This is a genomic window from Demequina soli (genome assembly GCF_000971195.1).
Classification (GTDB): Bacteria; Actinomycetota; Actinomycetes; order Actinomycetales; family Demequinaceae; genus Demequina; species Demequina soli.
The window spans coordinates 1-110,884 of record NZ_BBLZ01000002.1 but is presented as its reverse complement, the minus strand read 5'-3'; the positions used below and the strand labels follow the sequence as shown (position 1 = coordinate 110,884).

105 protein-coding genes, 4 tRNA genes, 1 other RNA gene and 1 pseudogene are annotated in these 110,884 nt (G+C 73.4%); 60 read left to right on the top strand and 51 right to left on the bottom strand.

The genetic code is table 11. The features are described from left to right. Nucleotides 1-147: 147 nt before the first annotated feature. Nucleotides 148-789: a uracil phosphoribosyltransferase gene (upp, locus tag AOM04_RS03950; RefSeq protein ID WP_062462700.1), complete on the bottom strand. Its 642-nt coding sequence runs from the start codon at nucleotides 787-789 to the stop codon at nucleotides 148-150. Between the two features lie 62 nt (nucleotides 790-851). Here upp and AOM04_RS03945 point away from each other — a divergent pair, with 62 nt between their 5' ends. From AOM04_RS03945 to AOM04_RS03935, 3 genes are all read left to right on the top strand, one after another. After that, on the top strand, nucleotides 852-1,307 hold the full coding sequence (locus tag AOM04_RS03945) for a nucleoside deaminase (protein WP_228373607.1): 456 nt from the start codon (nucleotides 852-854) through the stop codon (nucleotides 1,305-1,307). A 4-nt stretch (nucleotides 1,308-1,311) separates the two neighbouring features. Continuing rightward, on the top strand, nucleotides 1,312-2,409 hold the full coding sequence (locus tag AOM04_RS03940; protein WP_062462697.1) for an FUSC family protein: 1,098 nt from the start codon (nucleotides 1,312-1,314) through the stop codon (nucleotides 2,407-2,409). 34 nt (nucleotides 2,410-2,443) lie between these two features. Further along, nucleotides 2,444-2,531: transfer RNA gene (locus AOM04_RS03935), tRNA-Ser, on the top strand. Between the two features lie 74 nt (nucleotides 2,532-2,605). Here AOM04_RS03935 and AOM04_RS03930 read toward each other — a convergent pair. The 3 genes from AOM04_RS03930 to AOM04_RS03920 form a co-directional block, all read right to left on the bottom strand. Then, the gene (locus tag AOM04_RS03930; protein ID WP_062462694.1) at nucleotides 2,606-3,568 is read right to left on the bottom strand and encodes an alpha/beta hydrolase; all 963 of its coding nucleotides are present in this window, start codon (nucleotides 3,566-3,568) and stop codon (nucleotides 2,606-2,608) included. A gap of 123 nt (nucleotides 3,569-3,691) precedes the next feature. Then, on the bottom strand, nucleotides 3,692-4,573 hold the full coding sequence (locus tag AOM04_RS03925; RefSeq protein ID WP_062462691.1) for an AraC family transcriptional regulator: 882 nt from the start codon (nucleotides 4,571-4,573) through the stop codon (nucleotides 3,692-3,694). Between the two features lie 115 nt (nucleotides 4,574-4,688). Beyond that, nucleotides 4,689-5,408, bottom strand: coding sequence for a hypothetical protein (locus tag AOM04_RS03920; RefSeq protein WP_062462688.1), 720 nt, complete (start codon nucleotides 5,406-5,408; stop codon nucleotides 4,689-4,691). Between the two features lie 254 nt (nucleotides 5,409-5,662). On the opposite strand from AOM04_RS03920, the gene AOM04_RS03915 reads away from it, so the two are divergent. From AOM04_RS03915 to AOM04_RS03905, 3 genes are all read left to right on the top strand, one after another. Then, nucleotides 5,663-7,540, top strand: a complete 1,878-nt coding sequence (locus tag AOM04_RS03915; protein WP_062462684.1) for a sensor histidine kinase — start codon at nucleotides 5,663-5,665, stop codon at nucleotides 7,538-7,540. Next, nucleotides 7,537-8,169: a response regulator gene (locus tag AOM04_RS03910; protein WP_369401313.1), complete on the top strand. Its 633-nt coding sequence runs from the start codon at nucleotides 7,537-7,539 to the stop codon at nucleotides 8,167-8,169. The genes AOM04_RS03915 and AOM04_RS03910 overlap by 4 nt, the downstream gene beginning before the upstream one ends. A 99-nt stretch (nucleotides 8,170-8,268) precedes the next feature. Further along, on the top strand, nucleotides 8,269-9,333 hold the full coding sequence (locus tag AOM04_RS03905) for a DUF998 domain-containing protein (protein ID WP_062462678.1): 1,065 nt from the start codon (nucleotides 8,269-8,271) through the stop codon (nucleotides 9,331-9,333). A 24-nt stretch (nucleotides 9,334-9,357) separates the two neighbouring features. Here AOM04_RS03905 and AOM04_RS03900 read toward each other — a convergent pair whose 3' ends face one another. Then, on the bottom strand, nucleotides 9,358-9,762 hold the full coding sequence (locus AOM04_RS03900) for a hypothetical protein (protein ID WP_062462675.1): 405 nt from the start codon (nucleotides 9,760-9,762) through the stop codon (nucleotides 9,358-9,360). A 180-nt stretch (nucleotides 9,763-9,942) separates the two neighbouring features. On the opposite strand from AOM04_RS03900, the gene AOM04_RS03895 reads away from it, so the two are divergent. The 9 genes from AOM04_RS03895 to AOM04_RS03855 all read left to right on the top strand — a co-directional run bounded on the left by AOM04_RS03895 (nucleotide 9,943) and on the right by AOM04_RS03855 (nucleotide 19,516). Then, nucleotides 9,943-10,587, top strand: a complete 645-nt coding sequence (locus tag AOM04_RS03895) for a response regulator (protein WP_062462672.1) — start codon at nucleotides 9,943-9,945, stop codon at nucleotides 10,585-10,587. Next, on the top strand, nucleotides 10,584-12,125 hold the full coding sequence (locus AOM04_RS03890) for a sensor histidine kinase (RefSeq protein WP_062462669.1): 1,542 nt from the start codon (nucleotides 10,584-10,586) through the stop codon (nucleotides 12,123-12,125). The genes AOM04_RS03895 and AOM04_RS03890 overlap by 4 nt, the downstream gene beginning before the upstream one ends. Nucleotides 12,126-12,134: 9 nt before the next feature. Continuing rightward, on the top strand, nucleotides 12,135-12,494 hold the full coding sequence (locus AOM04_RS03885) for a DUF2200 domain-containing protein (protein ID WP_062462666.1): 360 nt from the start codon (nucleotides 12,135-12,137) through the stop codon (nucleotides 12,492-12,494). 3 nt (nucleotides 12,495-12,497) lie between these two features. Then, nucleotides 12,498-12,938: a VOC family protein gene (locus AOM04_RS03880; RefSeq protein ID WP_062462663.1), complete on the top strand. Its 441-nt coding sequence runs from the start codon at nucleotides 12,498-12,500 to the stop codon at nucleotides 12,936-12,938. Between the two features lie 72 nt (nucleotides 12,939-13,010). After that, nucleotides 13,011-15,725, top strand: coding sequence for a helix-turn-helix transcriptional regulator (locus AOM04_RS03875; protein ID WP_062462661.1), 2,715 nt, complete (start codon nucleotides 13,011-13,013; stop codon nucleotides 15,723-15,725). A 110-nt stretch (nucleotides 15,726-15,835) separates the two neighbouring features. Beyond that, the gene (locus AOM04_RS03870; RefSeq protein WP_062462658.1) at nucleotides 15,836-16,660 is read left to right on the top strand and encodes an alpha/beta fold hydrolase; all 825 of its coding nucleotides are present in this window, start codon (nucleotides 15,836-15,838) and stop codon (nucleotides 16,658-16,660) included. A 12-nt stretch (nucleotides 16,661-16,672) separates the two neighbouring features. Then, nucleotides 16,673-17,494: an alpha/beta hydrolase gene (locus tag AOM04_RS03865; RefSeq protein ID WP_062462654.1), complete on the top strand. Its 822-nt coding sequence runs from the start codon at nucleotides 16,673-16,675 to the stop codon at nucleotides 17,492-17,494. A 20-nt stretch (nucleotides 17,495-17,514) separates the two neighbouring features. After that, nucleotides 17,515-18,336, top strand: a complete 822-nt coding sequence (locus AOM04_RS03860; RefSeq protein WP_062462651.1) for an alpha/beta fold hydrolase — start codon at nucleotides 17,515-17,517, stop codon at nucleotides 18,334-18,336. An 82-nt stretch (nucleotides 18,337-18,418) separates the two neighbouring features. After that, on the top strand, nucleotides 18,419-19,516 hold the full coding sequence (locus tag AOM04_RS03855; RefSeq protein ID WP_062462647.1) for an FUSC family protein: 1,098 nt from the start codon (nucleotides 18,419-18,421) through the stop codon (nucleotides 19,514-19,516). Here the strand turns inward: AOM04_RS03855 and AOM04_RS03850 are convergent. After that, nucleotides 19,513-20,082, bottom strand: a complete 570-nt coding sequence (locus AOM04_RS03850) for an NADPH-dependent FMN reductase (protein ID WP_062462645.1) — start codon at nucleotides 20,080-20,082, stop codon at nucleotides 19,513-19,515. The genes AOM04_RS03855 and AOM04_RS03850 overlap by 4 nt on opposite strands. A 230-nt stretch (nucleotides 20,083-20,312) precedes the next feature. On the opposite strand from AOM04_RS03850, the gene AOM04_RS03845 reads away from it, so the two are divergent. Further along, complete coding sequence (locus AOM04_RS03845) at nucleotides 20,313-21,908, top strand: hypothetical protein (RefSeq protein WP_169816408.1); 1,596 nt, start codon at nucleotides 20,313-20,315, stop codon at nucleotides 21,906-21,908. A gap of 14 nt (nucleotides 21,909-21,922) precedes the next feature. Here AOM04_RS03845 and AOM04_RS03840 read toward each other — a convergent pair whose 3' ends face one another. Together AOM04_RS03840 and AOM04_RS03835 are read right to left on the bottom strand one after the other, a co-directional pair. Further along, nucleotides 21,923-22,588: a LytR C-terminal domain-containing protein gene (locus AOM04_RS03840; RefSeq protein WP_062462638.1), complete on the bottom strand. Its 666-nt coding sequence runs from the start codon at nucleotides 22,586-22,588 to the stop codon at nucleotides 21,923-21,925. A 30-nt stretch (nucleotides 22,589-22,618) separates the two neighbouring features. Further along, nucleotides 22,619-22,706, bottom strand: a tRNA-Ser gene (locus AOM04_RS03835). A gap of 133 nt (nucleotides 22,707-22,839) precedes the next feature. Here AOM04_RS03835 and ffs point away from each other — a divergent pair. The 3 genes from ffs (at nucleotide 22,840) to recR (ending at nucleotide 25,690) form a co-directional block, all read left to right on the top strand. After that, an RNA gene (gene ffs, locus AOM04_RS03830) (signal recognition particle sRNA small type) lies at nucleotides 22,840-22,936 on the top strand. Nucleotides 22,937-23,000: 64 nt separating this feature from the next. Continuing rightward, nucleotides 23,001-24,932, top strand: a complete 1,932-nt coding sequence (locus tag AOM04_RS03825) for a DNA polymerase III subunit gamma and tau (RefSeq protein ID WP_062462635.1) — start codon at nucleotides 23,001-23,003, stop codon at nucleotides 24,930-24,932. Nucleotides 24,933-25,093: 161 nt separating this feature from the next. After that, on the top strand, nucleotides 25,094-25,690 hold the full coding sequence (gene recR, locus AOM04_RS03820; RefSeq protein ID WP_062462632.1) for a recombination mediator RecR: 597 nt from the start codon (nucleotides 25,094-25,096) through the stop codon (nucleotides 25,688-25,690). A 94-nt stretch (nucleotides 25,691-25,784) separates the two neighbouring features. Here recR and AOM04_RS03815 read toward each other — a convergent pair whose 3' ends face one another. From AOM04_RS03815 to AOM04_RS03805, 3 genes are all read right to left on the bottom strand, one after another. Then, a complete protein-coding gene (locus AOM04_RS03815; protein ID WP_062462629.1) occupies nucleotides 25,785-27,014 on the bottom strand; it encodes an ABC transporter permease in 1,230 nt (409 codons plus the stop codon). Further along, nucleotides 27,011-27,946 (bottom strand): ABC transporter ATP-binding protein, encoded by a 936-nt coding sequence (locus tag AOM04_RS03810; protein ID WP_062462626.1) that lies wholly within the window; start codon nucleotides 27,944-27,946, stop codon nucleotides 27,011-27,013. Before AOM04_RS03810 ends, AOM04_RS03815 begins: the two co-directional genes overlap by 4 nt. A gap of 107 nt (nucleotides 27,947-28,053) precedes the next feature. After that, complete coding sequence (locus AOM04_RS03805; RefSeq protein ID WP_062462622.1) at nucleotides 28,054-29,562, bottom strand: carboxylesterase/lipase family protein; 1,509 nt, start codon at nucleotides 29,560-29,562, stop codon at nucleotides 28,054-28,056. Between the two features lie 150 nt (nucleotides 29,563-29,712). Between AOM04_RS03805 and AOM04_RS03800 the strand changes: the two genes are divergently transcribed. Both AOM04_RS03800 and AOM04_RS03795 read left to right on the top strand, forming a co-directional pair. Continuing rightward, the gene (locus AOM04_RS03800; RefSeq protein WP_082104365.1) at nucleotides 29,713-30,984 is read left to right on the top strand and encodes an aspartate kinase; all 1,272 of its coding nucleotides are present in this window, start codon (nucleotides 29,713-29,715) and stop codon (nucleotides 30,982-30,984) included. Further along, on the top strand, nucleotides 30,981-32,024 hold the full coding sequence (locus tag AOM04_RS03795; RefSeq protein ID WP_062462619.1) for an aspartate-semialdehyde dehydrogenase: 1,044 nt from the start codon (nucleotides 30,981-30,983) through the stop codon (nucleotides 32,022-32,024). The genes AOM04_RS03800 and AOM04_RS03795 overlap by 4 nt, the downstream gene beginning before the upstream one ends. Before the next feature lie 124 nt (nucleotides 32,025-32,148). Here AOM04_RS03795 and AOM04_RS03790 read toward each other — a convergent pair whose 3' ends face one another. The 4 genes from AOM04_RS03790 to AOM04_RS03775 form a co-directional block, all read right to left on the bottom strand. Beyond that, nucleotides 32,149-33,714 (bottom strand): L-lactate permease, encoded by a 1,566-nt coding sequence (locus AOM04_RS03790; protein WP_062462616.1) that lies wholly within the window; start codon nucleotides 33,712-33,714, stop codon nucleotides 32,149-32,151. A gap of 82 nt (nucleotides 33,715-33,796) precedes the next feature. After that, nucleotides 33,797-35,074 (bottom strand): sugar ABC transporter permease, encoded by a 1,278-nt coding sequence (locus tag AOM04_RS03785; protein ID WP_082104364.1) that lies wholly within the window; start codon nucleotides 35,072-35,074, stop codon nucleotides 33,797-33,799. After that, nucleotides 35,071-35,823 (bottom strand): ATP-binding cassette domain-containing protein, encoded by a 753-nt coding sequence (locus AOM04_RS03780; RefSeq protein WP_062462613.1) that lies wholly within the window; start codon nucleotides 35,821-35,823, stop codon nucleotides 35,071-35,073. Before AOM04_RS03780 ends, AOM04_RS03785 begins: the two co-directional genes overlap by 4 nt. Before the next feature lie 90 nt (nucleotides 35,824-35,913). Then, nucleotides 35,914-37,020 carry a sugar ABC transporter substrate-binding protein gene (locus tag AOM04_RS03775; RefSeq protein WP_062462609.1) on the bottom strand — a complete coding sequence of 369 codons (1,107 nt, stop codon included), beginning with the start codon at nucleotides 37,018-37,020 and terminating at the stop codon, nucleotides 35,914-35,916. 328 nt (nucleotides 37,021-37,348) lie between these two features. Here AOM04_RS03775 and AOM04_RS03770 point away from each other — a divergent pair, with 328 nt between their 5' ends. Then, nucleotides 37,349-37,816 (top strand): hypothetical protein, encoded by a 468-nt coding sequence (locus AOM04_RS03770; RefSeq protein WP_062462605.1) that lies wholly within the window; start codon nucleotides 37,349-37,351, stop codon nucleotides 37,814-37,816. A 71-nt stretch (nucleotides 37,817-37,887) separates the two neighbouring features. Here the strand turns inward: AOM04_RS03770 and AOM04_RS03765 are convergent. From AOM04_RS03765 to AOM04_RS03755, 3 genes are all read right to left on the bottom strand, one after another. After that, nucleotides 37,888-37,961 (bottom strand) — tRNA-Pro (locus AOM04_RS03765). 56 nt (nucleotides 37,962-38,017) lie between these two features. Then, entirely contained in the window at nucleotides 38,018-38,917 is a 900-nt protein-coding gene (locus tag AOM04_RS03760; RefSeq protein WP_062462602.1) for a metallophosphoesterase, read from the bottom strand. Between the two features lie 2 nt (nucleotides 38,918-38,919). Next, a complete protein-coding gene (locus tag AOM04_RS03755; RefSeq protein WP_062462599.1) occupies nucleotides 38,920-41,490 on the bottom strand; it encodes a penicillin-binding protein in 2,571 nt (856 codons plus the stop codon). 69 nt (nucleotides 41,491-41,559) lie between these two features. Between AOM04_RS03755 and sp36 the strand changes: the two genes are divergently transcribed. Together sp36 and AOM04_RS03750 are read left to right on the top strand one after the other, a co-directional pair. After that, complete coding sequence (sp36, locus tag AOM04_RS14455) at nucleotides 41,560-41,718, top strand: Sp36 family protein (protein ID WP_074789164.1); 159 nt, start codon at nucleotides 41,560-41,562, stop codon at nucleotides 41,716-41,718. A 2-nt stretch (nucleotides 41,719-41,720) separates the two neighbouring features. Continuing rightward, nucleotides 41,721-42,194, top strand: coding sequence for a RidA family protein (locus AOM04_RS03750; protein WP_062462596.1), 474 nt, complete (start codon nucleotides 41,721-41,723; stop codon nucleotides 42,192-42,194). Nucleotides 42,195-42,260: 66 nt separating this feature from the next. On the opposite strand, the gene AOM04_RS03745 is transcribed toward AOM04_RS03750, so the two are convergent. Both AOM04_RS03745 and AOM04_RS03740 read right to left on the bottom strand, forming a co-directional pair. After that, nucleotides 42,261-42,953, bottom strand: a complete 693-nt coding sequence (locus AOM04_RS03745) for a Crp/Fnr family transcriptional regulator (RefSeq protein ID WP_062462592.1) — start codon at nucleotides 42,951-42,953, stop codon at nucleotides 42,261-42,263. Nucleotide 42,954: 1 nt separating this feature from the next. Further along, entirely contained in the window at nucleotides 42,955-43,359 is a 405-nt protein-coding gene (locus AOM04_RS03740) for a hypothetical protein (protein ID WP_156160602.1), read from the bottom strand. A 97-nt stretch (nucleotides 43,360-43,456) separates the two neighbouring features. On the opposite strand from AOM04_RS03740, the gene nth reads away from it, so the two are divergent. Next, nucleotides 43,457-44,161 carry an endonuclease III gene (nth, locus tag AOM04_RS03735; RefSeq protein ID WP_062462587.1) on the top strand — a complete coding sequence of 235 codons (705 nt, stop codon included), beginning with the start codon at nucleotides 43,457-43,459 and terminating at the stop codon, nucleotides 44,159-44,161. Nucleotides 44,162-44,187: 26 nt separating this feature from the next. On the opposite strand, the gene nhaA is transcribed toward nth, so the two are convergent. After that, nucleotides 44,188-45,537, bottom strand: coding sequence for a Na+/H+ antiporter NhaA (nhaA, locus tag AOM04_RS03730; protein ID WP_082104363.1), 1,350 nt, complete (start codon nucleotides 45,535-45,537; stop codon nucleotides 44,188-44,190). A gap of 52 nt (nucleotides 45,538-45,589) precedes the next feature. Continuing rightward, nucleotides 45,590-46,294, bottom strand: a complete 705-nt coding sequence (locus AOM04_RS03725; protein ID WP_062462584.1) for a response regulator transcription factor — start codon at nucleotides 46,292-46,294, stop codon at nucleotides 45,590-45,592. Nucleotides 46,295-46,350: 56 nt separating this feature from the next. On the opposite strand from AOM04_RS03725, the gene AOM04_RS03720 reads away from it, so the two are divergent. The 8 genes from AOM04_RS03720 to dtd all read left to right on the top strand — a co-directional run bounded on the left by AOM04_RS03720 (nucleotide 46,351) and on the right by dtd (nucleotide 51,123). Beyond that, nucleotides 46,351-47,085: a hypothetical protein gene (locus AOM04_RS03720; protein ID WP_062462581.1), complete on the top strand. Its 735-nt coding sequence runs from the start codon at nucleotides 46,351-46,353 to the stop codon at nucleotides 47,083-47,085. Between the two features lie 18 nt (nucleotides 47,086-47,103). After that, nucleotides 47,104-47,538 carry a thioredoxin family protein gene (locus AOM04_RS03715; RefSeq protein ID WP_062462578.1) on the top strand — a complete coding sequence of 145 codons (435 nt, stop codon included), beginning with the start codon at nucleotides 47,104-47,106 and terminating at the stop codon, nucleotides 47,536-47,538. 32 nt (nucleotides 47,539-47,570) lie between these two features. Beyond that, nucleotides 47,571-48,011, top strand: a complete 441-nt coding sequence (locus tag AOM04_RS03710; RefSeq protein ID WP_062462575.1) for a DUF4395 domain-containing protein — start codon at nucleotides 47,571-47,573, stop codon at nucleotides 48,009-48,011. A 1-nt stretch (nucleotide 48,012) separates the two neighbouring features. Next, nucleotides 48,013-48,369: a DsrE family protein gene (locus tag AOM04_RS03705; RefSeq protein WP_228373606.1), complete on the top strand. Its 357-nt coding sequence runs from the start codon at nucleotides 48,013-48,015 to the stop codon at nucleotides 48,367-48,369. Between the two features lie 173 nt (nucleotides 48,370-48,542). Next, entirely contained in the window at nucleotides 48,543-49,115 is a 573-nt protein-coding gene (locus AOM04_RS03700; protein ID WP_062462571.1) for a heme-binding beta-barrel domain-containing protein, read from the top strand. A gap of 25 nt (nucleotides 49,116-49,140) precedes the next feature. Continuing rightward, entirely contained in the window at nucleotides 49,141-50,274 is a 1,134-nt protein-coding gene (gene ygfZ / locus AOM04_RS03695) for a CAF17-like 4Fe-4S cluster assembly/insertion protein YgfZ (RefSeq protein ID WP_062462568.1), read from the top strand. 65 nt (nucleotides 50,275-50,339) lie between these two features. Then, complete coding sequence (locus AOM04_RS03690; protein WP_062462565.1) at nucleotides 50,340-50,690, top strand: DUF2516 family protein; 351 nt, start codon at nucleotides 50,340-50,342, stop codon at nucleotides 50,688-50,690. Between the two features lie 7 nt (nucleotides 50,691-50,697). Then, nucleotides 50,698-51,123: a D-aminoacyl-tRNA deacylase gene (gene dtd / locus AOM04_RS03685; RefSeq protein WP_062462563.1), complete on the top strand. Its 426-nt coding sequence runs from the start codon at nucleotides 50,698-50,700 to the stop codon at nucleotides 51,121-51,123. A 59-nt stretch (nucleotides 51,124-51,182) separates the two neighbouring features. On the opposite strand, the gene AOM04_RS03680 is transcribed toward dtd, so the two are convergent. Together AOM04_RS03680 and AOM04_RS03675 are read right to left on the bottom strand one after the other, a co-directional pair. Beyond that, nucleotides 51,183-52,004, bottom strand: coding sequence for an ABC transporter permease (locus AOM04_RS03680; protein WP_062462561.1), 822 nt, complete (start codon nucleotides 52,002-52,004; stop codon nucleotides 51,183-51,185). Further along, complete coding sequence (locus AOM04_RS03675) at nucleotides 52,001-52,948, bottom strand: ABC transporter ATP-binding protein (RefSeq protein ID WP_062462558.1); 948 nt, start codon at nucleotides 52,946-52,948, stop codon at nucleotides 52,001-52,003. The genes AOM04_RS03680 and AOM04_RS03675 overlap by 4 nt, the downstream gene beginning before the upstream one ends. A gap of 460 nt (nucleotides 52,949-53,408) precedes the next feature. Here AOM04_RS03675 and AOM04_RS03670 point away from each other — a divergent pair, with 460 nt between their 5' ends. Next, nucleotides 53,409-55,922 carry an ATP-dependent Clp protease ATP-binding subunit gene (locus AOM04_RS03670; RefSeq protein WP_062462555.1) on the top strand — a complete coding sequence of 838 codons (2,514 nt, stop codon included), beginning with the start codon at nucleotides 53,409-53,411 and terminating at the stop codon, nucleotides 55,920-55,922. Between the two features lie 88 nt (nucleotides 55,923-56,010). Next, nucleotides 56,011-57,024, top strand: a complete 1,014-nt coding sequence (locus AOM04_RS03665; protein ID WP_062462550.1) for an aldo/keto reductase — start codon at nucleotides 56,011-56,013, stop codon at nucleotides 57,022-57,024. A gap of 17 nt (nucleotides 57,025-57,041) precedes the next feature. On the opposite strand, the gene AOM04_RS03660 is transcribed toward AOM04_RS03665, so the two are convergent. After that, nucleotides 57,042-57,953, bottom strand: coding sequence for an HhH-GPD family protein (locus AOM04_RS03660; protein WP_062462546.1), 912 nt, complete (start codon nucleotides 57,951-57,953; stop codon nucleotides 57,042-57,044). Nucleotides 57,954-58,013: 60 nt separating this feature from the next. Between AOM04_RS03660 and AOM04_RS03655 the strand changes: the two genes are divergently transcribed. Then, nucleotides 58,014-58,715: a hypothetical protein gene (locus AOM04_RS03655; protein WP_062462543.1), complete on the top strand. Its 702-nt coding sequence runs from the start codon at nucleotides 58,014-58,016 to the stop codon at nucleotides 58,713-58,715. 9 nt (nucleotides 58,716-58,724) lie between these two features. Here the strand turns inward: AOM04_RS03655 and radA are convergent, their stop codons facing one another. Beyond that, a complete protein-coding gene (gene radA, locus AOM04_RS03650; protein ID WP_062462541.1) occupies nucleotides 58,725-60,101 on the bottom strand; it encodes a DNA repair protein RadA in 1,377 nt (458 codons plus the stop codon). A gap of 99 nt (nucleotides 60,102-60,200) precedes the next feature. Between radA and AOM04_RS14775 the strand changes: the two genes are divergently transcribed. The 3 genes from AOM04_RS14775 (at nucleotide 60,201) to proC (ending at nucleotide 62,899) form a co-directional block, all read left to right on the top strand. Beyond that, nucleotides 60,201-61,400, top strand: coding sequence for a hypothetical protein (locus tag AOM04_RS14775; protein WP_062462538.1), 1,200 nt, complete (start codon nucleotides 60,201-60,203; stop codon nucleotides 61,398-61,400). Further along, nucleotides 61,397-61,996, top strand: coding sequence for a TetR/AcrR family transcriptional regulator (locus AOM04_RS14770; RefSeq protein WP_062462536.1), 600 nt, complete (start codon nucleotides 61,397-61,399; stop codon nucleotides 61,994-61,996). Before AOM04_RS14775 ends, AOM04_RS14770 begins: the two co-directional genes overlap by 4 nt. 63 nt (nucleotides 61,997-62,059) lie before the next feature. Beyond that, nucleotides 62,060-62,899, top strand: a complete 840-nt coding sequence (gene proC, locus AOM04_RS03635) for a pyrroline-5-carboxylate reductase (protein WP_062462533.1) — start codon at nucleotides 62,060-62,062, stop codon at nucleotides 62,897-62,899. Between the two features lie 29 nt (nucleotides 62,900-62,928). Here proC and AOM04_RS03630 read toward each other — a convergent pair whose 3' ends face one another. Next, nucleotides 62,929-63,963, bottom strand: coding sequence for an aminotransferase class V-fold PLP-dependent enzyme (locus tag AOM04_RS03630; RefSeq protein ID WP_062462530.1), 1,035 nt, complete (start codon nucleotides 63,961-63,963; stop codon nucleotides 62,929-62,931). Nucleotides 63,964-64,041: 78 nt separating this feature from the next. On the opposite strand from AOM04_RS03630, the gene AOM04_RS03625 reads away from it, so the two are divergent. Then, nucleotides 64,042-64,920, top strand: a complete 879-nt coding sequence (locus tag AOM04_RS03625; RefSeq protein WP_062462527.1) for a LysR family transcriptional regulator — start codon at nucleotides 64,042-64,044, stop codon at nucleotides 64,918-64,920. A 490-nt stretch (nucleotides 64,921-65,410) separates the two neighbouring features. Here the strand turns inward: AOM04_RS03625 and AOM04_RS03620 are convergent, their stop codons facing one another. The 3 genes from AOM04_RS03620 to AOM04_RS03610 are packed head-to-tail and all read right to left on the bottom strand — an operon-like array spanning nucleotide 65,411 to nucleotide 68,669. Beyond that, a complete protein-coding gene (locus AOM04_RS03620; RefSeq protein WP_062462524.1) occupies nucleotides 65,411-67,264 on the bottom strand; it encodes a carbohydrate-binding domain-containing protein in 1,854 nt (617 codons plus the stop codon). 14 nt (nucleotides 67,265-67,278) lie between these two features. Continuing rightward, entirely contained in the window at nucleotides 67,279-68,046 is a 768-nt protein-coding gene (locus AOM04_RS03615) for a VTC domain-containing protein (protein WP_062462521.1), read from the bottom strand. Then, the gene (locus tag AOM04_RS03610; RefSeq protein ID WP_062462518.1) at nucleotides 68,043-68,669 is read right to left on the bottom strand and encodes a DUF4956 domain-containing protein; all 627 of its coding nucleotides are present in this window, start codon (nucleotides 68,667-68,669) and stop codon (nucleotides 68,043-68,045) included. The genes AOM04_RS03615 and AOM04_RS03610 overlap by 4 nt, the downstream gene beginning before the upstream one ends. Before the next feature lie 177 nt (nucleotides 68,670-68,846). On the opposite strand from AOM04_RS03610, the gene AOM04_RS03605 reads away from it, so the two are divergent. Further along, nucleotides 68,847-69,530, top strand: a complete 684-nt coding sequence (locus AOM04_RS03605) for a response regulator transcription factor (RefSeq protein WP_062462515.1) — start codon at nucleotides 68,847-68,849, stop codon at nucleotides 69,528-69,530. Continuing rightward, nucleotides 69,527-70,945 carry a sensor histidine kinase gene (locus tag AOM04_RS03600; protein WP_062462512.1) on the top strand — a complete coding sequence of 473 codons (1,419 nt, stop codon included), beginning with the start codon at nucleotides 69,527-69,529 and terminating at the stop codon, nucleotides 70,943-70,945. The genes AOM04_RS03605 and AOM04_RS03600 overlap by 4 nt, the downstream gene beginning before the upstream one ends. A gap of 15 nt (nucleotides 70,946-70,960) precedes the next feature. Here the strand turns inward: AOM04_RS03600 and AOM04_RS03595 are convergent, their stop codons facing one another. After that, on the bottom strand, nucleotides 70,961-71,572 hold the full coding sequence (locus tag AOM04_RS03595) for a TetR/AcrR family transcriptional regulator (protein ID WP_062462510.1): 612 nt from the start codon (nucleotides 71,570-71,572) through the stop codon (nucleotides 70,961-70,963). A gap of 91 nt (nucleotides 71,573-71,663) precedes the next feature. On the opposite strand from AOM04_RS03595, the gene AOM04_RS03590 reads away from it, so the two are divergent. Continuing rightward, nucleotides 71,664-73,097: a DHA2 family efflux MFS transporter permease subunit gene (locus AOM04_RS03590; RefSeq protein ID WP_228373605.1), complete on the top strand. Its 1,434-nt coding sequence runs from the start codon at nucleotides 71,664-71,666 to the stop codon at nucleotides 73,095-73,097. A gap of 168 nt (nucleotides 73,098-73,265) precedes the next feature. Here AOM04_RS03590 and AOM04_RS03585 read toward each other — a convergent pair whose 3' ends face one another. Beyond that, complete coding sequence (locus AOM04_RS03585) at nucleotides 73,266-73,694, bottom strand: cupin domain-containing protein (protein ID WP_062462504.1); 429 nt, start codon at nucleotides 73,692-73,694, stop codon at nucleotides 73,266-73,268. 60 nt (nucleotides 73,695-73,754) lie between these two features. Here AOM04_RS03585 and AOM04_RS03580 point away from each other — a divergent pair, with 60 nt between their 5' ends. From AOM04_RS03580 to AOM04_RS03570, 3 genes are read left to right on the top strand one after another with little or no spacing between them, the layout of a single operon-like run. Beyond that, nucleotides 73,755-74,345, top strand: coding sequence for a TetR/AcrR family transcriptional regulator (locus AOM04_RS03580; RefSeq protein WP_062462500.1), 591 nt, complete (start codon nucleotides 73,755-73,757; stop codon nucleotides 74,343-74,345). Next, nucleotides 74,342-75,094, top strand: a complete 753-nt coding sequence (locus tag AOM04_RS03575; RefSeq protein ID WP_062462497.1) for an ABC transporter ATP-binding protein — start codon at nucleotides 74,342-74,344, stop codon at nucleotides 75,092-75,094. The genes AOM04_RS03580 and AOM04_RS03575 overlap by 4 nt, the downstream gene beginning before the upstream one ends. After that, on the top strand, nucleotides 75,091-75,861 hold the full coding sequence (locus AOM04_RS03570) for an ABC transporter permease (RefSeq protein ID WP_062462494.1): 771 nt from the start codon (nucleotides 75,091-75,093) through the stop codon (nucleotides 75,859-75,861). The genes AOM04_RS03575 and AOM04_RS03570 overlap by 4 nt, the downstream gene beginning before the upstream one ends. 1 nt (nucleotide 75,862) lies before the next feature. Here the strand turns inward: AOM04_RS03570 and AOM04_RS03565 are convergent, their stop codons facing one another. Beyond that, entirely contained in the window at nucleotides 75,863-76,354 is a 492-nt protein-coding gene (locus AOM04_RS03565; RefSeq protein WP_062462491.1) for an SRPBCC family protein, read from the bottom strand. A gap of 52 nt (nucleotides 76,355-76,406) precedes the next feature. Between AOM04_RS03565 and AOM04_RS03560 the strand changes: the two genes are divergently transcribed. Then, complete coding sequence (locus AOM04_RS03560; RefSeq protein ID WP_062462488.1) at nucleotides 76,407-77,201, top strand: putative protein N(5)-glutamine methyltransferase; 795 nt, start codon at nucleotides 76,407-76,409, stop codon at nucleotides 77,199-77,201. On the opposite strand, the gene AOM04_RS03555 is transcribed toward AOM04_RS03560, so the two are convergent. Both AOM04_RS03555 and AOM04_RS03550 read right to left on the bottom strand, forming a co-directional pair. Next, a complete protein-coding gene (locus tag AOM04_RS03555) occupies nucleotides 77,165-78,157 on the bottom strand; it encodes an SRPBCC family protein (protein WP_062462485.1) in 993 nt (330 codons plus the stop codon). The genes AOM04_RS03560 and AOM04_RS03555 overlap by 37 nt on opposite strands. Nucleotides 78,158-78,160: 3 nt before the next feature. Continuing rightward, a complete protein-coding gene (locus tag AOM04_RS03550; protein WP_062462482.1) occupies nucleotides 78,161-78,529 on the bottom strand; it encodes an ArsR/SmtB family transcription factor in 369 nt (122 codons plus the stop codon). 134 nt (nucleotides 78,530-78,663) lie between these two features. Between AOM04_RS03550 and AOM04_RS03545 the strand changes: the two genes are divergently transcribed. From AOM04_RS03545 to AOM04_RS03535, 3 genes are all read left to right on the top strand, one after another. Then, nucleotides 78,664-79,263 (top strand): DUF6518 family protein, encoded by a 600-nt coding sequence (locus tag AOM04_RS03545; RefSeq protein ID WP_062462479.1) that lies wholly within the window; start codon nucleotides 78,664-78,666, stop codon nucleotides 79,261-79,263. A 103-nt stretch (nucleotides 79,264-79,366) separates the two neighbouring features. Beyond that, the gene (locus AOM04_RS03540; protein WP_062462474.1) at nucleotides 79,367-80,632 is read left to right on the top strand and encodes a sensor histidine kinase; all 1,266 of its coding nucleotides are present in this window, start codon (nucleotides 79,367-79,369) and stop codon (nucleotides 80,630-80,632) included. An 8-nt stretch (nucleotides 80,633-80,640) separates the two neighbouring features. Beyond that, nucleotides 80,641-81,288, top strand: a complete 648-nt coding sequence (locus tag AOM04_RS03535; protein WP_062462471.1) for a response regulator transcription factor — start codon at nucleotides 80,641-80,643, stop codon at nucleotides 81,286-81,288. 10 nt (nucleotides 81,289-81,298) lie between these two features. Here the strand turns inward: AOM04_RS03535 and AOM04_RS03530 are convergent, their stop codons facing one another. Then, nucleotides 81,299-81,967: a methyltransferase family protein gene (locus AOM04_RS03530; protein ID WP_062462468.1), complete on the bottom strand. Its 669-nt coding sequence runs from the start codon at nucleotides 81,965-81,967 to the stop codon at nucleotides 81,299-81,301. Nucleotides 81,968-82,149: 182 nt separating this feature from the next. Further along, entirely contained in the window at nucleotides 82,150-82,542 is a 393-nt protein-coding gene (locus tag AOM04_RS03525; protein WP_062462465.1) for an FKBP-type peptidyl-prolyl cis-trans isomerase, read from the bottom strand. Between the two features lie 44 nt (nucleotides 82,543-82,586). On the opposite strand from AOM04_RS03525, the gene AOM04_RS03520 reads away from it, so the two are divergent. Continuing rightward, complete coding sequence (locus AOM04_RS03520) at nucleotides 82,587-83,054, top strand: nucleoside deaminase (protein WP_062462462.1); 468 nt, start codon at nucleotides 82,587-82,589, stop codon at nucleotides 83,052-83,054. A 41-nt stretch (nucleotides 83,055-83,095) separates the two neighbouring features. Further along, complete coding sequence (locus AOM04_RS03515) at nucleotides 83,096-84,934, top strand: cation:proton antiporter (RefSeq protein ID WP_062462458.1); 1,839 nt, start codon at nucleotides 83,096-83,098, stop codon at nucleotides 84,932-84,934. A gap of 7 nt (nucleotides 84,935-84,941) precedes the next feature. Here the strand turns inward: AOM04_RS03515 and AOM04_RS03510 are convergent, their stop codons facing one another. The 3 genes from AOM04_RS03510 to AOM04_RS03500 form a co-directional block, all read right to left on the bottom strand. Beyond that, entirely contained in the window at nucleotides 84,942-85,943 is a 1,002-nt protein-coding gene (locus AOM04_RS03510; RefSeq protein ID WP_062462455.1) for an NAD-dependent epimerase/dehydratase family protein, read from the bottom strand. A gap of 35 nt (nucleotides 85,944-85,978) precedes the next feature. Then, nucleotides 85,979-87,673 carry an RNA-binding domain-containing protein gene (locus AOM04_RS03505; RefSeq protein WP_062462452.1) on the bottom strand — a complete coding sequence of 565 codons (1,695 nt, stop codon included), beginning with the start codon at nucleotides 87,671-87,673 and terminating at the stop codon, nucleotides 85,979-85,981. A 99-nt stretch (nucleotides 87,674-87,772) separates the two neighbouring features. Then, the gene (locus tag AOM04_RS03500) at nucleotides 87,773-88,117 is read right to left on the bottom strand and encodes a YciI family protein (RefSeq protein WP_062462450.1); all 345 of its coding nucleotides are present in this window, start codon (nucleotides 88,115-88,117) and stop codon (nucleotides 87,773-87,775) included. An 86-nt stretch (nucleotides 88,118-88,203) separates the two neighbouring features. On the opposite strand from AOM04_RS03500, the gene AOM04_RS03495 reads away from it, so the two are divergent. Beyond that, nucleotides 88,204-89,271 carry an aldo/keto reductase gene (locus AOM04_RS03495; protein ID WP_062462447.1) on the top strand — a complete coding sequence of 356 codons (1,068 nt, stop codon included), beginning with the start codon at nucleotides 88,204-88,206 and terminating at the stop codon, nucleotides 89,269-89,271. 183 nt (nucleotides 89,272-89,454) lie between these two features. Here the strand turns inward: AOM04_RS03495 and AOM04_RS03490 are convergent, their stop codons facing one another. Further along, a complete protein-coding gene (locus tag AOM04_RS03490) occupies nucleotides 89,455-91,068 on the bottom strand; it encodes an ABC-F family ATP-binding cassette domain-containing protein (protein ID WP_062462444.1) in 1,614 nt (537 codons plus the stop codon). A 388-nt stretch (nucleotides 91,069-91,456) separates the two neighbouring features. On the opposite strand from AOM04_RS03490, the gene AOM04_RS03485 reads away from it, so the two are divergent. Then, complete coding sequence (locus AOM04_RS03485; RefSeq protein ID WP_062462441.1) at nucleotides 91,457-92,797, top strand: MFS transporter; 1,341 nt, start codon at nucleotides 91,457-91,459, stop codon at nucleotides 92,795-92,797. A gap of 19 nt (nucleotides 92,798-92,816) precedes the next feature. On the opposite strand, the gene AOM04_RS03480 is transcribed toward AOM04_RS03485, so the two are convergent. Together AOM04_RS03480 and AOM04_RS03475 are read right to left on the bottom strand one after the other, a co-directional pair. Continuing rightward, on the bottom strand, nucleotides 92,817-93,269 hold the full coding sequence (locus tag AOM04_RS03480; protein ID WP_062462439.1) for a VOC family protein: 453 nt from the start codon (nucleotides 93,267-93,269) through the stop codon (nucleotides 92,817-92,819). A 78-nt stretch (nucleotides 93,270-93,347) separates the two neighbouring features. After that, nucleotides 93,348-93,800, bottom strand: coding sequence for a hypothetical protein (locus AOM04_RS03475; RefSeq protein ID WP_062462437.1), 453 nt, complete (start codon nucleotides 93,798-93,800; stop codon nucleotides 93,348-93,350). A gap of 81 nt (nucleotides 93,801-93,881) precedes the next feature. Between AOM04_RS03475 and AOM04_RS03470 the strand changes: the two genes are divergently transcribed. Further along, nucleotides 93,882-94,796 carry an aldose epimerase family protein gene (locus tag AOM04_RS03470; protein WP_062462435.1) on the top strand — a complete coding sequence of 305 codons (915 nt, stop codon included), beginning with the start codon at nucleotides 93,882-93,884 and terminating at the stop codon, nucleotides 94,794-94,796. Between the two features lie 82 nt (nucleotides 94,797-94,878). Continuing rightward, nucleotides 94,879-94,949, top strand: a tRNA-Gly gene (locus tag AOM04_RS03465). Nucleotides 94,950-95,008: 59 nt separating this feature from the next. Here AOM04_RS03465 and AOM04_RS03460 read toward each other — a convergent pair. From AOM04_RS03460 to AOM04_RS03450, 3 genes are all read right to left on the bottom strand, one after another. Continuing rightward, nucleotides 95,009-95,578, bottom strand: coding sequence for a DUF5317 family protein (locus AOM04_RS03460; protein WP_156160599.1), 570 nt, complete (start codon nucleotides 95,576-95,578; stop codon nucleotides 95,009-95,011). Between the two features lie 2 nt (nucleotides 95,579-95,580). After that, on the bottom strand, nucleotides 95,581-97,572 hold the full coding sequence (locus AOM04_RS03455) for a putative bifunctional diguanylate cyclase/phosphodiesterase (protein ID WP_062462430.1): 1,992 nt from the start codon (nucleotides 97,570-97,572) through the stop codon (nucleotides 95,581-95,583). Nucleotides 97,573-97,983: 411 nt separating this feature from the next. Beyond that, on the bottom strand, nucleotides 97,984-98,526 hold the full coding sequence (locus AOM04_RS03450; protein WP_062462427.1) for a DUF4190 domain-containing protein: 543 nt from the start codon (nucleotides 98,524-98,526) through the stop codon (nucleotides 97,984-97,986). Nucleotides 98,527-99,198: 672 nt separating this feature from the next. Here AOM04_RS03450 and AOM04_RS03445 point away from each other — a divergent pair. Next, a complete protein-coding gene (locus AOM04_RS03445; protein WP_062462424.1) occupies nucleotides 99,199-100,581 on the top strand; it encodes a UTP--glucose-1-phosphate uridylyltransferase in 1,383 nt (460 codons plus the stop codon). A gap of 247 nt (nucleotides 100,582-100,828) precedes the next feature. On the opposite strand, the gene AOM04_RS03440 is transcribed toward AOM04_RS03445, so the two are convergent. Then, complete coding sequence (locus AOM04_RS03440) at nucleotides 100,829-102,682, bottom strand: bifunctional copper resistance protein CopD/cytochrome c oxidase assembly protein (RefSeq protein ID WP_062462421.1); 1,854 nt, start codon at nucleotides 102,680-102,682, stop codon at nucleotides 100,829-100,831. A gap of 159 nt (nucleotides 102,683-102,841) precedes the next feature. Here AOM04_RS03440 and AOM04_RS03435 point away from each other — a divergent pair, with 159 nt between their 5' ends. Further along, on the top strand, nucleotides 102,842-104,590 hold the full coding sequence (locus AOM04_RS03435) for an MDR family MFS transporter (protein WP_062462418.1): 1,749 nt from the start codon (nucleotides 102,842-102,844) through the stop codon (nucleotides 104,588-104,590). Nucleotides 104,591-104,593: 3 nt separating this feature from the next. Here AOM04_RS03435 and AOM04_RS03430 read toward each other — a convergent pair whose 3' ends face one another. After that, a complete protein-coding gene (locus tag AOM04_RS03430) occupies nucleotides 104,594-105,613 on the bottom strand; it encodes a DUF2332 domain-containing protein (RefSeq protein WP_062462416.1) in 1,020 nt (339 codons plus the stop codon). Nucleotides 105,614-105,686: 73 nt separating this feature from the next. Here AOM04_RS03430 and AOM04_RS03425 point away from each other — a divergent pair, with 73 nt between their 5' ends. Continuing rightward, nucleotides 105,687-106,802, top strand: a complete 1,116-nt coding sequence (locus AOM04_RS03425) for a winged helix DNA-binding domain-containing protein (protein ID WP_228373604.1) — start codon at nucleotides 105,687-105,689, stop codon at nucleotides 106,800-106,802. 12 nt (nucleotides 106,803-106,814) lie between these two features. Here AOM04_RS03425 and AOM04_RS03420 read toward each other — a convergent pair whose 3' ends face one another. Genes AOM04_RS03420 through pdhA form a run of 3 tightly spaced genes read right to left on the bottom strand, consistent with a single transcriptional unit; the run spans nucleotide 106,815 to nucleotide 110,378 of the window. Next, nucleotides 106,815-108,227 carry a dihydrolipoamide acetyltransferase family protein gene (locus AOM04_RS03420; RefSeq protein WP_062462410.1) on the bottom strand — a complete coding sequence of 471 codons (1,413 nt, stop codon included), beginning with the start codon at nucleotides 108,225-108,227 and terminating at the stop codon, nucleotides 106,815-106,817. A 10-nt stretch (nucleotides 108,228-108,237) separates the two neighbouring features. Further along, complete coding sequence (locus AOM04_RS03415; RefSeq protein ID WP_082104357.1) at nucleotides 108,238-109,251, bottom strand: alpha-ketoacid dehydrogenase subunit beta; 1,014 nt, start codon at nucleotides 109,249-109,251, stop codon at nucleotides 108,238-108,240. Next, nucleotides 109,248-110,378, bottom strand: coding sequence for a pyruvate dehydrogenase (acetyl-transferring) E1 component subunit alpha (gene pdhA, locus AOM04_RS03410; protein WP_062462407.1), 1,131 nt, complete (start codon nucleotides 110,376-110,378; stop codon nucleotides 109,248-109,250). Before pdhA ends, AOM04_RS03415 begins: the two co-directional genes overlap by 4 nt. 270 nt (nucleotides 110,379-110,648) lie before the next feature. Between pdhA and AOM04_RS03405 the strand changes: the two are divergent. Beyond that, a pseudogene (locus AOM04_RS03405) lies at nucleotides 110,649-110,884 on the top strand (3'(2'),5'-bisphosphate nucleotidase CysQ); the annotation flags it as partial.

The following is a 110,884-nucleotide window of genomic DNA, read 5'->3' as shown; positions in this document are numbered from 1 at the left end:
CGCGCTCGCGCCCGACCCCGCTCCACACGCCCACATCGATGTGAACGTTCGCCCGATGCACTTCCCGGCACGAACCCCGACCAGACCGATGCCAAGTGCCGATCTTGTGTGGATCGCGGTCGGAGGCGGGGCGCGCGCCGCGCGGCCCTACAGGTCGACGATGCCGTACAGGCGGTCGCCCGCGTCGCCGAGGCCGGGCACGATGTAGCCGTTCTCGTTGAGCCGCTCGTCGACCTGCGCGACCACCACGGAGACGTCGGCGCGCTCGCCCACCTTCTCCTGGACGTGCGCGATGCCCTCGGGCGCCGCGAGCAGGCAGACGCACGTGACGTCGGTGGCGCCGCGCTCGAGCACGTAGTCGATGGCCGCGACGAGCGAGCCGCCGGTCGCGAGCATCGGGTCGATGAGGAACACCTGGCGGCCCGTGAGGTCCTCGGGCAGGCGGTTCGCGTAGGTGATCGCCTCGAGGGTCTCCTCGTCACGCTTGAGGCCCAGGAAGCCGACCTCGGCGCTCGGGATCAGCCGCTGCATCCCGTCCAGCATGCCCAGGCCGGCGCGCAGGATCGGCACGATGATGGGCGCCGGGTCCGCGATCTTGGTGCCCGTCGCGGCGACGAGCGGCGTCTCGACCTCGCACTCCACGACGCGCACGTCGCGCGTGGCCTCGTACGCCAGCAGCGTCACCAGCTCGTCGACCAGCAGGCGGAACGTCGGCGACGGCGTCCGCTTGTCCCTCAGGACGGTGACCTTGTGACGGATGAGCGGGTGGTCGGCAACGTGCAGGCGCATGCTCAGAGGGTATCGCGGCGCACGCACGGATTCCCGGGACGATGCGCCGGTAGCCTGGGCGCGTGAGAGGCACCTGGGACGAGGCGATGGGCACCGCGCTCGCCGAGGCCCGCGCGGCCGGCGAGGCGGGCGACGTCCCCGTCGGGGCCGTGGTCCTGTCCCCCGCGGGCGAGGTGATCGGCGTCGGCCGGAACCTCCGCGAGGTCGACGGCGACCCCAGCGGCCACGCCGAGATCGTCGCGATCCGGGCCGCCGCATCGTCCCTGGGAACGTGGCGCCTCGACGGCTGCACCCTCGTGGTGACGCTCGAGCCGTGCCTCATGTGCGCCGGCGCGATCCTCCAGTCGCGGATCCCGCGGCTGGTACTGGGCGCGTGGGACGAGAAGGCCGGCGCAACCGGCTCACAGTGGGACGTGGTGCGCGACGCGCGGATCGGCTCCAAGGTCGAGGTGGTCGCGGGCGTGCGCGCCGACGAGTGCGCCGGCGTGCTCACGGAGTTCTTCGAGGCCAGGCGGTAGCCGGGTGACCGAGGAGCCGAGCCGCAAGGACATCTGGGTCGACGGCATGCGCCGCGCGGTGCTCAGCCTCGGCACGGTGCTGCCGCCGAAGGCGCCCCGCTGGCCCATCGCCCTCCAGGCGACGGTGGTCCTCATGGTGCCGCTGCTCATCGGCGCGGCGACCGACCACATGCAGGAGGGCCTGCTCGCGTGCGTCGGCGCGTTCACCGTGCCCTACTTCGCGGCGCTGCCGCGGCTCGAGCGCCTGCGCCTGCGCCCCATCGCGGGACTGGTCCTCGTCGCATCGTCCCTCGCGGGCGCGCTGCTCGGGCCGTACCCCAGCGCGGCGGCCGTCGGCCTGGTGCTGGTCGCCTCGCTGGTAGGCGTCGCGGTGCACGGCTACCGCCTGGGACCGCCCGGACCGCTGTTCCCCGTGATCGTGTACGGGATGTCGGCGCACGCGACCGGGCAGGGCGCCGCGCCGCTGCCGCTGGTCGGCTGGGTGGCGGTGGGCTGCGCCTGGGCCGTGGTCGCGAGCATCGCGCCGCTGATCCGTCGGGTCCACTGGCAAGTCGCCGCGCGCCCCCTGCGCGTGCTGCTTGCGCCGCCGGAGTGGGATCGTGGCGCGCGCGAGCTGGTCGCGCGGACGGTCATCGTCGCGGCGCTCGCCACCGCGATCAGCACGCTCTACACGGATCCCGAGCGCGCCTACTGGACGGTCGCGGCGGGAGTCGTGGTCGTGGGCGTGATGCCCGGGCGGGGGGTCGCCGTCACCCGCGGGCTGCACCGCACGGTCGGCACGGTGGTCGGAGCGCTCGTCTACATGGGCATCGGGACGCTGCCGCCCAACCCGTGGCTGCTCGCGGCGATCCTCGGCGCGCTCCAGTTCGTGACGGAGCTCGCGATCACCCGTCACTACGCGATCGCGGTCGCGGCGGTCACGCCGCTGGCCCTCATCATCGTCACGAGCGCCACCGGGGACTTCGGGACGCCCGACGTCATCGGCGAGCGGATCCTCGACACGATCGTCGGTGCTGGTATCGCCGTGGCCACGGCGCTGCTCCACGCCCCCGCGCCGGCGGACCTTACCCCCCGCCACGGCCCTCCGGCTAGGGCCGATTAGGTTTTTCCGGGGTCCATCCCGTAATCTCTTCCGCGGTGACGTGTCCGAGCGGCCGAAGGTGCAGCACTCGAAATGCTGTGTACGGTAACCCCGTACCGTGGGTTCAAATCCCACCGTCACCGCCGTTGAGGAAGCCCTCCCCGAGTCTCTCGGGGAGGGCTTCTCTCGTTTCCGGGGGACGATGCGGGGGCCGGCTTCAGGCAGCCAACGCCGCCTTGAGATGGGCCACCGCCTGGGCGACGGCGGCCTTCGCGGCGTGCGTGTCATGGAGGCTGTTGACCATGACGAAGTCGTGGACGATGCCGCCGTAGCGGACCGCCGTGACCTCGACGCCGGCGCGGCGCAGCTTGGCGGCGAACGCCTCGCCCTCGTCGCGCAGCACGTCCGCCTCCGCGGTGATGACGAGCGTGGGCGGGAAGAACGCCACCTGCTCCTCGGTCGCGCGCAGCGGCGATGCGGCGATCTGGGCGCGCGCGGCGTCATCGGTCGTGTACTGGTCCCAGAACCAGAGCATGCCGTCGCGCGACAGGAAGTAGCCCTCCGCGAACTCGAGGTACGAGGGCGTGTCGAACGCCGCATCGGTGACGGGGTAGAACAGCACCACCCCGGCGAATGCCAGGTCGCCGCGCTCGTGACCCATGAGGTTCAGCGCGATCGCCATGTTCCCGCCCACGGAGTCGCCGGCGATCGCGATCCGCGACCCGTCGAGCCCCTTGTCGGCGCCATGCTCCGCCGCCCACCGGGCCACCGCGTAGGACTGCTCGTTCTGCGTGGGGTACTGCTGCTCGGGCGCACGGTCGTACTCGGGGAACACCACGGCGGCGTGCACGCCGACGGCGAGGTCGCGCACCAGGCGGTCGTGGGTGTGGGCGTCGCCGAAGACCCATCCCGCCCCGTGCGTGTAGACGATGACGGGCAGCGCGCCCTCGGCGCCCTGCGGACGGACGATGCGGGCACGGACGCTGCCGGTGGGGCCGCCCTCGACGGTGATCCACTCCTCGTCGATCGCGGGCTTGAAGATCTCGGCGTCCTGGACGCCGTCAACGGCGTTGCGACCCTCGGCCGGGGGCAGCTGGTAGAGGAACGGCGGCTCGGCGGTCGCCTCGACGAAGGCCTGGGCGGCCGGCTCGAGCGCGTAGCCGCGGGGGTTGGCGGGCATGGGGACTCCTTTGGACGGATGTGGGAGGACGGGCCTCCCCGCCCGTCCGCCTCCCAGCCGATCACGGGACAGGACGTCGCGCCACCGGACGGCGCGAGCCGTCACGCCATCTGTCGCGCATCGTCACAGGGCGCGGCGCGCACGCTCCCGCCACTCGGCAGGCGGCATGCCGTGCGCCGCCGCGAACGTCCTGCTGAGCACGGAGGCGGAGCCGAAGCCCGTGCGCTCGGCGACAGCCTCGACGGACAGGCGCTGCTCCCGTTCCAGGAGCGCCCTCGCGTGGGCGAGGCGCGCGTCCACTATCGCGCGCCTCACCGTGGTGCCGTCCGACTCGAACGCGCGCTGGAGCGTCCGCAGGGGCACGCCGACGTGGTCGGCGACCGTCTGGGGAGCGACGGATCGGAACGACGCGTAGCGGTCGATGAAGGACCGCGCGCGCACGACGAGCTCGCGCGAGCGGACCTCGGGCGGGGTGCGACGCCCGGCGACGGCGTCCACGTGGGCCGAGGCGAGGTCCAGGATCGCGCGCGCCGCGGCCGCATCCTCGGCAGCCGTGGCGGGCTCGGTCGACGCGAGGAGCTGCGTCGCGCAGGTCCCGATGAGCCGCGGCAGCAGCGATCGCGAGCGCACGGGCGCCGCCGAGAGGACGTCGACGTCCCGCGCGGCGAGGTGCAGGTCCGCCGCGCGGATCCTGATGGACAGCGCGCGGTAGTCGGGCGTCATGCGGAACCCGTCGATGCGCTGCATGTGGTTGACGAGCAGCTCGCCGCCGTCGCACTCGACCTCGGCCGAGCCGCGAGTGGTGACGATCGCGCCGGCGCCGGTGAAGGCCCACACGAGCGAGTCGCCCGGATCGGCATAGCCCGCACCGGGCGGTTCGGCGCCGCGCGGCGCGTGGACCCGCAGCACCTGGACCGGTCCGAGGTCGCGGCGCGCGACCGTCGTCGCGGCGCCGCTGAGGAACCGGCCGTCACGCCGGCGCGCGGGAGCGAGGAAGTTCGCCATGGCCACATCCGATCGGGGTCTTGGCGACGGGCACGCGCGGCGGCCAGCTCTCGCACGGCGCCGTCGGCATCGTCCCCAGCATCGGGGGCGACACCGACGGCGTCAAAGTCCGGGCTCACCCCCGCGCGACCCATTCCTCGTTCGACAGCAGCATCACGGTCCGCGCGATCACGAAGAGGCCGATCACCTCGAGCGCGCCGCCCGCGACGGCGAACCACTCGTTGCCGAGGATCAGGTTGGTGACGTGCCCCACCGGCCAGCCGAGGATGAGCACGCCGGCGAAGCGAGGCAGCCCGCGTCCCAGCAGCACCGCGAGCCCCATCAGGAGCGTGCCGACGAGGTTTCCGACCACGAAGATGAGGAAGAACACCGCCGCGAAGCCGCCGCCCGGGGTGTTGTCGAGCGCGGCCCCCGCGTCGACACCGGCCTGCGCGAGCGCCGCCTCGGGGAAGTCGGTGAAGACGATCCCCAGGTAGCACGCGTAGCCCGCGATCATCAGGGCGCCCGCCCACAGCGAGAGCCGGGGCTTCGAGGGCCGCGTGACGCGCATCGCGGCGAGGATGCCGGGGATCGCGAGCAGCACCCCGACGATCGCGAGTACGGTCGCAGCGACGAGCGCGTCGATGTGCGCGGCGTAGAACTCGAGCGTCTGCGCGCCGGTCCCGCCGTCCCCGATGCCGCCGTCGACCGCGATCGCGTAGATGACGTTCGCCGCGAGCTGGCACGCGAAAGCGACGGGCAGGACGGCGGCGGAGACGATGCGCCGGAAGCCGACGGTGGGATCGACGCGGGTGGGCGTCGGCGCCGCGGACGCGGCGGTCGTGGTGGTAGCCATGGGAGCACTTCCTTCCCCCGCCTCGGCGGGCTCGCGGCCCGCGGATCGGGCCTGGTCCCACGCTCGCCGGACGAGCGCGCCGACGGATCGGCGCTGGCACGGGTTCCGCCTCCGTGCCGGCACGGAGGCGCAGAGGCCGCAGAGGCGGGCACCGTGGAGGCTCGACGTGAAGGAGGCGCACGATGCGCGCACGAATCCCGCGCGAGTGGCGTGAGGCGTATCCCCCCAGGCAGGAACCCGCCTATGGTGTGCGCATGAGGGGGGCCTCGGCGGCGCTCGCCGCGATCTGGGGTGGGACCGCGCTCGCGACGGGGGTCGCGGTCGCGTACGGCATCGTGGGCGACAAGCCCTGGGTCGAGGTCGCGGCCGCCGCGCTGCTCTGCCTCCTTCCGCTGACGCTGGGCACGCTCGTCGCCCGCCGCACGCCGGGCAACGCGACCGGCCTGCTGCTCGCCCTCGCGGGCCTGGGCCAGCAGCTCGCGTTCGCGCCGAGCGACCGCAGCCCCGGACCGTTCGGCGGCGCGTGGATGCTCCTCTACGTTCCGTTCGCGTGGCTGCTGCTCGCGGTGCCCGAGGGGCACCCCGAGTCGCGCCGGTGGGCCGGTGTGGGCTGGTGGCTCGGCGGCACCGTGGTGGCGGGGAACCTGCTGGTCGCGTTCGCGTGGGCCGTCCCGGGCGCCGCAGCCACGGTCGATGCCGCGCTCTGGGTGGTCCTGCTGCCGTTCATGGGCCTGCTCATCGCGAGCGTCGCCGCCCCCATCCACCGGTACCGCCGCGCGGACGAGCGCGACCGCCTGCGCCTGCGCTGGGTGTTCCTCACCGGCTCGTCGCTGCCGCTCACGCTCATGCTGTGCTGGGCGAGCTACCTCGTGCTCGGCGGCCCCGACCTCGTGGTGCTCGGGCTGCTGGTGATGTACCTCGCGATCCCGGCCGGCGTGACGATCGCGATGCTGCGGCCCAACATCCTCGACATCGATCGGGCCGTCGTCGCGACCATGACCGCGGGCGTGCTGAGCCTCGCGGTGCTCGGGATCCTCTCGGTCGCGTGCGCGGTGGTGGGCGCGGCGCTCATCGCGTGGTCGCCCACCGCCGCGATCGCCACGACCGTCGGGCTCACCCTCGCCGCGGCGCTCGCCTACCGAGGCCTGCGCCGGCTGGTCGACCGCGCCGTCTACCCCGAGCGCGGCCGCACGCTCGCGGCCCTCCAGCAGCTCGCGGCGCGCGTCGAGGCCGGCCAGGACCGCCCCGAGTCCGTCGAGGACGTCCTCCGCGTCGCGCTGCGCGACCCCGGCCTGCGCGTCGCGGTCGCGGGCCACGCCGACGGGACGTTGTTCACGCTCGACGGCACGCGCATCGTCCCCACCGCCCTCACGGCGCCCGTCCGCAGCCGCGGCGAGGTGGTGGGCGCGCTCGTCGCCTCCGACGCACGGGTGAAGCGTCCCGGCCCGGACGTCGCGGCCGCCGCCGCGCCCTTCGTCGAGGCAGCCCGCGCCAACGCCGAGCTCGCGAGCGCGCGCTCCGAGGTCGAGGCCTCCCGCGAGCGCCTCGCGCGGGCCGGCATCGAGGAGCGCAGGCGCCTCGAGCGGGACCTGCACGACGGCGCGCAGCAGCGCCTGGTCGCGCTGGGCATGCGCCTGCGCGTGCTCCAGCGCGGGGCGGGGGCCGATGCGGCGACGGCCGACGCGATCGACGAGGCCGTCGCGGAGCTCGGCACCGCGGTGGCGGAGCTGCGCCGCCTCGCGCACGGCGTGCGGCCGAGCGCACTCGACGACGGGCTCGGCGCGGCGCTCGCGATGCTCGTGCGGCTCGCGCCCGACACCATCGAGCTCGAGATCCACGCCCCCGACGTGCCCGACGCGACGTCCACCACCGCGTACTTCGTGGTGTCCGAGGCCGTCACCAACGCCCTCAAGCACGCGGAGGCCACGCGCGTGCGGGTCGCGGTCCATCGCGCCGAGGAGGACCTCCACGTGGTGGTCGCCGACGACGGCCGCGGCGGCGCCGGCCTGCGCCCCACCGGCGGCCTCACCGGGATCTCCGACCGGGTCGCCGCGCTCGGCGGCACCCTCACCGTCACCTCGCCCGCCGGCGCGGGCACGCGCGTGGAGGCGCGCCTGCCGTGCGGGTCGTGATCGGGGAGGACTCGGCGCTGTTCCGCGAGGGGCTCGCGGCGCTGCTCGCGAGCGCGGGCCACGAGGTGGTGGGGCGCGCCGCGACCGCCGCGGCCGCGGTCGCCCAGGTGCGCGCACATCGTCCCGACGTCGTGGTGCTCGATGTGCGCATGCCGTCCGACGACGAGGGCATCGAGGCGGCGCTCGAGATCCGCGCGTGGGATCCCCCCACCCCCGTGATGCTGCTGTCGCAGCACATCGAGACGCGGCGCACGGTCGAGCTCGCGACGGGCGGGGCCATCGGCTACCTGCTCAAGGACCGCGTGCTCGACGTCGACCAGTTCCTCACCGCGCTCGAGCGGGTCGCGGCGGGCGGCACCGCGCTCGACCCCGACGTGGTGTCGCGCCTGCTCGGGGCAGCACGCGGAGGATCGGTGCTCGGGGCGCTCACCCCGCGCGAGGTCGAGATCCTCGCGCTCATGGCGGAGGGCTGGTCCAACGGCGCCATCGCGCGGCGCCTCTACCTGTCCGAGCGCACGGTCGAGACGCACACCGGCTCGATCTTCATGAAGCTCGACCTCGCCGAGTCGCCCGACGGCAACCGCCGCGTCCGCGCGATCCTCGCCTACCTCGAGGCCACCACCGCCTGAGGGGACGATGCGACGCGCCGGGGCGCACCGCATCGTCCACCCGCGCGCGTGGTCGGGGGCCGCCGGTACGCTCCGAAGCGACGACCGAGGGAGCGCACGATGACCGACGCCACGCCGGACGACCGCACGGGCGGCGCCACGACCGCCCGCCTGTCGCTGGGCGAGCGCGCGAACACGTGGCTCGAGCTCACCGCGACCGGGCTCGGCGCGCTCGCCTTCGGCACCGCCGCGCTGGTCGCCCTGCCCGTGTTCCGCCTGGCGGCGGCGCCGATCGCGGGCCCGGGCTCGGTGGGACAGTACGCCGCCATCGCCTCGGCCGTGGCCGCCGCGCTCGCGTTCGCGGCCGGGCGCTACGTGCGCCACCTCCAGGGCCGACCGCGCCTCCAAGGGCCGCTCGACGTAATCGACGTGGTGGCGCTGTCCCTCGCGCACGGCCTGATCGCGCTGCTCAGCTGGACGCTCGTCGCGGTGGTGCTGTCGGGAGGGTTCATCGGCGCGACCGTGTTCTGGCTCCCCGTGCTCGCGCTCAGCGGCGCGGCGGCCGCCGTGTCCGCGTACGTCGCGTTCCTCTCGGCCGCGCACATGAACCCGGAGATCCTCGCGGTGGTGCTCGCGGTGTTCCTGGTCGAAGGGATCCTCGCGTCGACGCTCACCGCGAGCGATCCGGACTGGTGGATGCAGAACCTCAGCACTCTCGGCATCTCCCACGACATCTCGTCGCTCGCGTTCAACCTCACGCTCATCATCGCGGGGCTGATCGTGACCATCCTCGCGCGGGTCGCGACGCGGCAGGTGCCCTCCGCATCCGCGCATGGGCGCGGCAGGGTGCGGCTGTCGCTCATCATCGTCGGCGTGTTCCTCGGGCTCGTCGGCGTGTTCCACGTGGACACGCACTTCTGGATCCACACGGCCGTCGCGAGCGGCATGGCCGTGGCGTTCGGGGTCCTCACCTTCCGGCTGCGCGCGTGGGTGCCGGGGATCTCGCGCGCGTTCCTGCCGGTCGGCTGGGCGTTCATCGCCGTGATCGTCGCGATGTCGGTGCTGTTCGCGGTCGGGTACTACTCGCTCACCGCGGTGGAGCTGGTCGCGGGCGTGCTGGTGTTCACGTGGATCATCCTGTTCCAGCGCAACGTGGGGGCGCTCACGGCCGACACCGCGCGATAGGCGCGGCGCCGGCCGTCCGGCTTCTCAGGCGGTGTCGCCGCGCCGGCGCATGCCGGTCGCGACGAGCGCGCACGCGGCCAGGCTGAGCGCGATCCCGATCGCCGCGGCGGCCACGTGAGTCGGGCCCGCCTCGTCCGCCGGGAGCAGGAACGCAGGCAGCGCCGGGAGGATCGAGACGACCTGGATCACGATGACGGCGATCGCCGGGCCGCGCCTGCCGTGCCACGCGAGCGGCACCAGGACGAGCGTGGCAAGCGTCATCCCGGCCGCCAGCACGGCGAAGGCGATCACGACGGGATCCCATGCGGACCCGTCGAGCCCGACGTCGAGCGCAGGGATCGCGCCGACGACCAGCAGGACGGCGGCGAGCGCCAGGCCCGCACGCAGCGGCGTGGGGCGGGCGATGGGGCGGATGGCCTCGGTGGACATGGCGGTTCCTCTCCTCGGGGACGATGCGTCGGGGACCCGACGACGTCCACGCTGGCCCTCCCGGGCGGGGCACGGCATGGGCGCCGAGCCCCGTCTCGCACCGCCCGCGCGGGAATCTGCCTGGCATCTCTAGGGGCACGCCCCTAGGTGGGCGCGACGCGCGCGGCGCACAATGGCGCCATGACGGAGTCCCCGATCCGGGTCCTCATCGCCGACGACCACCCGGTGGTCCGCGGCGGGCTCGCCGCGCTGCTCCGCACGCTGCCAGGGATCGAGGTGGTCGCGGAGGCCGCCGACGGCGCCGGAGCCGTGCGCGAGGCGCTGCTCACCCGGCCCGACGTGGTGATCCTCGACCTGCGCATGCCCGTCCTCGACGGCGTGGGCGCGGCGCGACGCATCACCGCCGACGTCCCCTCGGCCGGCGTGCTGGTGCTCACGATGTTCGACGAGGACGCGCTCATCGCCGAGGCGCTTGCGGCGGGCGCGCGGGGCTACCTGCTCAAGGGCGCCGAGCCCGAGGAGATCGAGCGGGCCGTGCGTGCCGTCGCGGCGGGTGCCGCGATCCTCTCGCCCCAGGTCGCCGCGCGCGTGCTCGGACGGGCCTCGACGCCACAGCCCGCGCAGGCCTTCCCGCACCTGACCTCGCGTGAGCACGAGGTGCTCGACCTCATCGCGCGCGGCCTCGCGAACCACGCGATCGCCGACCGCCTCGGCATCGCGGCGAAGACCGTGGGCAACCACGTCTCCGCGATCTTCGCCAAGACCGGCGTCGCCACCCGCGCCGAGGCGATCGTGCTCGCGCGCGACGGCGGGCTCGGCGCATGATCGCGCGGCGCATCGGCCTGTGCATCGCCGCCGGCACGAGCCTCGCGCTGCTGCCTCCCGCGCTCGACATCGGGGCCGATCCTCGCGACGGGTCGATCCGCACCGCGGTCGTGGCCGCGGTGGTGGTCGTCGCCCTCGTGGCGACCACCCTCGCCTTGCTGGTCCCGGCGTGGCGGGGCGGGCGCCGGGCGTCGTTGATCGTGGCCGCGATGCAGGTGGTCGGGATCCTCACGTCGCTCCCGGCGTTCCTCGCGCCTGCGGACGTGGTGCCGGCACACGCGGTGCTGCTCGCCTCGGCGGGCTCGCTGCTCAACGTCGCGGCCGCGGTGCTCATCGTGCTCGACTACTCGACGGCGATGCTCTACGTCGCCGCCGTCGTCGTCTCCGTCGCGCTCTACGCCGCGACGGTCGCGGTCGCCTCCCTCGCGGTGCCCGACCGTGCCGACAGGCTGGTCCAGACCGGCGCCGCCGTCGGCGTCGCGCTGCTCTTCCATCCCCTGCTCACGCTCATGCGGCGCACCGTCGGCCGCGCCGTCTACGGCGCGCGCGTCGACCCGGCCGGGATGGCTCGCAGCCTCGGCCGCAGCCTCGACCGCGACGGAGGCCGCGCGCTCGCCGGGGCGCTCGCCGAGATCACCGGATCGCTGCGCCTGCCCGGCCTCGCGGTGCTCGACGCCGCCGGCCGTGTCGCGGGACACGTGGTCCCCGGAGGGGTCACCGCCGACCTCCCGCTGGACGATGCCGACGGGCTGACCCTCCGCGTCACGCTGCGCCCCGGCGAGCGGCGCCTGGGTTCCCCGGACCGAACGGCGCTCGAGCTCGTGTCCCTCCCGCTCGCACAGCTGGTCAGGGAGGCGGCGCTCGCCGAAGATCTTCGCGCGGCGCGGGCCGCCACCGTCGACGCCCGCGAGCGCGAGCGCGCGTCCCTCCACCGCGACCTTCACGACGGCCTGGGGCCACTGCTCACGGGCGCGACGTATCGGGCGGACGCCGCGCGGAACCTCGTGCTCGCGGACCGCCACGGCGACGACGCGGGCGAGGGGCTGCTCGCCCAGCTCGACGTGGTGCGCGCCGACCTGCGGGTCGCGGTCGGGGAGCTGCGGCGGGTGGTCGACGGGCTGCGCCCCGTCGAGCTCGACGAGGACGGCCTGCGCGGCGCGCTCGCGCGGCGCGCGGATCGGGTGGGCGCGAGCCTCGAGGCACCCGACCCGCTGCCCGCCGTGTCGCCCGCGCTCGAGGCCGCCGTGTACCGCATCGTCGCCGAGGCCCTCACCAACGCGGAGCGCCACGCGCCGGGCTCGCGGCCGCGAGCGCGGCTGACCGCTCCCGAGAACGGCGGCATCGCGATCGAGGTGGTCAATGCTCTCGAGCACGCGGCGCCGGCGCGCGACGACCGGCGCGCGGGCGCCGGCGTCGGGGTCGCGTCGATGCGACTGCGTGCCGACGAGCTGGGCGGGAGCGCCGACATCGGCGCGAGGGACGGAGAGTGGCGCGTCGCGGTGTGGCTCCCCCTGCCCGACTCGGAGGTCACCGCCTAGGCTGACCCCATGGCCGGCCACCGCATCTTCGCCTTCCCCTTCGCGCGCATCTACCCCGAGTACGTGAAGAAGGTCGAGCGCAAGGGCCACTCCGTCGAGGAGCTGCACACCGTGCTGACGTGGCTCACCGGCTACGACGAGGCGGGCCTGGCCCTGACGCTCGAGGACGAGCGCACGCTCGAGGAGTTCTTCGCGCAGGCCCCCGCCATGAACCCGCACACCGACCTCATCACGGGCGTCATCTGCGGCATGCGGGTCGAGGAGATCGAGGACCCGCTCATGCAGCAGATCCGGTGGATGGACAAGCTGGTCGACGAGGTCGCGCGAGGCAAGAAGATGACCTCGATCCTCCGCGAGCCCGCCGCCTGAGCCATGGCGATCATCCGGCTCGATCACACCACCGCCGCGGTGGAGGACCTCGACGCCGCGATCGGCTTCTTCGCGGCGCTCGGCATGAGCCTCGAGGGTCGCGCAGAGATCCACGGCGCGTGGGTCGACCGGGTGACCGGGCTCGACGGCACGCGCACCGAGATCGCGATGATGGTGACCCCGGACGGCCACGGCCGGCTCGAGCTCACGCGGTGGGACTCCCCCGCGCCGCCCGCGCGCGACCCTGCCGCGGTGAACGCGCTCGGATGGGGCAACATCATGCTCACCGTCGACGACATCGACGCGGCGGTGGCCGCCGCCGAGGCGCACGGCGCCACGCTCGTGCGGGACGTCGTGCGCTACGAGGACGCCTATCGCCTCTGCTACCTGCGCGGACCGGAGGGCCTCGTGGTCGCGCTCGCCGAGCCGCTCGGCCCGGAGTAGACCCCGCACCAGGCACTATTCCGATTCGTCCGATTCGGCTAGCGTGAGCGCATCGACGCATCCGAGGGGTTCGTGGGGCGCGAGGACGAGCTCGAGAGCCTCCACGCGCTCCTCGCGGGCACCCGCAACGCGGACGCATCCGCGCTCGTGATCCACGGCGACCCGGGGATCGGCAAGACCACCCTCCTCGAGTCTGCGCTCGCGCGGAGCACCGGGCTGAGGGTGCTGCACGCACCCGGCTTCGCGGTCGAGAGCGCGCTTCCCTACTCGGGGCTTCAGCGCCTGGGCCGCCCGCTCGCCCACCTGATCGACGGGCTCGCGGCGGGGCAGGCCCGCGCCCTCCTGATCGCCGCCGGGCTCGCGGACGGACCCGCGCCGGAGCGCGCCCTCGTCGGTCTCGGCATGCTCTCGCTGCTCGCTCTCGCCGGCGACGAGGAGCCCACCGTGTGCGTGATCGACGACGCTCACCGCCTCGACCGCGAGTCGCTCGAGGTGCTCGGCTTCGTGGCCCGCAGGCTGTCGGCGGAGCGCGTCGGGATGGTGTTCGCGGCGCGGCCGGAGGAGTCCACGATGCGAGCGTTGGCGGGCATCCGCGAGATCCCCCTCGCGGGCCTCGATCCGGACGCTGCCGCCGCCCTGCTGCGCGCCGGCGTCGACGCCGAGATCGACCCCGGGGTGATCGCGGGCATCGTCGCCACGACGGGCGGAAACCCGCTCGCGCTCACCGACCTCGGGACGCGATGGAGCGCGGAGGAGCTGACGGCGGCGGCCCTGGCGCACGCGCCGATGCCCGTCGGCGAGCGGCTCGAGGGCCACTACTCGCGCGCCGCCGGCCTCCTGCCGGAGCCGACGCGCCGGTGGCTCGTGGTCGCCGCGGCCGAGTCGACGGGCGACGCCTCGGCGATCCGCGGGGCGGCGGCGACGCTCGACCTCCCGCCGGACGCGTCCGCCCCTGCCGAGCACGAGCGGCTCGTCGAGGTCCGCGAGTCGGTGCGGTTCCGCCATCCGCTGGTGCGGTCGGCGGTGTACGCGAGCGCGACCGATGCCGACCGTCGGGCCGCGCACGCCGCGCTGCGCGCCGAGGCCGTGGCACGCGGCCGCCCGGAGGTGGCCGCGTGGCATGCGGCGGCCGCGAGCGGAGGCCCTGACGAGGCCGTGGCGGCGGAGCTCGAGCACGTCGCTGACCTCGCCGGCGCGCGCGGCGGCCTCGAGTCCCGCGCCCACCTCCTCGCGCGCGCCGCGGACCTGTCGACCTCGGCGCCCGGCCGCTCCCGCCGCCTCGTCCGCGCGGCGGAGGCGGCGGTCGGCGGAGGTGCCGCCACGCTCGCACGTCAGCTCCTCGCGCAGGTCGACCCGAACGCCCTCGCACCCCGGGATCGCGGCACGATGCGCATGGCGGAGGCCGCCTGCATCGCGTACCTCACGGACGTGCCCCGGATGCACACGGTCGTCGCGACCTTCGTCGCCGCCGCAGACCACTTCCGCCCCGTCGAGCCCGCGCTCGAGCAGGCGGCGCTGCTGCAGGCGCTCAACTCGGCGCTCAGCACCGAGCACGGGGCGGCGGGATGGCCGCTCCGCACTCTCGCGGGACGGCTCAACGAGGCGGCCGTGGCGCTGCCCGGCCCGGTGGCGAGCGCGCTCGAGGCGGCGGCGTCGCTCGCGCTCGACGACTACGAGACCGCCGCGCCCCTGATGCGCGCGATGCTGGCCCGGCTCGACGCGATGGCGGACGACGAGATCGCCGCCTTCGCCTTCTACGCGGTGGTCCCCTCGGTCGGGCTGTGCGACTTCGAGGCTGCCGCGATCCTGCTGCGGCGTATCGCTCGTGCCTGCCGTGCGCGCGGCGACCTGCGCAGCGTCGACGGCCTGTACTGGGTGCTGAGCGCGCTCGAGCTGTCTCGGAACAACCCGCGCCTCGCCGCGGACTACATGGGCCGGTCCGTCGAGCTGAGACGGTCGCTCGGCTACGGCGACGAGCTCACCGTCAACGCCGCGCTCGCGATCTGGCAGGGCCTGCCGGACGACGAGGCGGCCGCGCTCGAGGACGGCATGCGCGCCGCGAGCTTCGGGGGCGTCGCCCGCATGGCCGCGGGGGCGCGCGCGATCAGGGAGATCGCGCGGGGCGACTACGCACGCGCCACCGTGCGGCTCGCCGCGCTCGTCGACGACCCCTACCTGCAGGCCAGCCACCACCACGTGCCCGAGCTCGTCGAGGCGGCGGTCCGCAGCGGCGACCAGGACCGGGCCCGGGCGGCCGCCGCGTGGCTCGCGCGCGTGGCCCGCGCCGCGCCCGGTGACTGGACCCGAGCCATGGCGCTCCGTGCTGAGGCGCTGCTCGCGGACGACGCGCATGCCGAGGCCTCGTACCTCTCCTCGATCGCGCTGCTGAGCGCGGACGGGTACCGGGGCGAGAGGGCGAGGGGCCGGCTGCTGTACGGCGAGTGGCTGCGCCGGGTGCGGCGGCGCGCCGATGCCCGCGCCCAGCTGACCCAGGCGCTGGCCGACCTGGTCGCCGTCGGCGCCACCGCCTTCGCGGAGCGGGCGCGCCGCGAGCTCGCCGCGCTGGGCGCCCCGTCCGGCGGGGACATCCCACCCCCGGACGCGGGCCCCCTCAGCGCGCAGGAGGCCCGCATCGCGCGGATGGCCGCCGGCGGGGCGACGAACGCCGACATCGGCGCCGCGCTGTTCATCAGCGCGAACACGGTCGACTACCACCTCCGCAAGGTGTTCCGGAAGCTCGGCGTCACGTCGCGCCGCCAGCTCGGCGAGCACCTGCCCCGCGCGTGAGCGCGTAGCCGCCCGCGCATCGTCCCCCGACGGACTACGCGCGACGCGTGGTGCGCATCCTCCTCGTCCCGGCGCAGCCTGACGGCACCGGACGATGCGAGGGAGGGGCCATGCCGTACGTCACCACCGAGGACGGGGCGCAGATCTTCTACAAGGACTGGGGCGCCGGCGGCAGCTCGGTCCTGCTCAGCCATGGCTGGCCGCTGAGCTCCGACGCGTGGGAGGCGACCGCGCTGTTCCTCGCGACCCACGGCCACCGCGCGATCGCGCACGACCGGCGCGGCCACGGCCGGTCGACGCAGACGTGGGACGGCAACGAGATGGACACGTACGCCGACGACCTCAAGTGCCTCATCGAGCACCTCGACCTCACCGACCTCACGCTGGTCGGGCACTCCACCGGTGGGGGCGAGATCGCGCACTACGTGGGGCGGCACGGCTCGGCGCGCGTGGCCAAGGTGGTGCTCGTGTCGGCCGTGCCGCCGCTCATGCTGCGCACCGACGACAACCCGGGCGGCCTCCCGATCGACGTGTTCGACGGGCTCCGCGCCGGCGAGGCCGCCAACAGGTCCCAGCTCTACCGCGACCTCGCGGACGGGCCCTTCTACGGGCACAACCGCTCCGGCGAGGTGCCCCAGGGCACGCGCGACGCGTTCTGGCTCCAAGGTCTCGCGTCGGGCACCCGCAACGCGTACGAGTGCATCGCGGCGTTCTCGGCGACCGACTTCCGACCCGACCTCGCCGCGATCGACGTGCCGACCCTCGTGATCCACGGCGACGACGACCAGATCGTGCCGATCGACATCTCGGGCCGCCTGTCCGCCGCGCTCGTCCCTGACGCGACGCTGCTCGTGTACGAGGGCGGCGCGCACGGCCTCCCCGACACCGACCGCGAGCGCCTCCACGCCGACCTGCTCGCATTCATCGACTCCTGAAAGGACGCCGCCATGACCGACGCACCCGACACCGTCGTCCTCATCCATGGGCTGTGGATGACCCCTCGCAGCTGGGAGCACTGGCGCACGCGCCTCGAGGCGCGCGGGCTCACCGTCCTCACCCCCGCCTACCCGGGGTTCGAGGGAGAGGTCGAGGCGCTGCGCGCCGACGACACCCCCATCGCCGAGGCGGAGGTGCCCGCCACGCTCGACCATCTCGCCACGGTCATCGAGGCGCTGCCGCGCCCGCCGATCCTCATGGGCCACTCGTTCGGCGGCGCGCTCACCCAGCTGCTGCTCGCGCGCGGGCTCGGAGCGGCCGGGGTCGCGATCGACTCGGCCCCGCCCGAGGGTGTGCGCGTGACGCCCCTGTCGCAGGCACGGTCGCTGTTCCCGGCGCTCAAGAACCCGGCCAACTTCCGCCGCGCCGTGGGCTTCACCAAGGAGCAGTTCCACTACGCCTTCACCAACACGCTGTCCCGCGAGGAGTCCGACGCGGCGTGGGACCGCTACGCCATCGCCGCTCCCGGCAACTGGGTCTGGGCCTACGGCCTCCTCGCCAACTGGCGGCCGGGGCACCAGGAGACGTACGTCGACTACACGGTCGACCGCGCGCCGCTGCTGTTCATCGCGGGCGAGAAGGACCACATCATGCCGCCCGCGGTGAACCGCTCCAACGCCAGGCACTGGCGCCGCTCACCCGCGCTCACCGAGTACCGGGAGCTTCCCGGCCGCGACCACTGGACCTGCGCCGCCCCCGGGTGGGAGGCCGTGGCCGACCTCGCGCTCGACTGGGCGCTCGAGCACGCAACCGCGCAACCCGCCGCGGCCTGACCCTCACCAAGGAGACACCGATGTTCCGCAAGCCCCGCCGGCCGGCCCTGACCGCCGCGCTCGCCACCGTCCTCGCCCTCACCCTCGGAGCCGCCGCCTGGCCGGCCTCCGCGACCGACGCCGCTGCGCATCGCGCGACGCCGAAGCCCACGATCGTGCTCGTCCACGGCGCCTTCGCCGACTCCAGCGGGTGGGCCGCCGTGCAGACGCGCCTCTCCAAGGACGGGTACCCCGTGATCGCGTTCTCCAACCCGCTGCGCGGCGTGGAGTACGACGGCGCGTATCTCGCCTCGTTCCTCACCACGATCGACGGACCCATCGTGCTCGTGGGCCACTCGTACGGCGGTGCGGTCATCACGCAGGCGGGTGCGACCGACACGGATGTGAAGTCCCTGGTCTACATCGCGGCGTTCGCTCTCGCGCCGGGCGAGTCGGTCCAGCGGGCCAGCGCCCTCGACGGGGGGTCCAACGACCTGCCGGCGAACCTCGTCCTCCGGCCGGGCCCGGACGCGAACCCCGAGAATCCCGACGCCTACATCGACCCCGCCACCTTCCCGCGGCTGTTCGCGCAGGACGTGCCGGAGGCGACGGCCAGGACGATGGCGGCCACGCAGCGACCGGCAGCGCTCGCCACACTCGGGCTGCCCGCCACGCAGGCGGCGTGGCAGACGATCCCGAGCTGGTACATGGTCGCGAAGTACGACCGGATCATCCCCCCGGTCGCGGAGCGCGCGATGGCGAAGCGAGCGCACGCGACGACCGTCGAGGTGCCGACATCGCACGTGCCGATGATCAGCCGACCCGACAAGGTCGTGGCCCTCATCGAGGCGGCCGCCAAGTAGGTGGGCCCGGCGGCGGGCGACGCGTCGCCCGCCGCCCGCGCGCGTCCGCCTGTGGCACGCTGGGAGCGACCCCGGAGGCCCCATGACGGACGATGCGCACGCACCCCGGACGGTCGGGCGCGCCTGGGCGGGCGGCGCCCGACGCGCCTTCGTGAGCCTCGGGCAGGTGCGACCGGTCGAGGGCCCACGATGGCCGCTCGCGCTGCAGGCGGCACTGTCGATGGCGCTGCCGGTCGCGATCGGGGTGGCGTCCGGCCACGCGAGCGTGGGGCTCATCGCGTCGAGCGGCGCGTTCGCGTGTCTGTACGCGTCGGATCGCCGGCCGCTGGACCGCGTGCGGATCCTGCCGATCGTCGCGACGGTGCTGACGCTGTGCACGGCGCTCGGGTCGCTGACGGGGCCGTGGCCGCTGCTGTCCGCAGCGGGCCTCGTCGCCGTCGCGGTGGGCGCCGCGGCGATCACCCACGCGTTCTCGGTCGGGCCTCCCGGACCGCTGTTCCCCGTCCTCGCCTACGGGCTGGCCTCGCACCTCAGCGTGCTCGAGGGCGGCGCGCGGCACACGCCCCCGGGCACCCTGATCGCGGCGTACGCGGCAGGCAGCGCGCTCGCGTGCGCGATCGCGGCCGCCTCGCTCGCGCGGCCCCTCAACCGCCGGGGCCCGGCGTCGTCGTGGCGTCGGCTCCTGCGCGGGCCGCGCTGGGACCCGGTCTCGACCGAGCTGCTCGTCCGTGCGCTCATCGTCGCCATCGTCGGCACCGGGGTGAGCCTCGCGGTGGTCGACCCGGCGCGCGCCTACTGGACGGTGTCCGCGGGCCTCGCGGTGATCGGGTCGCGTCCGGGACGCCGGCACGCCGCGCAGCGAGGCCTGCACCGCATCGTCGGCACCGTCGCGGGCGCGCTGCTCTACGTCGCGGTGGCCGCGGCGTTCTCCCCGCCGCCGCTCGCGCTCGCCGCGATCCTGGGCGCGCTGCAGTTCGGGGCGCAGATGCTGGTGGTGCGCCACTACGCGCTCGCGCTCGTGTGCATCACCCCGAACGTGCTGATCCTGTCGGGCGCGGCACGCGGCGTCGATCCCACGATGACGGTGGTGACGGAGCGCGTGATGGACACGGTCGTCGGCGCGGTGCTGGGAGCGGCCACCGGGCTGCTCCACCGGCCCGCGCCCCGACCACCGGGCTAGCGGGCGCCCCGCGCCTCCCGCATCGCGACGGCCCACCGCTCGAGGTCGGCGAGCATCGCGTCGAGCCCGTGCTCGTGGTGGGCGTTCGGGGTGACGGCGTAGCCGTCGAAGTCGTCCCGGTTGTTGAGGGTGGTCTGCGCGCGCACGTGCGCGATGCCGACGCAGCTGAGCACGGTGCGGAGCTGCTCCGCGGATCGCAGCCCGCCGCCGTTGCCATAGCTGACGATGGCCGCGGCCTTGTCCTGCCACTCGGACCACAGGTAGTCGATCGCGTTCTTGAGCGCGGCCGGCAGCCCGTGGTTGTACTCGGGAGTGACGAACACGAACGCGTCGTAGGGCGCGATCACCTCCGACCAGGCGCGCGTGTGCGCGTGCTCGTAGACGCCGGTGCTCGCGGCGGCCGGCTCGTCGAGCAGCGGGAGCGGATGATCGCGCAGGTCGACGATGCCGTAGGCGGCGTCGCGCCCCTGCGCCCGTCCGTGGACCCATGCCGCGACGGATTCGCCGCGCCGGCGGGGCCGCGTGCTGCCGACGATGACCGCGATGCGCAGGCTCGGGAGGCTCATGCCCGCATCCTCGCCCGCCGGATGGTGACGGGTCAACGGTCGCGGGCCCGTGCACCCGTCGGCCCGCGCAAGGCTGTGGGCAACGCCACACCGCAACTTGGTCACGGTTGGGTAAAGAACAGGCGTACAGTGGCGCCCGGGAAGCCGTGAGGATGGCGCCCCGCGAGGCCCTCGGGCCCCGACTTCCACCCCCGGCAGCGTCGCCGGGACCGAGGAGGACCATGACCGGCGTGACCACCCCCCTGCAGCATCGCCCGCGCGCCCGGACGCGCGCCGGGGACGGGACGGGACGCCGGACCGACCGCGGCGCTCGCATCGCCTCCGTGGTGCTCGCGGCGGCGCTCGTCGCTGTCCCCCTCGGGATCGTCACCGTCAACGGGATCGTCGCCGACGGCGCCGGCCGAGTCGCCGACGGCGCCTCGCAGGTCGCGGACGGCACCGCGCAGCTGAGCGCCGGCGCGCTCGAGCTCGCGGACGGCACCACGCGGGTGGACGACGGCGCGGCGCGCGTCGCGGACGGCGCCACCCAGGTCGACGACGGGGCGGCGGCATACGTCGACGGCGTGACCCGGTTCACCGCGGGCGTCGACGAGTACCTCGCGGGCGTGGGGACGCTCACCGGCGGCTACGATGCGCTCGCCGACGGCGCGCACGCCTACCTCGGCGGCATCACGCGCGCCGCGCACGGCGCCGCACGGCTCGACGACGCCGCGGCCACGGCCGCCGGGTCGGCGCGGACCCTCGCGTCGGGTGGGGCGACGCTCGCCGAGGGGCTCGCGCCGCTCGCGACCAGCACCGCGGACGCGTCCACCGCGGCGTCCGCGCTCGCGACCGCGACCGAAACCGGCGCACGGGCCGCCACCGGGCTGAGCGACAGCACGGCCAGACTGGCGTCGGACGCCGCGATCGTCGCCTCCGACGCGGCGGCCACCGACCGGCTCCTCGCCGACGCCGCCACCGCCGCCGACGCGCCGCTCACCGAGGACGGGTCGATCTCCGCCCTCACCGCGGCGATCGCGGCGGCACGCGCGACCGGCACCGTGGACCCCGCCGTCCTCGAGACCCTCGAGAAGGCCGCCGCGGCGGTCGCCGCCGACGCGACCGCCGCCTCCGAGGCCGTCGGAGCCGCCTCGACCTCCGCGGCGCGGGCCGACGCCGGCGCGACCACGCTCGCCGGTGGGGCCGGCGCCCAGGCGTCGGCCGCATCGTCCCTCGCGACGGACGCGAACGCCCTCCGCGACGGCGCGACCGGGCTCGCCACCGGCCTCGAGACCATTGCGGACGGCACCGCGGCGGCGTCCGCGGGCGCGACCCACGTCGCGGAGGGCGCGGACGCCCTCGCCGCGGGGCTCGACCGGCTCGCGGGTGGCGCCGGGAACCTCGCGGACGGGCTGGGCACGCTCGACGCCACGGGCGGCACCATCGCGACCGGAATCGCGACGCTCGGCGGAGGCGTGGAACGCCTCGACTCGGGCGCCTCGACCCTGACGGACGGCGCGGGCGAGCTCGCCCGGGGCGGCGCGAGCCTCACGGATGGCACCGGGCTGCTGGCGGCCGGCGCGACGGAGCTCGCGGACGGCACAGACCAGCTGGCGGGCGGCGCGACGCGGCTCGTCGACGGCACGGCGCGCCTCGAGGACGGCGCCGCCACCCTCGCGGACGGCACGGACACCCTCGCGACGGGCGCGTCCCAGGCGGGACCGGACGGGCTCGGCCGGGTCCTGCTCGCGGTGGGAGCGGTCGCGGCGCTCGGGGCGGCCGGGATCGCGGGCGCGCGGACGATGCGCCGCATGGGCGCGCGCGGGACAGCGCCGGCGGCGGCCTGAGGAACCCGCCCGGCCTACTTCTTCTTGTCGAGCGGGTTCTCGGGCAGCGTCCGCGGCCCGGGCTCGGGGGTGACGAGCGTCGCCGGCAGGCACTCCGCGTTGGCCGAGAGCTGGAGGTCCATGTCCAGCTCCGGGGCGAGCGTCGAGCGCAGCCCGCCGCCGTCCGCGTACTTCGAGCCGAGCACCACGTCGACGAGCGATCCCTCACGGTTGTCGTACGTCATCACGACGTCGCCGTCGAAGTTGCGCGCGACGGTGTAGGCCTGGCGGATGCCGTCCGTGCCGAAGTACAGGCGCACGAAGCCGTCGTAGGTCCTGCCCCAGTTCGCGGTGCTGACGACCTTGTAGTTGCGGTTCTTGAGGTCGCCGGCCACCGTGCCGGCCAGCCCGTTCGTGTCGGTGCCGTTGAGCACGCGCACCGCGACGTTCTTGGCCTTCATCGGGGTGCTGCCGTGCGGCGGGCACACGAGCGTGACGCTCGCGTCGTACGAGCCGGCGGGGGTCACGAATGCCTGGGAGAACGGTCCCTCGACGTCGCCCTTGTAGACGGCCGCGGCGAACAGCGCGGAGAAGGCGAGCGCGATGACGAGCACGCCGAACACGATGATCTGGCGCTCGCGACGGTGGCGGCGCACCTGCGCGCGACGGGCGTCGGGGCGTCCGTTCGCTCGCTCGGTCACAGGCACCATCCCGTCATGGGTCAGGACAACTGGCGGAGGATGGGGGATTCGAACCCCCGAGGGCTTGCACCCAACACGCTTTCCAAGCGTGCGCCATAGGCCACTAGGCGAATCCTCCAGGCGCGGCAATGGTACACGGCTTGAGGCCCGACGTCGAAACGCCATCGCGTGCCACCCGGCGGGCCCGCGCATCGTCCCTCCGGTAGGCCCACGGCCGCACGGACCTGTCCGCGGCGGCCGCTAGACTGGTCGGCGACCCCCCACGTGGCGATACCTCGCCCAACTCCCCCAGGTCGGGAACGAAGCAAGGGTAAGCGGGCTCTGTCGGGTGCGTGGGGGGTCCTCTCACGCCCCGACGCGCCTGTGGACAAGGCCGTTCACGCCGTCGGAGGGCCCCACTAGAGTCGTACCCGTGACCACCGCCCTGTACCGCCGCTACCGTCCCGACACCTTCGCGGACGTCGTCGGGCAGGAGCACGTCACCACGCCCCTCATGCAGGCGCTGCGCGCCGACCGCGTCAACCACGCGTACCTGTTCTCGGGACCGCGCGGGTGCGGCAAGACCACCTCGGCGCGCATCCTCGCCCGCTGCCTCAACTGCGCACAGGGCCCCACCGACACCCCGTGCGGCACGTGCGACTCGTGCCTCGAGCTCGCGCGCGGCGGCGCCGGCTCGGTCGACGTGGTCGAGATCGACGCGGCCTCGCACAACGGCGTCGACGATGCGCGTGAGCTGCGCGAGCGGGCGGCGTTCGCGCCGGCGCGCGACCGCTACAAGATCTTCATCCTGGACGAGGCCCACATGGTCACCACCCAGGGCTTCAACGCGCTGCTCAAGCTGGTCGAGGAGCCGCCGCCGCACGTGCGGTTCATCTTCGCGACCACCGAGCCGGACAAGGTCATCGGCACCATCCGCTCGCGCACCCACCACTACCCGTTCCGCTTGGTGCCGCCGCCGGTGCTGCAGGGCTACCTCGAGCAGCTGTGCGAGGCCGAGGGCGTGACCGTCGCCGGCGGCGTGCTGCCGCTTGTCATCCGCGCGGGCGGCGGCTCGGTGCGCGACACCCTCTCGGTGCTCGACCAGCTCATGGCGGGCTCGGACGACTCGGGCGTCACCTACGACCGCGCGATCGCGCTGCTGGGGTTCACCGACGCGACGCTGCTGGACGACGCGGTCGACGCGATCGCCGCCGCCGACGGCGCATCGCTGTTCGACGTGGTCGAGCGCGTGATGTCCACCGGGCACGAGCCGCGGCGCTTCGTCGAGGACCTGCTCGAGCGGCTGCGCGACCTCATCGTGCTGTGCGCCGCCGGGGACGGTGGGGCGCGGGCGCTCGGATCGCTGCCCGAGGATCAGCTCGCCACGATGCGCGACCAGGCCCGCCGCCTGGGCCTCGCGCGCGCGTCCGCCGCGGCGGACCTCGTCAACGACGCGCTCACCCGCATGGTGGGCGCGACCTCGCCGCGCCTGCACCTCGAGCTGCTGTGCGCCCGCCTGCTCGCCTCGGACCCGGGAGCGGTCGCGGCGGCGCCCGGCGTGCCCGTGGTCGCGGCGCCGGTCGCGCCCGCTGCACCCGCGCCCGCGGCGCCCGCACCCGCTGCAACTGCACCCGCCGCACGCACCGAGAGCGCCGCCCCGACGCCGAACCCCGCGCCCGAGCGGAACCCCGAGCCGGCTCCCGTCGCCACCCCGGCACCCGCACCGGCCGTTGCCCCCACTGCCGCTCCGGCTCCCGCGCCGGCTGCCGAGCCCGCACCCGCAGCGCCTGCCGCGTCCGCGGGCGGCACGGCCGCCGACACCGAGCTCGTCCGCCGCCGCTGGCCCGAGGTGCTCGGCACGCTCGAGCGCTGGCGCGTCACCTGGACCCTCGTGAGCCAGAACGCCCAGGTGTCGTCGGTGCAGGACGGCACGCTGTCGCTCGCGGTGTCCAACCCCAACCTCATCGCGATGCTCGACGGCGGCAAGCACGCCGAGAACCTCCAGCTCGCGATCCGCGAGACCCTCGGGATGCAGCTGCGCATCACCGCCGTGGCGGGACCAGCCGCCGCTCCGGCCCCTCGTGCGGCGGCGCCCGCCGCGCCCGCCGCTCGCCCCGCATCGTCCCCCGCGCCCGTCGCGAGCCCCGCCCCGGCGCCGGCTCCCACCCGCCAGGCGCCCGCCCCGGCCGCCGCGCCCGTCCCCGCGAACGAGCCGGCCCCGCCGTGGGACGTGCCGCCGCCGGACGACGAGCCGCCGTACTTCGAGGAGGAGATCTCGGAGGACGACGCGCGTCCGGACGACGCCGGGCTCAGCGCCGCGGAGATCCTCGCGCGCGAGCTCGGCGGCACCGTCATCGAGGACTGACCGGCCGCCGCGCGTCCCCAACCGGCGCACAGATGGCCGCTCGCACAGCGGCGCACCTGGAACGCGCGTGGGCGCGTCGATCTGTACGGCGGTTCGAGCCGAGGCGAGCCGCGACCTCGCGCTGACCGGCACCGTCGGCGGGTGCGCCTACGCTGGTCCCCATGTACGACGGCGCGGTTCAGGACCTCATCGACGAGCTCGGCCACCTCCCGGGCATCGGCCCCAAGAGCGCCCAGCGCATCGCGTTCCACATCCTCTCGACGGACCCGGCCGACGTGCGCCGCCTTGCCGACGCGATCATCACGGTCAAGGAGAAGGTGCGCTTCTGCACCACGTGCGGCAACGTCGCGGAGGCCGAGCAGTGCCGCATCTGCCTCGACCCACGGCGCGCCGAGGACGTCCTGTGCGTGGTCGAGGAGCCCAAGGACGTGGTGGTCATCGAGCGCACGCGCGAGTTCCGCGGCCGCTATCACGTGCTCGGCGGCGCGATCGACCCGATGAACGGCGTCGGCCCCGACGACCTGCGGATCCGCGAGCTCCTCTCCCGCCTCGGCGACGGGAGGATCGAGGAGGTCATCATCGCGACCGATCCCAACATCGAGGGCGAGGCCACCGCGACCTACCTCGCGCGCATGCTCGGGCCCATGGGCGTGACCGTGTCGCGCCTGGCCTCGGGCCTGCCGGTCGGCGGCGACCTCGAGTACGCCGACGAGGTCACCCTCGGCCGCGCGTTCGAGGGACGCCGCAAGGTCAGCTAGCTGGCGGCTCTCGACTCGCTGCGCTGCTCCACACACGCACGGCCCGCGGGGACCGATCCGCCGCGCTTCCCCACCACGCACCTGGGGTGATGCGTCACGCCACGCGCGTGCCCTGACGGAGCTTCTTGTAGGGCACCCGCAGGCGGGCGATCACGATCCACACCGAGCCGACGAGCAGGACGGCCTCCACGCCGAGCCCGATCCACGGGGCGCGCGGGTAGACGGACGCGGTCGACTGCTGCTCCTGCCAGCCGTCGTCGTAAGCCTGGCCGTTGGCGTCCGCGACGAGCATCGCGCACTCGTCGTAGCGCTGGCCCGCGAGGTCGGCCTCCGAAGGCCCGATCCGCATGTCGCTGACCCAGCTGTGCATCTGCGCGAACATGCCGGGGGCGGCGCGGCCGTCCTGCTCCCACGTGTCGTAGCTGATGATCGGCGACGACTCGCCGATGAGCACGACCGGGTTGGCGAGCAGCAGCCACGCCGTGCGCTCGGTGTGCGGCACCCCGTACGACCAGTCGGACTGCCCCTCGACGCACGGCAGGGTGGCCGGGTCCACCTCGGACCAGTCCCAGTTCTCGTAGGCCACCCGCTGCTCGTCCGTGAGCGCCTCGTAGTCGACGCTGCGCGAGGTGTCGGTGACGGTCTCGGACACGAGCGGCTGGGTGAAGATGAACACGAGCAGCGTCCCGAGCAGGAGCGCGCCCGTCGTGAGGTGCGCGAGCGACACGGAGGCGACCGCGCGCGCCGCGAGCGAGGACCACGCGAGACCGATCGCGGTCGAGGTGAGCACCACGAGCAGGATCACCCCGATCACGGTGACCAGCTCGCCCCAGTGCCATCCCGAGCGCGCGAAGGCGTAGACCAGGAACGGCGTCATGGTGAGCAGCACCACGACCGCGATCAGCCACGAGGCGAGCAGCTTGCCGATCGCGAGGTCGCCCGCCGTGAGCCGGGTCATCTGCAGCGGCGCGAGCACGCCCTCGGACGAGTCGCCGTTGACGGAAGTCGCCGCGAGCGACGGCGCGATGAGCATGCCCGCACCCAGCACGAGCACGAGCACCATCTCCATGGGCGTGGACGTCATGTCCTCGCCGCTCACGACCGCGAGCAGGACGCCGACCGCGATGATGAGCGCGAGCAGCAGACCGTAGAAGATCCACCCCTTGGTGGACGGCCGCCGCCGGCGCAGCTCGATGCCCGTGACGAGCCACACGCCGCGCGGCGTCGGCAGCCACGGGTTGCCCTTCGCGCGCGGGACGGCGGACGATGCGGGCGCCGGCTCGGGCGCGTCCGCGGGGGCCGGGTTCTGGTCCACGAGGGTCATCGCCGCTCCTCCTCCATCGCCATGTAGGTCTGCTCGAGCGCGCTGCCCGCCGGGCCGAACCGGTGCACGCGCACGCCCTGGCCCATGAGCCACGCGAGCGCGTGGAAGGCCTCGTCCTCGTCGCCCACGCGGATGACGGCGCCGACGGTCTCCTCGTCGAACGGCACGCCGGCGTCGGTGAGCGCGGCCTTGAGCGCCGCATCGTTCAGCGCGACCACCCGGTAGCGGCGGCGCGCGTCCGCGACCTTGTCGGCGATCTCGTCGCCGAGCGTGCGGCCCTTGGACATGAAGACGGCCTCGTCGACCATCTCGTCGAGCTCGGCGAGCACGTGGCTCGACACCAGCACGGCCTTGCCGTCCGCGGCGAGCTCGCGCACCAGCGTGCGCAGCTCGACGCGCGAGCGCGGATCGAGCCCGTTGGCGGGCTCGTCGAGCAGCAGCACGTCGGGATCGTTCATGAGCGCCCGCGCGAGGGACAGGCGCTGCTTCTGGCCCCGCGACAGGACGCGGGTGGGCCGGTCGGCGAACTCGGACAGGTGCACCATCTCGAGCAGCCCCGCGCCGCGCTCCCGCGCCTCGTGCTTGGCGAGCCGGTAGCCGCGTCCCATGAGCGTGAGCGTCTGGAGGCACGTGAGGTTGTCCCACGAGCCCAGCTGGTCCGGCATCCACCCGATCGCGGTGCGCACGGCGGCCGAGTCCGTCCGCGGGTCGATGCCCGCGATGCGGATCTCCCCGGCGTCGGGCCGCAGCAGCCCCGCCAGCATGAGCATGAGCGTGGTCTTGCCGCACCCGTTGGGCCCGATCAGCGCCGTGACCGTGCCGGGCTGCACCTCGAGCGTCGCGTCGGCCACCGCCTGCACCGATCCGAACGCCCGGGACACGCCCCGCGCGGACACCGCCGCCGTGGTCACGTCCGTGGCTGTCGCCGTCATGGACCCCCCGATCCCCTCGGCGCGGCCCCCATGCCGCGCATCGTGCCCCCACCCTCGCACACCCGCACGGGCGCGGCCATCAGGGACACCCCGGATATCCTCCCTGATCAATCCTGCATTTCGGACATCTCGGTCGCGATCGCGAAGTCCTCCTCGCCCGCGTAGCCCGGTCGCACGTCCCGCACGGGCTCGCCGTAGACGATGGTCGCGCGCGCCTCGTCGTGCGTGGGGGCGTCGACGCGGCCGTCGCGGATCAGCGCCAGCCAGTCGCGGTGGACCGCGTCCGCGAGCGCCTGGGGCGCGTCCGCACCGACCCGCCGGACCGCGGCGGGGTCTCTCAGGATGTCGAAGCCGAAGGGCAGGTCGAGGCAGTGCACCGCGAGTCCCGGCCCCGGCATCGGCCACCGGAAGTCGTAGGCCCAGGTGGGCGCCGTCGTCGCGGAGCCGACGCGCAGCCCGGCCCACCGGGCGACGTGGCGGCGGAATGTGATGTCCGTGACGGCGTGACCGACCACGGCGACCGCGTCCGCGGCGGGCGCGCGCTCGACGAGCCCGTCGGCGGCCGCGCCCTCGATGCGCATGTGCGCGAGGACCGCCCGCGGGTCGAGGCCGGCGAGCCGCGGCGCGGCGTCGCCCACCGCGAGGTCGAACTCGTGCGCGGTGGCGCCGATGAGCAGCGGGACGTCGGCGCCGACGCCCGCGCGGATGCCGTCCGCGACGGTGGTCGGGACCAGCTCGCCGTCGATGACCGGGGACAGCACGAGCCCCGCGTCGTCGACGAGCGTGGGCAGCGGGTCGTCGGGCTGCTCCGCCATCGCCGCCTGCGCCTCGAGCACCCGCGCCTCCGGGAGCGACCGCCAGCCCGTCAGGTCGGGCGTGATGCCGAGCCGGGCGGCGCTCGCCCGCGAGCGCTCCCGCGCCGCGTCGAGGCGCACGGGCGAGTCCGCGGGCGACAGCGCGATCGCGCCGTGGAAGAGGCCCTGCGCGGCCGGGAGCGTGAGCAGGCGCATCACGGCCGCGCCGCCCGCGGACTGACCCGCGATCGTCACCCGGGCGGGGTCGCCGCCGAACTCGCGGATGTTGTCGCGCACCCACGCGAGCGCGGCGAGCCAGTCGAGCACGGCGCGGTTGGCTGGCGCGCCGTCGATCCAGCCGAAGCCGTCGAAGCCGAGCCGGTAGGACGGCGCGACCGTCACCACGCCGTCGCGGTGGAACGCCTGGCCGCCGTACCAGGGGCTCGCGTGCGAGCCGGCGACGAAGCCGCCGCCGTGGAGGTAGACGAGCACGGGCAGCCCCGCGCCGGCGCCCGGATCGGGCGTGCCCACGTCGAGCGTGAGGAGATCGTCGCCCGGGATGGAGGGCTCGGGGATGAACGCGTCCGCGAACGGCGAGCGCCGCTGCGGGGTCGCGCCGTGGAGCACGGCCGGCCGCACGCCGTCCCACGCCGCACGCGGCTCGGGCGCGAGGAAGCGACGCTCCCCGACGGGCGGCTCGGCGTACGGGATGCCGAGGAAGATCGCGGCCCGGCTGAGGCCGCCGTCGGCCGACCGATGCTCGCGCCAGGCGCCTCGCACGGCGCCGGCTCGGGTGCGGATCACGGGTGCGTCGTCGCTCACCCGACCCACCCTAGGGGCGGGACGATGCGACCGTCCGGGACCCGCGCATCGTCCCCCGGCCTCGGGCACGGGTGCACGCGCGCGCGTCCCCTAGAATGAGACACCGTGTCCGCCGTGCGGTCACGCCCCCCATTCCTCCTGGAGTCTTGCATGTCCCTTGTGGTGCAGAAGTACGGCGGATCGTCGGTCTCCGACGCCGAGGCGCTCAAGCGCGTCGCGCGTCGCGTCGCCGACACGGTGAGGGACGGGAACGACGTGGTCGTGACCGTGTCGGCGATGGGCGACACGACGGACGAGCTCATCGACCTCGCGAACGAGGTCACCGACGCCCCCGACGCCCGCGAGATGGACATCCTCCTCACCGCTGGCGAGCGCATCTCGATGGCGCTGCTCGCCATGGCGATCGGCTCCGAGGGCGTCCCGGCCCAGGCGTTCACCGGCCCGCAGGCCGGCGTCATCACCACCGAGCACCACGGCCGCGCGCGCATCATCGACGTCGCGCCGGGCCGCCTGCAGCGCGCGCTGCAGCAGGGCAAGGTCGCGATCGTCGCGGGCTTCCAGGGCCTCAACCAGGAGACGCAGGACGTCACCACGCTCGGCCGCGGCGGCTCCGACACCACCGCCGTCGCCCTCGCCGCCGCGCTCGGCGCGGACGTGTGCGAGATCTACACCGACGTCGACGGCGTGTTCTCAGCCGACCCGCGCGTCGTGCCCGCCGCCCGCAAGCTCGACCGCATCACCTACGAGGAGATGCTCGACATGGCGGCCTCGGGCGCGAAGGTGCTCATGCCCCGCTGCGTCGAGTACGCGCGCCGTTTCAACGTGCCCATCCACGTCCGCTCGTCCTTCTCCGGCCTGGAGGGGACGTGGGTCGTGGGGGAGACTGGAGAAGGAGACGAGATGGAAGACCCGATCATCGCGGGAGTCGCGCACGACAAGTCCGAGGCGAAGATCACCGTCACGGGCGTCCCCGACGTGCCCGGCTCCGCCGCGCGCCTGTTCGAGGCCGTCGCGCGCGCCGACGTGAACATCGACATGATCGTCCAGAACGTGTCGGCGACGAACACGGGCGTCACGGACATCTCGTTCACGCTGCCCGCCGCGTCAATCCCGGACGCGATCGCGGCGATCGAGGCGGACCACGCGTCCATCGGCTTCGAGGCCCTCGCCACAGACGACACGATCGGCAAGATCTCGCTGATCGGCGCCGGCATGCGCTCCTCGTCGGGGGTGTCCGCGAAGTTCTTCGCGGCGCTGCGCGACGCGGGCGTCAACATCGAGATGATCACGACGTCGGACATCCGCATCTCCGTCGTCACCCGCGCGGAGCAGCTCGAGAAGGCCGTCCGCGCGGTCCACACCGCGTTCGAGCTCGACTCCACCGAGGGCGAGGCCGTGGTCTACGGAGGGACGGGACGATGAGCCTCACCATCGCAGTCGTGGGCGCCACCGGACAGGTGGGCGCCGTCATGCGCGAGCTGGTCGCGGAGCGGTTCCCCGACGCCACCGTGCGGTTCTTCGCGTCCGCGCGCTCGGCCGGCAAGGCGCTGCCGCACCTCGGCGGCGAGGTCGTCGTCGAGGACGTCGCCTCGGGCGACTATGCGGGCATCGACATCGCGCTGTTCTCGGCCGGCGGCGCCGCGTCGAAGGAGTACGCACCCCTGTTCGCCGCCGCGGGCGCCATCGTGATCGACAACTCGTCGGCGTGGCGCAAGGACCCCGACGTGCCGCTCGTCGTCTCGGAGGTCAACCCCGAGGCGCTGAACGACATCCCCAAGGGCATCGTCGCGAACCCCAACTGCACCACCATGGCCGCGATGCCGGTGCTCAAGCCGCTCCACGAGGCCGCCGGCCTCGAGCGCCTGGTCGTGTGCTCGTACCAGGCCGTGTCCGGCTCGGGCCTCGCCGGCGTCGAGGAGCTGCACTCGCAGGTCGCCGCGACCGTGGACGGCGCGAAGGCGCTCGCGCACGACGGCTCCGCCGTCGAGTTCCCCGCGCCCGTCAAGTACGTCGCGCCGATCGCGTTCAACGTGGTGCCGCTCGCCGGCTCCGTGGTGGACGACGGCTCCAACGAGACCGACGAGGAGCAGAAGCTCCGCAACGAGTCGCGCAAGATCCTCGGCCTGCCCGAGCTCCTGGTGTCCGGCACGTGCGTGCGCGTGCCCGTGTTCACCGGACACTCGCTGTCGATCAACGCCGAGTTCGAGCGCGGCATCACCCCCGCCGACGCCTACGAGATCCTCGCGAACGCGCCGGGCGTGCGCGTCGAGGAGGTCCCGACCCCGCTCGCGGCCGCCGGCGGCGACGTGTCGCTCGTGGGCCGGATCCGCCAGGACCGGTCGCTCGAGGGCACGCGCGGCCTCGTGCTGTTCGTCTCGGGCGACAACCTGCGCAAGGGCGCGGCGCTGAACGCCGTGCAGATCGCGGAGCTGGTCGCCGAGCGGATCACGGCCGCCGCGTAGCCGCACGGACGATTCCCAATGACACTTGTGGCAGATGTGACGAGTGGGGCGGCGCGGGTAGCGCGTCCGTCTCACCCGCCACACCATTCACAGTGGTCACATCTGTCATTGGGAATCGCTGAGGTCAGGCCAGCAGGAGCGCCATCGCCCCTGTGATCGCCAGGGTGATGAGCGCGGGCGGCAGCGTGCCCTTGAGCAGCTCCCCCTCGCGGCCGGCCATGCCCACGGTCGCGGCCGCCGCGATGATGTTGTGCGGGCAGATCATGTTGCCGATCGCGGCGCCGGCGTTCTGCGCCCCGATCAGCGGCAGCGCCGACAGCCCCGCCTGGTTCGCGGTGAGGTCCTGGAAGTCCGTGAACAGGATGTTGGAGGACGTCGCGGAGCCCGTCATGAACGTGCCGAGCGCCCCCACGAACGGCGACAGCAGCGGCCACGCGGCGCCCGCCCCGGCCGCGGCGACGGCGAGCTGGGTCGTCATGCCGGACTCGGACATCGTGTAGGCCACCGTCACCATCGCGACGAGCGCCGCGAACACGGGGATCACCTGACGCGTCGCGACCGAGAACGCGCCGCCGATCTCCGCGCGCGTCGCGCGCTGCCACAGCGCCCCGCCCAGGAACGCCACGAGCAGCAGCGGGCCCGGGTGGTACAGCGGCTGGATCCCGTCGCCGAAGGCCCCGTCGAACAGGCTCCAGGTGACGTCCCACGACTGGGAGCCTGTCTTGATGGGTGGCACCAGGCGGGTGAGCAGCACCAGCACCACGAGGATCGCGTACGGCGCCGTCGCCGCGAGCAGCGACATGCGGTGCGCCTCGGTGGCCTCCACCTCGGCCGCGGCGTGCTCGACCTCGCGCTCGGCGGCCTCCTCGGGGCCGGTCATCGCGTGCGCCCGGGCGCGCCTCACCACCACGGCGCGCACGAGCGCGATGAAGATGCCGGCCCCGATGATCGCCCCCATCAGCGACGGCAGCTCGGGGCCCACGAAGCGGGCGATGAGCAGGTAGGGCGCGAAGAACGCCGCGTACGCCACCGCCATCCACCGCCACGGCGGCCCCGCGGTGGGGATGAGCGTGCCCACGAGCCGCGCGACGGTGAACGCGAGCACCAGGCCGGTCACCACCATGTACGGCGAGACGGCCCACGACAGGTCGACGGGGTCGTGGTCGACGATCGCCGCCTGCGCGAGCGTGGGCGTGCCGACCGCGCCGAAGGGCACCGCCGCGACGTTGCCGGCCATCGCCGCCACGACCGCCGTGCCTGGCTTGAAGCCCGCCGCCACCAGGAACGGCGCCGACAGGGCGACGGGCGTGCCGAAGCCGGCCGCGCCCTCGATGAGCAGGGTGAAGAACCAGGCGATGAGCAGCGCCGCGACCCGCGGATCGGGGGTGATGCGCGCGAGCCCGGCCTCGATGGCCGCGGTCGCGCCGGTCCTCTGCTGGAGGTGGTGGATGCCGAGCGCGGGCCCGATGATGAGCATCACCGTGAGCGCGGTCCACGCGGCGCTCACCACCACACCCGTGACGCCCTGCACCCGCCCGAAGCCCTCGTCCGTGCCGAAGCCGAACGTGGTGAGCGCGATGACGATCGCGACGATCGCCGCCGACAGGCCCGCCCAGATGGCCGACCACTTCAGCCCGATCATGAGCACCAGCACGACCGCGATCGGCAGCGCCGCCAGCAACGTGTCCATGGGTGGCCTCCCCCGCGCATCGTCCCTGGCTCACGCTAGCCCGTGCGGGCGCGCGGGGCGCGGGGGACGATGCGCGGGCCGGCTACACGCCCGTCGCGCCGGAGCGCTTGCGGGCGAGCGCGTCCACCGTCGCCGCGAGCACCAGCACGCCGCCGGTCACGGCGAGGTTGGCGCCCGCCGAGAACGACAGCAGGCCCATGCCGTTGGTGATGACCGCGATGACGGTGCCGCCGAGCACGGCATGCATGAGACGGCCGCGTCCGCCGAACAGGCTGACGCCGCCCACGACCGCCGCCGCGACCCCGGACAGCACGATCTGGGTGCCCGTCGAGGCGTCGGCCGACCCCACCTGCGACACGTAGAAGACGCCCGCGACCACGGCGAGCACCGAGCACGTGATGAACGCCGTCCACTTCACGAGCGCGACGTTGACGCCGGAGCGGCGGGCCGCCTCGGCGTTGCCGCCGATGGCGTAGAGGTAGCGGCCGTAGCGCGTGCGGTCGAGCACGTACGTGCCGACCATGATGATGAGCAGGATGATCGGCACCACGATCGGAACGCCCTGGAGCGGGTGGAGGGCGGAGCCGCGGTCCTGGTTGAGGTAGAACACCACCGCGGCGCCGAGCAGGGCGATCACGCCGAGCTTGGCTATCATGATGCTGAGCGGCGGGTTGGGCGCTCCCGACGCGATGCGACGGCGCCGGTCGATGAGCGCGACGACCAGCAGGGCCGCGAGCGCGACCACCAGCATCAGCCATCCGAGGAGGGGCGGGAGGTTGTTGTTCTCGATCGCGAGGATCGGCGCGGGGTTGAGGATGTACGTGCCGCCGGCGCCGATGATGACGAGCATCACGCCCTGCAGACCCAGGAACAGGCCGAGCGAGACGACGAACGATGGCACGCCTATCCGTGCGACGAAGAACCCGATGAAGGTGCCGATCGCCGCTCCGATCGCGAGCGAGATGAGCAGCGCGAGCGGCCACGCCATGCCGCCCGGCTGCGTGATCTTGACGAAGACGCCCATGGCCGTGCCGAAGGTCACGCCGGCCGACAGGTCGATCTCGCCCAGGAGCAGCACGAACACCAGGGCCATGGCCAGGGTGACCAGCGGCGCCGCCTGGGTGAACAGGTTCGCGATGTTGCGCTGCGTGAGGAACAGCGGGTTGGCGACCGCGAAGATCGCGACCAGCACCACGAGGCCGCCCACGGCGGGCAGCGGACCCATGTCGCCGCCGCGGACGCGGCTCCAGTACGCGGACAGCGCCTCGCCCACGCCGCCCTCCGTGCCCTTGCCCAGCAGGCTCGGTGCGTCGGCCGGGACCTCGATGGCCGGCCCGTCGCTCTCGATCTCGGTGCTCACGCCTGGACCTCCGTCATCGTCTTGGTGCCCGTGATGTAGCCGACGATGTCGTCGCGGGTGGTGTCCTTGGCCTGCACGCGCGCCGTCATCGTGCCGAGGTACAGGACGCTGATGTCGTCCGCCACGGCGAAGACGTCCTGCAGGTTGTGGGAGATGATGATCACCGCCACGCCGCTGTCCGCGAGGCGCCGCACCAGGTCGAGCACCTGGGCCGTCTGGGCCACGCCCAACGCGGCGGTGGGCTCGTCGAGGATGACGACCCTGGCCTTCTTGACCACCGAGCGGGCGATGGCGACGGTCTGCCGCTGGCCCCCCGACAGCGAGGCGACCTTCTGGCGCAGCGACTTCACCGTCTTGACGGAGAGCGTCTGGAGCGCGCGCGCCGCCTCCGCCTCCATCTGTCCCTCGTTGAAGGTGCCACCGATGAGCTCCTCGCGGCCGAGGAACATGTTCTGCACGATGTCGAGGTTGTCGCACAGCGCGAGGTCCTGGTAGACCACCTCGATGCCGAGCCGTGCCGCCTCGCGCGGGTGGTGCAGGGAGACGGGCTCGCCGTCGAACAGCACCTCGCCGCCATCGTAGGGCTGGACGCCCGCGAGGCCCTTGATGAGCGTGGACTTGCCGGCTCCGTTGTCGCCGACGAGCGCGGTGACGCGCCCGACCTCCGCGGTGAGGTCGACCCCCTTGAGGACGCTCACCGGGCCGAAGCTCTTGGTGACCCCCTTGAGCTCGACGATGGGATGTGTCATCAGATCCTCCAGGTCGTGTGGCGTGGACGACGGGCGGCGAGGGGAAAGGCCCCGCGTCGCGCGGACGCGGGGCCCTCCCTCGTGGAGCCGTCAGGACGCGGGCTTGAGACCGATCGCGTCGCACTTGGCCTTGACGTCACCCGTGCAGACCTCGTTGTACGACGCGTTGCCGTCGTCGAAGACCTGCTGGATGCTGTCGTTGTTGCCGATGCTGATCGGCGTCTCCGGGAAGAACGGCACGCCGTCCAGGGTCTGCGGAGCGGTCGGCGTCTCGCCCTTGAGGAGCTCGACCGCAAGCTTGGCGGTCTCGCTGGCCTCGAGCTGGTAGGGCTTGTAGACCGTCCCCGTCTGCTTGCCCAGCAGGACGTTCTGCAGGCCCGCGACGGAGGCGTCCTGACCGGACACCGGCACCGTGAGGTGGTTCTTGTCGAGGACGGTGATCACGCCCGCGGCATTGGTGTCGTTGGCCACCCACACGGCGTCGACCTTGCCTCCGAGCTTGGTCAGCGCCTGCTCGAAGTTGGTCGCGCTCTTCTGGCCGTCCCAGACGCCCGGCGGCTCGGCGGCCGGCTTGATGCCCGCGGCGGACATCACCTTGACGGCGCCGTCGTGGAACATCGCGGCGTTGCCGTCGGCCGGGTCGCCGCCCATGTAGACGACCGTGGCCGTGGCCGGGTCCTTGCCCTCCGCCTTGAGCCCGTCGACGATCATCTGACCCTCGAGCTCGCCCACCTTCTCGTTGTCGAAGGAGACGTAGTAGTCGGCCTTGGCGATCGGGCGGTCGTACGCGATGACGGGGATGCCCTGCGCCTCGGCCTTGGCCGTGACCGCGGTGGCGGCGCCGTTGTAGTCGACGAGGATCATCACGCCGCAGCCGCCGGTGAGCATCTGGTCCGCGATGGTCGCGTACTTGCCGGTGTCACCCTGCGCGTTCTGGATGTTCGCCTCGAACCCGGCGTCGGTGATCGCCTTCTGCAAGGCGGGACGGTCGCCGTTCTCCCAGCGGGGGGACGATGCGGCGTCGGGCAGGATGACGCAGGCGGTGCCTTGAGCCATCGCCCCGGTGCTGCTGGTGCTCGGAGCGGCGCTCGAGCCGCTGCTGCTCCCGTTGCTGCTGCCGCCGGACGAACACCCGGCGAGCACGAGGACCGAGGCTGCGAACAGCGACCCGGCCGCGATCAGAGAGGATTTCTTCACGTCGATACCCCTTCCCTGGTGAGGGCGTCCTTACCCTCGGCGCGGCCCTCGACGTTGAGGTGGCGCTTCGCTCACCATATGCCTGGGAGGGCTTGTTGCAACAGGCTGACAACCCGGTAAGTTGACGCGTCGATCACAACGTTCTTCCTGGTCACTTGCCTATTAGGCGCGACACTTGGCCTTATACAAGGGCACATGGTGCCGCCGCGGGCGCGCGGAGACGCGGAGGCGCGTCCGACGCGGACCCTGCATACCGCGGGCATACCGGGCCGACCCACGCTCGGAGGGGCGTCGCGCATCGGCGCCACGCCGACGAGAGGGAGGCACCATGCACACTGTCCGGACACGTCTCGCGGTCGGCCTCGCGGCCGCTCTCGGCCTCGCGCTCGCATGGGCGGCACCCGCCGCCGCGGGCAACGGCACCGAGGTCCAGCACGGCTACGTCTTCAGCGAGTACTACGAGGACGACGCGTGCTCCACCGAGCCCAATGTGACCACCTACACCGTGAAGACGTTCCACGAGACGTTCCGCCCCCGCGCGGACGGCTCGTGGACCTATCACTACCTGGCGGTCGTCACCTATGCGACCGACTACGTCTCGCCCGCGATGGAGGACGTCACGGGGCGGCTCACGGAGGACGTCATGTACCTGCTGACGCCGGGACAGACGTTCGTCCACACCGGCACCTTCAAGGACTTCTACGGCGACGTGAAGATCCACGAGCGCGGCCACTTCACGCTCGTGGACGGGGTCCCGCGCGTCGAGTGGGACGCGTCGGTGATCGACTGCGGGTAGCCGCGCACCGCATCGTCCCCGTGGAATGCAGAAGGGCCGGATCCGTGCGGATCCGGCCCTTCTCTCAACCGTCGGGGTGACAGGATTTGAACCTGCGGCCTCCTCGTCCCGAACGAGGCGCGCTACCAAGCTGCGCCACACCCCGGTCTTGAGCCTGACAAGAGTATCGGACCGATGCCCGATTCACGAAATCGGCTCCGCTCAGGCTCGCGGCACCAGGGTGAGGATCGTCGCCTCGGGGCGGCACGCGAAGCGGTACGGCGCGTACGGCGACGTGCCGAGGCCCGCGGACACATGCACGTAGGCGCCGGAGCCGCCGGAGTCGGGGCGCACGCCCGGCCAGCCGTGCAGGCCGCTCGCGCGGCTCGTGTCGAGGTCGCAGTTGGTGACCAGCGCGCCGTAGAACGGCACGCACACCTGGCCGCCGTGGGTGTGGCCGGCGAGGATGAGCTCCGCGCCGTCGACGGCCATCTCGTCGAGCACGCGCGTGTACGGGGCGTGCGCGACGCCGATGCGCAGCGCGGCCCCCTCGACCCGCTCGGCGGCGGCGGGCATGGCGTCGCGGCGGATGTGCGGGTCGTCGACGCCCACGAGGTCGAGCACGGCACCCGCGGCCTCGATCACCCCGCGTGCGTTGTTGAGGTCCACCCAGCCTCCCGCGACGAGGCCGTCGCGCAGGTCCTCGGTGGGCAGCGCCGCCTGCTTCGGGCGCAGCCGGGAGGGGCCGCCGAAGTAGTCGAGCGGGTTCTTGGGCAGCGGGCCGTGGTAGTCGTTCGAGCCGAACACGAACGCGCCCGGCTTGGACAGCAGCGGCCCGAGCGCCTCCAGCACGGTCGGGACCGCGTCCGGGTGGGCGAGGTTGTCGCCCGTCGTGATGACGGCGTCGACCTGCTCGTCCGCGAGCGAGCGGACCCACGCGACCTTGTCCCGCTGTCGCGGCGTGAGGTGAAGGTCCGACAGGTGCAGGATCCGCACCGGGCGGCTCCCCGCAGGCAGCACCGGCACCTCGTGGCGGCGCAGCGTGAACGCGTGCGCCTCGACGAGGCCCCAGGCGAGGCCCGCGGCGGCGGTGGCGGCGAGGCCGATGACGACGCGGCGCATCGTCAGTTGCCCTTGCCGTTGCTGTTCTTGCCGTTGCCCTTGCCGGAGTTGTCGGGGGTCGGGGTCGCGCTCGTGTCCGAGCCCGCGCTCCAGCCGGCCGGGGGGTTGGTCGCGAACCATGCCGGCGGCCACTCCCCGGTGTAGCCGTCAGGGGCGACGTTCGGGTCCCAACCCTTGGGCCACTTGGTGTACCAGGAGGGCTGCTTGTCGGTCGCGACCGTGTAGTTGACGGTCGCGCCCGGCAGGGACTTCCAGTACGCGCTCGGCGACTGGGCGATGATCGTGCCCGGCGCGGCGTCCGTCGAGTACTGCTCGCTCGGCGTCGCTGCCAGGCGGAACCCGGCCGACGACAGGGTGGTGCTCGCCTGGTCGGCGGTCATGCCGATGATCGACGGCACCGGGACGGGCTTGCCGTAGAGGACGTCGTTGGACACCGCCGGGAACTGCTCGACGGGCATGCCCTGCAGCGCGACGTCCATGTACGCCTTCCACGTGGGTGCGGCGAGCGAGGAGCCGTACAGCACCGGGTAGTACTGGCCGTTGAGCCAGATGTTGGTGCCCTCCTCGTCGTGGTTGGGGTTGCCCAGCCACACGGTCGCGACGAGGTTCGGGGTGTAGCCCATGAACCACAGGTGCATGTTGAGGTTGGCCGTACCGGTCTTGCCGGCCGCGGGCCTGCCGTCCGCGAGCTGCGCGACCGTGCCGGAGCCCTCCTTGATGACGTCCTGCATCGCGTAGGCGACGCCGTCGGCGATCTCCTTGTCGATCACGCGCTTGCAGTTCTGCGGCGGGACGTCGAGCTTGTTGCCCTCCGAGTCCGTCACCGACAGGATCGCGATCGGATCGCAGCGCACGCCCTCGTTCGCGAACACCTGGGCGACCTGCGCCATGGTGAGCGGCGAGGCGTTCTGGGTGCCCAGCGCGATGGTCGGGTTGATCTCGAAGTCCTGGCCGTCGGCACGGTGGAAGCCGAGCTCGGCGGCGGTGTCGCGGATGTCGCACAGGTCGAGCTGGTTGGTCATGTGCACGAACGCGGTGTTGACCGAGTTCGCCGTCGCGTGGAGCACCGTCTGGTTGTACGTGTACGCGTTCTCGACGTTGCCCGGCTGCCACCAGTCGAGCGTGACGGGGCCGTCGACGCAGCGCGCCTTCCACGAGTACGGGTCGTACTTGGTCTCGGCGCCGGAGATGTTCTCCATGAGCGAGTGGCCGGACTTGAGCCACTCCGTGAGGATGACCGGCTTGAACGTCGATCCGGGAGAGAAGCCACGCGAGCCGCCCCACTTGCGGTCCACCGAGTAGTTGATGGCCGTCGAGCCGTCCTCCTCCGCGGAGGGGTCGAACGTCTTGGTCTGGGACATCGCCAGGATCTGGCCCGTCGACGGGTCGAGCGACACGAGCGCCATCGCCCAGCCGCTCGGGTCGGTGGCCGGCAGCGCCGCCTGCAGGGCGGCGTTCGCGGCCTTCTGCTTGGTCAGGTCGAGCGTCGTCACGACGTCGAGGCCGCCTCGGTACAGCAGGTCGGCGCCGGTGAGGCCCTTGCCGTCCTGGTTGAACACCTCGTCGGACTTGATGATCTTCGTGACGTAGTCGCAGAAGAACGGCGCGTCCTTGGCGGCCACGCACGAGAACTTCGGGTTGGAGACCTTGAGGGTGTCCTCGACGGGGATCGAGCTGTACTCGTCGTACTCCTCGGCCGTGATGTGGCCCTGGAGGTACATCTGGTACAGCACGGTGTCGCGACGCGCCTTGGCGTTCTCGGGGTTGCGGATCGGGTCCCACTTGGTGGGGTTCTGCGTGACGCCCGCGATGGTCGCCGCCTCGACCGCGTTGAGGTCCTTGGCCGACTTGGAGAAGTACAGCTGCGACGCGGCCTCCGCGCCGTAGGTGTTCGCGCCGAACTGCGCGATGTTGAGGTACTGCTCGAGGATCTGCTCCTTGCCGCAGTCCACCTTCGGGTCCTCCGCGGAGCAGTCGACGCCGTACTCCTTGTCGAGGTTCTCCTCGAGCGCGAGCGCGAGGCGCCACTCGCGGATCTTGCGCGCCAGGGAGACCTCGGTCGCGGCCTTCTGCTCCTCCTCGTCACCGCTCGCGATCGCCTTCTGGAGCAGCGTGTTCTTCACGAGCTGCTGCGTGAGGGTCGAGGCGCCGGGCGACGACGACGAGCTGAGGTTGACGTACGCGGCGCGGAGCAGGCCCTCGCCGTCGACGCCGTGGTGCAGCCAGAAGCGCTTGTCCTCGATCGAGACCACGGCCTCCTGCAGCCACGGCGAGATGTCCTGGAGCGGCACCACGACGCGGTTCTGCGAGTAGAAGGTCGCGAGGAGGTTCTTGCCGGTGCGGTCGTAGATGTTCGACTGCTGCGGCAGCGTCACGTCGGCGAGCTCCTTCGGGAGCTCGTCGAACAGCTTGGCGGTGCCGGAGGTGGTCGACCCGGCGACCGTCACCGCAGGAAGGGCGAGGCCGGCGACCAGGAATCCGCCCATGATCGACAGGGCGACGAACATCGACAGCGCGGTGAGCAGCTGGACGAACGTCACCTTCGTGCGGGGGCGCTTGGAGGACCGAGGCATGGAGCCAATGGTAAGGGAGGCTCCTGAGAGCCCCTCCCGGCCCGGCCGGGCGCGGCTAGGCTCGGCACCATGACCACTTGGGAATACGCCACCGTGCCGCTCATCGACCACGTGACCAAGCAGATCCTCGACCAGTGGGGGGAGGACGGCTGGGAGCTCGTGCAGGTCGTGACCGGCCCCACCGGCGGCCTCGTCGCCTACCTCAAGCGCCCCACCGGGGAGAAGTAGCCGTGTCCGCGACCCAGCGTCTCGCGGCGCTCGGGCTCACGCTCCCGGAGGTCGCGACGCCCGTCGGGACGTACGTGCCCGCCCGCCGTCACGGCGACCTCGTCCACACGTCGGGCCAGCTGCCCCTGGCCGACGGCGACCTGCTCGCCGTGGGCCTCGTCGGCCAGCGCGCGGGCGACGTCACGCCCGAGCGTGCCACGGAGTGCGCGCGCCAGTGCGCCCTCAACGCGCTCGCCGCGGTCGCGCAGGCCGCCGGCGGCCTCGACAACGTCGAGTCGGTCGTCAAGGTGACGGGCTTCGTCGCGTCGGCGCCCGGCTTCACGGCCCAGCCCGCGGTCCTCAACGGCGCCTCCAGCCTCATGGTGGAGGTCTTCGGCGAGGCCGGGCGGCACGCCCGCTCCGCCGTCGGCGTCGCCGCGCTGCCGCTCGGCGCTCCCGTCGAGGTGGAGATCACCGTCGCGCTGCGCGTCCTCTGACAGGCGGACGATGCGTGCCTCACCCGGGTCGCGCATCGTCCCCTCCCCGGCCGCCTGGCGGCGGGGTCAGCGGGAGCGGGCGCGCAGCCGCTCGGGCTCGTAGACCTCGACGGCGCCGATGTGGACGTCGATCCAGCCGCGCGACGCGAAGTCGGCGAGCGCCTTGTTGACCGTCTCACGCGAGGCGCCCACCAGCTGCGCGAGCTCCTCCTGCGTGAGGCCGTGACGCACCGTCACGTGCCCGCGCTCCATGCGGCCGAACCGGTGCCCCAGGTCGAGGATCGCCTTGGCGACGCGGCCAGGCACATCCGAGAAGACCAGGTCCGCCATCGTGTTGGACTGGCGGCGGATGCGCTGCGCGAGCGCGCGCAGCATGTGGCGCGACATCTCGAGGTGGTCGTCGAGCCAGATGTCGAGCACCTGCTTGGGCAGCTCGTAGACCACGGTGTCCTCGACCGTGTGGGCGCGCGACAGGCGCGGGCCCGGGTCGAACACCGACAGCTCGCCGAGCATGTCGCCGACGCCCACCAGGGCCAGGAGGTTCTCACGGCCGTCGCGCGCCGTGCGGGCCAGCTTGACCTTGCCCTTGACGACGACGTACAGCGCGTGGCCGTCGTCGCCCTCCACGAAGATGTTCTCGCCGCGCACCAGCTCGCGGCGCCGCATCTGGGAGATCAGCGACCGGGCGGTCGCGGCGTCCATGCCGCCGAACAGCGGCGACGACCGCAGCAGCTGCTCCTCGCGGGCCGCCTCGGCCATGTCAGCCCTCCTTGGTCGCCGTCTCCGCACGATGCGCGTCCGTGAGGGCGCGCACCATCTGGGCCGTCACATTATCAAGGGTCGCGGCCACCCGGGCCTCGTACTCGGCGAGCCGCGCGTCGAGCGCCTCCAGCTCCTCGAGCCCGCCGACCCCGAGCGCGGCCGTGTCGGGCCACACCGCGCGCGCCAGCTCGGTGGACGTGGGCGCGCCCGCCGCGAGCGCCTCCCACGACAGGTCGAGCCCCGCCGCCACGTCCTCCCCCGGCTGCGCGAGGAACGCGACCGCGAGGTCGCGCCGGGCATGCACGAGGCGTCGCCACCAGCGCACGCGCGCCAGCTCCCGACGCATATCGCGACGTCGCTGACGAAGGTCGGCGACGACATCGGCCGCGATGGCTGTGGACACCCGCACCTCCCCTGTCGCGGACGCGCCCCGCGCGCCCATCTCACCGCTTGTATCGGCCTCGGGGCGGCGGCGCTTGAGGGCTCGCTAGGGTGAGCCCATGGCCGCACGCACCCCGCTCACCGTCGCCTCGTCGACCCAGGCGACGCCGCCGGTCGCGCTCGTGCGACGGGCCCGCGCCGTCAACCGCGCGCTCGCCGAGGTGTACCCGGACGCGCACTGCGAGCTGGACCACCGCAACCCCTTCGAGCTGCTCGTCGCGACGGTGCTGAGCGCCCAGTGCACCGACGTGCGCGTCAACCAGGTCACCCCCGCGCTGTTCGCGCGCTACCCGGACGCCGGCACGATGGCGGCCGCCGACCGCGACGAGCTCGAGGCGCTGATCCGTCCCACCGGCTTCTACCGCGCCAAGGCCGAGTCGCTGCTGGGGCTGTCGCGCGACCTGGTCGAGCGCTTCGAGGGCGAGGTGCCCGGACGCCAGCGCGACCTGGTGACGCTGAGGGGGGTGGGCCGCAAGACCGCGAACGTGGTGCTCGGCAACGCGTTCGACATCCCGGGCATCACGGTCGACACGCACATGGGCCGGCTCGCGCGGCGGCTCGGGCTCACCGTCAACGAGGACCCGGTGGTGGTCGAGCGGGACCTCATGGCGCTCATCGAGCGGCGCGAGTGGACCCTGTGGTCGCATCGGGTGATCTTCCACGGGCGGCGCCGGTGCATGGCGCGCAAGCCCGACTGCGCCCATTGCGAGATCGCGGCGCTGTGCCCGTCCGCGCCGGGCGCACGGGTGCGCGCGGACGGCTGAGGCCCGCGGCGCCGCCGGCCACCTCTCTATTCGGGCTGCGGGCCGGCGCCCTCGATGCCGACCTCGGCGGGGTCCACCCCGACGCTCCGGCCGAGGTCCTCGGGCTTGGCCATCCGGTTCGACGGCAGCGGCACCGGCGTGGACCTGCGCTCGTAGAGCCGCCGGTAGAAGCGGTCGCGGAAGAACAGCATCGTCGCGCCGAGCACGGCCGAGAGCACCGACGCGAAGAGCACGGCCAGCTTGACCGCCTCGACGCGGTCCGGGTCGGAGGTGAACGCGAGCTCGCCGATGAGCAGCGACACCGTGAAGCCGATGCCGGCGAGCATCCCCATGCCGGTGACGTCGAGCCACGACAGGCCACGGTCGAGCTTCGCCCTCGTGAAGGTCGCGACCAGCCACGTCGCGAGCACGATCCCGAGCGGCTTGCCGATCACGAGGCCGGCGATGACGCCGTGCGCCACCGGGTCGTGCGCGACGGTCGAGATCGCGGCGGCGTCGATCGTCACGCCGGCCGCGAAGAACGCGAACACGGGCACGGCGACGGCGGCCGAGACCGGGCGCCACACGTGCTCCCAGTGCTCGGCCAGCGACGTCCGCTCGCCCTTGCGGGCGACCGCGGGCACCATGAGGCCGAGCGCGACGCCGGCGATGGTCGCGTGGACGCCGGACGCGTGCATCGTCGCCCAGGCCACGAACGCGAGCGGGAACAGCACGGCGGGGTGACCCCAGCCCTTGCGCAGCAGGAGGCCGAACACGACGATGCACACGAGCGACGCGGCCAGCCACTGGAAGTGGAGGTCGCTCGAGAAGAAGACGGCGATGATGATGATCGCGAGCAGGTCGTCCACCACCGCGAGGGTGAGCAGGAACGCGCGCAGCGCGTTGGGCAACCACCGCCCCACCACCGCGAGGACCGCGATCGCGAACGCGATGTCCGTGGCGGTCGGCACGGCCCACCCGTCCGTGGATCCCCCGGCGAAGACGGTGTTGACGCCCAGGTACAGGAGCGCCGGCATCACCATGCCGCCGATCGCGGCGACGATGGGCACCACGGCGGTCGCGGGCCTGCGCAGCTCACCGGCGACGATCTCGCGCTTGAGCTCGAGCCCGATCACGAAGAAGAAGACCGCGAGCAGCCCGTCCTTGGCCCAGTCCGCGACGCTGAGGTCGAGGTGGAGCGCGTGCGGGCCGAGCGTCAACTCGCTGAGCCGCTCGTAGAACCCGCGCAGCGGGGTGTTCGCGAAGATGAGCGCGGCCGCCGTGCCGACGAGCAGCAGGATCCCGCCGGCCCTCTCGGTGCGCAGCACGTCGACGAGCGTCCGCTCGGTCGACGGCGTCAGCCGCGAGAAAAGTCGGGTGGCGGAATTCCGTGTCATGACGCTCCAGGCGGTCGGCGGCGGGGGATGCCGACCATCCTATCGGGGAGCGTTACACGGTCTCCTGGACGCCCGCGCGCTGCGGCTGGGGTGGATCGAAGCGGTATCCGACGTTGCGCACCGTGCCGATGAGCTGCTCATGCTCGGCCCCCAGCTTGGCGCGCAGGCGGCGCACGTGGACGTCGACGGTGCGCGTGCCGCCGTAGTAGTCGAAGCCCCACACCTCCTGCAGCAGCTGGTCGCGGGTGTACACGCGGCCGGGGTGCTGCATGAGGTACTTGAGGAGCTCGAACTCCTTGTAGGTGAGGTCGAGCGGCACACCCTTGAGGCGTGCGGTGTACCCGCCCACGTCGACCGTGAGGTCGCCCGAGGAGAACTCGGCGACGCGGTCCAGAGGGTCCGCGGCGTTCGCGCGGCCGATGAGCAGCCGGATACGCGCCTCCACCTCCGCGGGCGACGCCTCGGCGAGCACCACGTCCGCCGCGCCCCAGTCCGCGTTGACGATGGACATGCCACCCTCGCGCAGCACCAGCAGCAGCGGCACGGCGACGCCGGTGACCTGGATGAGGTTGCAGTTGTTGCGCGCCTCGACCAGGTCCGTGCGGGCATCCACGACGAGCACGTCCGCGTCCATGGCGTCGAGCATCGCGGAGGGCTCAGGAGCGACGACGCGGGTACGGTGGGACAGGAGCGCGAGCGCAGGAAGGACGTCGGCCGCGCCGTCACCCGACGGCGTGAGCACGAGCAGGTCTGCCATCGCCACCTCCGATCGCGCTTCACTCTAGCGGTGCCAGGTCTGAGACACTAACGCCCATGCTTCCCACGACCAGGGCGACCATCGGCGCCGCCGCCGCGGCCCTCGTCGCCGTCGGCGGCTTCCTGGGCCCCCGCTACCTCGCCGTCGTGGTGCTCGCGCTCATCGTCGGGCTCGCCCTCGGCTGGCCCGTGCTGCTGCGCGCCTCGCGCCGGCGCACCGCCTCCGTGATCCTCAGCGTCGGCGGCGCGCTCGCCCTCGTCGCGGTCCTCCTCGGACGCAGCGCGCCCCACCTGCGGCACATGGTCGTCGCCGTCGCCCTCATGGTGGTGGCCGCGCTCGTGTCCGAGGTGTTCTGGCCGAGCACGCGCGGTCGCGCCGTCACCTCCGTCGCCGCCACCACGGGCGGCATCATCGTGGTCGCCTCCGGGACCGCCTGGGTCGCCGCGGCACGCACGCACGGCGCCGAGGACCTGGTGGTGACCGGCGGGGTCGCGCTCGCCGTGTCCGCGGTCGTGTCCGTCATCACGCGCAACCCGCAGCTCAACACCGGGCTCGCGCTCCTGCTGGGCACCGCGACGGGCGCGGGCACGGGCGCGCTGTTCCCCGAGCTGCCCTGGTACGCGGGAGCCGGCGTGGGCCTCCTGTGCGCGGTCATCATCACCCTGCTGCAGGAGCTCGCGCGCCGCGAGCCGCGGCAGAAGGGATGGATGGCGGGAATGTCGTCGGCCATCGCGCCCGTTCTGGCTGCGGGCGCGCTCGTCTACATCGGCGGCCGCCTGCTCGTCGGCTGAGGCTTACCGGAGGTCCCCGTGCTGCTCCGCATCATCATCGTCGTCGCGATCCTCGCGATCGGCTCCGCCGCCGCGCTGTGGTGGCGCGGCCGCCAGGGCGTCGCGCGCGAGGTCGAGCGCGCCGGCGCGCTGTCGTCGGCGACGCTCGGCGCCAAGCGGGGGTTCGACGCCACGTTCGTCCAGTTCTCCACGCCCATGTGCGCGAAGTGCCCGCCCACCGCGCAGCTGCTCGGCCGCATCGCCGACGAGGACCCCCGCGTCGCCCACATCGAGATCGACGCCGCCGAGCGGCTCGACCTGGCGCGCGAGCTCGACATCATGCGCACCCCCACGATCCTGCTCCTCGACGGCGACGGCGTCGTGGTGTCGCGCATCTCCGGCGCGCCGTCGGAGCAGCAGGCCCGCGAGGCCCTGGCCGCCGTGCCGCGGACCGGCACCGACTACACGATCTAGCCGTAGACTCCGGCTACCAGGGAGGGAGCATCATGAAGGACATCCAGATCGACCCGCGCGGCCCCCGCTTCGGCGCGTTCTTCCAGCTTGCGTTCTCGATCGCGGCGCTGCTCGTCGGCGCGAACGCCGGCGGCGTCGCGATCATGGCCGTCCTGCTGCTCCTCTTCATCCCCGGCGCGATCGTCGGCCCGCAGGCCACCGTGCAGTCGTGGGTGTTCAAGAAGCTGGTGCGCCCGCGCCTCGACCCGCCCAAGGAGACCGAGTCCTTCCGCCCGCCGCGCTTCGCGCAGCAGATGGGCCTGGGCTTCGCGATCCTCGCGGTCGCCTCGGGCCTCGCCTCGTTCGACGCCGGCTTCTACGTCTTCACGGGCTTCGTCACCTTCGCGTCGTTCCTCAACGGCGTGTTCGACCTGTGCCTCGGCTGCGAGATCTACCTGCTCGTCAAGCGCACCACCACGCGCACGGCCGGCTGACGTGGCGAGCCTCGTCGTCAAGGTGACGTGCGGCACGGAGCGCGTCGAGACGCTCATGCAGGCCTTCACCGTCGCGGCCACGGGCCTCGCGTCCGGCCTCGACGTGAGCGTGTGGCTCACCGGCGACGCGACCCTGCACGCGCTGCCGGGCACCGACGAGGTCGAGATCCCCCACTCCCCGCCGCTGTCCCAGCTGCGCGACGCCATCCTCGCGGGAGGCACGCTCACCGTGTGCGCGCAGTGCGCCGCACGGCGCGAGGTCACCGAGGCGGACCTGCTGCCCGGTGCCCGCATCGCGGGCGCCGCCGCCTTCGTCGCCGAGGCGACCGCGCCCGACGCGACCGCCCTCGTGTACTGAGCCGGCGCATCGTCCCCCACCGCCGGGGCGTGGAACGGGACCTGGGTCCCGGCATACACTCGGCGCATGACTGCTCTCGAGGTGACGTTCACCGTGCTCGCCGTGGCCGCGTTCGGCGCGACCGCCTGGGTCGCCGGCGTCGTCGGCTTCCGCCTGGTGAAGGGCCCCAAGCGGTGACGTTCGTCATCCCGTCCGATCTCGCGCCCGAGGTCTACCCCCTCGCGTGGGTGGTGGGCACGTGGGAGGGCCACGGCGTCGTGGACTACCCCGGCATCGACGCCGCGGACTTCCGCCAGCGCGTCGTCTTCGACCACGACGGCGGCCCGTACCTCACCTACACGTCGACCATCACGCTGATGGGGCCCGACGGCGAGGTGGGCCAGGTGTGGTCCGTCGAGTCCGGCTTCTGGCGCGTGGCGCCGAGCGCGCCCGAGGGCGTCCAGCTCGGCGAGGGCCAGCACCCGCTCGAGGTGGTGATGGCGGACGCGTCCGGCCTGCTCACCGCGTACTTCGGCGCCGTCGGCAACGGCCGCATCGACCTCGCGAGCCGCTTCGCGGCCGCCACCGAGTCCGGCCCCGACGTCCGCGCGGCCACCCGCATGTACGGCAACGTCGGCGGCGAGCTCATGTGGGCCTGGGACCTCAAGGCGTTCGGCCAGGAGCTCCAGTCCTACGCGAGCGGCCGCCTGTCGCGCGTCGAGGGCCCCGAGGACGCGGCCACCGTCGAGCCGGACCAGGAATCCTGAGCGCCCGCTCGCGCGTTCAGAAGCCATGACCTCCCCCCTGCTCGACCTTCACGGCGCCGTCGCGGGCCTCGGCCCCGACGCGGGCGTCGCCTGGCACTACGGCGACCCGACGGCGGAGCAGCGCGCCCTCGAGGAGGGCCGCGCCGTGTCCGACCAGTCGCACCTCGGCGTCGTCACCGTCACCGGCCCCGACCGGCTCACGTGGCTCGACTCCCTCTGCACGCAGTCCGTCGCGGGCCTCGCGCCCGGCGAGTCCGCCGAGCTGATGATCCTGTCGCCGCAGGGCCGCGTCGAGCACGTCGCCGGCCTGGTCGACGACGGCACGACCGCGTGGCTCCTCACCGAGACGCCCGCGGCGCTCGCCGCGTTCCTGGACCGCATGCGCTTCATGCTGCGCGTCGAGGTGGACGATGCGTCCGAGGAGTGGGCGGCGATCGGCGAGGCCGTCGCACGTCCCGCGAGCGACGGGGAGCCGGTCACGTGGGTGGATCCGTGGCCCGGCGTCACCGCCGGCGGCACGTCCTACGCCGCGGACCCGGCGGCGCTGTCCGCGACCGTGCGCCCCTGGCGGATCGTGCTCGTGCCCCGCGCCACGCTCGGCGACGAGATCCAGGCGCGCGTCGACGCCGGCTGGACCCTCGCGGGCACCTGGGCGACGGAGGCCGTGAGGATCGCCGCGCATCGTCCCCGCGCCGCGCGCGAGGTCGACGACCACTCGCTGCCGCACGAGCTCGACTGGCTGCGGACCGCGGTGCACCTGCACAAGGGCTGCTACCGGGGCCAGGAGACGGTCGCGAAGGTCCACAACGTCGGCCGGCCGCCGCGCCGCCTCACGATGCTCCACCTCGACGGCTCCGAGCACTCGCTGCCCGCGCCCGGCTCGCCCGTGCTGCTGGGCGGGGCCGAGGTCGGCCGCGTGACCTCCGTCGCGCGCCACCACGAGCTCGGGCCCATCGCGCTCGCGATCCTCAAGCGCTCCGTCGACCCGTCCTCGACCCTGACGGTGCCCACCGACGGCGGCCCTGTCGCCGCCGCGCAGGAGCTCATCGTCAACGCGGACGGCTTCTCCGAGGACCGCCCGCCCAAGCCGGGCCCGACCATGAAGGGCCTCCTCATGGGCAAGGGCTGCGCGGCCGACGGCGGCGACCTGCCCGCCTGAGCCCTGCCCCACGGGGCCTGCGTTAGCGTAGTAACCCGTCAGGACCACATCGCGGAGGTGTCCCCTTGTCACTGTTCGGCTGGCTGCAGCACGCCGTCATCGTCGTCATCTCGGTCGCGGCCCTCGCGGGGGCGATCTGGGGCCTCATCGACGCCGCGCGCCGCCCCGAGGGGGCGTTCACCGCGGCGGGCAAGTGGTCCAAGACGATCTGGCTCGTGATCCTCGGCGTCGCGACGGTGGTCGCGTTCCTGTCCCTGCCGTACCCGTTCGGCGGCGGCAGCGGCATCGGCGGCCTGCTCGGCATCGCCGCGATCGTCGCGGTCATCGTGTACTTCGTCGATGTGCGTCCCAAGCTCGGCTCGGGCGGCTTCGGCTCCGGCGGCGGACGCCGCGGCAAGTCCTCCGGCGGCTGGTGAGCCGCGGGTGAGGGCAGTCCTCCAGCGCGCCTCGCGCGCCTCGGTGACCGTCGACGGCCTCGTCACCGCCTCGTTCGACCAGCAGGGGATCGTCGCGCTCGTCGGCGTCACGCACGGCGACGGCCCCGAGCAGGTGCAGACCATCGCGCGCAAGATCGCCGAGCTGCGGATCCTGGACGGCGAGAGGTCGGTGTCGGACGTCGACGCCCCCGTGATCGTGGTCTCGCAGTTCACGCTCTACGCGGACACCCGCAAGGGCCGCCGTCCCTCGTGGAACGGGGCAGCCCCCGCTCCCGTGGCGGAACCGCTGGTCGAGTCCGTGGTCGCGCACCTGCGCGAGCGGGGCCTCACCGTGGGGACCGGCGTGTTCGGCGCCCACATGGACGTCGAGCTGGTCAACGACGGACCCATCACGATCCTCGTCGAGGCGTAGGCCCGCGGACGCGAGAGGGGCCGGCCGTCCGGCCGACCCCTCCGTCGCATCGTCCCCCGCTACACGTCGCGCGAGCGGAGCACCGCCATCGCCGCGAGGAGCGGGATCACGCCCCAGGCGATGAGCACGGCGAGTCCCGCGCCGGGAGTCAGGAAGATGGTCCCTGGGTCGATCGACCCCGTCTCGACGGCCGCGCTCGCCGCGACGCCCGGCAGCACCGCGCCCACCCAGTTCGCGATGTCGTTGGGCACCGTGAGCAGGATGCCGGGCAGGATGAGCTGCATCGCGACGATCGTGAAGATGGTGCCGACAGACGAGCGCAGGAGCACCCCCAGCGAGGTCGCCAGCACCGCCACCACCACGTAGCCGATGAGGTTGACGACGACGATCCTCACCATCTGGGCGTTGCCGAAGTCGAGGGAGACCGGACCGGTGAGCTTGTCGCCGAGCGCGATCCACGTCGCGAGGAAGCCGACCATGGCGATGCCAAGCGAGAAGAGCGATGCGATGGTCGCCTTGGCCGCGAGCACCGCGCCGCGCTTGGGGGTGGCCGTGAAGGTGTTCCGCGCCATGCCGGTGGTGAACTCCGACGTGGTGAGCAACGCGCCGAGCACCGCGACCAGGATCAGGACGAAGTCGCTCGCGGCGAAGATCGCCTTCGCCGCTGCCACCGCTCCCTCGGCCGGGTCGGTGATGGTGGGCTCGCCGGTGACCAGGATCGGAAGGCCGATGAACGCGGCGAGCGCGACGGCGACGAGGATCCACGTCGAGCGCAGCGTGCGAGCCTTGATCCACTCGGAGCGGACGGCGCGGGCATAGCCCGCGCGGTGGGTCACGACGGCGGTCGCCGGCGTCGTGTCGGTCTGGGTCGCGGCGGTCACTTCGCTGCCTCCTGGGCGGTCTGGTCCTGCTCGGTGGGCACGCCGGCCCGGTACTCGGTCTCGTCGGCCGTGAGATGCATGTAGGCGTCCTCGAGGCTCGTGCTCTCGTCGCGGAGCTCCGCGAGCCAGAGCTGGTTGTCGCGTGCGATGCGTCCGATCTCGCGGGCGTCGATGCCCTTGACCGAGATCCGCTCACGATGGTCGACGGCCTGGACGGTACCGCCCGCGGCCGTCGCGAGCTCCGCGAGACGGCCCGCATCGGGGGAGGTCACGAGCACGCCCTCGCGGGCGTGCGCCGCGACGAACTCGTGCAGCGGCGCGTCGGCCAGGATCCGGCCGCGGCCGATGATGATCACGTGGTCCGCGGTCTGCTGCACCTCGCTCATGAGATGGCTGGAGAGGAACACGGTGCGGCCGTTCTCCGCGAGGCGACGCGCGAGCTGGCGCACCCACAGCACGCCGTCGGGATCGAGACCGTTGACCGGCTCGTCGAACATCACGATCTTCGGGTCGCCCAGCAGCGCGCCGGCGATGCCGAGCCGCTGGCCCATGCCGAGCGAGAAGTTGCCGGCCTTCTTCTTCGCGACCTGCGTGAGGCCGGTCAGCTCGAGCACCTCGTCGACGCGCTTGTCGGAGATGCCGTGCGTCGCGGCGAGCGCCCGAAGGTGGGAGCGCGCCGACCGGCGCGGGTGCACGCCCTTGGCGTCGATGAGGGCGCCGATCTCGCTCAGCGGCGTCGCGAGCCTCGCGTACGGCTTGCCGTTCACGGTGACCTGGCCGCCACTCGGACTGTCGAGGCCGAGGATCATGCGCATGGTCGTGGACTTCCCGGCGCCGTTCGGGCCGAGGAAGCCCGTGACGATGCCCGGCTGGACGGTGAACGTGACGTGGTCGACGGCGGTCTTGCTGCCGTACCTCTTGGTGAGGTCTGTGGCCTCGATCATGCGGGGTGCCCTCCCTGAGCGGTGCGGCCGGCGGGGTGCGCGACCACCACCAAGGTATGGGCGAAATGCCTGGTTTCGCCAGACTTCGGTCCCGTCAGGGGCCCCCCTACAACGGCTGCAGTACCTGGACATATGTCCATCAGCGGGCCACGGCACGGCTCTCCGGCGCGCCGGCCGCCACGCCCGGATGCGCCGCGGTAGACAGTGCCCATGGACTGGCTGTTCTGGTGGGTCGACGACGTCATCGACTGCTTCCGCATGCTCAGGCGAGCGGACCGCCGCACGCGCCGCTGACGCCTCCGGCGCCCGCCCGGCCCGCGCATCGTCCCCTCGCAAGTCCCTTCACGCCGGTGGCGAACACGGGCATGAGGCCGGAGGGCCCGCGGTTAGCCTGGAAACACCCGCGGTGGGCGACTGCCGCGACCCCGGCCCCGGCCGGACGATTTCTAGGGAGGCTGACATGTTCGAACGGTTCACCGATCGAGCCCGTCGCGTTGTGGTGCTCGCGCAGGAAGAGGCGCGCATGCTCAACCACAACTACATCGGCACCGAGCACATCCTGCTCGGCCTGGTGCGCGAGGGCGAAGGCGTGGCCGCGAAGGCCCTCGAGGCGATGGACATCTCCCTCAACGGCGTCCGCGAGCAGGTGCAGGAGATCATCGGCGAGGGCTCGCACGCCCCGTCCGGCCACATCCCCTTCACCCCGCGCGCCAAGAAGGTCCTGGAGCTGTCGCTGCGCGAGGCGCTGCAGCTGGGCCACAACTACATCGGCACCGAGCACATCCTGCTCGGCCTCATCCGCGAGGGCGAGGGCGTGGCGGCGCAGGTGCTGGGCAAGCTGGGCGCGGACCTCGGCGGCGTGCGCCAGCAGGTCATCCAGCTGCTGTCGGGCTACGAGGGCAAGGAGCCCGTCACGTCGGGCGGCGGCCCCCAGGAGGGTCAGCCCGCGGGCTCGACCGTGCTCGACCAGTTCGGCCGCAACTTCACGCAGGCCGCCCGCGAGGGCAAGCTCGACCCCGTCGTGGGCCGCGAGCTCATCATGGAGCGCGTGATGCAGGTGCTGTCGCGCCGCACCAAGAACAACCCCGTCCTCATCGGCGAGCCCGGCGTCGGCAAGACCGCCGTGGTCGAGGGTCTGGCCCAGGCGATCGTGCGCGGCGACGTGCCCGAGACGCTCAAGGACAAGCACCTCTACACGCTCGACCTCGGCTCGCTGGTCGCGGGCTCCCGCTATCGCGGTGACTTCGAGGAGCGCCTCAAGAAGGTGCTCAAGGAGATCCGCACCCGCGGCGACATCATCCTGTTCATCGACGAGATCCACACGCTCGTGGGTGCCGGCGCGGCCGAGGGCGCGATCGACGCGGCCTCGATCCTCAAGCCGATGCTCGCGCGCGGCGAGCTGCAGACCATCGGCGCGACCACGCTCGACGAGTACCGCAAGCACGTCGAGAAGGACCCCGCTCTCGAGCGCCGCTTCCAGCCCATCCAGGTGCCGGAGCCGGAGCTCGCGCACGCCATCGAGATCCTCAAGGGCCTGCGCGACCGCTACGAGGCGTTCCACCGCGTCACCATCACGGACGATGCCATCGTCGCCGCCGCGACGATGGCCGACCGCTACATCTCCGACCGCTTCCTGCCGGACAAGGCGATCGACCTCATCGACGAGGCGGGCGCGCGCCTGCGCATCCGCCGCATGACGTCGCCGCCGGAGCTCAAGGAGCTGGACGACAAGATCGCGGGCGTGCGCCGCGACAAGGAGTCCGCGATCGACGAGCAGGACTTCGAGAAGGCCGCGAACCTCCGCGACGTCGAGCGCCGCCTCTCCGAGGAGCGCTCGCGCAAGGAGGAGGCCTGGAAGTCGGGCGACCTCGACGTGGCCGCCGTGGTGGACGAGGACCTGATCGCCGAGGTCCTGTCGATGTCGACCGGCGTGCCCGTCACGCGCGTGTCGTCCGACGAGTCCTCGCGTCTGCTCCACATGGAGTCGGAGCTGCACAAGCGCATCATCGGCCAGGAGCAGGCCATCAAGGTCCTGTCCCAGTCGATCCGCCGCACGCGTGCCGGCCTCAAGGACCCGAAGCGTCCCGGCGGCTCGTTCATCTTCGCCGGCCCGACCGGTGTGGGTAAGACCGAGCTCGCCAAGGCGCTCGCCGAGTTCCTGTTCGGCGACGAGGACTCGCTCATCTCGCTCGACATGTCCGAGTACGGCGAGAAGCACACGGTGGCCCGCCTGTTCGGCGCGCCTCCGGGCTACGTCGGCTTCGAGGAGGGCGGCCAGCTCACCGAGAAGGTGCGCCGCAAGCCGTTCTCGGTCGTCCTGTTCGACGAGGTCGAGAAGGCCCACCCGGACATCTTCAACTCGCTGCTCCAGATCCTGGAGGACGGCAAGCTGACCGATGCCCAGGGTCGCGAGGTGAACTTCAAGAACACCATCATCATCATGACCACCAACCTCGGTGCCGACGCGATCTCGCGCCGCCAGGCGACCGGCTTCTCCGCGATCAAGGAGGGCGGCCACACCTACGAGGACATGGTCAAGCTGGTGAACGGCAAGCTGAAGGAGCACTTCAAGCCGGAGTTCCTCAACCGCGTCGACAACGTGGTGGTCTTCCCGCAGCTCACGCAGGCCGAGATCATCCAGATCGTGGACCTCATGGTCGCCCGCCTCGACGAGCGCATGAAGGACAAGGACATGGGCATCGAGCTCACCACGGCGGCCAAGCAGCTGCTCGCGGAGAAGGGCTACGACCCGGTCCTCGGTGCACGTCCTCTGCGTCGCGCCCTCCAGCGCGAGATCGAGGACCCGCTGTCGGAGAAGATCCTCTTCGGCGAGGTCACCTCGGGCCAGATCATCCGCGTGGACGCGCAGGGCGAGGGCATCCTCGGCGAGTTCACGTTCGAGGGCATCGACCGCGACGAGCTCGTGGGCGAGCCGGTCAAGGACCCGGAGATCGCGTCCAAGCCCGTCGACTGAGGCGCGCTGTCGAAGGAGCCCGGAACCGCGAGGTTCCGGGCTCCTTCCGCGTCTCCGGGTGTCGCACCTCACCCGTAGGCTGACCACCATGACCCACGATCCGTATGTGGCCGACGCCGCCCGCTACGACTCCATGCCCTACGCCCGCTCCGGCCGCTCGGGCCTCCTGCTGCCCCGCATCAGCCTCGGCCTCTGGCAGAACTTCGGCGGGCACCACGCGCTCGACAACCAGCGCGCGATCCTGCTCGCCGCGTTCGACATGGGCATCACCCACATCGACCTCGCGAACAACTACGGCCCTCCCGCGGGCAGCGCCGAGGAGAACTTCGGCGGCTTCCTCGCGCGCGACCTCAAGCCGTACCGCGACGAGCTCGTCATCTCGACCAAGGCCGGGTACCACATGTGGCCCGGCCCGTACGGGGACTGGGGCTCGCGCAAGTACATCCTCGCGAGCCTCGACCAGTCGCTGAGCCGCATGGGCGTCGACTACGTCGACGTGTTCTACCACCACCGCCCGGACCCCGAGACGCCCATCGAGGAGTCGATGATGGCGCTCGACCAGGCGGTCCGCTCGGGCAAGGCGCTCTACGCGGGCATCTCGAACTACGGCCCCGAGGCCACCGTCGAGGCCGCCCGGATCCTCCGGGAGCTCGGCACGCCGCTGCTCATCCACCAGTTCAAGTACTCGATGTACGAGCGCACCCCGGAGCAGGGCCTGCTCGACGCGATCGACCAGGTGGGCGCCGGCTCCATCGTCTTCTCCCCGCTCGCGCAGGGCATGCTCACGGACCGCTACCTCAGGGGCATCCCCGAGGGCTCGCGCATCACGCACTCGCAGTTCCTCCACGAGAACCAGCTCACGGACACCTACCTCGAGCGCACGCGCGCGCTCAACGAGATCGCGCAGGGCCGCGGCCAGACCCTCGCGCAGCTCGCGCTCCAGTGGGTGCTGCGCGGCGGCCGGGTCACGTCGGCCCTCGTCGGCGCGTCCTCGGTGGCGCAGCTCGAGGCGAACGTCGCGGCGCTCGGCTTCGCCGACCTCACCGACGAGGAGATCGCGGCGATCGAGCCGCACGCGGTGCACGGCACCTACCAGGGCTGACGGACGACGGGGCGCGGCTAGAGCGAGACGCGCCCCGTCGCATCGTCCCTGGTCACGAGCCCGTCGACCAGGAGGCCCTCGAGGCAGCGGTCGAGCTGGCCGGGCGCCACGTCGGCGAGCGCGGCGTGCCCGGTGATGTTGACGGGGGACGATGCGGCGCGCAGCAGCGCCATGATCCTCCCGCGCACCTGGCGATCGGTCCCGTGCCACGGCTGCGTGCGGCGGGGCGCGGCCTCGAGCCCAGGGCAGCCCGCCGCGAACCACGCGCACGACGACGCGAGCGGGCACTCGTCGCACCGCGCCACGCGCGCGGTGCACACCAGGGCGCCGAGCTCCATCGACGCGACCGCCCACTCGGCGGCGCCCGCATCGTCCGCCGGCATGAGCGCGGCGGCGTGCGCGCGCTCTCCCACTGTCTGGTGCGCGGCGGGCAGCGGCTCGCCGCGCCACGCGCGCCCGATGACGCGGCGCACGTTCGTGTCGAGCACGAGGGCACGCCCGTGGAAGGCGAAGGACACCACCGCCGCCGCGGTGTAGTCGCCCACGCCGGGCAGGGCGCGCAGCTCCTCGAGCGTCGACGGCACCTCGCCCCCGTGGTCGGCGACGAGCGCGACGGCGCACTCCCACAGCCGCTTGGCGCGCCGCGGGTAGCCCAGGCGTCCCCACGCGCGCACCGCGTCGGCCTGCGTGTCGGCGGCAAGCGCCGCAGGTGTGGGCCAGCGCGCCATCCACTCGCGCCACACCGGCTCGACCCTGACCACCGGCGTCTGCTGCAGCATGATCTCGCTCACCAGGACGCCCCACGGGGTGGTGCGGCCGCGCCACGGCAGGTCGCGGCCGGCGTCGCGGAACCACACACGGACGGCGTCGACACGCGGGTCGGTCTCCGAAACCCCACGCACGGGGGCGTTCTTCGAGGAGGTCGGCATGGCCTCATCATCCCAGTGCCGGGACAGCCCTACCGTGGACGCGAACTGGAGGGAGGCGCGATGAAGGGTCTGCGCGAACCCGTGGGCGACCAGCCGACGGAGGTGTACTGGCGACGGCGCATCGTGCTGCTCGTGGCGCTGGTCGTGATCGTCGCGGTGGGCTGGCTGATCCTGCGCGCCGTCACCGCGGGAGACCCGGCCCAGGCCGCCGACACCGGCTCCACCCCCGCGCCCACCGTCACCACCTCGGCCCAGGCGTCATCCGGAGGGGACGGGTCCGCGACCACGGACGGCGCGACCGCGCAGCCGGCCGCCGACGCCTCCACCGACGCCTCGCCCTCCCCCGAGCCGAGCGACACGGCGGCCACGATCTCCGCATGCGGGCAGTCGGACCTCGAGGTGTCCCTGGGCGGCTCGCCGCGCGTGAGCGCCGACGCCGTCGCGTTCGACGTCACGGTCACCCAGACCGGCGCGGAGCCGTGCCTGCTCGACTCGTCCACCGGCAAGTCGGCGCTGCTCGTCACGTCGGGCGACGTGCGGATCTGGTCCTCGGCGGACTGCGACGCGACGTCGACGCTGTCGGACAAGCAGTGGCTGCTCGACGCGGGCAAGGCCAAGACCTTCGAGGTGTCGTGGCCGCGCGCGTGGAGCTCCGAGGGGTGCGGCAACCCCAGCAGCGTGCCGCCGCAGGCGGGCACCTACTGGGCGCAGCTGACGTTCCAGGGGATCACGGCCGACCGCATCCCGTTCGTGCTCTCGTAGCGATCCCGGTCAGTCGCGCGGCGGCAGCGCGAGCGCGACGGCCTGCGCGACCGAGCTCACGGCATGCACCCGTACGCTCGCGGGCACGCGCGCGACGTCGACGCCCGCCGGCACGATGACGTCGGTGAACCCGAGGCGGGCCGCCTCGGCGACGCGCTGGCTCACCGCGGCCACGGGGCGGACGGCGCCCGACAGGGCGACCTCGCCCACGGCCGCCCAGCCGGCGCGGACCGGCCGGTCCGCGCGCGCCGAGGCGAGCGCGAGCGCGAGCGCGACGTCCGCCGCGGGCTCGGTCACGCGCGCGCCGCCGACGGTCGAGACGTAGACGTCGTCCGCCGCGACGGCCAGGCCGACGCGGCGGTGGAGGACGGCGAGCAGCATCGCGACGCGCGGCCCGTCGACCCCGGACGTGGCCCGGCGCGGGTTGGCGAGCGCGCTCGGCGCCACGAGCGCCTGGATCTCGGCCGGCAGCGGACGCTTGCCGTCGATGGTGATGGTGGGGCACGTGCCCGGCACGGCCTCGGACTCGCGCGACAGGAACAGGCCGGACGGGTCCGACACCGACTCGATGCCGGAGTCGACGAGCTGGAAGCAGCCGACCTCGTCGACGGAGCCGAAGCGGTTCTTCAAGGCGCGCAGCAGCCGCAGCGGGCTGTGCTGATCCCCCTCGAAGTGGCACACGACGTCCACGAGGTGCTCGACGATGCGCGGCCCCGCCACCGAGCCGTCCTTGGTGACGTGGCCGACGAGCACCATCGGGATCCCTCGCGTCTTGGCGGCCTGGATCAGCGCGGACGACACCTCGCGCACCTGACCGACCCCGCCGGGGGTGCCGTCGATCTGCGCGGAGGCGATGGTCTGGATCGAGTCGATCATCACGAGCGCCGGGGCGGCGGCGTCGAGGTGGGCGAGCACGGCGCCCAGGTCCGTCTCCGCAGCGAGCAGCACCTCCTGCTCCAACGCGCCGATGCGCTCGGCACGCAGCCGCACCTGGCCCGCGCTCTCCTCGCCCGTGACGTAGAGGACCCGCCCGCCGGCACGCGCGGTGCGCGCCGCGACGTCGAGCAGCAGCGTCGACTTGCCCACGCCGGGCTCGCCGGCCAGCAGGATGACGGCGCCGGGCACGAGGCCTCCGCCGAGGACGCGGTCGAACTCCCCCACGCCGGTCGCGGAGCGGGCCGCGGCGGCCGCGGACACCTCGGGGATCGGGGTCGCCGGCGTGGTCACGGCGGTGGCCTTGGTCGCGGGACCCGCCGGCGCGGCGCCGGCCTCCACGACCGTGCCCCACGCCTGGCACTCGCCGCACCGGCCCACCCACTTCACGGCCGTCCAGCCGCACTCGGTGCAGCGGTACGCGGGGGTCGCCTTGCGGGTCGTGGTGGCCATGGGGCCACGCTACCGGCGGCCTCCGACACCGCACCGACGCCTGGGGACACGTGGACGACGGGTGCGGGCGCCGCGCGGGGTCCCGCCTAGGCTGTGCCCATGATGCGCGAAGAGTGGGGCACGGGCACGCCCGGACGAGGGACGGACGACGACGCGACCACGCGGGTCGCGCCGTCGAAGCCGGCCGCTCCGCGGGCGTGGGCCGCCGAGCCCGCACCGGTGCCGGTCGACGTCGACCTCGACGAGCTCGGGTCGCCGGTGCCGGGCCCCGACGCCCACGAGGTGCTGCCCGAGCCGCGCTCGCCGTTCGACATGGCCGCCGAGGCGGAGGCCGTCACCGTGGCCACCCCCCGCGTGCCCACCTCCGTCGAGGCGCTCGGCGCCGCCGCGGCCGCGAACGCGGCGCTGCACTCCGCGGGCGCGCCGACCCCCCTCGGCGGCGTACCGCGCGTCGACGGTGCGGTCCGCCGTCCCGCGGTCGACATCGCCCCCGACGCCCCCGCCTACGTCCCCACCTTCGCGGCGCCCACCCCGGCGCCCGCCGCGACGCGTCCCGCGGCCCCGGAGCCCGTGACGGCGCCCGTGCCCGCGGTCGCCACCGCTCCCGCCGACCCGCCGCTGTACCGGCCGCGCGTGATGGCGTCGTCGTACGCCGCCGACGGCGCGCCCGGCGGCGCCGCGGACGCCGAGCAGCGCGGCGGCGGCGAGGGCGGCGACGGCTCGTCCGCGCCCTCGGACGAGCGGCCCCGCGATCGCGCGTGGCCCCTCATCGTGGGCGGCCTCGTGATCCTCGCGCTCGTCCTCGGCGGCGTCGCCTGGCTGCTGCTGCGCCCGGAGCCCGTCGAGATCCCCGCGCAGCAGGTGGTCACCTCCCCGCCCGCGCGCGCCGTCGAGCCGATCACGCCGGAGAACCCCACGCCGTTCCTCGCGGCGATGCCGCTCACCGCCGGGATGTGGGCCCTCGTCGACGTCCAGACGCCCGACGCCGCGAAGGACGCCCTCATGCCGGGTCGCATCGCCGAGGTGCAGGTCCTCACCTACTCCGACGGCGCGGACGAGATCACCCTCACGGCGCGTCAGCTCTACCACGACAAGGACGCGCTGAGCGTGCTCCGCTCCCAGGCCGGCAAGGACGCGACCCTCACCGACGCGACGGTCGGCTCGACCGTCGTGGGCAAGCGCGCCGAGGCGGACACCGCCGACGGCGCCACGATCCTGTGGACCGACGGCAGCGTCTACCTCGAGGCCACCGGTCCCGCGGACGCGCTCCCCGGCTTCGTGGAGGATCTGGGGCTGTGAGCGGCGCCGCCGCTCGTCGCACCCGCGGTCGCGGGCCCCGCGGCGGCGGCGCGGACACGCGCGGCGACATCCTGGCCGCCGCGACGGGGGTGTTCGGCGAGCGCGGCTACGGCGCATCGTCCGTGCGCGAGATCGCGCGCCGCGCCGACGTGGACCCGGCGCTCGTGCGCCACTACTTCCCGACGAAGGCGGACCTCTTCATCGAGGCCGTGCGCCCGCTCCACGCCGGCGACCCGCGCATCTCCGCGCTCGCGACGGTGCCCCGCGAGGAGCTCGGCGCGGCGATCGTGGGGCTCTTCCTGGGCGTGTGGGACGAGCCCGAGATGGCGAGGCGGCTGCGCGCGCTGCTCGCGTCGATCGCCGAGTCGGACGACCTCGGCCCCCTGTTCGCCTCCGTGATGATGCGCGACGTGCTCGGCGGCCTCGTGCGCGAGGACCGGCCCGAGCTGCGCGCGCAGGCGTGCGGCTCGCAGCTCGTGGGTCTCGCGATGGCGCGCTACGTGGTCCGCATGCCCGCGATCGCCGACGCCCCGGCCGAGATCCTCGCCGCCCTCTACGGGCCCACGCTGCAGCGCTACCTCGACGGCGACGTCTGACCGGGACGGGGCGCGGCCGCCGCGACCCCGAACGCCGTCGGCACCCCGCGATAGGTTGGACGCATGAGCACCGATGCGACCACGTCCCCGCTCCCCTCCGTCGCCGTCATCGGCGGCGGCGTCATGGGAGGCACCCTCATCACCGCGATGAAGGTCGCGGGCTGGCCCGGCGGCTCGATCACCGTGGCGAACCGCGGCGAGGAGCGGCGCCAGGCGCTCGTCGAGGGCCACGGCATCCGCGGCACGGCCGATGCGATCGAGGCGGTCCGCGGCGCGGGCGTGGTGGTGCTCGCCGTCAAGCCCCAGCAGATGGGCGAGGTCCTCGCCGGGATCGCGGACGCGGTCGCGCCCGGCGCCCTGGTGATGACGGTCGCGGCGGCGCTGCCCGCATCGTTCTACGAGGACCGGCTGCCTGCCGGCACCCCCGTCGTGCGGGTCATGCCGAACACCCCGTCCGTGGTGGGACGCGGCGCGACCTCGGTCTCGGCCGGCGCGCACGCCACCGAGGAGCACCTGCTCCTCGCGGAGACGATGCTGCGGGCCACCGGCCTCGTGGTGCGGGTGCCCGAGGAGCAGATCGACGCCGTCATCGCGGTCGCGGGCTCGGCCCCCGCCTACTTCTTCGCGATCGTCGAGGCGCTCACCGAGGCGGGCGTGATGCAGGGACTGGACCGCGAGCTCGCGACGCTGCTCGCGCAGCAGACGTTCACGGGCGCCGCCCAGCTGCTCGCCGAGTCCGGCGACACCCCGCAGGAGCTGCGCCGTCGCGTGAGCTCGCCCGGCGGCACCACGCTGGCCGCGCTCGATGCGATGGCGAACGCGGGCCTGCAGGGAGTGATCTCGGCGGGCGCGAACGCTGCCGTCGCGCGCTCGAAGGAGCTGGGCGCGCAGCTCGCCGGCTGAGCCGCCGCCGCACTCGGGGCATCGACCCGTCAGGCGGGCTGCGCCACGCGGATGGCGGTCGCGGCCGCGTCGACGTCGCGCTCGTCGTTGTGGACGTAGAAGCCCAGGCGCGCACGGCCGCCGCGCGCGGCCGCCCTCACCCCGGCGCGCGCGAGCGCGCACGGGTCGACGCCCGCGACGGAGACGATCGGCGACGCCCCGGGCGCCATCCCGACGCGCTCACGGAACGCGTCGGCGAGCCCGACGCTGTGCCGGCCGATGGCCTCGACCCCCTGGGCGACGAGCAGCTCGAGGGCCACGGCGCCCGCCTCGACCAGCTGCCACGGCGGCGAGGTGTCGAGCCGGCGGGCGGTCGCGCTGAGCGCGATATCGTGCCCGTACAGCGACGCCCACGGCGCGTCGGCGCCGTACCAGCTCGCGTTGACGGGACGCACCCACGACGCCTCCGGTCGCACGGCCGCGAGCGCGATGCCGCGCGGGGCGCCCAGCCACTTGTAGGCGCTGGCGACCACGACGTCGAGGTCGCGCGCGCGCATCGTCATCCAGCCGGCGGCGTGGCTCGCGTCGACGAGCGTGCGCGCGCCCGAGACGCGGGCGGCCATCGCGAGCGCGTCGAGATCCACCACGGCGCCGTCGGCGGACTGGACGGCGCTTACCGCGACCAGGTCGGCGCCGAGCAGCGTCTCGGGAACGATGCGCGCGAGCGGGACCACGCGCACCTCCAGCCGGGGGTCGTGGACGAACGGGAGGGGCACGGAGGCGAAGTCGCCCTCGGCCACCACGACGCGCGCGCCGTCGGGGAGCGAGGCCGCGACCATGCCCACCACCTGGGACGTGGAGCCGGCGAGCGCGACGTCCTGCGGGCCGCCCGCACCGACCAGGGTCGCGAAGGCGGCGCGCATGCGGTCCACGGACCCGTCGAGCGCGGCGGGGTCCAACGTGCCCTGCTCCCATGCGCGGGTCGCGCGGCGCAGCGCGGCGGCGGTCGCCCGCGCGGGCAGGCCGTACGAGGGGGTGTCGAGGTAGCCGGGCACCCGGCGGAACGCGGCGGCGATCTCCAGCATGGGTCCATCGTCGCGACCGCAGGACACCGCGACAAGATGGCATGTCAGGCACCCAGACCTCGATGACATGATGGTCCGATGATCGACGTCGAGCGGCTCCTCATCCTGCGCGAGGTCGCGCGCCACGGCTCGAAGGCGGGCGCCGCGCGGGCGTTGCGGCTGAGCGAGCCCACGGTCGCGCACCACCTGCGCTCCCTCGAGCGGCGCGCCGGGGTGCCGCTGACCGTCCGCGCGGGCCGCGTCACGCGCCTCACCCCGACCGGCGAGGCCCTGCTGCAGCACGCCGACTCGATCGCCGCGAGCCTCGAGGACGCCGAGCGATGCCTGCACCGGCACTCCGACCTCCAGGTGGGCCGCCTGCGGATCGCCGCGTTCACGTCGTTCTGCGCGACGGTGCTGCCGCGGCCGCTCGCGCAGTTCGCGCGCACCTATCCCGGCGTCGAGATCGGCCTCGAGGAGACGGAGACCGATGCGGCGCTCGCCCTGCTGCGCGGCGGCGCGGCAGAGCTCGTCATCGGCTTCTCGGACGCGGCCACCCCGCCGCCCGAGGACCTCCCGACGGTGCCGCTCGGGCGCGACGAGTACCTCGCGATCCTGCCCGAGACGCACCCGCTCGCGGGCCGCGCGGTGCTCGACATGGCGGCGCTCGCGGAGGAGCGGTGGATCTCCGGCTGCATCCGCTGCCGCACCCACCTGGTCGCGCATGCGGCCGAGGCCGGCTTCGCCCCCAACATCGCGTTCGTGACCGAGGACTACATCGCGGCGCAGCGGCTCATCGCGGAGGGGCTCGGGGTCGCCCTGCTCACGCGCATGGCCCTCGACGCGAGCCCGGCCATCCCCGGCATCGTCGCCATCCCGACCCGGCCGGACACCTACCGCGACATCTTCCTCGCGCTGCCGCATGATCCGGCGCCGGCCGCGGAGGCCTTCGCGAGCCTGCTCGTCACGGGCCTGTAGGGGCCGGACGCGCCGCGAGGCTCCCGGTGTTGGCAGTCACCAGGAGCCTCGCGCGGTTCGTGCGGGACGGCGTTGGCAGCCGTCGCCCCGCGGAGGAGAGCCGAGAGGCGTCCACGGTCCTGCTCCGGCCCGGCGGACCGGTCATCAGACCCGGAGCCCGCCGGCTCGCCGTCCTGCCGTTCCCTCGGGGAGGTGTCGAGGGACCGGTCCGTGTGCGGACGGAGAGCCGGCGACCATGGGCGCCTCTCGGCTCAGACCCCAGGGGGGAGGGGGTCATGCGCTCCACTCAACCGGCGGCGCCTGGGAGAACGCTGGGAGCGAGGCGGGAGGTCGCGGGGAGCCGCGCCGCGCCTCACGCCCGCGCCCACCACCGACCGCCACACGGCACGGCCGCTGGAAGCGGTCCCGCGATGCAACTCGCGGGGCAAACCTCGACCAAGTCGGTCGCAGCTGCAGAATGCGTGTGGGGGACGGTCGGGGCGCGGCGCGATCAGGAGGCGGTCACCGTGCCGAGCTCGTCGCCGCCGCTCGCGCCGTCGCCGACCACCAGGCCGCCCGCGACCGCGTCGCCCGACACCGTCGCGCCCGTGGTGACCGTGTAGGTCTCGCCCGAGACGATCGCGTCGCTCGACAGCACGAGCGACTGCGAGATCTTGCCGGTGGTGAACGTCGCCACCTGGGTGCCGTCGGCGTCGGTCACGGTGATGGGGGTGCCGGCCGCGATCGCCGACTGGAACGTGATGGTGAGCACGCCCTGCCCGTCGCCGGTGGGCGACACGAGCATCCCGGATGCGCCCGACGCCGCGAGCGTGCCGCCCGAGACCGTGAAGTCCCCGTTGACGTCGAGCGCGCCGTTGCCGTTGTTGGTGGGGCCGTCGACCACCACGGTGCCGCCTGTCATGGTGGCGGTGCCGTTCGAGTCGAGGCCGTCGCCGTCCGCGTCCACGTACCAGGTGCCGCCGGAGATCTCGAGGGAGCGCCCCTCCGCGACCTGGTCCATGCCGCCGCCCATGCCGCCGCCCATGCCGCCGCCCATGCCGCCGCCGGGACCGCCGGCGACGGTGGTCGCGTCGGTGCCGTCGGTGGACGATGCGTCGGTCGAGTACGCGGCCGCGCTCACCGACGCGTCGGTGGAGGTGGAGGTCGAGGACGCGGTCGACGAGGAGTCGGCCGAGCCTCCGGGGCCGCCCTGCGGCATCTGGCCGCTCGGCATGTCGCCGCCGGGCATCTGCCCGCCGCCCGTCGCATCGTCCCCGCTCGAGGAGGCGCTCGAGGAGCCGCTCGAGACGTTCATGCCGTCGTCGCTCGACCGGATGGTGCCGGTGCCGCCCGAGAGGCGGATGATGCCTCCCTCGAGGCCCTCGTAGGACGTCGAGATGTCGATGGTGCCGTCCGAGACGTGGAGGACGCCGTCGGTGGTGATGCCGTCGTCGCCGGCCGCGATCGCGAGCGTGCCGCCCTCGATCGTGACCTGGTTGGCCGCGTCGATGCCGTCGACGCCCGACGTGATGTCGAAGGTGCCGCCGGAGATCCACACGACGCCCACAGCGGTGTCCTCGTCGAGCGACTCGTTGGTGGACTTGAGGCCGTCGCCCTGCGCGTCGACCGTGATGTCACCGTCCTGGATCACCAGGAGGTCCTTGCCGCGGATGCCGTCGTCGGCGGCGGTCACGTCGTACGTGCCCGACTCGATGACGAGACCGTCCTTCGAGGCGATGCCGTCCTCGGCGACCGCGTTCACGGTGAGCGAGCCGTCGCCGGCGAGCCACAGGTCGGCGGTCGAGTACAGGGTCGCGTTGGGCACGTCGGACTCGTCCGACGCCGTGGCGTCCGCCGCGTCGGAGAGCGTGTTGATCGAGCCGTCGGCGAGGCGGATCACCACCTCGTCGGCGTTCTCGATGTCGATCGCCGCGGTGTCGGGCGAGGTGATGTCGACGCCGTCGAGCACGATGTTCACGTCCTCGTCGCCGGCGTCCACGACGAGCTTGCCCGCGGACAGCGTGCCGGAGATCGTGTAGGTGCCGCCCTGGGTGATGGTGACGGTGTCGCCGTCGACGCTCACGCCGTCGCCGCCGGTCGAGCCGGAGTCGGACAGGGTGATCGCGACCGCGCCGGACGCGTCGAAGGCGGTGTCGACGTCCTTGACGTCGAGGTCCTCGTAGGTCGCCTCGGTGAGCTCGGTGGCGGTCGCGGAGGTCGTGGTCGAGGTCGAGGTCGACGTGGTCGTCTCCTCGGCCTGCTCGGTCGTGCTGACGTCCGAGTTGGTCGCCGTGCCGGTCGAGCATCCGGCGAGCAGCAGGGCGCCGGTGAGCACTCCGGCGAAGATGGTGGCGGGCTTGCGCATGGGGATCGCCTCTCTCAGGCCGCGAGGGCCGGGTCGGTGGTGAGGTGCCGGCGCAGCGTCCGGTTCCATCGGTTCGACGGAAGCTCGGGCTGCAGCGCGGCGAGGGTGGTGCAGTACTTGGACACGCGGGCCGGACGGATGCCGCGTGCCCACAGGGCGCGGTCGACGGCACCGGCGCGCAGGGTGGACTTCGTCTCGACGATGAGCGCCGCCCCGAAGCCGGCGACCGCGCCCTCGACGTCGGTGGCGGTGACGCCGTCGTCGATGGTGACGCGGGCGCCGTCGGCGACGAGCGTGGAGCGCGCGTACCGGGTCTCGAGGACCGGCGTGAGCGCGTCCACCGCCCCCGCGACCTCGGGGAAGGTCGCGACGAACGCGCGGGCGGTGCCGTCGAGGCGGCGCCCGCGGGCGACCTCGTCGGCGATGAACTCGCGGTGCTTGACGGTCTCGCCGCGCACGCTGCGCAGCTTGACCTCGATCGCGCGACCTCCGGTGTCGAGGTACTCGCGGGTGCGGACCTTGTAGCGCGCGGGCCGGCGGCGTGCGGCCGCCCGGTACGAGTCGAGCCCGGGGGTGTCGTAGTAGACCGACGCGTAGGCGAAGGCGCGGGAGCCGTCGATCTCGAGGGCGCGCACGCCGTCGACCGCGCCCATCGCGGCGGCCCACAGGGCGGGCGAGACGATGTACTTGCGGTCGACCCGCGTGAGCAACGCAGCCTCGGCCTCGAGCTCGGCGAGCGACACGGTGGGCAGCGCGTCGCGCCGCGCCTCCCACGCGCTCATCGCGCGGCGCCCGCGACGAAGGCGGGCTCGGACGGCACGGCGAGCGCCGCATCGTCCCCCGCCGGAGGCGCCTGGAGCTCGGGAACGAGCGTGTACCGCACATCCACGACGGTGGTCTCGTTGACCAGGTCGACCTTGCGGATGGTCGCGCGGTGGACGTCCGCGCCGAGCAGCCCGGCGAGGTGGTGGGCGGCGCCCTCCTCGGTCGGGAACGCCTGGTCGAGCACCATCTGCTGGTGACGCGTGCGGGGGAACAGGCGCGGGTTGTCGCCGACCGCGATGACGAGGAGCAGCACCGCCATCAGGGTGAAGCTGATGGCCGGGCTCATCGCCGGGAAGCCGCCGAGCAGGCCCAGCGCGATCGCGGTGAAGTAGTAGGCGATCTCGGCGTGGTCCATCTCGGTGGAGCGCAGGCGGATGATCGACAGGACGCCGAAGATGCCGAGGCCGAAGCCGAGCGACATGTCGGTGTTCGTCATCGCGTACGTGACGCCCATGACGCCGATGTTGATCGCGAGGAACGCGACGATCATGTCGCGGCGGCGATGGCGCGGGAAGTACAGGCCGAAGACCAGGATGGAGATCGCGGCGAGGTTGGCGGCGATGAAGGCGTAGACGGGCATGGCGTCCTCTCGTGGGGGGCTCCGGCACTCGTCCGGGCGGTTTGGTTTCCCCCGAGTCAAGCGGCGGCGCCTTAGAGAATCCTGAGACGGCCGGCAGAGGTCCCTGGCATCCGGTGTCACGGCCCACGCCCAGTGGCCTCCCAGCCAATTCAGAGGTTGGGCCGCAATACTGGGCGCATGCCCGAACGCCGCATCCTCGTGATCGATGACGAGGACAACCTCCGCACGATGCTCTGCGCCGCCCTGCGCTACGAGGGCTACGACGTCTCCGACGCGCCCGACGGCCAGGCCGGCCTCAAGGCCGTGCGCGAGCAGCGCCCCGACCTCATCGTGCTCGACGTGATGATGCCCGGCCTGGACGGCTTCGGGGTGTGCCGCCGCCTGCGCGAGTCGGGAGACCGCACCCCGATCATCTTCCTCACCGCGCGCGACAGCGCGAAGGACAAGGTCGAGGGCCTCACCATCGGCGGAGACGACTACCTGCAGAAGCCGTTCAACCTCGACGAGCTGGTCGCTCGCGTCGAGGCGGTCTCGCGCCGCGTCGAGCACGCGCCGAGCGCCTCCGACACCTACCGGGTGGCGGACCTCGAGCTCGACGACGTCTCCCACCGCGTCACGCGCGGCGGCGAGGAGATCCAGCTGTCCCCGACGGAGTACAACCTGCTGCGCCACCTCATGCAGAACACCGGTCGCGTGCTGTCGCGCGGCCAGCTGCTCGAGGGCGTGTGGGGCTACTCGCGCGACGACGACCCGGGCGTGGTCGAGACGTACATCGGCTACGTGCGCCGCAAGGTCGACACGGTCGACCCCAAGCTCATCCACACGATCCGCGGCGTGGGCTACACGCTGAGGCTCCCGTGACGCGGCCCGACGGGCTGACACTCCGCGCACGACTCCTCATCGGACTGGGCACCATCGCCGCGGCGGTCGTCGCGGTCGCGATCGTGGTCACGCTCGTGACCCACTCGTTCCTGCTCACGCAGCTCGACCAGCGCCTCGCCTCCTCGTCGGGACCGATCGATACGACGCGGCACCAGCCCGCCCTCTCCACCAACGACGGCGACGCCGACAACACGTCGCGGCCGTCCGACGTGTGGCGCGCCCTGGTCGACACGACCGGCCGGCTCGGCGTGATCTACTCGCCCAACGTCGAGGGCGCCTCCGACGCGCAGCCCGAGATCCCCGTGAGCGCGCTGCCGAGCTCCGGGTCCGTCTACATCAGCGTGCCGTCGTCGGACGGCGACGACGCCGGCTTCCGCGTGCTGCTGCGCGCCACCAGCATCGGCACGGACGTGACCGCGCTGTCGCTCGACTCCGTGGATCAGGCGACGCACCGGCTCATGGTGATCGAGCTGGTGGGCCTGGTCGTGGTGCTGGGCGGCCTGTCCGCCGTCGGCTGGTGGGTGCTCCGCCTGGGCATCGCCCCCATGCGACGCATGGTCGACGCGTCCGCCCGGATCGCCGACGGCGACCTGGACGTGAGGCTCGAGGGCGCGGGCCGGGGGTCCGAGTCCGCCGAGCTCGCCGCGTCCCTCAACCAGATGGTCGACACCCTCACCGACGCGCTCGACGAGCGCGAGCGCTCCGAGGCCCGGCTGCGCGAGTTCGTCGCCGACGCGTCGCACGAGCTCCGCACCCCGCTCACCACGGTCCTCGGCTACGCCGAGCTGTACCGTCGCGGCGCGCTCGCGCGCGACGAGGACGTGGCCGACGCGTGGCGTCGCACCGAGGCCGAGGCCGGTCGCATGCGCCGCCTCGTCGAGGACATGCTCGAGCTCGCGCGCTACGACGCCGAGCCGCAGCTCACCCCCATCCGCCTCGACCTCGCGCACCTGTGCTCCGAGGTCGTGGGCGACGCCACGGCCGCGCGCGAGGGCGTGAGCTTCACGCTCGACGCGCCCGAGCCGGTCACCATCGCGGGCGACCCGGACCGCCTGCGCCAGGCCGTCATCAACGTCGTCACCAACGCCGCGGTCCACGGCGGCAGCCACGTGACGGTCCGCGTCCGCCGGGACGATGCGACGGGCACCGTCGCCGTCGAGGACGACGGCCCCGGGATGTCGCCCGAGGTGGCCGCGCGCGCGACCGAGAGGTTCGTGCGAGGGGACCACTCGCGCACCCGCGCGACGGGCGGCTCGGGCCTGGGCCTCGCGATCACCGCCGCGATCGTCTCGGTACACGGGGGCACGCTGGCCGTGGACTCGACCGAGGGCGCCGGGACGACGGTGCGGATCGCGCTGCCGCTGGCCCCCGTCGAGGAGGCGGCGCCGGCCTGAGCCCGAAGCGACGCGTCAGGCGCTCGCGACCGCCACGTCCGCGAAGTTCGCGAGGATCGCCTCGCACATCGGCCCCATCGCGGCCTGGAACAGCTCGAGCCCTGCCGGATCGGTGGAGTCGGGCATGCGCAGCGCGAGCAAGATCGTCATGAGCATGCCGTGCGCGAAGAACTCGACGGACTGCTCGGCGCTGAACCCGGCCTCCTCGCGCACCAGGCGGTAGACGCTGATGAAGCACTCGCGCGCCGCGGGGCCGAACACCGGGTCGGCGCCCAGCCCGAACAGGTGCAGCAGCGTGAGCAGCGTGCCGCGGTCCGACACCAGCTCGGCGTACGCGGGCCCCAGCGCGCCCTGCTTGTCCTCGAACGTCTCGTCGCCCGTGAAGCCCGCGATCACCTCGCGATAGCGGTCCGTCAGACGTCCCGTCGCGCGCCGCGATGTCTCGAGGAACAGGTTCTCCTTCGATCCGAACATGCGGACCACGTAGGCCTGGGAGATCCCCGCCCGCTTCGCGATCGCGTCGGTCGTGCCGCCCGCGTAGCCCTTCTCGCCGAACACCACGGTCGCGGCCGCGAGGACCTGCTCGCGCCTGTCATCGCTGGTCAGACGGGTTTCTGTGACGCTCATGTTGACATGTTATCAAGCGATTACTAGCGTGTCGACGTGTAGTAATCAATTGATTACTCACATGCCAACCGCATCGTTCCGGGGAGGGAACATGTCATCGACCGCACGCCGGACGCCGCTGGGACTCGTGATCCTCGCGGTGTCCATCCCCGCCTTCATGGCGAGCCTCGACAACCTCGTCGTCACCAACGCGCTGCCCGTCCTCGCGACGGACCTCGACGCCTCGCTCGAGCAGCTGCAGTGGTTCATCAACGGCTACTCGCTCGCGTTCGCGAGCATGATCCTCATGGCGGTCGCGCTCGGCGACCGCTTCGGACGCCGCCGCGTCTTCACGGGCGGCATCGCGCTGTTCACCTTCGCGTCGATCCTGTGCGCGCTCGCCCCCAGCGCCGAGGCGCTCATCGCGGCCCGCGTGCTCCAGGGCATCGGCGGCGCGGCGCTCATGCCGCTGTCGCTCGCGATCCTGTCCACGAACGTCCCCGCCAAGATGCGCCCGCTCGCGATCGGCATCTGGGGAGGCGTCGCCGGCCTGGGCGTCGCCGTCGGGCCGCTCATCGGCGGGGCCGTGGTCGAGGGGCTGACCTGGCACGCGATCTTCTGGCTGAACGTCCCGGTGGGCGTCGTCGCGATCATCCTGGTCCGCGCGTTCCTGACCGAGACCCGCGGCGCCGCCGCGCGGCTCGACCTGGTCGGGCTGGCGCTCGGCATGACCGCGGTGTTCGGCCTGGTGTTCGGCATCGTGCGCGGCAACGATGCGGGGTGGACCTCGCCTCAGGTGCTCGCCGGGCTCGTGGGAGGGGCGGTCCTGCTGGTCGCGTTCCTGGGCTGGGAGCACCGCCGCCGCGACGCGGCCCTGCTGCCGATGCGGCTGTTCCGCGACCGCTCGTTCTCCGTGGCGAACGCGGTGGGCGTGATGTTCTCCGTCGGCATCTTCGGCTCCGTGTTCATCCTCATCCAGTTCATGCAGGTGGTGCAGGGCAAGACCCCGCTCGAGGCGGGCGCGATGACCATGCCGTGGACCATGGCGCCGCTGTTCGTCGCGCCGCTCACGGGCCTGCTCGAGCCGCGCCTCGGCACGCGGACGCTCGTCACCGCGGGCGTCGCGGCGCAGGCGCTCGGCCTCGCGTGGATCGGGCTGCAGCTCGACCCGGCGGTCGACTACTGGATGCTCGTGCCCGGCTTCGTCGCCTGCGGCGTGGGGATGGGGCTCGTGTTCGCGCCCCTCGCGACAGCGGTGCTCGCCCACATGCGGGACGAGGACCACGCCAAGGCCTCCGGCACCAACGCGACCGTGCGGGAGATCGGCGTCGCGCTCGGCATCGCGGTGCTGACGGCGATCTTCACGGGCGCGGGCGGCCAGCTCACCCCGACCGGCTACACGGACGCGGCGCAGACAGCCGTGCTGTGGGGCGCCGCGATCCTCGCGGTCACCACGATCGTCGCGACGTTCCTGCCGCCGCGCCGCACCAGCCCCGACGGGGCTCCCGTCGGCGACGCGGCGCCCGGGGCGCTGCTGCCGGCCTGAGCAGCGCCCGCCCGACCGTGCCCCACACGAGATCTGCAACTCCACGCCCCCTGGTCGCGGTTCGCCGCGCGAGTTGCAGCGAAGCCGGCCCAATCCCGGCCTCGCGTGTGGGGCACGGTCACGCGGCGGGGTCGCGCGGCACGGTCACGCGGTGCGGACCGCTCCTCGTCACCACGGCGAGGGGCGGCCCTCGTCGCGCGTCGCGTCGTCGGGCAGGTGCGGCAGCTCGCCGCCGCCCGCGCGGATGCAGAACCACTGGAGCCCCTCGGCGCTGTCCGGCAGGCATCGCCACGTCCGCCAGACGCCCTGGCCCACGCGCACCGCGGTGCCGGGGCCTACGTCCACGATCTCGTCGTCGAGCGCCATCTGGCCGCGGCCCGCGAGGAACACGTAGAGCTCCTCGATCTCGGAGTGCGTGTGCCAGTAGCCCGCCTCCTCGCCCGGGACGAACGCGTTGGCGGTCATGCCGATGTACTGCATCGCCAGCTCGTGGTCCACGACGCGGCGCCCGTCGCGCAGCGTCGTCGGGCGGAATCCGCCGTGGTGGCCGCGCCACCCGTCGAGGCCGCCCATCTCCAGCACCTGGTAATCGCTCATCCGGCGACGATATCGCCGCCACCCCTTGCGAACCAGATGTTAGTGACTAACACTAAGACCATGACCACACGCGCCGAGGCCACCCGGGCCCGTCTCCAGTCGGCCGCGCTCGACCTGTTCGAGCAGCGCGGCTACCGCGCGGTCACGGTCGAGCAGATCGCGGCCGCCGCCGGCGTCAGCCACATGACGTTCTTCCGCCACTTCCCCACCAAGGAGCGGGTGCTGCTCGACGACCCGTTCGACCCCGTCATCGCCCACGCGGTCGCGGCCCAGCCCGCGGCGCTCGCGCCGATCGAGCGCGTCGCGCGCGGCATGCTGTCGCTCGTGCCGCTGCTCGACCAGGAGCCCACGGCGAGCACGCGCCGCGGGATCGCGATCGCCGCGAGCGTGCCCGAGCTGCAGGCCGGCATGGCCGCCAACACCGCCGCGACCGAGCGCGCCATCGTCGAGGCCGCCGCACCCGCCGGCGACGAGGGCGCGACGCGCATCGCCGCGGCGGCGTGCCTCGCCGCCCTCACCGCCGCGCTGCTCGACTGGGCGGTCGCGGGCTCGCCGCGCACCCTCGGCGAGCTGGTCACCGATGCGATCACCACCGTCGTGCCGTCCCTCGCGGGCGCACCCGTCCCGGCCTTCGCGGGAGCGACGCCGTGACCGCGCTCGAGCTCGCGGGCGCCGTGCGCGTCTACGGCGGCGTGCGCGCGCTCGACGGGCTGAGCCTCACGGTCGAGCCCGGCGAGATCCACGCGATCATCGGGCTCAACGGTGCCGGCAAGACCACCGCGATGAAGGCCATCGTCGGGCAGACCGCGCTCGACGCCGGCGAGGTCCGCCTCTTCGGCGAGCCCTTCGCGCACGCGAGCCCCGGCAGACTGGCGCGGCTGGGCCTCTCGATCGAGCAGCCGTTCGGCTACCCCGAGCTCACGGTGCGCGACAACATCGTGCTCGCGGCGCGCCTGCACGGCCTGGACCGGGGCGCGGCGGCGACCGCAGCATCGTCCTGGATCGCACGGCTCGAGCTCGAGCCGTGGGCGGGACGGCGCGCACGCGGGCTGTCGCTGGGCAACCGTCAGCGCCTCGGGCTCGCGTGCGTGGCCGCACACCGGCCCGACCTGCTCGTCCTCGACGAGCCGACCAACGCGCTCGACCCGGCGGGCGTCCTGCTGCTGCGCGACGTGATCCTCGAGGCAGCCGCCCGCGGTGCGGGCGTGCTCGTGTCCAGCCACCACCTCGACGAGGTGTCGCGGATCGCGCACCGCATCACCGTGATCCACGCCGGCCGCGTGGTCGGCGCGCTCGAGCCCGGGCAGGCCGACCTCGAGCGACGCTTCTTCGACGTGGTGCGCCGCTGGGACGAGGACCACCGCCACGCCGCCCTCGCCCGACAGGAGGCCCACGCATGAGGACCGCCCTCGCCCTCCAGGTCGCGACGTTCGCGCGCTCGCTCACCGCGCGCCTCGCGACCGTCCTGCTCATCGCCTTCCCGCCGCTCATGTCCGTGGGGATGGTGATGATCGCTCGCAGCGCCGACGCGGCCGGGCCGTCCGCCGCGAAGCTCGCCCCCTACCGCGAGGGCACCGTCGGCGAGGCTGTCGCCGCGCTCTCCGGGCAGGTCGTGTCGGTCGTCGCGCTCATCGGCGTCGGCTTCGCGGTCGCGTGGCTCGTGGGTCGCGAGTGGGTCGACCGCACGCTCGGGTCGCTGTTCGCGCTTCCCGTGTCCCGCGCGGAGATCGCGCGGGCGAAGCTGCTGGTCGTGGGCGCATGGGCCGCGGCCTGCCTCACGCTCGCGATGCTGCTCACCGCGGCGGGCCTGGGCGCGATCGCCGACGGCTCCTTCACCGGCGCCGTCGTCGCACAGCTGGTCCGCGTGTGGGTCGCGGGGCTCCTCATGGCCGCGCTCGCGCTCGGCTTCGCGTGGGTCGCGGTGCGCCTCCGGGGCTACCTCGGCGCCGCCGGCGCGATCATCGCGGTCACCGCGGCGAGCCAGATCCTCGCGATGCTCGGCGTCGGCGCGTGGGTGCCGTTCATCGCGCCCGCGATGTGGGCGGGCGCGGGCGGCGCCGCGGAGGCTGCGACCATCGGTCCCGCGTCGCTCGCGCTGGCCGTCGCGTTCGCCGCGCTCGCCGCGTGGGCCTCGGTGCGCGCGTTCGCCCGCGCCCGGCTGGACTGACTCAGCCCTCGGCGTGCGCGTACAGGCGCTGGAGCTCCTCGAAGTGGGCGTCCGAGTCGACCGGCGCGGGCTCGCCTCCCGCGAGGTGGGTCTCGAGGCGGCCGAGGTGCCAGTGCCAGCCGGCCGCGATGTCCGGGCTCTGCGGGTCGGGCGCGACGTGGTCGAACGTGACGAGCGCCCCGTCGCCGAGCTCGGCGATCGCGATCCGCACCTGCCAGCGGCCGCCCGGGCCGTCGAACGCGTACTCGAGGGCGTGGGGCTCGACCCACGCGAGCACCTCCCCGGTGCCGCCGCCCGCCATCGTGACGGCGCCGCCCTCGCGCGGCTCGAACGCGGTGCGGAACGACCAGAGCGCATTGCGCTCGGGGTCGGTGAGCGCGGCCCACACCTCGGCGGGCGGCTGCGCGACGGTGCGCTCGAAGCGCAGATAGTCCCCGTCGTCGGGCGAGAGGACGCGCCCCTCGCCCGCGGGGTCGAGCTGGTCCGGGTCCATGCGTCCCAGTGTGCGCCTCCCGCGCACGGATGGCGCGGGTAGCGTGCGCCCCATGGACGATGCGGTGGTGGCCCGGCTGCGGGCGGCGGGCTGTGTGTTCGCGGAGGAGGAGGCGGCGCTGCTGATCGACGCGGCGGCGGGCGACGCGGGCGGGCTCGAGGCGCTCGTCGCGCGACGGGTCGCGGGCGAGCCGCTGGAGACGGTGGTGGGCTGGGCCGCGTTCGCGGGGCTGCGGATCCCGGTGGCGCCGGGGGTGTTCGTGCCGCGGCGGCGCACCGAGCTGGTCGCGCGGCTCGCGATCGCGGCGGCGCCGCGCGGGGGGACCGTGGTGGACCTGTGCTGCGGCGCCGGCGCCATCGCGGCCGCCGTCGCCCACGCGCGACCTGACCTGACAGCGATCGCCGCGGACGTCGACCCCGCCGCCGTCGCCCTGGCGAGCCGCACGCTCGCCCCGCTGGGCGCATCGTGCCTGGTGTCCGACGTGGACGCCGCGCTGCGCCATCTCGACGGCACCGTCGACGTCGTGACCACCTGCCCGCCGTACGTCCCGACCGGTCAGATCGCGCTGATGCCGCGTGAGGCGCGCGACCACGAGCCCACCCGCGCGCTGGACGGAGGCCCCGACGGGGCGAGCCTGCAACGCGAGGTGCTGCGCGCATCGTCCCGGCTGCTGCGGCCGGGCGGCGTCGCGATCGTGGAGACGAGCGAGGCCCTCGTCGACCTGACCGCGAGCGCGGCGGTGGATGAGGGCCTCGAGGCGGCCGTCGAGCGGGACGAGGAGCTCGGCGCCGTCGTGGTGGTGGCGCGGCGTCAGGCGCTCACGAGCTCGGACTCGAGCCGCGCGTAGCTGATCTCCATGCCGTCGGTCATCCCGGTGGCGAGGACCATGTCCCGCAGCTCGATGCTCGGGTAGGTGATGAGCAGGCTGAGCAGGGTCGTGCCGTCCTCGCGCGGGGTGAGGGTGAGCGCGTTGGTGGTGCCCGGCCCAGGCATCCCGATCATGAGCTCGGTGGTGACCTCGCGGACGCCGGGGACGGTCTCGACGAGCTCGCCCTCGAAGCCGAAGGCCTGCTGGCCCTCCGCGCGGCCGCCTTCCTCGGGCGCCCACTCGTAGCGGTAGCGGTCGCCCACCTCGACCGCGATCTCGCACACCGGCATGGTCCAGCCGTCGGGGCCGAGCAGCCAGCGCCTCATGAGGTCGGGCTCGTGATGAGCCCGCCACACCTGCTCGACGGAGCCGCGGATGACGCGGGAGACGCGCACCTGGGTGTCCGACAGGAGCTGCGTGACGGTGCCCCTGCCCGCGGCGAAGGCCTCGAGGTCGGCGAGGATGTCGTCGATCTGGCCCATGGCCTGACGCATGCCCTCCTCCATGCCCATGCCGACCAGCTGCTCGAGCTCCTCGGCGGAGTTGAAGAAGGTGGTGGTGACCAGGCGGGAGCCGTCGGGCGTCTCGGAGAAGGCGAAGGTCATGCGCATGGTGGGCATGTCGGGGTTGGGCGTGCCGTCGGGGAGCGCGAAGCCGTCGATCACCTCGAACGAGCGGGGCGCGTCGACGGCGAGGAACTCCCAGAAGCCGCCCGAGACGTCGCCGTCCGGTCCGCGCATCTCGTACCGCGAGCGGCCGCCGGCGGCCATGTCGTGGCGGTAGAAGGTGGCCGGATAGGTCGGCGGACCCCAGAATCGCTCGAGCTGGCGGGGGTCGGCGTAGGCATCCCAGAGGCGCTGGAGCGGGACCGCGAAGTCGGCGGTCACCGTCATGGTGAGGGCCTCGGGATCCTTGGTGACGGACGTGATGGGCATGGCTCACTCCTGTTCGGGAGCTGACGGGGACGGGTGCGGGGGCTCGGCGAGCAGCGCGTCGAGCCGGTCGATGCGGGCGCGCCACAGGCGCTCGTACCGGTCGAGCAGGGCCTGGACCCTGCGGATGGCGTCGGGGTTGCCGCGGACGAGGCGCTCCCGCCCGCGGTTCTGCTTGGTCACGAGTCCCGCCCTCTCGAGCACCGCGACGTGCTTCTGCACGGCCGCGAAGGACATGTCGTAGCGATCCGCGAGAGCGCTGACGGACTGCTCCCCGGTGAGGACGCGCTCGACGATGTCGCGGCGCGTCGCGTCCGCCAGGGCCCGGAAGATCCGGTCCACCTCGGCGTCCGACAGGTCAAGTTCTGCAACCATTTGGTTGTACGTTAACCCCGCCCGGCGAGGCGCGCAAGGGCAACCGCGGATCCGGGACGCCCAGCTCCGCGCGGCGCGATGGCGCGACGGCCCGACAGCCGGCCCGAGGCCCGGCCAGCGGCTAGCCTCCAGGGGTGACACCCCGCACGCGCGCCCTGCTGGCGATCATCGGCTGCCTCGGCGCGGGCGTCGCGATCTCGTACGGCCAGACGTTTGCGCCGCCCGGCCTGCACCCGCTCGTGAACTCGGGCACGCCCGTGGTGGCGCTCGCCGCCGCTGCCTCGCTCGCGGCGCCCCGGCTGCGGGGCGCGGTCACCCTCGGCGCGCTCGCCGGCCCGCTCGCGATGGCGGGCTACTACGGCACGGCGCTCGCGCGCGGCTTCGGCGCGAGCGCGGGCTACGTCGTCCTGTGGTGCACCGCCGGGCTCGTGCTCGGCGCGGCCATGGGGGCGGCGACGTGGGTGCTGCGCGGGCGGGCGGACGCGCCGGCCTGGGTCGCGGGCGCCGCCGCCGGGCTGCTGCCGGGGATCGCCATCGGCGAGGCGGCGCACGGGCTCACCCGCATCGCGGACACCACGCCGGCCGCGTACTGGTGGACGCAGCTCGCGGCGGGCGCGGCCCTCCTGGTCGTGCTGACCGCGCGCATGCGGGGCGCTGGCGCCGAGCGCGCCTGGGCGGGCGCCGCGACCGCCCTCGCCGCCGCGGCCGTCTACGCTGCGTACGGGATCGCCTGACGCCCGCCGGACGCCCCCCGGCGGGCGGAACGGGGGTTACCCCCACCCCGATCGGGCGGCCAGCCCCGCGGCGCGAGACGCCGACCGACGGTGGAATGGAGCCATGGACACCCCCGCCCCCCACGACCGCCCCTGGCTGGTCCAGCAGATCATCCAGATGGGCCGCGACCTCGGCTACCTGCTGCCGCTGCTGCCCCTCGCGACCGTCGCCTTCACCGCCGTCCTCACGCTGCTGATGACCAGCATCAGCCTGGTCATCGTCTGGGTCGGCGTGCCGCTCGGCGTCGCGACCCTGTGGGCCGCGCGCGGGCTCGCCGACTTCGAGCGCCTGCGGCTGGGCGCGCTCGGCCGCGGCCCCGTGATCGGCATCTACACGCGCCCCGACCGGGACGCGAGCCGCTTCCGCAGGTTCTTCCACCCCCTCCGCGACGGCCAGATGTGGCTCGACGTGCTCCACGCCCTCGTGGTGTTCCCCGTCGCCGTCGCGTCGTGGAGCATCACCGTGGCGTGGGCGTCGGTGGCGTTCGTGGGCTCGACCGCATGGATCTGGGAGGCGTTCGCCGACGCGGACGACCTGCCCGCCGGCGGCACCCTGCCCTGGCTGACGTCCCCGCTGGGCCACACCGTCATCGGCCTCCTCGCGCTCGCCTGCCTGCCCGTCGTGGTCCGCGGCCTCGCCCTGCTCCACCTCGCGATCGGCCGCGGCCTGCTGGGCGCGAGCGAGGAGCGCCGCCTGCGCGCCGAGGTGGAGCGCCTGGAGCACGCCCGGGGCGCGGCCGCCGCGGCCGAGTCCTCCGCGCTGCGCCGCATCGAGCGCGACCTCCACGACGGCCCGCAGCAGCGGCTCATCCGCCTCCAGATGGACGCCGAGCGCGCCGAGCGCCAGCTCGACACCGACCCCGAGGCGGCCCGCGCCGCGCTCGCGGAGATCCGCGGCCAGGCCGCCGAGACGCTTGCCGAGCTGCGCGCGATGACCCGCGGCTTCGCACCGCCCATGCTCGCCGAGCGCGGCCTGCTCGCCGCCGTCGAGTCCCTCGCCGAGCGCTCGACCGTGCCGGTCGCGGTCGAGGCCGACATCCCCGAGGGCCTGGGCGTGGCCGTCGAGACCGCCGCCTACTTCGTCGTGTCCGAGGCGCTGGCGAACGTCGCCAAGCACGCGGAAGCCTCGGCGGCCACCGTCGGCATCGCGATGGACGGCGACCACCTGCTCGTCGTAGTGACCGACGACGGCCGGGGCGGCGCCCACCTCGCCAAGGGCCACGGCCTCGCGGGGCTCGCCGATCGCGTCGCCGGCGCCGGCGGTACGCTCGCGGTGGCCGATGCGCCGGCCGGCGGAACCATCCTCACCGCCCGGGTGCCGGTCGGATAGGAGCCCCGATGCGCATCGTCCTCGCCGACGACAGCGCGCTGCTCCGCGAGGGCCTCGCCCGTCTCGTCACCGAGATGGGGCACGAGGTTCTCGCGGCCGTCGGCAGCGCCACCGAGCTGCTCCACACGGTGCGCGGCGAGCGCCCCGACCTCGTGCTGTCCGACATCCGGATGCCGCCGCACGGCGCCGACGACGGCCTGGTCGCCTGCCTCGACCTGCGCCGCGAGATCCCGGGACTGCCGTGCCTGCTGCTGTCGCAGCACACCGAGCGCGCGTACGCCGAGGACCTGCTGGCCGACGGCGAGGGCGGCGTGGGCTACCTCCTCAAGGACCGCGTGACGGACATGCGGGCGTTCGCCCGCGCGCTCGACACCGTGGCCGCCGGCGGCACCGTGCTCGACCCGGAGCTGGCGGCGCTGCTCGTCGCCCGCCGCCGCGACCCGCTCGCCGCGCTCACCCCCCGCGAGCGCGAGGTGCTCACGCTCATGGCCGAGGGCCGCTCCAACGCGGGGATCCAGGAGGCGCTGGTGCTGAGCGCCGGCGCGGTCGAGAAGCACGTGACCGCGATCTTCGCGAAGCTGCGCCTGCTGCCCGCCCCCGACGACCACCGCCGCGTGCTCGCGGTGCTCGCCTACCTGGGGGCCGCGCGACCCTGAGCCGGCGCGTTCACCACAGGAACGGCACGAGGCGCTTGGTGCGCCACGCGTACGCCCGGAAGCGGTCGCCGTAGCGGTCCTCGAGCCGCGCGTCGACGTGCGGGATGGTGCCGAACGCGAGGCTCACGCCGACCGCGGCGGCGGCCAGCAGCGGCCACCAGCCGCCGGCCACGCACGCGAAGCCCGCGAACAGCACCGTCTCCCCCAGGTAGTTCGGGTGCATCACGATCGAGAACAGCCCGCCCGTGTAGAGCTCGCCGGCGTGGCGCGGGTCGTGCTGGAAGCGCCTCCGCTGGAGGTCCGACCACGTGCCCAGCCACGAGCCCGTCACGTAGAGGAGCACGCCCGCCCACACCACCCAGTCGACGGGCGCCTCGGTGGTGCCGCCGAAGTACGCCATCGTGAGCTGGAGGAACACCACCCACGGCCCCACCGACAGCGCGTCGGACCAGTCGAGCGGCCGCTCGACGATGACGAACTCGGTGAACACGAGCCGCAGCAGGTAGAGGACGGCCAGGATCCCCACCAGCCAGCGCCGCAGCGGGTCCGCGACGGGCAGCGCCCCGCCGAACCAGTCCTCGACCCCGCGCGACAGGAAGGCGAGCGCGACGGCGACCGCGAGCGTGTGCAGCGCGGTGACGAACAGCTTCGGCGCGGTCGATGCGCCGGCGGGCTCCATCCCCTCACCCTCGTCCCGCGCGGGTCGCCCCGCAACAGGAACGAGGCGCGCACCAGGCATCGCGCGACCCCCAGCGCGCTCCGCACGGTTCGGAAGGCGACACGCCGAGGCGACCGGGGCATCGTGCCCCTGCCAGCGGCGTGCCGCGGAGAGAGCCGTGCGGAGCGAACGCGGGCGGGAGGCTAGCGCGCGTCGAGGACGTCGACCGCGAAGACGAGCGTCGAGCCCGCGGGGATGGGCCCCATGTTCTGGTAGCCGTAGCCGGACTCCGGCGGCACGACGAGCAGCAGCTTCGAGCCGACGGGCTGGCCGACGATGCCGTCGACCCAGCCGTCGATGAGCGAGCCGTACGCGATCCGGAACGAGATCGTGTCGCCGCGGTCCCACGACGAGTCGAACTTGCCGCCGTTCCACAGCCAGCCGCTGTAGTGGACGGTGATGTGCTGGCCCTCGGCGACCACGGCGCCGTCGCCGGCCTCGAGGACCTCGACGACGAGCCCCTCGGGCTTCTCGGCGCCGGCGAAGTCGACGGCGGGCGCGCCGTCGGCGGCGCGGGTGATGGCGGGCAGGGTCATGGTGGCTCCTTCGCTGGGTACGGGTCCCAGCCTAGGCTGACGCCATGGACCACCTCCCCCACCTGCGCCGCGCGATCGCGGTGTCCCAGGCCGCGCGCGACCACGGCAACCACCCGTTCGGCGCGGTGCTCGTCGATGCCGAGGGGCGCATCGTCCTCGAGGCGGAGAACACGGTGGTCACCCACCGCGACGCGACCGGCCACGCGGAGACCAACCTCGTGCGCCTCGCGAGCAACCAGCTCGACCCCGATGAGCTCGCCGCGTGCACCCTCGTCACCAGCTGCGAGCCGTGCGCGATGTGCTCGGGCGCGATCTACTGGGCGGGCATCGGCGCCGTGGTCTACGGGCTGTCCGAGACGGGCCTGTACGCGATGACCGGCGCCCACGAGGAGAACCCCACGCTCGCGCTCCCGTGCCGCGAGGTCCTGGGAGCGGGGTCGCGCGACATCGCCGTGACCGGGCCCGTGCTCGAGGACGAGGCGGCCCTCCCGCACCAGGGGTTCTGGGACTGAGCCTCCCCGCCGGCGCGACGCGTGGGCCGTAGTCTCGGACCGTGACCCTCGCCACCTCGCTCGTGCTGGTGCTCGTCGCCGGCCTCGCCTCGCAGCTCGTCGCCGCGCGGCTGAAGATCCCCGCGATCGTCGTCCTCATCGCGGTCGGGCTGGCGCTGGGCCCCATCTCCGGGCTCGTGACGGTGAACCTCGCACCCTCGGAGCTGTCCGAGCTCATCGGCCTCGGCGTCGCCGTCATCCTCTTCGAGGGCGGCATGAGCCTGCGGTTCGCCGAGTTCCGCCGCGTCGGCAAGGGCATCCGCCGCCTCACGATCCCGGGCCCGCCCGTCGCGATGCTGCTGACCGCGGGCGTGGCCCACTGGATCGGCGGCTTCGACTGGCCCGTCGCCCTCGTCGCCGGCGCGATCCTCGTGGTGACGGGCCCGACGGTCATCGCGCCCCTGCTGCGCTCGGCGGGGCTGCGCCGCGACTCGGCCGCGCTGCTCAAGTGGGAGGGGATCGTCAACGACCCCACCGCCGTCACCCTCGCGTTCCTCACGTACGAGGTGTTCGCGCTGTCCGAGGGCGGCGTCGGGTCGATCCTGCGCGGGCTGTTCTTCGCGATCCTCGTCGGCGGCGGCATGGGCGCGGCGATCGGCGCGCTCGTGGGCGTGTCCTTCCGCCGCGGGTGGGTGCCGGGTCACCTCAAGTCGCCCCTGCTGCTCGTCGCGGTGCTGCTCGTCGCGGGCCTGGGCAACCACCTCCAGGACGAGACCGGCCTGCTGGCCGTCACCGCGATGGGCCTGGTCCTGGGCAACATGCGGCTCGCCGAGCGCGACGAGCTCCTCCACTTCAAGGAGGGCCTCACGGTCGTGCTCGTGAGCTCGCTGTTCATCATCATCCCGGCGACGCTCACGGCCGACGACCTCCGCGAGCTCGACTGGCGCATCGCCGTGTTCGTGCTCGTGCTCATGTTCGTGGTGCGCCCACTCACCATCGCGCTCGTCACCCTCCGCTCCGACGTGCCCAAGCCCGACCGCATCCTGCTGGGCTGGATCGCGCCGCGCGGCATCGTCGCGGCGGCGACCGCGGGCACGTTCGGCCCGTCCATGGTGGAGGCCGGCTACCCCGACGGTGCCCGGCTGGTGCCGACGATCTTCCTCGTCATCATCGTCACCGTGATCGCGCACGGGTTCACGCTCGCGCCGCTCGCGCGCCGGCTCGGGCTGACCACGGGCGCGCACAACGGGCTGCTCATCGTGGGCGCGTCGCGCTTCGGGCTCGAGCTCGCGGAGGCGCTGCGGCGCCTCGACGTCCAGGTCACCGTCGCGGACGGCCGTTACCAGAGCCTCCAGCCGGCCCGCATGGCCGGCGTCCGCACCTACTTCGGCGAGGTGCTGTCCGAGCATGCCGACGAGACCCTCGCCGAGGCCGGCGTCAGCCACGTCCTCGCCGCGACGGACAACGACTACTACAACGCCCTCGTCGCGCGCAGCCTCGGCACCGAGTACGGCTTCCACCGCTCGTTCCAGCTCTCGCCCGGCGAGGGCACGGGCGAGAAGCGCGCCCTCACGTTCGAGCGGCGCGCCTCCTACGCGTTCGACGGCCGCAGCGACCTCGCGACGCTCGACGCGCACGTCGCCGACGGCTGGCGCATCCACGCGACGCGCCTGACCAAGCAGTACGGCGTGCGCGAGCTCATCCGCCGGTTCGGCGCGGAGGCCGGGTCCGTGCCCATCGGCGCGGTCGACGCGTCCGGCGCCTTCCGGCTGTTCTCGCCCGACCAGCGCTTCCTCCCGGCCGCCGGCTCGCGCTTCCTGTACCTGGGTCGCGACAAGCGCTCGCCGGCGACCGGCGCCGTGCGCATCGTGGACGATGCGGTGGCCGGCGAGGAGTCGTAGCGGCCGGTCAGACCGTGGTCGCCTCGTACGCGGCGATCAGCTCCAGCTCCCTGGCGCGGTCGAGCCCCGCGAGGCCGGGCCGGTCGACGCCGAGGGCGCGCTCCTCGGCCAGCACGTCCCGCACGGTCTCGATGAGCGGGCGGCGCACGCCGCCCGTCGCGAGGAACCGCGCGCCCGAGTGGTACCCGGTGCGGGCCGGGGCGCCGTCGTCGGGCACCCACAGCGGCAGCGAGTCGGGGCCCTTCCACGTGCGCACGCCGCGCGCGAGCAGCCAGTCGGCGTCGGGCCGCACGAGCGGGCCGTGCGCGCCGGCCACCTCGCGGATCAGCTCGATCAGCTCGAACCCCTCGCGCTGCTCGCCGACCACGTTGACGGCGCCCGTCACGCCCGCCTCGATGGCGTGGAGGTTCCACGCGACCAGGTCGCGCACGTCGATGACCTGGAGGGGGTGCGCGGGCGGCGCGGGCACGAGCATGGGGCCCTGTCCCGCGAGCGCGGCCCGGCGGGGCCAGTACGCGAACCGCTCCGTCGGGTCGCCGGGGCCGACGATGACGCCGGCGCGCAGCAGCAGCGCGTCGCCGTGAGCCGCGACCGTGTCGAGCTCGCACCGCACCTTCGCGGCGTCGTACCGTGAGCCGTCCACGACGGCGTCCACCTCGACGGGCTCACGCAGCGGCGCGTCCTCCGCGATGACCGTGCGCGTCGGCGCGTAGGCCGCCACGGAGCTGACGTACGTCCAGTGGAGCGCGCGGCCCGCGATCGCCTGGGCGGCCTCGCGCACGTGACGCGGCTGCCAGCTCACCTCGACGACGGCGTCCCAGTCGCGGTCGGCGACCTCGGCGTAGGCGTCGGGGCCGTCCCGGTCCGCCATGACGAGGTCGGCTCCCGGGGCGACGATGCCGGACGTCCCGCGCGCGAGGCAGGTCACCTCCCAGCCGCGCGCCACGGCCTGCGCCGCGGTCTCGCGACCGAGCCAGGCGGTTCCGCCGAGGACGAGCAGTGAGGGCATACGGCCAGGCTAACGGGCTCGTGGCCCGCGACCGCCTATCCCGGGTCGCCACCGACGAGCACGTAGCGCGCGGTACGCCGCTCGCCCGTCATCTCGATCCGACCCTCGTCGCGAAGCCGCTGGAGCAAGGTGGTCGCCTGCTGGCCGGTGATCAAGCAGAGGTCGGCGGCCTCTCCGCGCGAGATCGATCCATACTCCTCGATCCAACGCACGACCATCTGCTCCTGCTGCATGGGATCTGTTCCGCGCACCCGGATGTACGCCGCGCGCTGTTCCGAGTGACGGTAGAACGCGGACGCGAGGTGATAGCGGCGACCACGACCAGCTCCCCGCAGCTCGAGGACACCCGACTCCACGAGCGAGGTCAGTGTCGGTCGCAGCGATGCCCCAGGGACGCCGATTGCGCCCGAGATCTCCCCAACGGTCGCCGAGCCGACCGAACGGACCTCCGCCACGATGCGCAGCGCAGTCAGCGAGAGCGGGGGTCCCGGCCTGCCCTCATCCCCCAAGAGGAAGCGCACCAGGTCGAGGTCTGCGCGGCCGAGCGGGAAGTCGGCGACGACCATCGCGTCCGTCGTGCGCGCGAACGACGGCTCAGATCGCCCCACACGGAGCGCCGCCTCGATCATGCGCGCCACTCCACGGCCGCTGCGCTCGACGAGGCCTGCCCGCTTCAGTGCATCCGCCAGCATCGGGCTGCGGGGCATCGACTGGTCCACGAGGTTCGCCAACGACATCCCTGGGGGAAGGCCCCCAGGGCTCGACACGGTGAGGAGCTCCTTGGTCAGGGTGATCCTGACCGGCCCTCGCGCGGTGAAGTCACGGTGGACGAGCGCGTTCGCGATCGCCTCGCGGAGCGCATCCGCGGGAACGAGCGGCAGCTTGACCCGAATGAGACCCCACTGGACCTCGTCCTCCGTCAGCGAAGCCTGCATGCGCTCGTATGCCCGCTGCGCGCACTCAAGGAGGGGCGCGACGACGCTCTCGTTCACGCGCAGCTCGGTGCCGTCCAACACCTGGATCAGCACCTCGTGGTTCGGCACGTACCGCCGGATCGCATGTGCCGTTCCGAACAGGAGGATCGCGCCGAAGGTGATGCGCCACGTGCCGTCAGGCTGTGGGAACCCCAGGGCGAGCGATTGCAGGAGCTCGGCATCTGGAAGGCCGGCGAGGACGGCATCCCCCCGGCTGGTCGCCACGCTTGAGCGGTAGCGATCGAAGGCGTCCGGATCGAGGTCGTCGAACCGTGCCCCGGACGCGACGGTGGTCGCGAAGTCCAGCGTTCCGAAGGAGTAGGTGCTCGACAGGATCTCCGCCGGGCTCATGGCGCGACACTCAGGCTTGCCGTCAAGCCGGAGCCCGCGCCTCTGGAATCGACCCGCCGCGGTACCCACGACACCGGCGGCACTCGGGACGGCGACGACCACGACCTCCGATCCATCGACGACATGGACCTCGCACTCGACCGACAGGGGTGGAACCGTCTGGTGGATCACGAGCGCCTCGACCCGTGCGGGATCGGTCACCTCTCCGTGACGCGGCGCGCAACCTGTGACACGACCGTCGTCCTCGACCCCGATGAGCAGCGTCCCACCTTCCGCGTTCGCGAGGCAGGCAACGGCCTCCACGAGCTCGCGATCGTTGAGATGACCCACCGATGCACCGCGCTTGAACTCCACGCTCATGCTCTCGCCACCGGCGATGAGCTCACGCACCGTGTTCAGGTCCACGCGATAAGAGTATTCAAAGTTTTATATGAATACAACTTCGCATGGCAATACGTGCAAATTATTGAATCGCTTTGCGGATGCGCCGGTGGTCGGGGCGGGTCAGCCCGCGGCGCCCCAGTCGTAGAAGGGCCTCACCTCGAGCACCCCCTCGCGCGCCATCGGGTGCGCGAGGGCGACCTCCACGGCCTCGTCGAGCGAGCCGCACTCGAGGATGTCGAGGCCCGCGATGGCACGGTGCGCCTCGTGCAGCGGGCCCGGCTCGATCGACGCGCCACCGGCGCGGATGCGGACCACGCGCGACTCGGCGGGGTCGGCGAGCCGGTCGCCCCAGACCCGGGCACCGCTCGCGTCGTGCGTCGCCACCCAGGTGTCGATCGCATCGTCCGGCGGCGGCTCGGCCGGGTCCACGAGCTCCTCCGTGCACACGAGCAGCAGGTACCTCATCACGCGCCTCCCCGGGGGCCTGCGCCGACCCCACCCGGGCATCGTCCCACCGCGCGCCGCCGCGCGCAGGGCCGTAGCGTCGAGGCATGAGCGAAGGACCCGCACCCCTGGCCGCGCGGCGGCTCGGCCTCACGGACACGTACCTCGCGCCGCTCGCGGTGGGCGCGATGATCATGGGCACCCGCACCCCCGAGGACGAGTCGCGGCGCATCCTCGACCACTTCGTCACCGAGGTGGTGCCGCGCTTCGCCGCTCCCGACGGCTCCGCCGTGCCCGGACTCATCGACACGGCCGACTGCTACTGCTGGTGGGAGGACGAGGGCTCGCTCGGCGGCCACTCGGAGTCGCTGCTCGGACGGTGGATCGCGGACTCCGGCGCGCGCGCGAGCGTGCACCTCGCCACCAAGGGCTCGGGCATGCTCGCCTCGGTGGACGGGGTCTTCGTCGACGGTGTCGCGGACTGGACCCTCGCGCGCCAGCGGTTCGTCGGCGCGTCCGCGGACACGCTGCGGGACTCGCTCGCCGCCTCGCTCGGCCGCCTCGGGCTCGACCGCATCGACCTGTACTACGTGCACGTCGACGACCGTGCGACGCCGCTCGAGGAGACGCTCGGCTTCCTCGCGAGCGCCATCGACGCCGGCCTGATCGGCGGCTACGGCTGGTCCAACGCGCCCGCGTGGCGGCTCGCGCAGATCCGCGCGACGTGCGACGCCAACGGGTGGCCGCAGCCGGTCGCCTTCCAGGAGCAGCACGCCTACCTGCGGCCCCGGGCGGGAGTCTCGGCGCGCAGCATCGTGGGCGTCGAGCACCTCGACTACCTGGGCAGCCATCCCGACCTGCAGCTCGTCGCGTACTCGCCCGTGCTCAAGGGGCTGTTCTCCGCGACCGAGCGTCGCGACGCATCGTTCTGGGGCATGCACCCCTACCTCGGCCCGGACGCCGACGTGCGGCTCGCGGCGCTCGACCGCGTCGCCGCCACGACCGGCGCGACCGGGAACCAGGTGGCGCTCGCGTGGCTGCTGTCGCGCGAGGCGCCCACCGTGATCCCGCTCGTCGGGGCGCGCACGTGGGATCAGTACCTCGAGTGCGCCGAGGCGATCGACGTCGAGCTCACCGCGGCCCAGCTCGAGGAGCTCGACGCCGCCGGGGCGTGAGCCCCGAACCCCATCCGCGCCGTGACCTCTCTCCACACCAGCACCGAGGTGTGAACGTTCACCCTCTGCACTTCCCGTCGCAAAGCCCGAGTCGAGCACGGCGATCTGCATCCGGCGTGTGGGAAGCGGGCGGTCGGGTCGGGGGCGCGGGCGCGGGCGGGGCGCGGGCGCGGGCGCGGGCGGCTACAGCGGGCGGTCCTCCACCTCCCCGCCGTCGGCCGTCACCGTCCACTCGCGGGTGGGCGCGAGCGCGTCGACGAAGGCGCGGTCGTGGCTGATGACCAGGAGCGCGCCCCGGTAGCCCGCGAGCGCCTCCACCAGCTGGGCCTGCGAGTCGAGGTCGAGGCTGTTGGTGGGCTCGTCGAGCACGAGCAGCTGCGGCTCGGGCCGGGCGAGCAGCACGCACGCGAGCGCGGCGCGGAACCGCTCGCCTCCCGACAGGGTGCCGACCGGCGCCTCGGCGGCGGCCCCGCGCAGGCGGAACCGGCCCAGGCTGTCGCGCACCTCCTGCTCGGCGGCCGCGGGCGCCCGCCGGCGCACGTTCTCCACGACGGACACCGCATCGTCGAGCGCGTCGAGGCGCTGCCGCAGCACACCCACCGGAACCGCCACCCGCGCCTCCCCATCGACGGCATCGAGCTCGCCGAGCAGGGTCGCGACGAGCGTGGTCTTGCCCGCGCCGTTGCCGCCGGCGAGATGGATGCGCTCAGGCCCGCGCACCACCGCGTCCAGCACCGCGCCCGTGCGCGTGGTCAGCCCGGACGCCTCCAGCACGAGCCGCCTGCCGGGCACCTCGGTGCCGGGCAGGTCGACGCGGATGGTGCGGTCGCGTGGGATCGCGTCACGGGCCGCGGCGAGCCGGTCGCGCGCGTCGGCGAGCCGTCCCTGGTGGATGGCCCGCACGCGCGCGTCGGTGCGTTCCGCCTGACCGCGCTTCGCGTCCGCCGCGAGGCCGACCACGCGGCGGTCGGCGCGGGCCTTCTCGCCGCGCCGCGCCTTGCGACCCGCCGACGTCACGTGCGCGTCGAGCTCGCGGGCGCGGCGCGCGACGTCGGCCTCCGCGGTGGTGACGGCCCGGCGCGCCGACTCGCGCTCGAGCTCCTGCGCCTCCTCGAACTCCGCGAGCGCGCCGCCGAACCACACGAGCTCGGTGGTGCGGTCCTCCCGCTCGCGCAGCTCGCCGATGCGGTCGACCGCCTCGAGCAGCGTCCTGTCGTGGCTCACCACGAGCGTGGCCCCCTCGCGCGCCGCGAGGCGCGCGGCGAGCAGCTCGCGGGCGTCCGCATCGAGGTTGTTGGTGGGCTCGTCGAGCACGAGCAGGTCGGGTCGCGCCAGCAGCGCCGCACCGACGGCGAGCAGCACCGCCTCGCCGCCGCTCATCCCGCCGACGGTGCGGTCGAGGCTGAGCCGGAGGCCGAGCGACGCGAGCACCGCGGTGGCGCGCTCCTCGACCGTCCAGTCGTCGGCGAGGGCGTCGTAGTGGGCGGGGTCGGTCGAGCCGGACTCGATCGCGCGCAGCGCGACGAGCCTGTCCTCGACGCCGAGCACGCGCGCGATGGTCGCGCCGGTGTCGAGCGTGAGGTCCTGAGGCACGTGGGCGATCGCGCCCGCCCGGGTCACGGTGCCGGAGGCGGGCGTGAGCTCGCCGAGCGCGAGCCGCACCAGGGTGGACTTGCCGATGCCGTTGCGGCCCACGAGCGCGGACAGGCCAGCGGGGACGGTGAACGTCAGATCGGAGAAGACCGGCCGGCCGTCGGGCCAGGCGTAGGCGACGTGAGAGAGGGAGAGGGCATGCATGGGAGGCTCCGCAGGGGTCTGGAAGGTGGATGAGACCTGTGGCCAGACGCGTGGTCCGGCATCCCTACAGCTCCAACGTTCCTCCTCGGCGCCGACCCTCGCGGCGCGCCGGGACCACCGTACGCCGCGCATCGTCCCGTGGCAACGCCGGCCCCTCGCCCCGACCTCGCTCCACACTCGCACTCGGATGGGAGCGCTCCCGTCCTGCACTTCGCGGTGCGAAGCGCGACCACCGCGTCGCGAAGTGCAGATCGCGTGTGGGGGACGGTCGCAGCGGGCGGCGGGCGCCGGACCGGGGACGATGCGCGCGGGCGTAGGGTGGCAGAGGCGCCAGTACCGACGCGACGCCGCGGAAGAACCGCCCGCGTCAGCCGGTTGAACAGGTGGCATGTCACAGACCTTCGCCTCGCTGCGCTTCTTCAACTACCGCCTCTGGTTCGCGGGCGCCCTCGTGTCGAACGTGGGCACCTGGATGCAGCGGGTCGCGCAGGACTGGCTGGTCCTGACGGTGCTCACCGCGGGATCGGGCTTCGCCGTCGGCGTCACCACGGCGCTGCAGTTCCTTCCGTTCCTGCTGCTGTCCGCGTGGGCGGGCGTCGTGGCGGACCGCGTCGACCACCGCAAGCTGCTCATCGCGACGCAGCTGGGCCAGGGCGTGCTGAGCCTCGCGCTGGGCGTGATGACGCTCGCGGGGCACGTGGACCTGTGGCACGTGTACGTGTTCGCGTTCCTGCTCGGCATCGTGTCGGCCTTCGACGGCCCCGCGCGGCAGACGTTCGTGTCCGACCTGGTGCCGCCGGCGAGCCTGCCCAACGCGGTGGGCCTCAACAGCGCCTCGTTCAACGCCGCGCGCCTCATCGGGCCGGGCCTCGCGGGGTTCCTCATCGCGATCATCGGGTCGGGCTGGGTGTTCGTGCTCAACGCCGTGTCGTACGGCGCGACGATCCTCGCACTCATGGTGATGCGCCGCAACGAGCTCGAGGAGCAGGAGCGGGTGCGGCGCGGCCGCGGCCAGCTGCGCGAGGGCGTCAAGTACGTGCGCCGTCGCCCCGACATCCTCGTGATCCTGGTGGTGGTCGGCGTGGTCTCCGCGCTCGGCCTCAACTTCCAGATGACCAGCGCGCTCATGGCGGCCAACGCGTTCGACAAGGGCGCGGGCGCCTACGGCCTCGTGGGCTCGGTGACGGCGATCGGGTCGCTCGGAGGGGCGCTGCTCGCCGCGCGGCGCAAGCATCCGCGGCTGCGGCTGGTCGTGGGCGCCGCCTTCGGGTTCGGCGTGTCCGCGACGCTCATGGCGCTCGCCCCCACCTACCCGATCTACCTGGTGACGTGCGTGCCCGTCGGGTTCACCGCCCTGACGATGCTGACCTCCGCGAACGCGACCGTCCAGACGACCACGTCGCCGCGCATGCGCGGCCGCGTGATGGCGCTGTACATGATGGTGCTCATGGGTGCGACGCCCATCGGCTCGCCGCTCGTGGGCTGGATCGGCGAGCACTGGGGCCCGCGCTGGTCGATCGGGGTCGGCGCCGTCGCGGCGCTCCTCATCTCGGTTGGGGCCGCGCTGTGGGTGATGCGGGACTCGCGCCTCACCGTCACGGCCCAGCTGTCCCGCCCGTTCGTGCGGGTGCGCTACCCCACGCCGGCGCAGGAGGAGCGGGAGCGGCGCGAGAAGGCCGCCGAGGACATCCTGGTCCAGCAGCTCGAGGACCGCTCCGCCCAGCCGTGACCCGCGCCGGCGCGGGCGGCTACGCCAGCCCCGTGCCCTCGTCCAGCGGCGAGACCATCATCCAGCGGATGCCGTACCGGTCCGCGCAGGTCGCGAAGAGCTGCCCCCAGAACTCGGCCTGCGGGCCGTAGCTCTCGGCGGCGCCCTCCGACAGCTTCTCGTGGATCTCGCGCAGCGTCTCCTCGTCATCGAGCTCGAGGTTGATCGACATCGCGTTGCCCGTGGTCAGGGTGTGCCCCATGGAGGGCATGATGTCGGTGCCCATGATCTGGTGGCCACCGACGGTCGCGAGCGCCACGTGCATGATCCGGTTGCCCTCGTCGTCCGACAGCGGCGGCGCCTCGGGCGGGCGTGGCACGTCGCGCATCTTCTGCGGCGGCGCCACGTACTCCCCGCCGAACACGTCCTTGTAGAAGGCGAACGCCTCCTCGCAGGTGCCGTCGAAGTTGAGGTATGTCGAGACGGTGGCCATGATCCCTCCCCGGGTTGCGGACGAGGACAGGCTACGTCCGGGCTCCGACACCCGCACGAGGGACGCCGCGCCGGACGCTCAGCCCTGGTTGATGGGTACGAGCGCGCACGCGTCGGAGTTGAGCGTCGCGAGGTGGTCGCCCTCGAGGAGCACCGTCTGGACCAGCTCCTCGCCGCCCACGTCGAGGACCAGCTGCGCGCTGCTCGGCCCCTCGCCCGCGGGGCACGTCGCGGCGCCCAGGGGCAGGCGGATGGTGAGCGGCTCGCCCGGCACCACCGTCTTGTCGACCGCGATCGCGTCGAGCCGGTCGAAGTACGGCGAGAAGATCATGCCGCCGGTCACCACCACGTCCTCGTCGACGGCCGTCGACAGGGTCACGTCGACCGAGCGTGACGCGAGCACCGCGTCGGGCGCCGCCGCGGGCGCGACGCTGGCGAGGATCGGGTAGACGGGGGCGCCCGAGCAGCCCGCGAGCAGGGGCGCGGCGACGGCGGCCACCGCGAGCGCGCGGAGGGACGGACGATGCGGCATGCGGCCATTCTGGCCCGTCCCGGGGGCGTCGGCGGGACCTCCGCCTTCGCCGGTACCGGCCATGTCGGCCATGATGGACCTATGCCCGAGCTCCTGACGATCGAGAATCAGCACTGGCGCGTCGGTCTCGCGCCCGGCACCGGCGGCGCCGTGACCTACGGGCAGGTCCGCATCGGCAACGACTGGGCCGACGTCATGCGGCCCACGTCGGCCGCCGACCTGACCACCGCGTCCGAGACCGCGTCGTACCCGCTCGTGCCCTGGTCCAACCGGATCCGCGACGGCCGGCTCCAGTGGGACGGCGCCCAGTACGCGCTCCGCGTCAACTGGCCCGACGGCACCGCGATCCACGGCGCCGGCTGGGAGTACCCGTGGGAGGTGCTCGAGAACACCGGCGACCGCGTGGTGCTGGAGTTCGACTCGCGCGACTTCTTCGGCGTGAACTGGCCGTGGACCTTCATCGCGCGCTTCACGTTCGCGCTCGAGGACGAGCGCTTCGTGTGGACCTACGCGATCGAGAACGTCGACGAGGAGCCGTTCCCCGCCGGGTTCGGCCACCACCCGTTCTTCCTGCGCACCGTGGCAGGCTCGGGCGAGGGCGAGCTGGAGCTCGCGTGCACGCGCGCCTACGCGCTCGAGAACATGATGCCGAGCGAGGCCGCGGGCCCGATCCCGGAGCACGCGGACTTCACGGTCCGACGCCCCCTCGGCGAGGCGTTCGTGGACGACTGCCTCACGGGCCGCACCGGGGAGCACCTCGCGACGATCGAGTACCCGGGCGCGCTCACCCTCGACATCACCGCCGACGCGCTGCTGTCCCACGCAGTGCTCTACATCCCGCCGGGCAAGGACTTCTTCGCGCTCGAGCCCGTCTCCCACGCCAACGACGCGTTCACGCTCGAGGCGCACGGCGTCGAGGGCACGGGGCTGTTCGTCATCGAGCCCGGGGCGACCGTGGAGGCCTCGTTCGCCATCGCGGCGACGGCGCAGCGCTGATCCCGGTCGGGCCGCGCGGCGGTGGCGGACAGCCCGCGACGACCCCCTAGAATGGGACTCGCAGCGCCGCAGGGCGGCGCACGCGGGTGTAGTTCAATGGCAGAACTTCAGCTTCCCAAGCTGATAGCGCGGGTTCGATTCCCGTCACCCGCTCGTCGACGAAGGCCCCTCCTCGGAGGGGCCTTCCGCGTGTCAGGGGACGATGCGCGCGGTCACCGGTCCGCGGCGGCGAGGGGCGCATCGTCCCCCGCGGGCTCGACGGAGCCGCCGCGCAGCGGGCGGGTACCCGACCACGCGACGAGCGCGACGCCGACGACGATGAGCAGGTCGCCGATGCTGAAGGTGTTGGCGAGCGGCAGCGGCTCGGGCCACGCGAACACGTCGCCCAGCCACGGCAGCACCGGGTGGTCCATCACCGCCGTGTTGGCGAACGCGTGCTCGGGGTCGATGCCCGCGGCGGCCGTCGCGGCGGCGCTGGCCGGGAGCACGCCGCCGTTGAGCGCGATCGTGACGCCGTTCGAGATCGCCCCCGCCGCCACGACCAGCACGCCGCGCACGGCGCGGTTGAGCCACAGGAACGCGAGCGCGGCCGCGTAGGTCGCGAGGTGCAGGACGGGCGCGAGGGCCTCGGGCAGCGGCACGTCGATGATGATGATCTGCGCGAGCAGCGCACCCCAGATGAGGACGGGCAGGCGCCAGCGGCGCAGCAGCAGCCCGGCCGGCCAGCGCAGGGCGACCAACGGGGACAGGACGGCGAGCAGGCACGCGGCCATCACGAGCATCGTCAGGGCCTCTCGGTGGTGCCGGCGTCGGCGGGGCTGGGCTCGGTCGCGAGCAGCGCGTCGATCTCCGCCGCCGGGACCGGCATGCCCAGGTGGTAGCCCTGGCCGATCACGCTGCCGAGCCCGCGGAGCTCGTCGACGGTGGCCGCATCCTCGATTCCCTCGGCGACCACCCGCAGGTCGAGCGCGAGCGCCAGGGCGATGGTCGAGCGCACGATGATGAGGTCGTGGTGGTCGGCGCCGATGTTGCTCACGAAGGAGCGGTCGATCTTGAGCTCGTCGATCTCGAGTCGCTTGAGGTAGCTGAGGGACGCGTTGCCCGTGCCGTAGTCGTCGATCGCGATCGACACGCCCAGGCGGCGCAGCGCGCGCAGCACCAGGTCGGCGCGCGCGGGATCGGACAGGATCGCCGTCTCGGTCACCTCGAGCACCAGGGACGATGCGGGGACCCGGTGGCGCGCGAGGGCCGTCGCCACCTGCTGCGGCAGGCCCTGGTCCGACAGGTGGCGCGCCGAGAGGTTGACGGCGATGCGGAACTCGTGGCCGAGGCGGCGCCAGCGCGCGACCTGCGCGAGCGACTCGTCCAGCACGAACGCGGTGAGGGGGAAGATGAGCCCCGAGTTCTCCGCGAGCGGGATGAACTCGTCCGCGCGCACGAGACCGCGCTCCGGGTGACGCCAGCGGATCAGCGCCTCGACGCCCACCATGCCGCCCGTGGCGATCGCGACCTGCGGCTGGTACACGAGGTACAGCTGCTTCGCGTCGAGCGCGGTGCGGAGGTCGGCGAGCAGGCGCAGGCGCTCGACGGTGTTGATGTCGAACTCGGGCGAGAAGGTGCTGATGCGGTCGCGCTCGAGCTTCGCGTGGTAGAGCGCGATGTCGGCGTTCTTCATCAGGGTCTCGCCGTCCTCACCGTGCACGGGGGCGACCGCGACGCCGGCGCTGGCCCGCACGAGCAGCTCGAGCCCGTCGATGCGGATCGGCGCGTCCAGCGCGGACAGGAGGTCGGCGGCGACGCGGCGGGCCTCGGAGACGGGGCCGTGGACCACGACCGCGAACTCGTCGCCGCCGAGGCGGTGCACGGAGGCGGACTCGGGCGCGACCTCGACGAGGCGCGTGCCCACCTGGCGGAGGATCTCGTCGCCCACGGGGTGGCCGAGCGTGTCGTTGAAGTCCTTGAAGTGGTCGAGGTCGAGCAGCACGAGGCCCGGGCCCAGCGACGGGTACGCCGCGGGCGCCTCCAGGGCGCGATCGAGCTCGTAGTACAGCTGGCCGCGGTTGCGCAGGCCGGTGAGGGAGTCGTGGGTCGCGTCGTGCGCGTGGCGCGCGGCAGCCATCGTGAAGAGGTGCGCGGCGACCACGGGGGCCGCGAGCAGCAGGAGCAACGCAGTGCCATCCGACGCGACGACCGCCGCGATACCGCCGACGCTGAGCAGGACGACGTTGGTCAGGGCGAGGTCACGGATGTCCTCACGGAGGACCGTCGCAAGCGTGTTGCCCGTCGACAGGCGGACGACGCCCGCCACCAATACCCAGTTCACGCCGATCATCGCGATGCCCGCGGCGAAAAGGGGCAACAGGTCGTCGGCGGTCACCACGGTGGATCCGCCGAAGAAGGGGACGCCCGCAAGCCAGGCGTACACGGCGCGTGCGGCGATGACGCTCAGCGCGTACTGAGCCGAGTTGAACAGCGACTTGCGCACCTCTCGCCGGTGCAGCACGTCGTCGGCGAGGCTCGCGACGAGCTGCGCTGCCACGGCGATCGCGACACCGGCCACCGGGACCAGCGCAAGCACGAACGGCGCGGACGTCGAGAGCGTGCGCTCTTCGCCGTCCTCACGCAGCAGGCGCACCGGCTTGACCTCGCCCGCGATCGCGGCGGCCGCGAGGAACACGGTGGTCCACACCGGAATCTGCGTGAGCGTCTGCGACGTCAGGCTCGCGAAGAAGACCAGCGCGATCGAGGTGATGCCCAGGCCCGCGATGGAGGCCACATAGGCGGTGATGCGGGAGGGCGGTGCGGGCGCCGGAGCGCCCGCACCGCCCGAGAATCCCGAAGGACTCACGCCCACTTGAACCCAGCGCCGACGACCACGGCGACCGCGACGAGCGTACCCGCGCTCGCGGAAACGCGAACGACGGTGTTGTTCTTGAGGATGCTCCACTTGTTCATGCTGTTCTCCTTTGATGCGACGACGCCGTTTGCCGCGCCTCAATTCCGGATGGCTGAGGTATCCGAAATGTCCGAGAAGCACCAAACATGACATCGTCTTGCCTGGTTAGTGACCGGTTGCAGCCCGGTCGCTCAGCATTGTGACCCATCACAGGCGCGTACGCCAGAGGCATGCGCGGAATCTCACTCCGCGCCGTTCCGGCAACACGTCGAGGCGCGACCTGCACGCGCGTCAGGACGCCGGGCACGCGCCCACCAGGCCGGTCGCGGCGTCGTAAGACGCCGTCACCGCTCCCTCGTCGGCGGTGAGGGTCACGCACCAGGAGTAGGCATCCGTTCCCTGGTAGTCGAGGGTGCGTGCGCCGTCGAGCTCCGCCGGGACCGACGTTCCGGCGACGGTGTAGCCGGCGTCGGCGACGGCCACGTCGACCGTGGCCGCGGACGGGTGGGCGTCGAAGGCGGCGACGATGGCGTTGCCGATGTTGACGGCGTCGACCTCCGCGAGGGCCTCGCGCTCCGCGCCACCGCCGGAAGCCACCGCGACCGCGATCGCGATCCAGCCGAGCGTGCCGACGATGCCGAGCACCAGGCCGGCCAGCGGCCAAGCGCGGCGCATGGCCACCCCTCCGCGCACGCGCGACAGGCCCAGCAGTCCGAGCACGACGGCGACGGGACCGAGCCCGACGCAGCCGGTGACGAAGGCGGCGATCCCAAGCCCGTCGCCCCCCGCGGGCGCGGACTCGTCCTGCGTCCGCTGCTCGACCGTGTCGACCATGTCCCCACCCTCCGCCTTCACACGTGCGGAAATTCTGACACGGCGCCGGGCCGGCGGGCGCCCGACGCGCACCGCGCATCGTCCCTCCACGCGCAAGGCGCGTCGTCCCGCCGGGTGCGCGGCGCATCGTCCACAGGCCCGGGCACGGCGAAGGCCCCCCGGAATTCGGGTCCGGGGGGCCTTGCCCTGATGCACGAGAGACCACGGCGGGCGGGCGCCACGACGCGGCGACGTCCTCTCGGCCGACCCCCCGGGCCCGTCGTGCCCTGCGCCGTCACCCGCAGGTCCACCGCCCCCGAGGGAGCTGCGGACGCGGACCGCCGTTGTCCGAGGAATCCGATCAGGCACGCACGGGCCAGCCATCGCCCCCGTCCCGTGCCGTCTCCGGCGTCGCGGCGGGTCCGACGGCCTCCGGAGAACGCTCTCACGTCCCCCGCGGCGCGCGTCGCACCATCTCGCTAGAGGCGTTTCTACTCGCGTCGCACCACCGGCGCAAGACTCGATCGTCAGACTCCGCCCGTCCACCGCGCGCCCACATGCTTGTCCACACGCCTCGTGCGGGGCCCCGAGGTTTTACCCACACCTGTGGAAGAAATCTGTGGAAACAGCGTCATGCGCTCCCGGGACCCAGGCCGGTGGCCGCGCGCCCCGCTTCCCCCTAGGCTCATGGTCATGACCGCTCCTGGACTCATCGCCGCCCAGGCCAAGATGGCCGCCGCCGGGGTCGACCAGACCGCCATCGACGTCTTCTCCCACTACTTCGGGGAGCTCGAGGCCGGCGCGACCGGCCTCATCCTCGAGGACACGATCACCCCCCTGGTCGACCCGCCGTTCCTCGAGGGCGTCGCGGTCGACGAGGACGCGGCGCGCGACGCGTTCGCGAAGACCGCCATCATCCGCCTCAACGGCGGCCTCGGCACGTCGATGGGCATGGACCGCGCGAAGTCGCTGCTGCCCGTCCGTGACGGCAAGAGCTTCCTCGACCTCATCGTCGGCCAGGTGCGCCACGCCCGCGAGGCGACCGGCGCCCGCCTGCCGCTGGTGCTCATGAACTCGTTCCGCACCCAGGACGACTCCCTCGAGGCCCTCGCGCCGTACGGCGACCTCGCGGTCGACGGCCTCCCGCTCGACTTCCTCCAGAACGCCGAGCCGAAGCTCCTGGTCGACGGGCTCATGCCCGCGTCCTGGCCCGCGGACCCGACGCTCGAGTGGTGCCCGCCCGGCCACGGCGACATCTACACCGCGCTGCTGGGCTCGGGCATCCTCGAGCGGCTGCTCGACGAGGGCTTCCGCTACGCCTCGACGGGCAACTCCGACAACCTCGGCGCCGTGCCGAGCCCCACCATCGCGGGCTGGTTCGCCGCCTCGGGCGCGCCGTATGCCGCGGAGCTGTGCCGCCGCACCGCCGCCGACCGCAAGGGCGGCCACCTCGCGATCCGCAAGGCCGACGGCCGCCTGATCCTGCGCGACACCGCGCAGACCGCGCCCGACGAGATGCATTTCTTCACCGACGAGTTCCACCACCCGTTCTTCCACACGAACAACCTGTGGTTCGACCTCGAGAAGCTGTTCGCGGCGCTCAAGGAACGCGGCGCCGTGCTCGGCCTGCCGCTCATCCGCAACGTCAAGAACGTCGACCCGACGGACTCGTCGAGCCCCGAGGTGTTCCAGATCGAGACGGCCATGGGCGCCGCGATCGAGGTGTTCGAGGGCGCGACGTCGATCGTCGTGGGCCGCGACCGCTTCCTTCCGGTCAAGACCACCAACGACCTGCTGCTGCTGCGCTCGGATGCGTACTCGCTCGACGAGGACGGCGCGCTGCGCCTCGCGCTCGAGTCCGCGCCGCTGGTCGACCTCGACTCGAAGCACTACAAGACGATGGCCAAGTTCGACGCGCGCTTCCCGCAGGGGGCGCCGTCGCTGCGCGAGGCCCGCTCGCTCACCGTGAAGGGCGACTGGACGTTCGGCGCGGGCGTGGTCGTGCGCGGCGACGTCGTGCTCGAGGACACCGGGGCCGCCGAGGTCATCCCCGACGGGACGGTGCTCGAGGGCTGAACGCCCGCGGGGACGGTCGGGAGCCGACCGTCCCCCACACGCCCGGGCGGATGAATCGTGTCAACGATGCAACTCACGCGGCGAAGCGCGACCAGCGGGGGCGCGACTGCAGAATCCGTGTGGATCGCGGTTGGGCCGGGTGCGGGCAGCGGTCTGGCCGGGTGCGGGCAGGCGGGCTGACCCGGCGCCACTGCCCATGACAGATGTGACGGATGGGCCGTCCCATCCGTCCCATCCGTCACAACTGTCATTGGAAATCGTGGCGCGCGTCGTCCTGCGCGGTCGCCGCGAGCATGGCGTTGTAGGCGCGCAGCTCCGCGTCGTCGTCACGGTCGGCCTGCCGGTCCTTCCGGCGCGACTCCTTGTCGTCAGCGCGCCGCCACGCGGTGATGATGCCGATCGCGAGCAGCACCACCGGCAGCTCGCCGATGCCCCATGCGACCCCGCCGCCGTACTGCTGATCCGTGATCGCGTCGGGCCCCCACGTGCGGCCCATGAGGCCGAAGTAGGTGGGCGCGAGCAGCACCGTCGACATCATGATCGCGACGCCGAAGAACGCATGGAACGCCATCGTGGAGAAGAGCAGCACGATGCGCAGCGGGTAGCCCGGGCGCGTGGGGCCGGGGTCGATCCCGACGAGCGCGTTGACGAAGAGGTACCCCACCACGGTGAAGTGCAGGATCATCCACAGGTGGCCGGCGTGGTTGCGCAGCGCGAACTCGAAAAGCGGCGAGTAGTAGAAGGCGATGAGGAAGCCGGCGAAGCTCACGGCCGCCACGATGGGGTGGGCCCAGAAGCGCATCCAACGGGACTCGACGACGAGGCGGATCCACTCGCGCGGACCCACCGACCCGTCGGTGCGCGGCGTGATCGCGCGCAGCGCGAGCGTGATGGGGGCGCCGAAGGTGAGCGGCACCGGCGCCACCATGACGAGCAGCATGTGCTCGAGCATGTGGCCGCTGAACGTCACCATGCCGTACACGGTGGGGCCGCCCTGCGTGATCCACACCATGATCGCGATGCCGGTGAGCCAGCTCGCGGTGCGGTGCCACGGCCACGCGTCGCCGCGCCGGCGCAGCACGAGCACGCCGCGCACGTACACGATCGCGAGCGCCGCGAGCACGAACGCGGAGATGATCTCGAGGCGCCACTCGCCGATCCACGTCAGGAACGTGGGCGCGGGCGGCAGCTCGTAGCCGGTGAGCTGGTACGCCGGGCTGGGCTCGTCGACGGGGACGATGGGGATGGGCGGCGCGGTCGAGGCGAGCACGCCGGCGACGCCCATGACCGCGACGAGCGCGCCCACGTCGACCGCCATGAGGCGCCAGAAGCGGGCGCGCACCTCCGCCGCCTCGAGGCGCGGGAGCGCCGTGCGTCGGTGCAGCACCGCGAGCGCGATCGCGACCGACATGAGGCCGATCTTCAGCACGAGCAGACGCCCGTACGTCGTGGTGAACAGCTCCGACGGCGCGGACAGGCGGATCCAGCCGTTGACCGCACCCGACACGATGACGGCCGCCGCGGCCCACACGGCGAGGCGCGACGAGCGCCGCATCGCGTCCTTGGCCGCGTCGCCGAGGACGCCGCGCAGCGCGAGCATCACGCCGATCACGCCGGTCCACACGGTCGCGCCCGCGAGGTGGAGGAACATCGCGGAGGTCGCGAGGTGGTGGTCCGCCGCGCCGGCGGCGTGGCCCGTCTCGGCGAGCCAGCCGAGCGCCCACACCACGGGCACGAGCGACCAGGCCGCGAACGCCGGCGTCCGCACCAGGGTGCACAGGACCGACGCGACGAGGCCCGCCGCGACCACCTGGAGGTAGGCGACCAGCAGGTCGACCGAGGTCGAGTAGCTCCACCACTCCTCGACGAAGCGCGACGCGTCGGGCAGCGTGCCGCGGATGCTCGCGTAGGTCGCCATCGAGTGGCCGAGAGCCGTCACGACCCACCCGATGGAGCCGATCCGGGCGATGGTCGCGGCCCGCGCGACCGCCGGGTGGGTCGCGGGGAGCACGCCCGCGATCACCAGCAGCGCGCCCGCGGTCGCGGCGATCGAGAGGTCCCGCAGCGCCGCGAAGATCGTCACCAGGGCCTCGACAGACATGCGACAAGCGTAGGGCGGCGCCGCGCCCGCTCCTCACCGCGCATCGTCCCGCCTCACGGGCGATCCCGGAACAGGGGTCTGGCGGAATCACCGTGACGGGCGCAAGGTTGACGGATGAGGCGCGTCGCGCCCCGCCCTCACGTCCCCGAAGAGTGCACCATGACCGATCAGAACCCCCTCCTGGAGCGTCGCCAGATCAACCTCATCGTCGGCGGCCTCGTCGTCGGGATGTTCCTCGCGGCGCTCGACCAGATGATCGTCGCCACCGCGATCCGGACCATCGGCGACGACCTCAACGGCCTCACGCTGCAGGCCTGGGTCACCACCGCCTACCTGGTGGCCGCGACCATCTCCACGCCGCTGTACGGCAAGCTGTCCGACATCTTCGGGCGCAAGCCGCTGTACGTGATCTCGCTGAGCCTGTTCATCACCGGCTCGCTGCTGTGCGGCACCGCGCAGGACATGTACCAGCTCGCCGCGTACCGCGGGCTGCAGGGCCTCGGCGCCGGCGGCCTGATGGCGCTCGCGCTCATCATCGTCGGCGACATCCTCAGCCCCCGCGAGCGCACCAAGTACCAGGCCGCCTTCTTCGGCGTATGGGGCATCGCGTCCGTGCTCGGGCCGGTGCTGGGAGGCTTCTACGCGAGCGCGCAGAACCTGCTCGGCTTCGCCGGCTGGCGGTGGATCTTCCTGCAGAACGTGCCGCTGGGGCTCATCGCGCTGGTGGTCATCCTGCGGGTGCTGCACGTGCCGCGCCACCCGCGCGCGGTGCGCGTCGACTACTGGGGCGCCGCCGCGCTCGTCGTCGCGATCGTCCCGCTGCTCATCGTGGTCGAGCAGGGCCGCACCTGGGGATGGACGTCCACCTCGGTGGTCGCGCTGTCGGCGCTCAGCGCCGCGGGCATCGTCGCGTTCATCCTGGCCGAGCGGGCCGCCGGGGACGATGCGCTGCTCCCCCTGCGCATGCTGCGCAACCGGACGGTCGGCACCTCGACGGGCCTCAACTTCGTCATGGGCTTCGCGATGTTCGGCGGCCTCGCCGGCATCCCGCTGTACCTGCAGATCGCGAAGGGCATGAGCCCCACGGACGCGGGCCTCGCGATGCTGCCGTTCACCCTCGGCATCATGGTGATGGCCACCGGCTCCGCGCCGATCATCCGCAACACCGGCCGCTACAAGCCGTTCCCCGTCGCGGGCGCGGCGCTCATCGTGGTCGCCGGCGTGGTGCTGTCGACGCTCCAGGCGGACAGCTCGCTGTGGCTCATGAGCCTGGGAGGCTTCCTGTTCGGGCTCGGCCTCGGCGGGATCATGCAGCCCGTCATGCTCGCGGTACAGAACGCCGTCGAGCCGCGCGACATGGGCGCCGGCTCCGCGTCGGTGATGTTCTTCCGGCAGATCGGGGGCTCGCTCGGCACCGCCGTGTTCCTGTCGATGCTGTTCTCGGCCGCGCCGACGGACATCGGCAACGCCTTCGCCGCCGCGGCCAAGGAGCCCGCCTTCCAGCAGGTGGTCTCCGACCCCGCGACGCTGGCGAACCCCGCCGACGCTGCCGTGATCAAGGCGATCGAGGCGGGCGGCGTGACGTCCGGGTCGGGCCTGTCGCTCGACGACACGTCGTTCCTCCAGCAGATCGATCCCGTGCTCGCCGAGCCCTTCCGCGTGGGCTTCTCCGACGCCATCACCGGCGTGCTCCTGTTCTCCTCGATGTTCTCGATCCTCGGGCTCGGGCTCGCGCTGATGCTGCCGCAGCTGCCGCTGCGCGAGAAGTCCGGGCTCGAGACGCTCCGCGACGGCGAGCACGCCCTCGAGGGGTCGGGCGAGGGCACCGGGGACGATGCGCGGGAGCCCGCCGCGGTCGAGGTGCACGCCCGCACGGCGAGACCGCCGGGCACCGGCGCGACGACCTAGGTGTCAGGCCGCGTCGATCCACGCCCCGTGCTGGTGGCCGCGCACGACCGGCGGCGCGGACCGCGGCCGCAGGCCCACCCGGAGGTCGGACCAGCCGCCGGGCTGGGGCTCGAACGCGACCCGCACGAGCGGACGCTCGGCCGCGACCGCCGCCACCGCATCGTCGATCGCCTCGAGAGCGTCGTCGGGCAGCTGGTAGAGCGCGATCGAGTGCCACAGCACGATCGGCCCCTCGGGCAGGCCGGCGGCCACGCGGGGCAGCGTCGCGGCGGCGTCGCCCTCGACCATCGCGATGTCCGCGTCCCTGCGGAGGGCGATCGCGGCGCGCAGGCGGGCGAGCCTGTCCGCGTGCTCGGGCCACACGAGCGCCTCGAGCCAGGCCGCCTGCTCGGGGTCCGTCGCGTCCACCGGGTGCAGGTCCAGGCCGGTGCGCGTCGCGAAGGCGGGCACGCGCGATGGAAGCGCCAGCCCCGCCCGGTTGTCGCACTCGAGCGTGAGGGAACCGTCCCCGACCACGGTGTCCCCGTAGCGGTAGCGCACGGAGTCCATGAGCAGGCCGAGCCCCGCGGACGCGCCGACGTCGATCGCGTGGACCGGGCCGTCCCAACCGCGCGCCGCCATCTCCCGCGCGATCACCGGCATGAGCACCGCACAGCGCCGCACCTCGTTGGTCTGGGTGCGCCGCGTGCCGAGCGCGAGCACCTCCTCGCGGCGGTCGAGCACGAAGGCCCGGAACGCCTCGTACGCCTCGTCGCCCGGGTCGCGCACATCCTCGGCGAGGCGGGGATACCAGGCCGCGAGCGCATCGTCCCTGGTGAGGAGCAGCTGGACGGCGGCGAGGAGGATGTTGATCGCCGGCGAGCCGGGGATCGCGGCGAGCACGCGCAGCATGTCTGAGTCCTCGGCGATGCGGATCGCGTACGCCTCGTAAAGGGGCGAGTCTGCGGCGAACGGCACCCACGCGCGCACGCTGGCGGCGGTCTCCACGAGGGTGGGGTCGTCGCCCGTGAGCCAGCGTTCCATGGCGCCTCCTTGGTTCGAGGTTGGGGATTCCTTGACCGCTGTCGACGGTAGCACCACGGGTAGCGTGGCCCCCGTGACCGCCCTGACCGCCGCCGACCTCCGCGCGCTCCGCCTGCGCGCGCTCCTGCTGACCGGCACGCGCGGCCTGGACGATGCGGGGCCCGCCGCCGTCGGCGCGGTCGCCCGGGTGGTGGGCCACGTGGGCGCGATGCAGGCGCAGGACGTCGCGTCGGGGCTGTGGTCGCTCGGCGTGAGGCTGCCCGGCGCGACGCTCGCGGATGTCGAGGCGGCGCTCGCGCGCGGCGAGGCGATCCGCACGTGGCCCATGCGCGGCACCCTCCACCTGGTCGCGCCGCGCGACGCCGCGTGGATGGTGGAGCTGATGAGCCCGCGTCCGCGCGCCGCCGCGGCCTCGCGCCGGGGCGGGCTGGGGCTCGACGACGCGACGGCCGACCGCGCCGTCGACGTGCTCCTCGAGGCGCTGACCGGGCGGCGACTCACCCGCTCCGGCTGCCTCGCGGCCTTGGGCGACGCGGGAATCCCGACGGACGGCCAGCGCGGCTATCACCTGCTCGTGCACGCGGCGCATCTCGGTGCGGTCTGCATCGTCGGGCAGGAGTCCAAGGAGCAGGTGTTCGCGCGTCTCGATGAGGTCGCGCCGGACCCGGTGCGACCGGGGCGCGAGGAGGCGCTGGGGATCCTGGCGCGCCGTTACGTCCGCTCGCACGGACCCGTCACGGTCAAGGACCTGGCACGCTGGACGGGGCTGGGCATCCGCGACTGCCGGGCCGGCGTGGCCGCCGCGGGAGACGCGGTCGTGACGGTCGAGACCCACGACGGGCCGATGCTGGCCGCGCCCGAGCTTCTCGCGGCGGGGCGGGTCGCGATGGAACCGCTCGCCCTGCCGGGCTTCGACGAGCTGGTGCTCGGCTACGCCGACCGCAGCGCCCAGCTCGACCGCGACCTGGAGCCGCGCGTGGTGCCGGGCGGCAACGGCGTGTTCCGGTCGACGTTCGTGCTGGACGGGCGCGTGGTGGCCACGTGGAGGCGGACCCTGCGGGCGCGCGCGGTCGCGGTCGAGGCGCACGACCTCACCGGGCTGTCCTCCGCCGACCGCGTCCGGTGCGAGGCCGCGCTCGAGCCCTACGCGACCTTCATGGGCCTGCCCGTGACGGTCGCGTGGGAGTGACCCGCCCGCCGCTCAACCCCAGACCAGCCCCTGCGCCGGGTCGCTCATGACCCGGCCCACGTCCGCGAGCACGCGCGCCCCGAGCTCGCCGTCGACCAGACGGTGGTCGAAGCTCAGCGCGAGCTGCGTGACCCAGCGGATCTTGATCTCGCCCTCGTGCACCCACGGCTGCTCGCGGATCGCGCCGAACGCGAGGATCGCGGACTCGCCCGGGTTGAGGATCGGCGTGCCGGTGTCGATGCCGAGGGGGCCCACGTTCGTGATCGAGATCGTGCCGCCGCCCAGCGCCGCCGGGGGCGTGCGGTTGTCGCGCGCGAGCCGCGTGAGCTCGCCCAGCTCCACCGCGAGCTCCTTGAGGGGCAGGCGGTGCGCGTCCTTGATGTTCGGCACGAGCAGGCCGCGCGGCGTCGAGGCCGCGATGCCGAGGTTGACGAAGTGCTTGTAGACGATCTCCTGGGCCTCGTCGTCCCACGACGCGTTGATCTCGGGGTGGCGTCGCACCGCGAGCAGCAGCGCCTTCGCGACGATGAGCAGCGGGGTGACGCGCACGTCGGCGAACTCGCGGTCGGCCTTGAGGCGCGCGACGAGGTTCATCGTCTCGGTGACGTCGGCGGTGTGGAACACGGTCACGTGCGGGGCGGTGAAAGCAGACTTCACCATCGCCTCGGCCGTGCGCTTGCGCACCGAGCGCACGGGCACGCGCGTCGAGCGGCCGCCGTCCTTGGAGTAGCCGGACTCGAGCCACGGCTGGTCGTCGGCCGCGTACGTCGCGAGCGAGCGCGCGGACCGGGCCTGCGAGGCCTGCTCGACGTCCTCGCGGGTCACCAGGCCGCCGGGACCCGACGGGGTGACGGTCGTGAGGTCCACACCCAGCTCGCGCGCGAGCTTGCGCACGGGCGGCTTCGCGAGCACGGGGTACTCGCTCGCGTCCTCGACGCCGCCGATCGGGTCGAGCGCGCCGTCGCGGCGCGGGCGGCGCTGCGCGGAGCCGGCCTTGACGCCGTAGCCCACGAGCACGGCACCCGAGCCCTCCTGCGCGGGGGACGATGCGGCGGGCGCCGGCGGCGCGGCAGCGGCGGGGGCGGCGGGGGCGGGCGCGGCGACGACGGGCTCGGCCACGGCCTCGGCGACCACGGCATCCTGGGCGACCGGCGCATCGTCTACCGGCGCGACGCCGTCGGGGTCGACGTCGAACCGCGCGATCGGGGCGCCGACGTCGACCGTCTCGCCCTCGGCCGCGAGCAGCTCGCTCACCACGCCGTCGACGGGGCACGGCAGCTCGACCAGGGACTTCGCGGTCTCGATCTCGAGCAGCGGCTGGTTGACCTCGACGCGGTCGCCGACGGCGACGCGCCACGTGACGACGTCGGCCTCGGTCAGGCCCTCGCCCGCGTCGGGCATGTGGAACGTCTCGAAGGTGGGCATGCGGTGCCTCTCAGTGCGTCATCACGCGGTCGACGGCGTCGAGCACGCGATCAAGGTTCGGAAGGTACTCGTGCTCGAGCTTGGAGCCAGGGTAGGGCGCATGGAAGCCGCCCACCCGGAGCACGGGTGCGTGCAGGTGGAAGAACGCCTGCTCCATCACGCGCGCGGACAGCTCGGCGCCGGGGCCGTACGTGGTCGGGGCCTCGTGGACGATGACGACGCGGCCCGTGCGCTTGGCCGACCGCACCACGGTCGCGGAGTCGAGCGGGGAAATCGAGCGCAGGTCGATCACCTCGATGCTGGTGCCGTCCGCGGCGGCCGCGTCGGCGGCCTGGAGCGCGAGGCGGACGGTGGGGCCGTAGGCGACGAGGGTCACGTCGGCGCCCTGGCGTGCCACGCGTCCGCGCGACATCTCGGCGGTCGCGACGGACGGCCCGTCCTCGGCGTCGAGCTGCGCGGACACGCGCGTCTCGTCGACCTCGCCCTTGTCCCAGTAGCGGGCCTTGGGCTCGAAGAACAGGACGGGGTCGGGCGACGCGATCGCCTGCTGGATCATGTCGTAGGCGTCCTGCGGGGTGGCCGGCGTGATGGCACGCAGGCCCGCGGTGTGCGCGAACAGCGCCTCCGGGCTCTCGGAGTGGTGCTCGATCGCGCCGATGCCGCCCGCGAACGGCACGCGGATGACCACCGGCAGGTTGATCAGGCCGTTCGATCGGTAGTGCATCTTCGCGAGCTGCGTGGTGATCTGGTCGTACGCAGGGAAGATGAAGCCGTCGAACTGGATCTCGATGACCGGCCGATAGCCGCGCATGGCCATGCCGATGCCCGTGCCGACGATGCCGGACTCGGCCAGCGGCGTGTCCATCACCCGGTCGGGGCCGAAGTCCTTCCACAGCCCGTCGGTGACGCGGAACACGCCGCCGAGCTGGCCGATGTCCTCGCCCATGAGCAGGACCTTCTCGTCGCGGTCCATCGCGGCGCGCAGGCCGCGGTTGATCGCGCCCGCCATCGTCATCTGGGTCATGCGTGCACCCCCTGGTCCGCGAAGGACCGCTCGTAGCGCTCGAACCACGCCCGCTCGGCCTCGACGGTCGCGTGCGGCTCGGCGTAGACGTGCTCGAACATGCGGGTCATCGCGGGTCGCTCCCACGAGCGGACGGTCTCGCGCGTGCGGCGGCCCAGCTCCTTGGCCTCGACCGCGACGGCCTCCCGCGCATCGTCCCCGAGCTCGCCCAGCGAGGTGAGGTATGCGTCGAGGCGCGCGATGGGGTCGCGCTCCGCCCAGAAGTCCTCGTCGGCGCGCGAGCGGTAGCGGGTCGGGTCGTCGGAGGTGGTGTGGGCGCCCATGCGGTAGGTGAAGGCCTCGATGAGGACGGGGCCGCCGCCCGAGCGCGCGCGCTCGAGGGCCCAGCGGGTGACCGCGTAGCACGCAAGCACGTCGTTGCCGTCGACGCGCACGAACGGGATGCCGAAGCCGGCGCCGCGCTGCGCGAGCGGGACGCGGCTCTGGCGGGTGACCGGCTCGGAGATCGCGAACTGGTTGTTCTGCACGAAGAACACGATGGGCGCGTTGTTGACCGCGGCGAACACCATCGCCTCGTTGACGTCGCCCTGGCTCGTGGCGCCGTCGCCGAAGTAGCAGACCACCGCGCCGTCGTGCTCGGGGTCGCCGGTGCCGACGAGCCCGTCGCGGTCCATCGCCATCGCGTAGCCCGTCGCGTGCAGCGAATGCGCGCCGATCACGAGCGTGTAGAGGTGGAAGCGGTGCGCCTCGGGGTCCCACGCGCCGTGCTGGAGGCCGCGGAAGATGCGCAGGATCTCGGGCAGGTCCACCCCGCGCGTGTAGGCGACGCCGTGCTCGCGGTACGACGGGAACACGAAGTCGGTCCCGTTCATCGCGTAGCCGGAGCCGATCTGCGCGGCCTCCTGCCCCAGCGACTGGACCCACAGGCCCAGCTCGCCCTGCCGCTGGAGGCTCGTGGCCTCGAGGTCGAACGCGCGCGTGAGCGACATGTCATGCCACATCGCGCGCAGCGTCGCCGCGTCCAGGTCCTCGGCGTAGCGGTCGAAGTCCGGGCGGGAGACGCGCTCGCCGGTATGGGTGAGCAGCCTGACGAGGTCGTCGTCGGAGTGCGGACCGTGTGCTTCCACGGATGGCTCCCTTCAGTCCAGCGCCGGCGGCGCGACGGGCGCCGACCGGTCATCCGTGCGCGGCTCGGATGGGGCCGCGACGTAACCTACGCCAGCGTAGGCTACGCAACCGTAGGTTATCAACCGAGGCCCCGGACGATGCGGGACGCGCCCGAAGCGGCGGCCCTCCGTCGAACCCACCGAGCCGGTAGGAATTCCCTCGCGGGCGGCCCCGCCTGTACGGTGGGGCCGACGCGCGCCCGCCGGGCGGGCACGATCGGAAGGCATCGCATGGCTCAGCAGGACGCCGTCACCGACGCGGAGCTCGCCGCGCTGCTCGCGCGGGCCGCGGGCGAGGAGCTGCTGCGGGTGCGGCGCGAGTCTGGCCTGGCGGGCAAGGAGCTGGGCAACGCCGGCGACGCCGCGGCGCAGTCCGTGCTGGCCGCGCTGCTGGCCGAGCACCGCCCCGACGACGCGGTGCTGTCCGAGGAGGCGAAGGACTCCGCGGCGCGCCTGAGCGCGCAGCG

Excerpts from the sequence above, each read along its gene's own strand:
- AOM04_RS03595 (WP_062462510.1), bottom strand. The coding sequence starts at position 71,572 with ATGAGCGTCACAGAAACCCGTCTGACCAGCGATGACAGGCGCGAGCAG.
- AOM04_RS03795 (WP_062462619.1), top strand. The coding sequence starts at position 30,981 with ATGAGCCTCACCATCGCAGTCGTGGGCGCCACCGGACAGGTGGGCGCC.
- AOM04_RS03915 (WP_062462684.1), top strand. The coding sequence starts at position 5,663 with ATGAGGGGGGCCTCGGCGGCGCTCGCCGCGATCTGGGGTGGGACCGCG.
- AOM04_RS03625 (WP_062462527.1), top strand. The coding sequence starts at position 64,042 with ATGATCGACGTCGAGCGGCTCCTCATCCTGCGCGAGGTCGCGCGCCAC.
- AOM04_RS03620 (WP_062462524.1), bottom strand. The coding sequence starts at position 67,264 with ATGCGCAAGCCCGCCACCATCTTCGCCGGAGTGCTCACCGGCGCCCTG.
- AOM04_RS03460 (WP_156160599.1), bottom strand. The coding sequence starts at position 95,578 with ATGCTCGTGATGGCCGCGTGCCTGCTCGCCGTCCTGTCCCCGTTGGTC.
- AOM04_RS03800 (WP_082104365.1), top strand. The coding sequence starts at position 29,713 with ATGTCCCTTGTGGTGCAGAAGTACGGCGGATCGTCGGTCTCCGACGCC.
- AOM04_RS03510 (WP_062462455.1), bottom strand. The coding sequence starts at position 85,943 with ATGCCCTCACTGCTCGTCCTCGGCGGAACCGCCTGGCTCGGTCGCGAG.
- AOM04_RS03525 (WP_062462465.1), bottom strand. The coding sequence starts at position 82,542 with ATGACCCTGCCCGCCATCACCCGCGCCGCCGACGGCGCGCCCGCCGTC.
- AOM04_RS03720 (WP_062462581.1), top strand. The coding sequence starts at position 46,351 with ATGCTTCCCACGACCAGGGCGACCATCGGCGCCGCCGCCGCGGCCCTC.
- AOM04_RS03890 (WP_062462669.1), top strand. The coding sequence starts at position 10,584 with ATGATCGCGCGGCGCATCGGCCTGTGCATCGCCGCCGGCACGAGCCTC.
- AOM04_RS03480 (WP_062462439.1), bottom strand. The coding sequence starts at position 93,269 with ATGGCCACCGTCTCGACATACCTCAACTTCGACGGCACCTGCGAGGAG.
- AOM04_RS03710 (WP_062462575.1), top strand. The coding sequence starts at position 47,571 with ATGAAGGACATCCAGATCGACCCGCGCGGCCCCCGCTTCGGCGCGTTC.
- AOM04_RS03895 (WP_062462672.1), top strand. The coding sequence starts at position 9,943 with ATGACGGAGTCCCCGATCCGGGTCCTCATCGCCGACGACCACCCGGTG.
- AOM04_RS03520 (WP_062462462.1), top strand. The coding sequence starts at position 82,587 with ATGGACCACCTCCCCCACCTGCGCCGCGCGATCGCGGTGTCCCAGGCC.
- AOM04_RS03675 (WP_062462558.1), bottom strand. The coding sequence starts at position 52,948 with ATGATCGAGGCCACAGACCTCACCAAGAGGTACGGCAGCAAGACCGCC.
- recR (WP_062462632.1), top strand. The coding sequence starts at position 25,094 with ATGTACGACGGCGCGGTTCAGGACCTCATCGACGAGCTCGGCCACCTC.
- sp36 (WP_074789164.1), top strand. The coding sequence starts at position 41,560 with ATGACCACTTGGGAATACGCCACCGTGCCGCTCATCGACCACGTGACC.
- upp (WP_062462700.1), bottom strand. The coding sequence starts at position 789 with ATGCGCCTGCACGTTGCCGACCACCCGCTCATCCGTCACAAGGTCACC.
- AOM04_RS03660 (WP_062462546.1), bottom strand. The coding sequence starts at position 57,953 with ATGCCGACCTCCTCGAAGAACGCCCCCGTGCGTGGGGTTTCGGAGACC.
- AOM04_RS03555 (WP_062462485.1), bottom strand. The coding sequence starts at position 78,157 with ATGCCCATCACGTCCGTCACCAAGGATCCCGAGGCCCTCACCATGACG.
- AOM04_RS03855 (WP_062462647.1), top strand. The coding sequence starts at position 18,419 with ATGACGGACGATGCGCACGCACCCCGGACGGTCGGGCGCGCCTGGGCG.
- AOM04_RS03450 (WP_062462427.1), bottom strand. The coding sequence starts at position 98,526 with ATGGTCGACACGGTCGAGCAGCGGACGCAGGACGAGTCCGCGCCCGCG.
- AOM04_RS03495 (WP_062462447.1), top strand. The coding sequence starts at position 88,204 with ATGAGCGAAGGACCCGCACCCCTGGCCGCGCGGCGGCTCGGCCTCACG.
- nth (WP_062462587.1), top strand. The coding sequence starts at position 43,457 with ATGGCCGCACGCACCCCGCTCACCGTCGCCTCGTCGACCCAGGCGACG.
- AOM04_RS03870 (WP_062462658.1), top strand. The coding sequence starts at position 15,836 with ATGCCGTACGTCACCACCGAGGACGGGGCGCAGATCTTCTACAAGGAC.
- AOM04_RS03610 (WP_062462518.1), bottom strand. The coding sequence starts at position 68,669 with ATGCCCGTCTACGCCTTCATCGCCGCCAACCTCGCCGCGATCTCCATC.
- AOM04_RS03925 (WP_062462691.1), bottom strand. The coding sequence starts at position 4,573 with ATGGCGAACTTCCTCGCTCCCGCGCGCCGGCGTGACGGCCGGTTCCTC.
- AOM04_RS03485 (WP_062462441.1), top strand. The coding sequence starts at position 91,457 with ATGTCACAGACCTTCGCCTCGCTGCGCTTCTTCAACTACCGCCTCTGG.
- AOM04_RS03670 (WP_062462555.1), top strand. The coding sequence starts at position 53,409 with ATGTTCGAACGGTTCACCGATCGAGCCCGTCGCGTTGTGGTGCTCGCG.
- AOM04_RS03445 (WP_062462424.1), top strand. The coding sequence starts at position 99,199 with ATGACCGCTCCTGGACTCATCGCCGCCCAGGCCAAGATGGCCGCCGCC.
- nhaA (WP_082104363.1), bottom strand. The coding sequence starts at position 45,537 with ATGACACGGAATTCCGCCACCCGACTTTTCTCGCGGCTGACGCCGTCG.
- AOM04_RS03900 (WP_062462675.1), bottom strand. The coding sequence starts at position 9,762 with ATGTCCACCGAGGCCATCCGCCCCATCGCCCGCCCCACGCCGCTGCGT.
- AOM04_RS03930 (WP_062462694.1), bottom strand. The coding sequence starts at position 3,568 with ATGCCCGCCAACCCCCGCGGCTACGCGCTCGAGCCGGCCGCCCAGGCC.
- AOM04_RS03860 (WP_062462651.1), top strand. The coding sequence starts at position 17,515 with ATGTTCCGCAAGCCCCGCCGGCCGGCCCTGACCGCCGCGCTCGCCACC.
- AOM04_RS03550 (WP_062462482.1), bottom strand. The coding sequence starts at position 78,529 with ATGGTTGCAGAACTTGACCTGTCGGACGCCGAGGTGGACCGGATCTTC.
- AOM04_RS03815 (WP_062462629.1), bottom strand. The coding sequence starts at position 27,014 with ATGACCCTCGTGGACCAGAACCCGGCCCCCGCGGACGCGCCCGAGCCG.
- AOM04_RS03760 (WP_062462602.1), bottom strand. The coding sequence starts at position 38,917 with ATGCGCCGCGTCGTCATCGGCCTCGCCGCCACCGCCGCCGCGGGCCTC.
- AOM04_RS03885 (WP_062462666.1), top strand. The coding sequence starts at position 12,135 with ATGGCCGGCCACCGCATCTTCGCCTTCCCCTTCGCGCGCATCTACCCC.
- AOM04_RS03565 (WP_062462491.1), bottom strand. The coding sequence starts at position 76,354 with ATGGACCCGGACCAGCTCGACCCCGCGGGCGAGGGGCGCGTCCTCTCG.
- AOM04_RS03500 (WP_062462450.1), bottom strand. The coding sequence starts at position 88,117 with ATGAGGTACCTGCTGCTCGTGTGCACGGAGGAGCTCGTGGACCCGGCC.
- AOM04_RS03420 (WP_062462410.1), bottom strand. The coding sequence starts at position 108,227 with ATGCCCACCTTCGAGACGTTCCACATGCCCGACGCGGGCGAGGGCCTG.
- AOM04_RS03745 (WP_062462592.1), bottom strand. The coding sequence starts at position 42,953 with ATGGCCGAGGCGGCCCGCGAGGAGCAGCTGCTGCGGTCGTCGCCGCTG.
- AOM04_RS03810 (WP_062462626.1), bottom strand. The coding sequence starts at position 27,946 with ATGACGGCGACAGCCACGGACGTGACCACGGCGGCGGTGTCCGCGCGG.
- AOM04_RS03605 (WP_062462515.1), top strand. The coding sequence starts at position 68,847 with ATGCCCGAACGCCGCATCCTCGTGATCGATGACGAGGACAACCTCCGC.
- AOM04_RS14775 (WP_062462538.1), top strand. The coding sequence starts at position 60,201 with ATGATGCGCGAAGAGTGGGGCACGGGCACGCCCGGACGAGGGACGGAC.
- AOM04_RS03665 (WP_062462550.1), top strand. The coding sequence starts at position 56,011 with ATGACCCACGATCCGTATGTGGCCGACGCCGCCCGCTACGACTCCATG.
- AOM04_RS03535 (WP_062462471.1), top strand. The coding sequence starts at position 80,641 with ATGCGCATCGTCCTCGCCGACGACAGCGCGCTGCTCCGCGAGGGCCTC.
- AOM04_RS03880 (WP_062462663.1), top strand. The coding sequence starts at position 12,498 with ATGGCGATCATCCGGCTCGATCACACCACCGCCGCGGTGGAGGACCTC.
- AOM04_RS03570 (WP_062462494.1), top strand. The coding sequence starts at position 75,091 with ATGAGGACCGCCCTCGCCCTCCAGGTCGCGACGTTCGCGCGCTCGCTC.
- AOM04_RS03540 (WP_062462474.1), top strand. The coding sequence starts at position 79,367 with ATGGACACCCCCGCCCCCCACGACCGCCCCTGGCTGGTCCAGCAGATC.
- AOM04_RS03905 (WP_062462678.1), top strand. The coding sequence starts at position 8,269 with ATGACCGACGCCACGCCGGACGACCGCACGGGCGGCGCCACGACCGCC.
- AOM04_RS03655 (WP_062462543.1), top strand. The coding sequence starts at position 58,014 with ATGAAGGGTCTGCGCGAACCCGTGGGCGACCAGCCGACGGAGGTGTAC.
- AOM04_RS03585 (WP_062462504.1), bottom strand. The coding sequence starts at position 73,694 with ATGAGCGATTACCAGGTGCTGGAGATGGGCGGCCTCGACGGGTGGCGC.
- AOM04_RS03490 (WP_062462444.1), bottom strand. The coding sequence starts at position 91,068 with ATGCATGCCCTCTCCCTCTCTCACGTCGCCTACGCCTGGCCCGACGGC.
- AOM04_RS03725 (WP_062462584.1), bottom strand. The coding sequence starts at position 46,294 with ATGGCAGACCTGCTCGTGCTCACGCCGTCGGGTGACGGCGCGGCCGAC.
- AOM04_RS03560 (WP_062462488.1), top strand. The coding sequence starts at position 76,407 with ATGGACGATGCGGTGGTGGCCCGGCTGCGGGCGGCGGGCTGTGTGTTC.
- AOM04_RS03430 (WP_062462416.1), bottom strand. The coding sequence starts at position 105,613 with ATGGAACGCTGGCTCACGGGCGACGACCCCACCCTCGTGGAGACCGCC.
- AOM04_RS03780 (WP_062462613.1), bottom strand. The coding sequence starts at position 35,823 with ATGACACATCCCATCGTCGAGCTCAAGGGGGTCACCAAGAGCTTCGGC.
- AOM04_RS03615 (WP_062462521.1), bottom strand. The coding sequence starts at position 68,046 with ATGAGCGCGTGGGAGGCGCGGCGCGACGCGCTGCCCACCGTGTCGCTC.
- AOM04_RS03470 (WP_062462435.1), top strand. The coding sequence starts at position 93,882 with ATGCCCGAGCTCCTGACGATCGAGAATCAGCACTGGCGCGTCGGTCTC.
- AOM04_RS03755 (WP_062462599.1), bottom strand. The coding sequence starts at position 41,490 with ATGCCTCGGTCCTCCAAGCGCCCCCGCACGAAGGTGACGTTCGTCCAG.
- AOM04_RS03475 (WP_062462437.1), bottom strand. The coding sequence starts at position 93,800 with ATGCCGCATCGTCCGTCCCTCCGCGCGCTCGCGGTGGCCGCCGTCGCC.
- AOM04_RS03580 (WP_062462500.1), top strand. The coding sequence starts at position 73,755 with ATGACCACACGCGCCGAGGCCACCCGGGCCCGTCTCCAGTCGGCCGCG.
- proC (WP_062462533.1), top strand. The coding sequence starts at position 62,060 with ATGAGCACCGATGCGACCACGTCCCCGCTCCCCTCCGTCGCCGTCATC.
- AOM04_RS03850 (WP_062462645.1), bottom strand. The coding sequence starts at position 20,082 with ATGAGCCTCCCGAGCCTGCGCATCGCGGTCATCGTCGGCAGCACGCGG.
- AOM04_RS03440 (WP_062462421.1), bottom strand. The coding sequence starts at position 102,682 with ATGTCTGTCGAGGCCCTGGTGACGATCTTCGCGGCGCTGCGGGACCTC.
- AOM04_RS03770 (WP_062462605.1), top strand. The coding sequence starts at position 37,349 with ATGCACACTGTCCGGACACGTCTCGCGGTCGGCCTCGCGGCCGCTCTC.
- radA (WP_062462541.1), bottom strand. The coding sequence starts at position 60,101 with ATGGCCACCACGACCCGCAAGGCGACCCCCGCGTACCGCTGCACCGAG.
- AOM04_RS03590 (WP_228373605.1), top strand. The coding sequence starts at position 71,664 with ATGTCATCGACCGCACGCCGGACGCCGCTGGGACTCGTGATCCTCGCG.
- AOM04_RS03865 (WP_062462654.1), top strand. The coding sequence starts at position 16,673 with ATGACCGACGCACCCGACACCGTCGTCCTCATCCATGGGCTGTGGATG.
- AOM04_RS03415 (WP_082104357.1), bottom strand. The coding sequence starts at position 109,251 with ATGACCCAGATGACGATGGCGGGCGCGATCAACCGCGGCCTGCGCGCC.
- ygfZ (WP_062462568.1), top strand. The coding sequence starts at position 49,141 with ATGACCTCCCCCCTGCTCGACCTTCACGGCGCCGTCGCGGGCCTCGGC.
- AOM04_RS03790 (WP_062462616.1), bottom strand. The coding sequence starts at position 33,714 with ATGGACACGTTGCTGGCGGCGCTGCCGATCGCGGTCGTGCTGGTGCTC.
- AOM04_RS03630 (WP_062462530.1), bottom strand. The coding sequence starts at position 63,963 with ATGCTGGAGATCGCCGCCGCGTTCCGCCGGGTGCCCGGCTACCTCGAC.
- AOM04_RS03920 (WP_062462688.1), bottom strand. The coding sequence starts at position 5,408 with ATGGCTACCACCACGACCGCCGCGTCCGCGGCGCCGACGCCCACCCGC.
- AOM04_RS03530 (WP_062462468.1), bottom strand. The coding sequence starts at position 81,967 with ATGGAGCCCGCCGGCGCATCGACCGCGCCGAAGCTGTTCGTCACCGCG.
- AOM04_RS03435 (WP_062462418.1), top strand. The coding sequence starts at position 102,842 with ATGACCGATCAGAACCCCCTCCTGGAGCGTCGCCAGATCAACCTCATC.